The organism is Streptomyces thermospinosisporus, assembly GCF_039526425.1.
Lineage (GTDB): Bacteria > Actinomycetota > Actinomycetes > Streptomycetales > Streptomycetaceae > Streptomyces > Streptomyces thermocarboxydovorans.
In genome coordinates this window covers 10,950-100,503 of record NZ_BAAAIZ010000038.1, presented here as the reverse complement: position 1 = coordinate 100,503, position 89,554 = coordinate 10,950, and the positions used below count along the sequence as shown (strand labels likewise).

At 71.9% G+C, this 89,554-nt stretch carries 80 protein-coding genes, 1 pseudogene and 1 riboswitch; of the genes and pseudogenes, 44 read left to right on the top strand and 37 right to left on the bottom strand.

Features of this window, described 5'->3' with window-relative positions:
- Window positions 1-242 precede the first annotated feature (242 nt).
- From ABD207_RS14440 to ABD207_RS14430, 3 genes are all read right to left on the bottom strand, one after another.
- Complete coding sequence (locus ABD207_RS14440) at window positions 243-1,481, bottom strand: hypothetical protein (RefSeq protein WP_344013085.1); 1,239 nt, start codon at window positions 1,479-1,481, stop codon at window positions 243-245.
- Window positions 1,482-1,788: 307 nt separating this feature from the next.
- Window positions 1,789-2,916 (bottom strand): alpha/beta hydrolase, encoded by a 1,128-nt coding sequence (locus tag ABD207_RS14435; protein ID WP_344013083.1) that lies wholly within the window; start codon window positions 2,914-2,916, stop codon window positions 1,789-1,791.
- Window positions 2,917-3,248: 332 nt separating this feature from the next.
- Window positions 3,249-3,998 (bottom strand): class II aldolase/adducin family protein, encoded by a 750-nt coding sequence (locus ABD207_RS14430; RefSeq protein WP_344013081.1) that lies wholly within the window; start codon window positions 3,996-3,998, stop codon window positions 3,249-3,251.
- 195 nt (window positions 3,999-4,193) lie between these two features.
- On the opposite strand from ABD207_RS14430, the gene ABD207_RS14425 reads away from it, so the two are divergent.
- From ABD207_RS14425 to cobI, 10 genes are all read left to right on the top strand, one after another.
- On the top strand, window positions 4,194-4,946 hold the full coding sequence (locus ABD207_RS14425) for a lysozyme (RefSeq protein WP_344013078.1): 753 nt from the start codon (window positions 4,194-4,196) through the stop codon (window positions 4,944-4,946).
- Between the two features lie 177 nt (window positions 4,947-5,123).
- Window positions 5,124-6,431, top strand: coding sequence for an inorganic phosphate transporter (locus ABD207_RS14420; protein ID WP_344013076.1), 1,308 nt, complete (start codon window positions 5,124-5,126; stop codon window positions 6,429-6,431).
- Window positions 6,432-6,476: 45 nt separating this feature from the next.
- Entirely contained in the window at window positions 6,477-6,698 is a 222-nt protein-coding gene (locus ABD207_RS14415) for a hypothetical protein (protein WP_167991334.1), read from the top strand.
- A gap of 127 nt (window positions 6,699-6,825) precedes the next feature.
- Window positions 6,826-6,965, top strand: a riboswitch (cobalamin riboswitch).
- A 133-nt stretch (window positions 6,966-7,098) separates the two neighbouring features.
- The gene (locus ABD207_RS14410; RefSeq protein WP_344013073.1) at window positions 7,099-8,040 is read left to right on the top strand and encodes a cobalamin biosynthesis protein; all 942 of its coding nucleotides are present in this window, start codon (window positions 7,099-7,101) and stop codon (window positions 8,038-8,040) included.
- Entirely contained in the window at window positions 8,037-9,569 is a 1,533-nt protein-coding gene (locus tag ABD207_RS14405) for a cobyric acid synthase (RefSeq protein WP_344013071.1), read from the top strand. Before ABD207_RS14410 ends, ABD207_RS14405 begins: the two co-directional genes overlap by 4 nt.
- Window positions 9,566-13,216, top strand: coding sequence for a cobaltochelatase subunit CobN (gene cobN / locus ABD207_RS14400; RefSeq protein ID WP_344013069.1), 3,651 nt, complete (start codon window positions 9,566-9,568; stop codon window positions 13,214-13,216). The genes ABD207_RS14405 and cobN overlap by 4 nt, the downstream gene beginning before the upstream one ends.
- A gap of 169 nt (window positions 13,217-13,385) precedes the next feature.
- Window positions 13,386-15,377: a putative cobaltochelatase gene (locus ABD207_RS14395; protein ID WP_344013067.1), complete on the top strand. Its 1,992-nt coding sequence runs from the start codon at window positions 13,386-13,388 to the stop codon at window positions 15,375-15,377.
- A complete protein-coding gene (cobO, locus tag ABD207_RS14390) occupies window positions 15,377-15,976 on the top strand; it encodes a cob(I)yrinic acid a,c-diamide adenosyltransferase (RefSeq protein WP_344013065.1) in 600 nt (199 codons plus the stop codon). Before ABD207_RS14395 ends, cobO begins: the two co-directional genes overlap by 1 nt.
- Complete coding sequence (locus ABD207_RS14385) at window positions 15,970-17,388, top strand: cobyrinic acid a,c-diamide synthase CobB (RefSeq protein ID WP_344013063.1); 1,419 nt, start codon at window positions 15,970-15,972, stop codon at window positions 17,386-17,388. Before cobO ends, ABD207_RS14385 begins: the two co-directional genes overlap by 7 nt.
- On the top strand, window positions 17,385-18,116 hold the full coding sequence (gene cobI, locus ABD207_RS14380; RefSeq protein WP_344013061.1) for a precorrin-2 C(20)-methyltransferase: 732 nt from the start codon (window positions 17,385-17,387) through the stop codon (window positions 18,114-18,116). The genes ABD207_RS14385 and cobI overlap by 4 nt, the downstream gene beginning before the upstream one ends.
- A 17-nt stretch (window positions 18,117-18,133) precedes the next feature.
- Here cobI and ABD207_RS14375 read toward each other — a convergent pair whose 3' ends face one another.
- Window positions 18,134-18,862 carry a ZIP family metal transporter gene (locus ABD207_RS14375; RefSeq protein WP_344013060.1) on the bottom strand — a complete coding sequence of 243 codons (729 nt, stop codon included), beginning with the start codon at window positions 18,860-18,862 and terminating at the stop codon, window positions 18,134-18,136.
- Window positions 18,863-18,971: 109 nt separating this feature from the next.
- On the opposite strand from ABD207_RS14375, the gene cobM reads away from it, so the two are divergent.
- Genes cobM through cobC form a run of 6 tightly spaced genes read left to right on the top strand, consistent with a single transcriptional unit; the run spans window position 18,972 to window position 25,274 of the window.
- Window positions 18,972-19,790, top strand: coding sequence for a precorrin-4 C(11)-methyltransferase (gene cobM, locus ABD207_RS14370; protein ID WP_344013059.1), 819 nt, complete (start codon window positions 18,972-18,974; stop codon window positions 19,788-19,790).
- Window positions 19,787-21,037: a precorrin-6y C5,15-methyltransferase (decarboxylating) subunit CbiE gene (cbiE, locus tag ABD207_RS14365; RefSeq protein WP_344013057.1), complete on the top strand. Its 1,251-nt coding sequence runs from the start codon at window positions 19,787-19,789 to the stop codon at window positions 21,035-21,037. The genes cobM and cbiE overlap by 4 nt, the downstream gene beginning before the upstream one ends.
- Window positions 21,034-22,716, top strand: coding sequence for a precorrin-3B C(17)-methyltransferase (cobJ, locus tag ABD207_RS14360; RefSeq protein WP_344013055.1), 1,683 nt, complete (start codon window positions 21,034-21,036; stop codon window positions 22,714-22,716). Before cbiE ends, cobJ begins: the two co-directional genes overlap by 4 nt.
- The gene (locus ABD207_RS14355; RefSeq protein ID WP_344013053.1) at window positions 22,713-23,309 is read left to right on the top strand and encodes a precorrin-8X methylmutase; all 597 of its coding nucleotides are present in this window, start codon (window positions 22,713-22,715) and stop codon (window positions 23,307-23,309) included. The genes cobJ and ABD207_RS14355 overlap by 4 nt, the downstream gene beginning before the upstream one ends.
- Window positions 23,306-24,220, top strand: coding sequence for a sirohydrochlorin chelatase (locus ABD207_RS14350; RefSeq protein ID WP_344013051.1), 915 nt, complete (start codon window positions 23,306-23,308; stop codon window positions 24,218-24,220). Before ABD207_RS14355 ends, ABD207_RS14350 begins: the two co-directional genes overlap by 4 nt.
- Window positions 24,192-25,274: an Rv2231c family histidinol phosphate aminotransferase CobC gene (gene cobC, locus ABD207_RS14345; RefSeq protein ID WP_425580720.1), complete on the top strand. Its 1,083-nt coding sequence runs from the start codon at window positions 24,192-24,194 to the stop codon at window positions 25,272-25,274. Before ABD207_RS14350 ends, cobC begins: the two co-directional genes overlap by 29 nt.
- Window positions 25,275-25,753: 479 nt before the next feature.
- Here the strand turns inward: cobC and ABD207_RS14340 are convergent, their stop codons facing one another.
- The 5 genes from ABD207_RS14340 to ABD207_RS14320 form a co-directional block, all read right to left on the bottom strand.
- The gene (locus tag ABD207_RS14340) at window positions 25,754-26,707 is read right to left on the bottom strand and encodes an SCO1860 family LAETG-anchored protein (RefSeq protein WP_344013048.1); all 954 of its coding nucleotides are present in this window, start codon (window positions 26,705-26,707) and stop codon (window positions 25,754-25,756) included.
- Window positions 26,708-27,056: 349 nt separating this feature from the next.
- Entirely contained in the window at window positions 27,057-28,148 is a 1,092-nt protein-coding gene (locus ABD207_RS14335) for an amidohydrolase family protein (protein ID WP_344013046.1), read from the bottom strand.
- A gap of 44 nt (window positions 28,149-28,192) precedes the next feature.
- Window positions 28,193-28,984 carry an amino acid ABC transporter ATP-binding protein gene (locus ABD207_RS14330; protein ID WP_344013044.1) on the bottom strand — a complete coding sequence of 264 codons (792 nt, stop codon included), beginning with the start codon at window positions 28,982-28,984 and terminating at the stop codon, window positions 28,193-28,195.
- Window positions 28,981-29,814 (bottom strand): amino acid ABC transporter permease, encoded by an 834-nt coding sequence (locus tag ABD207_RS14325; protein ID WP_344013042.1) that lies wholly within the window; start codon window positions 29,812-29,814, stop codon window positions 28,981-28,983. The genes ABD207_RS14330 and ABD207_RS14325 overlap by 4 nt, the downstream gene beginning before the upstream one ends.
- The gene (locus ABD207_RS14320) at window positions 29,811-30,662 is read right to left on the bottom strand and encodes a transporter substrate-binding domain-containing protein (RefSeq protein ID WP_344013041.1); all 852 of its coding nucleotides are present in this window, start codon (window positions 30,660-30,662) and stop codon (window positions 29,811-29,813) included. Before ABD207_RS14320 ends, ABD207_RS14325 begins: the two co-directional genes overlap by 4 nt.
- Window positions 30,663-30,835: 173 nt before the next feature.
- Here ABD207_RS14320 and ABD207_RS14315 point away from each other — a divergent pair, with 173 nt between their 5' ends.
- From ABD207_RS14315 to thpD, 6 genes are all read left to right on the top strand, one after another.
- On the top strand, window positions 30,836-31,936 hold the full coding sequence (locus ABD207_RS14315) for a pyridoxal-phosphate-dependent aminotransferase family protein (protein WP_344013039.1): 1,101 nt from the start codon (window positions 30,836-30,838) through the stop codon (window positions 31,934-31,936).
- Window positions 31,937-32,128: 192 nt separating this feature from the next.
- The gene (locus ABD207_RS14310; protein WP_344013037.1) at window positions 32,129-32,674 is read left to right on the top strand and encodes a DinB family protein; all 546 of its coding nucleotides are present in this window, start codon (window positions 32,129-32,131) and stop codon (window positions 32,672-32,674) included.
- A gap of 365 nt (window positions 32,675-33,039) precedes the next feature.
- The gene (gene ectA, locus ABD207_RS14305) at window positions 33,040-33,546 is read left to right on the top strand and encodes a diaminobutyrate acetyltransferase (protein ID WP_344013035.1); all 507 of its coding nucleotides are present in this window, start codon (window positions 33,040-33,042) and stop codon (window positions 33,544-33,546) included.
- 261 nt (window positions 33,547-33,807) lie between these two features.
- Window positions 33,808-35,079 carry a diaminobutyrate--2-oxoglutarate transaminase gene (gene ectB, locus ABD207_RS14300; RefSeq protein ID WP_344013033.1) on the top strand — a complete coding sequence of 424 codons (1,272 nt, stop codon included), beginning with the start codon at window positions 33,808-33,810 and terminating at the stop codon, window positions 35,077-35,079.
- 67 nt (window positions 35,080-35,146) lie between these two features.
- The gene (locus ABD207_RS14295; protein WP_343998593.1) at window positions 35,147-35,545 is read left to right on the top strand and encodes an ectoine synthase; all 399 of its coding nucleotides are present in this window, start codon (window positions 35,147-35,149) and stop codon (window positions 35,543-35,545) included.
- Window positions 35,546-35,551: 6 nt separating this feature from the next.
- Window positions 35,552-36,460, top strand: coding sequence for an ectoine hydroxylase (thpD, locus tag ABD207_RS14290; RefSeq protein ID WP_344013031.1), 909 nt, complete (start codon window positions 35,552-35,554; stop codon window positions 36,458-36,460).
- A gap of 160 nt (window positions 36,461-36,620) precedes the next feature.
- Here the strand turns inward: thpD and ABD207_RS14285 are convergent, their stop codons facing one another.
- From ABD207_RS14285 to ABD207_RS14270, 4 genes are all read right to left on the bottom strand, one after another.
- On the bottom strand, window positions 36,621-37,673 hold the full coding sequence (locus tag ABD207_RS14285) for an aminotransferase class V-fold PLP-dependent enzyme (RefSeq protein WP_344013094.1): 1,053 nt from the start codon (window positions 37,671-37,673) through the stop codon (window positions 36,621-36,623).
- A gap of 113 nt (window positions 37,674-37,786) precedes the next feature.
- Window positions 37,787-38,506: a DsbA family oxidoreductase gene (locus tag ABD207_RS14280; RefSeq protein WP_344013028.1), complete on the bottom strand. Its 720-nt coding sequence runs from the start codon at window positions 38,504-38,506 to the stop codon at window positions 37,787-37,789.
- Window positions 38,507-38,585: 79 nt separating this feature from the next.
- Window positions 38,586-39,110 carry a GNAT family N-acetyltransferase gene (locus ABD207_RS14275; protein WP_344013026.1) on the bottom strand — a complete coding sequence of 175 codons (525 nt, stop codon included), beginning with the start codon at window positions 39,108-39,110 and terminating at the stop codon, window positions 38,586-38,588.
- Between the two features lie 134 nt (window positions 39,111-39,244).
- A complete protein-coding gene (locus tag ABD207_RS14270; protein WP_344013025.1) occupies window positions 39,245-40,774 on the bottom strand; it encodes an aldehyde dehydrogenase (NADP(+)) in 1,530 nt (509 codons plus the stop codon).
- Window positions 40,775-40,884: 110 nt separating this feature from the next.
- On the opposite strand from ABD207_RS14270, the gene ABD207_RS14265 reads away from it, so the two are divergent.
- The 3 genes from ABD207_RS14265 (at window position 40,885) to ABD207_RS14255 (ending at window position 44,160) form a co-directional block, all read left to right on the top strand.
- Window positions 40,885-41,658: an IclR family transcriptional regulator gene (locus ABD207_RS14265; protein WP_344013024.1), complete on the top strand. Its 774-nt coding sequence runs from the start codon at window positions 40,885-40,887 to the stop codon at window positions 41,656-41,658.
- A 3-nt stretch (window positions 41,659-41,661) separates the two neighbouring features.
- On the top strand, window positions 41,662-42,135 hold the full coding sequence (locus ABD207_RS14260) for a GNAT family N-acetyltransferase (protein WP_344013022.1): 474 nt from the start codon (window positions 41,662-41,664) through the stop codon (window positions 42,133-42,135).
- 567 nt (window positions 42,136-42,702) lie between these two features.
- On the top strand, window positions 42,703-44,160 hold the full coding sequence (locus tag ABD207_RS14255) for a peptidoglycan D,D-transpeptidase FtsI family protein (protein ID WP_344013021.1): 1,458 nt from the start codon (window positions 42,703-42,705) through the stop codon (window positions 44,158-44,160).
- A gap of 190 nt (window positions 44,161-44,350) precedes the next feature.
- Here the strand turns inward: ABD207_RS14255 and ABD207_RS14250 are convergent, their stop codons facing one another.
- Entirely contained in the window at window positions 44,351-45,841 is a 1,491-nt protein-coding gene (locus ABD207_RS14250; RefSeq protein ID WP_344013019.1) for an NCS2 family permease, read from the bottom strand.
- Window positions 45,842-46,157: 316 nt separating this feature from the next.
- Here ABD207_RS14250 and ABD207_RS14245 point away from each other — a divergent pair, with 316 nt between their 5' ends.
- From ABD207_RS14245 to ABD207_RS14210, 8 genes are all read left to right on the top strand, one after another.
- On the top strand, window positions 46,158-47,396 hold the full coding sequence (locus tag ABD207_RS14245; RefSeq protein ID WP_344013017.1) for an MFS transporter: 1,239 nt from the start codon (window positions 46,158-46,160) through the stop codon (window positions 47,394-47,396).
- A 60-nt stretch (window positions 47,397-47,456) separates the two neighbouring features.
- Window positions 47,457-48,260, top strand: a complete 804-nt coding sequence (locus ABD207_RS14240) for an NAD-dependent epimerase/dehydratase family protein (protein ID WP_344013016.1) — start codon at window positions 47,457-47,459, stop codon at window positions 48,258-48,260.
- 471 nt (window positions 48,261-48,731) lie between these two features.
- Window positions 48,732-49,499 (top strand): DeoR/GlpR family DNA-binding transcription regulator, encoded by a 768-nt coding sequence (locus ABD207_RS14235; protein WP_344013015.1) that lies wholly within the window; start codon window positions 48,732-48,734, stop codon window positions 49,497-49,499.
- A 109-nt stretch (window positions 49,500-49,608) separates the two neighbouring features.
- On the top strand, window positions 49,609-50,979 hold the full coding sequence (locus ABD207_RS14230) for an ABC transporter substrate-binding protein (RefSeq protein ID WP_344013013.1): 1,371 nt from the start codon (window positions 49,609-49,611) through the stop codon (window positions 50,977-50,979).
- Window positions 50,976-51,920: a carbohydrate ABC transporter permease gene (locus tag ABD207_RS14225; protein ID WP_344013011.1), complete on the top strand. Its 945-nt coding sequence runs from the start codon at window positions 50,976-50,978 to the stop codon at window positions 51,918-51,920. Before ABD207_RS14230 ends, ABD207_RS14225 begins: the two co-directional genes overlap by 4 nt.
- Window positions 51,920-52,798: a carbohydrate ABC transporter permease gene (locus ABD207_RS14220; RefSeq protein WP_344013008.1), complete on the top strand. Its 879-nt coding sequence runs from the start codon at window positions 51,920-51,922 to the stop codon at window positions 52,796-52,798. The genes ABD207_RS14225 and ABD207_RS14220 overlap by 1 nt, the downstream gene beginning before the upstream one ends.
- On the top strand, window positions 52,795-53,784 hold the full coding sequence (locus ABD207_RS14215; RefSeq protein WP_344013006.1) for a zinc-dependent alcohol dehydrogenase family protein: 990 nt from the start codon (window positions 52,795-52,797) through the stop codon (window positions 53,782-53,784). Before ABD207_RS14220 ends, ABD207_RS14215 begins: the two co-directional genes overlap by 4 nt.
- A gap of 488 nt (window positions 53,785-54,272) precedes the next feature.
- A complete protein-coding gene (locus tag ABD207_RS14210; protein WP_344013092.1) occupies window positions 54,273-55,505 on the top strand; it encodes a TerD family protein in 1,233 nt (410 codons plus the stop codon).
- Between the two features lie 212 nt (window positions 55,506-55,717).
- Here ABD207_RS14210 and ABD207_RS14205 read toward each other — a convergent pair whose 3' ends face one another.
- From ABD207_RS14205 to ABD207_RS14185, 5 genes are all read right to left on the bottom strand, one after another.
- Window positions 55,718-56,371, bottom strand: coding sequence for a TetR/AcrR family transcriptional regulator (locus tag ABD207_RS14205; protein ID WP_344013004.1), 654 nt, complete (start codon window positions 56,369-56,371; stop codon window positions 55,718-55,720).
- A 166-nt stretch (window positions 56,372-56,537) separates the two neighbouring features.
- The gene (locus ABD207_RS14200) at window positions 56,538-57,554 is read right to left on the bottom strand and encodes a 1-aminocyclopropane-1-carboxylate deaminase (protein ID WP_344013002.1); all 1,017 of its coding nucleotides are present in this window, start codon (window positions 57,552-57,554) and stop codon (window positions 56,538-56,540) included.
- 23 nt (window positions 57,555-57,577) lie between these two features.
- The gene (locus ABD207_RS14195; protein ID WP_344013001.1) at window positions 57,578-58,219 is read right to left on the bottom strand and encodes a GntR family transcriptional regulator; all 642 of its coding nucleotides are present in this window, start codon (window positions 58,217-58,219) and stop codon (window positions 57,578-57,580) included.
- Between the two features lie 94 nt (window positions 58,220-58,313).
- The gene (locus tag ABD207_RS14190) at window positions 58,314-59,897 is read right to left on the bottom strand and encodes a TROVE domain-containing protein (protein ID WP_344012999.1); all 1,584 of its coding nucleotides are present in this window, start codon (window positions 59,895-59,897) and stop codon (window positions 58,314-58,316) included.
- A 543-nt stretch (window positions 59,898-60,440) separates the two neighbouring features.
- Window positions 60,441-61,868 (bottom strand): hypothetical protein, encoded by a 1,428-nt coding sequence (locus tag ABD207_RS14185; protein WP_344012997.1) that lies wholly within the window; start codon window positions 61,866-61,868, stop codon window positions 60,441-60,443.
- A 229-nt stretch (window positions 61,869-62,097) separates the two neighbouring features.
- On the opposite strand from ABD207_RS14185, the gene ABD207_RS14180 reads away from it, so the two are divergent.
- Window positions 62,098-63,897, top strand: coding sequence for an endonuclease/exonuclease/phosphatase family protein (locus ABD207_RS14180; RefSeq protein WP_344012995.1), 1,800 nt, complete (start codon window positions 62,098-62,100; stop codon window positions 63,895-63,897).
- A gap of 303 nt (window positions 63,898-64,200) precedes the next feature.
- On the opposite strand, the gene ABD207_RS14175 is transcribed toward ABD207_RS14180, so the two are convergent.
- The 5 genes from ABD207_RS14175 to ABD207_RS14155 form a co-directional block, all read right to left on the bottom strand.
- Window positions 64,201-64,536, bottom strand: coding sequence for a DUF3618 domain-containing protein (locus tag ABD207_RS14175; protein ID WP_344012994.1), 336 nt, complete (start codon window positions 64,534-64,536; stop codon window positions 64,201-64,203).
- Entirely contained in the window at window positions 64,533-64,949 is a 417-nt protein-coding gene (locus ABD207_RS14170; RefSeq protein ID WP_344012992.1) for a phage holin family protein, read from the bottom strand. The genes ABD207_RS14175 and ABD207_RS14170 overlap by 4 nt, the downstream gene beginning before the upstream one ends.
- A 143-nt stretch (window positions 64,950-65,092) precedes the next feature.
- Window positions 65,093-65,473 (bottom strand): hypothetical protein, encoded by a 381-nt coding sequence (locus ABD207_RS14165; RefSeq protein WP_344012990.1) that lies wholly within the window; start codon window positions 65,471-65,473, stop codon window positions 65,093-65,095.
- 214 nt (window positions 65,474-65,687) lie between these two features.
- The gene (gene dapD / locus ABD207_RS14160) at window positions 65,688-66,677 is read right to left on the bottom strand and encodes a 2,3,4,5-tetrahydropyridine-2,6-dicarboxylate N-succinyltransferase (RefSeq protein ID WP_344012988.1); all 990 of its coding nucleotides are present in this window, start codon (window positions 66,675-66,677) and stop codon (window positions 65,688-65,690) included.
- 94 nt (window positions 66,678-66,771) lie between these two features.
- Window positions 66,772-67,998, bottom strand: coding sequence for an MFS transporter (locus tag ABD207_RS14155; RefSeq protein ID WP_344012986.1), 1,227 nt, complete (start codon window positions 67,996-67,998; stop codon window positions 66,772-66,774).
- Between the two features lie 106 nt (window positions 67,999-68,104).
- Between ABD207_RS14155 and ABD207_RS14150 the strand changes: the two genes are divergently transcribed.
- Window positions 68,105-69,004, top strand: a complete 900-nt coding sequence (locus ABD207_RS14150) for a winged helix-turn-helix transcriptional regulator (protein ID WP_344012985.1) — start codon at window positions 68,105-68,107, stop codon at window positions 69,002-69,004.
- Here the strand turns inward: ABD207_RS14150 and ABD207_RS14145 are convergent.
- From ABD207_RS14145 to ABD207_RS14100, 10 genes are all read right to left on the bottom strand, one after another.
- On the bottom strand, window positions 68,976-69,542 hold the full coding sequence (locus ABD207_RS14145) for a TetR/AcrR family transcriptional regulator (RefSeq protein ID WP_344012983.1): 567 nt from the start codon (window positions 69,540-69,542) through the stop codon (window positions 68,976-68,978). The two genes, ABD207_RS14150 and ABD207_RS14145, sit on opposite strands and share 29 nt — an antisense overlap.
- Window positions 69,542-69,862, bottom strand: a complete 321-nt coding sequence (locus ABD207_RS14140) for a DMT family transporter (RefSeq protein WP_344012981.1) — start codon at window positions 69,860-69,862, stop codon at window positions 69,542-69,544. The genes ABD207_RS14145 and ABD207_RS14140 overlap by 1 nt, the downstream gene beginning before the upstream one ends.
- A 139-nt stretch (window positions 69,863-70,001) precedes the next feature.
- Complete coding sequence (locus ABD207_RS14135) at window positions 70,002-70,334, bottom strand: metal-sulfur cluster assembly factor (RefSeq protein ID WP_344012979.1); 333 nt, start codon at window positions 70,332-70,334, stop codon at window positions 70,002-70,004.
- Complete coding sequence (gene sufU, locus ABD207_RS14130) at window positions 70,331-70,795, bottom strand: Fe-S cluster assembly sulfur transfer protein SufU (RefSeq protein ID WP_167991422.1); 465 nt, start codon at window positions 70,793-70,795, stop codon at window positions 70,331-70,333. Before sufU ends, ABD207_RS14135 begins: the two co-directional genes overlap by 4 nt.
- An 11-nt stretch (window positions 70,796-70,806) precedes the next feature.
- Window positions 70,807-72,063 (bottom strand): cysteine desulfurase, encoded by a 1,257-nt coding sequence (locus ABD207_RS14125; RefSeq protein WP_344012977.1) that lies wholly within the window; start codon window positions 72,061-72,063, stop codon window positions 70,807-70,809.
- Entirely contained in the window at window positions 72,060-72,824 is a 765-nt protein-coding gene (gene sufC, locus ABD207_RS14120) for a Fe-S cluster assembly ATPase SufC (protein WP_344012975.1), read from the bottom strand. The genes ABD207_RS14125 and sufC overlap by 4 nt, the downstream gene beginning before the upstream one ends.
- A gap of 7 nt (window positions 72,825-72,831) precedes the next feature.
- Window positions 72,832-73,149, bottom strand: coding sequence for a non-heme iron oxygenase ferredoxin subunit (locus tag ABD207_RS14115; protein ID WP_344012973.1), 318 nt, complete (start codon window positions 73,147-73,149; stop codon window positions 72,832-72,834).
- The gene (gene sufD, locus ABD207_RS14110; protein ID WP_344012971.1) at window positions 73,146-74,330 is read right to left on the bottom strand and encodes a Fe-S cluster assembly protein SufD; all 1,185 of its coding nucleotides are present in this window, start codon (window positions 74,328-74,330) and stop codon (window positions 73,146-73,148) included. The genes ABD207_RS14115 and sufD overlap by 4 nt, the downstream gene beginning before the upstream one ends.
- 87 nt (window positions 74,331-74,417) lie before the next feature.
- The gene (gene sufB / locus ABD207_RS14105; RefSeq protein WP_344012969.1) at window positions 74,418-75,839 is read right to left on the bottom strand and encodes a Fe-S cluster assembly protein SufB; all 1,422 of its coding nucleotides are present in this window, start codon (window positions 75,837-75,839) and stop codon (window positions 74,418-74,420) included.
- Window positions 75,836-76,567, bottom strand: a complete 732-nt coding sequence (locus tag ABD207_RS14100; RefSeq protein WP_167991432.1) for an ArsR family transcriptional regulator — start codon at window positions 76,565-76,567, stop codon at window positions 75,836-75,838. Before ABD207_RS14100 ends, sufB begins: the two co-directional genes overlap by 4 nt.
- A gap of 151 nt (window positions 76,568-76,718) precedes the next feature.
- Here ABD207_RS14100 and ABD207_RS14095 point away from each other — a divergent pair.
- The 4 genes and pseudogenes from ABD207_RS14095 to ABD207_RS14080 all read left to right on the top strand — a co-directional run.
- Window positions 76,719-76,817, top strand: a pseudogene (locus tag ABD207_RS14095) (AAC(3) family N-acetyltransferase); the annotation flags it as partial.
- Window positions 76,818-76,895: 78 nt separating this feature from the next.
- The gene (locus tag ABD207_RS14090) at window positions 76,896-77,819 is read left to right on the top strand and encodes an ABC transporter ATP-binding protein (RefSeq protein WP_344012966.1); all 924 of its coding nucleotides are present in this window, start codon (window positions 76,896-76,898) and stop codon (window positions 77,817-77,819) included.
- Window positions 77,820-77,875: 56 nt separating this feature from the next.
- Window positions 77,876-78,592 (top strand): ABC transporter permease, encoded by a 717-nt coding sequence (locus ABD207_RS14085; RefSeq protein ID WP_344013090.1) that lies wholly within the window; start codon window positions 77,876-77,878, stop codon window positions 78,590-78,592.
- 72 nt (window positions 78,593-78,664) lie between these two features.
- Window positions 78,665-79,657 carry a COX15/CtaA family protein gene (locus tag ABD207_RS14080; RefSeq protein ID WP_344013089.1) on the top strand — a complete coding sequence of 331 codons (993 nt, stop codon included), beginning with the start codon at window positions 78,665-78,667 and terminating at the stop codon, window positions 79,655-79,657.
- An 80-nt stretch (window positions 79,658-79,737) separates the two neighbouring features.
- On the opposite strand, the gene ABD207_RS14075 is transcribed toward ABD207_RS14080, so the two are convergent.
- The 3 genes from ABD207_RS14075 to ABD207_RS14065 all read right to left on the bottom strand — a co-directional run bounded on the left by ABD207_RS14075 (window position 79,738) and on the right by ABD207_RS14065 (window position 82,370).
- Window positions 79,738-80,844, bottom strand: coding sequence for an amidohydrolase family protein (locus tag ABD207_RS14075; protein ID WP_344012965.1), 1,107 nt, complete (start codon window positions 80,842-80,844; stop codon window positions 79,738-79,740).
- Between the two features lie 158 nt (window positions 80,845-81,002).
- Window positions 81,003-81,323: a hypothetical protein gene (locus ABD207_RS14070; RefSeq protein ID WP_344012964.1), complete on the bottom strand. Its 321-nt coding sequence runs from the start codon at window positions 81,321-81,323 to the stop codon at window positions 81,003-81,005.
- 93 nt (window positions 81,324-81,416) lie between these two features.
- The gene (locus ABD207_RS14065) at window positions 81,417-82,370 is read right to left on the bottom strand and encodes a heme o synthase (protein ID WP_344012963.1); all 954 of its coding nucleotides are present in this window, start codon (window positions 82,368-82,370) and stop codon (window positions 81,417-81,419) included.
- 340 nt (window positions 82,371-82,710) lie between these two features.
- Between ABD207_RS14065 and tkt the strand changes: the two genes are divergently transcribed.
- From tkt to pgl, 5 genes are read left to right on the top strand one after another with little or no spacing between them, the layout of a single operon-like run.
- Window positions 82,711-84,798 carry a transketolase gene (gene tkt / locus ABD207_RS14060; RefSeq protein WP_344012962.1) on the top strand — a complete coding sequence of 696 codons (2,088 nt, stop codon included), beginning with the start codon at window positions 82,711-82,713 and terminating at the stop codon, window positions 84,796-84,798.
- A 34-nt stretch (window positions 84,799-84,832) separates the two neighbouring features.
- Window positions 84,833-85,951 carry a transaldolase gene (tal, locus tag ABD207_RS14055; RefSeq protein ID WP_344012961.1) on the top strand — a complete coding sequence of 373 codons (1,119 nt, stop codon included), beginning with the start codon at window positions 84,833-84,835 and terminating at the stop codon, window positions 85,949-85,951.
- 4 nt (window positions 85,952-85,955) lie between these two features.
- Window positions 85,956-87,494, top strand: coding sequence for a glucose-6-phosphate dehydrogenase (zwf, locus tag ABD207_RS14050; protein WP_344012960.1), 1,539 nt, complete (start codon window positions 85,956-85,958; stop codon window positions 87,492-87,494).
- Complete coding sequence (gene opcA / locus ABD207_RS14045; RefSeq protein WP_344012958.1) at window positions 87,491-88,651, top strand: glucose-6-phosphate dehydrogenase assembly protein OpcA; 1,161 nt, start codon at window positions 87,491-87,493, stop codon at window positions 88,649-88,651. The genes zwf and opcA overlap by 4 nt, the downstream gene beginning before the upstream one ends.
- Window positions 88,648-89,433, top strand: coding sequence for a 6-phosphogluconolactonase (gene pgl, locus ABD207_RS14040; protein WP_344012957.1), 786 nt, complete (start codon window positions 88,648-88,650; stop codon window positions 89,431-89,433). Before opcA ends, pgl begins: the two co-directional genes overlap by 4 nt.
- The last annotated feature ends 121 nt before the right edge of the window (window positions 89,434-89,554 follow it).

Below are 89,554 nucleotides of genomic sequence, written 5' to 3'. Positions count from 1 at the left end.
TCGACGTTGGACGCCCTCGTCTCATGTCCGCAGGCGATCCCTTGGACTCATTCATCTAGGGCGATGGGGGTGCCCCCGCTCGAGCGAAGTCGAGAGTGGGGGAGGGTGGGCGATGGGGGTGCCCCCGCTCGAGCGCAGCCGAGAGTGGGGGAGGCACCCCCTGCAGCGGGGCTAGCGCCCACCCCCGGCCGGCACCCACCCCGGGTGCCCGACCCAAACCTGCACCGCCGCAGCGCCTGCGTTCAGCCGCCGGTGTGGACCTGGAACGCGGCTCGCCGGACCGCTCGGGCCAGCGCCGGGTCGGGGTGTGCGGCGGCGAGCGCGACCAGGACCTGCACCGTGCGCGGATGCCCGACGGCCCGTACCTCCTTCAGCAACTCCGGAACAGTCGGCTGGACCGCAGACTCCAGGTGCCGCACCAGCATCGGCGCCTCCCCGTGATCGGCCACGGCTGCCGCCGTGTCGACCCACAGCCAGGTGGCCTCCTCACGGGTCAAAACCTCGTGCGCATCCTCAGGGTCGGCCCCATCGTGCTCGGCGAGCCACAGCAGCGCGTACGGCCGCAGCGCCGGTTCATCGAGAACGGCCCGCACCTCCGGCTCGGCCGGCGCACCGACCACCCGCAGCGCCTCGAACGCGAGCCCGCGCAGCAGCGCATCCTCGCCCCGCGCTGCGTCGATCAGCTCGGTGACCGCGCTGCCCACCGGGCGGGCGGCAAGCCAGGCCCGGTACTCGGCACGGGCGGCATTGGGCCGCAGCTGCGCGCAGCCGCGCAGCATGTCCTCGGCGCTCTGCTCGATGTTCCCGGCAGGGCTCTGCGCGGCCACACAGATCTGCTCGAGCTTGACCCACACCGCCCAGCTGCCGAGCGGGGTGAGCGTGGCCTGCCCGTCCCCGTAGGTGAGCGCTCCCACGGAGGCGAGAGCGCGCAGTGCCCAGTCGAGCAGCGGCTCGAGCGGTGCGTCGGTGCGCTCCGGTACGACGGGCGCGGGCCGGGGCGCGTAGTCGATCTCGCAGCGCTCGGTGCGCAGTTCGGTGACGCGCTGGCGCAGCAGGTCCAGCAGCTGGGACACCGGGACGGGCCCGGCGGAGAGCTGGAGGAAGGACAGCACCTGCGGCATGGCCGAGACGACCTCGGCGACGGCCCCGGGCTCCTGGCCCCCCGGTTCGGGGTGCGCCAGCGACCACGCGTCGAAGAGGGCGACCCAGCCGCGCAGCACCGCGCTGTCGTCGCGGTCCCAGGCACGCAGCCGCCAGCCGGGGCGGGCGCTGTCGCCGTGCACCTCGATCAGACCGGCGAGGCGGGCGGTGTCCCAGTCGGCGCGCACCTGAGCCGGGGTCAGTCCGAGGTCCTCGGCGGCGCGCCCGGCGGTGGCGTCGGAGAGGGTGGCCTTGCCGTCGCCTGCGGTGCGGCCGGGGCCGAGGGCAGCGTCGGCCCAGCGGGCCACCCGGACGGCACCGGCCAGTTGGGAACGGGCCATTCCGGCCAGTGCCGCCGGTGCCGGCGTGCCCTCGGGAGGGCGCGGTGCGGGGCGGCGCGGGCGCCGGTGGTTCATCGCTCTGGGTGCGGCGGCCAGGGGTCGCGGGCGGACGAGTCGAAGCCTGGAGTCGCGCGGGATACGGGACGTCACGGGTGCAGTCTTCCGGTTGACGGTCCGAAAACCCAAACGGAATGTCACGGGCGGCTACGGAGAGGGCCAACGCACGGCCCGACAACGGCGGTGAGGGGCGTGATCAGGCCATGGGGCGAGCGCGGACCGGAATCACGGCAGAGAGTCCGGCAAAGGGTCACATCAAGGGGGTGAGGAAGCGGCGGAGGGCCTCCTCGTAGGAGTCGGGGTGGGCGTTCCACATGGCGCCGTGCGGGGCGTCCGTGACGGGGTGCAGGGTGACGGTGTTGGGGTGGGCGTCGGCGAGGCGGCGGGAGAAGTGCCAGGGAGCCACGGTGTCGCCGGGCCCGTGGAAGATGTGGGTCGGGATGGCGATGCGGTCCAGGTGGAGGGTGCCGGGGTCGCGGTCGCCGTAGAGGCCGGTGCGGCCCTTGGCGGCACGGACCGCGAGCGGCAGCAGCGGGCCCGGGGTGCGGCGGGCGGCGGCCAGGGCGCGCAGGGTCGCCTCCCAGCTGAGCACCGGCGAGTCCAGCACGAGCCCGGCGATCCGCTCCCGCAGCGGCGAGCGGGCGGCGGCGCGCAGCGCCATGGTCGCGCCGGTGGACCAGCCGAGCAGCACCACCTGCCGGGCGCCCGAGTCCACGGCGTGCCGGATCGCGGCGTCCAGGTCGCGCCACTCGGTCTCGCCGAAGTGGTGCAGGCCGTCCGGTGAGCGCGGCGCGCCCTGGTCGCCCCGGTAGGCGAGGGCGAGCACCGGGAAGCGGTGGCTGTGCAGGAACTCCATGAGATTCAGGGCGTGTTCCCGGGTGGCGGCGAGTCCGTGCACCGCGATCACCCAGGTGCCCCGGGCGCCCGGCACGAACCAGGCGGGCAGCGGGCCGAGTTCACCGGGGATGCTCAGGTCGGTGTGCTCCAGCCCAAGGGCGGTGCCGGGGTCCCCGACGTACAGGTTGGGCACCAGCCAGGCGCGGTCGCCGGGCTCCAGCGTGCCGTGGGTGACGCGTTCCAGGCGGCGGACGACGGTGTCGGCGGACTGCGAGGCGCCCTCCAGGACGGGCCCGACCACCGCGTGGACTCCGTCGCCGGCGAGCCCGTAGCGGCCGGGGCGCAGCGCGGCGAGGTGCCGGGTGAGACTGACCTGCCCGGCGGCCGTGCCGTGCACGGTGAGCCGGGGTTCGGTGGGCAGCGGCCTGCCCGGGGGCGCTTTGAGGGCGCTGTCGCTGGCGAGCCGGCCGGCGGCCACGGCGGCGGCACCGGCCCCTATCACGGCGGAGACGGCAGCAGCCGTCGCTCTGACAGGACGCACCCCACCAGTCTCCCGGCCCTCCCGGCACCGGGCCAGTGGGCAACGCAGGAGGAGTGACGCGCAGAGGCCTCGCGGCAACTACGCCCAGTCGCGCCTACGGCCCGCCTGGCTGCGGGCAGCGCAGCCGCGTCACCGCGGGCAATCGTGCCGCCTGGGGCGATGGGGGTCCCCCCGCTCGAGCGAAGTCGAGAGTGGGGGAGGGTGGGCGATGGGGGTGCCCCCGCTCGAGCGCAGCCGAGAGTGGGGGAGGCACCCCCTGCAGCGGGGCCAGCGCCCACCCACCCCCGCCCAGCACCCACCCCGGGCGCCCATCCCAGGCACACCACTGCAGCTCAGGACCCGCCCCCGTCACCCCCATCCTGCCCATACCCCCGCAACCGCTCCGCCACCTCATCAAGCTGAGCCGGCGAGAGCAGACTCGGCGTACGCCCCGGCACGGCAGACGCGGTCAGCCAAACCCGGCACATCCACTCCAGCTGCGCAGTCCGGTCATAGGCCTGGGTCAGCGTCGAGCCATACGTCACAGTCCCGTGGTTCTGCAAAAGGCAACCCGTGCGCCCGCTCAGCGCATCGAGCATGTTCTCGGCCAACTCCTCCGTCCCGTAAGTCGCATAGCGGGCAACCCGGACGGGCCCGCCGAGGGCCGCGGCCATGTAGTGGATCAGCGGGAGCTCGTGGACGAGCGTGGAGACGGCCGTCGCGTGCACGGCGTGGGTGTGGACGACGGCGCGGGCGTCGGTCGCGCGGTACACGGCCAGATGCAAGGGCAGCTCGCTGGTGGGCACGAGCGTGCCGAGGACCTGGCGGCCGGCGAGGTCGACGCCGGTCACATCGTCCGGCGTGAGCCGGCCGTAGGGCACTCCGGACGGCGTGACCAGGACCGTTTCCCCGACGCGCACCGAGACATTGCCGGAGGTGCCGACGACCAGACCCTCGGCGGCGGTCCGGCGCGCGGTGTCCACCAGGTCGACCCAGGCGCGCGCCTCATCCTCGCTCACACGCCGCCTTCGCGATTCCCCCACACCCCCCGCACCGTTTCCGACGCCACTGGCGTCACGCCGGTCGTCCCGCTGCTCAGCCATGCCGTGATCCTGCCAGGAGCCCTCCGGGGCCCTTGTGAGCCAGGGCACTTTAGGACGGAATGCGACCTTCCGTAAGGGTGCATATCCCCCATATCGACCAGCGGGATCACCTTGGCCGGAGATCGTCCCGCATTCAACGATCTTCCAGTAGCGTCGAGGCGTTCACGTGCACATCGCCATATCCGGGGGGAAGCAATGGCCCGTGATCGCATGCCGGCGTCCCGTCGCCGCCGCAGGCTCCTCACCGCCTCCGTGGCCGCTCTGGCGCTCGGCGGGACCGTCCTCGCCGAGGCGCCGGCCGTCTCGGCGAGCCGCCCGAAGGGGCACGACGTCTCGTCGCACCAGAAGAGCGTGAACTGGCAGAAGGCGAGGTCCAAGGGCGCCCGGTTCGTCTACGTCAAGGCGACCGAGTCCACCACCTACCGCAATCCGCACTTCCGGCAGCAGTACGACGGCTCCCGCAGGGCCGGGCTGATCCGCGGCGCCTATCACTTCGCACTGCCGGACCGGTCCTCGGGCCGGGCCCAGGCGGCCTGGTTCGTACGCAACGGGGGCGCCTGGAGAGCCGACGGGCGCACGCTGCCGCCCGCTCTCGACATCGAGTACAACCCGTACGACCGCAAGGAGAAGTGCTACGGGCTGAGCAAGGCCCGGATGACCGCCTGGATCCGCTCGTTCAGCAACGAGGTCCACCGGCGCACCGGCCGCCGACCTGTGATCTACACCACCACCCACTGGCGGCGGACCTGCACCGGCAACAGCCCCGCCTTCGGCCGGGACCACCCGCTGTGGATCGCCCGTTACAGCAGGTCGGGACCGGGTGCGCTGCCGGCGGGCTGGTCGTCGTGGACGTTCTGGCAGTACGACAACAGCGGCACTCTTCCGGGTGACCAGAATTACTTCAACGGGTCGCTCGGCCGGCTGAAGGCACTGGCGCGGGGGCGCTGAGCAGCCGTCTCGCCGTGCCGTCGCGGGGCCGGGCGTACCGTACGGGTCCGGCCCCGCCGTCCGGCGGAACAACAGCCGCCTCTTCCGGTCACCGCCGTGCCCCTCCCAGTTCATCTTCCGTTCACCCTGGTTACCTACGTTCGACCAGCCAATGACCTCGAACGATTGCCTGGGTAAATGGAAAGCTTCTCGCTGATCCTCGCGATTGTGGTGGTGACCGCACTCGCGTTCGATTTCACGAACGGTTTCCACGACACCGCGAACGCGATGGCAACGACCATTTCGACCGGTGCGATGAGGCCCAAGGCGGCAGTGGCCATGTCCGCCGTCCTCAACCTTGTCGGTGCATTTCTCTCGGTGGAGGTCGCCAACACGATCTCCAAGGGTCTCGTCGACGAGACCGGCATCCGTCCCGAGGTCATCTTCGCCGCCCTGGTCGGCGCGATCCTCTGGAACCTCCTCACCTGGCTGGTCGGTCTGCCGTCCAGCTCCTCGCACGCCCTGATGGGCGGTCTGATCGGCGCCACCGTCGCCACCGCCGGAATCGGCGCGGTGCACGGCGGCGTGCTGGTCACCAAGGTGCTGATCCCGGCGCTCGCCGCCCCGCTGGTGGCCGGCATCGCCGCGATGCTCGCCGCCCGGCTGACCTACCGCCTCGGCCGGAAGGCCGACGGCAAGGCCGCCGAGAAGGGCTACCGGGCCGGGCAGATCGCCTCCGCCGGCCTGGTCTCCCTGGCCCACGGCACCAACGACGCCCAGAAGACGATGGGCATCATCACCCTCGCTCTGATCGCCGGCGGCGCCCTCGCTCCCGACTCCGACCCGCCGCTGTGGGTCATCCTCTCCGCGGGCGTGGCCATCGCGCTGGGCACCTACCTCGGCGGCTGGCGCATCATCCGCACCATGGGCAAGGGCCTGACCGACCTTCAGCCGCAGCAGGGCTTCGCCGCCCAGACCAGCGCCGCCACGGTCATCCTGGCCTCCTCCCACCTCGGCTTCTCCCTGTCCACCACGCACTCCGTCTCCGGCTCGGTCATGGGCGCGGGCCTCGGCCGCAAGGGCGGCGTGGTCCGCTGGTCGACCGCCACCCGGATGTTCGTCGCCTGGGGCCTGACGCTGCCGGCCGCCGCGCTCGTCGCCGCGCTCGCCGAGTGGGTGTGCGGCTTCGGCGACTGGGGCACCGCCCTGGTGGCCGTCTTCCTGGTCGCCTCCAGCGCGGCCATCTGGAAGATCTCCCGGCGCGAGGTGGTCGACCACACCAACGTCAACGACCCCGAGACCCCGGCCGAGGAGCCGGCCGGCGTGGTGAACCAGGCCATCGCCGCCGTCACCCCGCCGCCCACCGGCGCCCTCGAGGAGGAGCTGACGGCCACCGTCCCGGCCCCCACCGCTCCTGCCCCCACCGCTCCGGCGCCCACCGCTCCGGCGCCCGCGGCTCCGGCGCCCGCCGACCCGGCCAACCCGCCGGCGAAGACCACCGTCTGACCGCCCCGTCCCTCACCCGGGCTCACGAAGGAAAGCAGCAGAACAATGAAGATCGACTGGGCGGCCCTCGGTTCCGTCTTCGGCGTCAGCCTCGTGGTCACGGTGGCGCTGGTGGCGCTGTTCACGCTCGGCATCACCGGCCTGTCCCGCCGTGAACGGGCCGCCGAGCAGGGCCGGTCCGCGGCCCTGGCGCTCACCGGTGCCTACGCCTGCTTCGCCGCCTGCGCGGCGGCGGTGGGCTACGGGATCTACCTGATCATGGCCTGATCCCCGCGAGCGTTTCCGGAGGGTGGTGCGAGGCGATGCCTCGCACCACCCTTTCGCGCTCCCCCACCCGAATCCCTCTGTGGGCCTCAGCACACTTCAGCCTCGCAGGTCAACGGCAAGTTGACGGCCCTTCCGGGGGCGTGGTGGACTGCCGGAGCCAAGTGCGGCGGCAGGAGAGGAAGCCGGTGGAAGTCCGGCGCGGTCCCGCCACTGTCACCGGGGTGAACAACCCCGGGAGCCAGGAACTCTCACCGCCGGTCTCGTCGAACCAGGGCGCGGACACCCTGAGTGAGGACATATATCGCCATGCGCGGCTGCCTGTTGAGGTCGATCAGCGACGCACGGCCCCGTACCGGGGCACCCCGGAGCATTCCCACCGGATCCGTCACCGGCTGAACCCATGGGTGCCGATCGCGTGTTCGCGTACGGCGCCGCCGCCGGCCTCCTCGGCGACCTGCTGCTCGGCGATCCCCGCCGCGGGCATCCGGTCGCCGCTTTCGGGCGGGCCGCGGCTGCCGTGGAACGTGTGCTGTGGCGGGACCATCGCGGCTGGGGCGCCGTGCACACCGCCGTCTGCGTCGGCGGGACGGTCGCCCTCGGCGGCCTGGCCGCCCGCTGCGTCCGCCGCTCCCCCGCCGCCTCCCTCGCCCTGACCGGCGTCGCCACCTGGGCCGTGGTGGGCGGCACCTCGCTCGCCCGGGAGGCCCGCACCATCGCCCGTGCCCTTCAGGCCGGTGACCTGGAGGCGGCCCGGGCACGGCTGCCGCATCTGTGCGGGCGGGACGCGCAGGCGCTGGACGCCGACGGCATCGCCCGCGCCGTGGTGGAGTCCGTCGCCGAGAACACCTCCGACGCGGTGGTCGGCGCCCTGGTGTGGGGCGCCGTCGGCGGGGTGCCGGGGCTGCTCGGCTTCCGCGCCGTCAACACGCTGGACGCCATGGTCGGCCACAAGTCGCCGCGCTACCGCCGCTACGGCTGGGCGTCGGCCCGGCTCGACGACCTGGCGGGCTGGCCGGGCGCGCGGCTGACCGCCGTCCTGGCCGCGCTCGCCGGGCCCGACCCGAAGGGCGCGGTGCGGGCCTGGCGGGCGGACGCCGCCGAGCACCCGAGCCCCAACGCGGGCCCCGTGGAGGCCTCGTTCGCCGGCGCGCTGGGTGTGCGGCTCGGCGGAACCCTCTCCTACGGCGGGCGCATCGAGCACCGGCCGGTGCTCAACGGGCAGGGGCGCGCGGTGACCGTGCCCGACATCGAACGGGCGGTACGGCTCTCCCGAAGGGTCGGCTGGCTCGCGCTGGGCGTAGGCGCCCTGGCGCGCAGGCTCATGAAGGGGCGGGGCGCATGAACGGTGGGCTGCTGGTCGCCGGGACCACCTCGGACGCCGGCAAGAGCGTGGTGACCGCCGGCATCTGCCGCTGGCTGGTCCGTCAGGGCGTCAAGGTGGCGCCGTTCAAGGCGCAGAACATGTCGCTGAACTCGTTCGTGACCCGGGAGGGCGCCGAGATCGGCCGGGCGCAGGCCATGCAGGCGCAGGCCTGCCGGCTGGAGCCCACGGCGCTGATGAACCCGGTGCTGCTCAAGCCCGGCGGGGAGCAGAGCAGCCAGGTGGTGCTGCTCGGCAAGCCGGTCGGCGAGCTGAGCGCACGCGGCTACCACGGCGGACGCCAACAGCGGCTGCTGGGCACCGTGCTGGACTGCCTTGCGCAGTTGCGGGGCACGTATGACGCGGTGATCTGTGAGGGGGCGGGCAGCCCGGCGGAGATCAATCTGCGCCGGACCGACATCGTGAACATGGGGATCGCGCGGGGCGCGCAGCTCCCCGTGCTGGTCGTCGGCGACATCGACCGCGGCGGTGTCTTCGCCTCCTTCTTCGGCACCGTCGCCCTGCTCTCCCGCGAGGACCAGAAGCTGGTCGCCGGCTTCCTGGTGAACAAGTTCCGCGGCGACGTGTCGCTGCTTCAGCCGGGCCTCGACATGCTGCACGGCCTCACCGGGCGGCGCACCTACGGGGTGCTGCCGTTCCGGCACGGGCTCGGCATCGACGAGGAGGACGGGCTGCGGGTCTCGCTGCGCGGCGCGGTGCGCGAGTCGCAGGTGGCCGCGCCGGTCGGCGAGGACGTGCTGCGGGTCGCGGTGTGCGCGGTGCCGCTGATGTCCAACTTCACCGACGTGGACGCGCTCGCCGCCGAACCGGGCGTCGTGGTGCGGTTCGTGGACCGTCCCGAGGAGCTGGCGGACGCCGACCTGGTGGTGGTCCCCGGAACCCGCGGCACGGTGCGGGCGCTTGAGTGGCTGCGCGAACGGGGCCTGGCGGAGGCGCTGGTGCGCCGGGCGGCCGAGGGACGTCCCGTGCTCGGCATCTGCGGCGGCTTCCAGATCCTCGGCGAGCACATCGAGGACGAGGTGGAGAGCCGCCGGGGCCGGGTGACCGGGCTCGGGATCCTGCCGGTACGGGTGCGGTTCGCCCGCGAGAAGACCCTTACCCGGCCCGCCGGCCAGGCCCTCGGAGAACGCGTCGAGGGCTACGAGATCCACCACGGCATCGCCGAAGTCCTCGGTGGTGAGACGTTCATCTCCGATGACCATGGACACAGCCTGGACGGCTGCCGGGTCGGGCACACCTGGGGCACCCACTGGCACGGCTCGCTGGAGTCGGACGGCTTCCGGCGTGCGTTCCTGCGCGAGGTGGCCGCCGCCGCGGGCCGCCGCTTCACACCGGCCCCCGACACCTCCTTCGCCGAGCTGCGCGAACAGCAGCTGGACCGGCTCGGCGACCTGATCGAACAGCACGCGGACACGGACGCGCTGTGGCGGCTCATCGAGTCCGGCGCGCCGCAAGGACTGCCCTTCATCCCACCGGGAGCGCCCGCATGAGCACTGTGTTGTTGTTGTCGACCGCCGACACCGATCTGCTGGCGGCGCGGGCCAGCGACGCCGAGTACCGGATCGGCAACCCGACCCGCGTGGACGTCACCGACGAGCTGCCCGCGCTGCTGGACGGCGCGGACATCGCCGTGGTGCGGCTGCTCGGCGGCAAGCGGGCCTGGGAGGACGGGCTGGCCGCGGTGAAGGCCTCGGGCGTCCCGGCCGTGCTGCTCGGCGGAGAGGCCGTGCCCGACGCCGAGCTGATGGCCGAGTCGACGGTGCCCGCCGGTGTGGTGGCCGAGGCGCTGCGCTACCTGGTCGAGGGCGGGCCGGACAACCTCACCCAGCTGGCCCGCTTTCTGTCCGACACCGTGCTGCTCACCGGCGAGGGCTTCGACGAGCCACGGAAGATGCCCGCCTTCGGCGTGCACGGCGAACGCCCCCTGCTCGACGGCCGCCCGACCGTCGGCGTGCTCTTCTACCGGGCGCACGAGCTGAGCGGCAACACCGCTTTCGTCGACACCCTGTGCGACGCGATCGAGGCCCGCGGCGCCAACGCCCTTCCCGTGTACTGCGGTTCACTGCGCGGCGCGGACCCGGAGCTGTACACGCTGCTGTCGAAGGCCGACGCGCTGGTCGCCACCGTGCTCGCCGCCGGCGGCACCCACGCCTCGCAGGCGTCCGCCGGCGGCGACGAAGAGACCTGGGACATCGGCGCCCTCGCCGACCTCAACATCCCCGTGCTGCAAGGACTGTGCCTGACCTCCCCGCGCGCCGCCTGGGAGGAGTCGGACGCCGCGCTGTCCCCCATGGACGCGGCGATGCAGGTCGCCATCCCGGAGTTCGACGGACGGCTGATCACCGTGCCGTTCTCCTTCAAGGAGCAGGGCCCGGACGACGTACCGGTGTACGTCGCCGACCCGGAGCGGGCCGCGCGGGTCGCCGGGATCGCCGTGCGCCATGCGGCGCTGCGGCACAAGCCGAACGCCGAGAAGAAGCTGGCACTGGTCTTCACCGCCTACCCGACCAAGCACTCCCGGGTCGGCAACGCGGTCGGCCTGGACACCCCCGCCTCGGCCGTACGCGTCCTGGACGCGCTCCGCGACGCCGGCTACTCGCTCACCGACTACCCGTCCGGCGGCGACGAGCTGATCCACCGGCTGATCGAGGCCGGCGGGCACGACGTGGAGTGGCTGACCGAGGAGCAGCTGGCCGCCGCTCCTGCACGAGTGCCGCTGGCCGACTACCGGGCCTGGTTCGACAAGCTCGACCCCGAGCTGCGGGAGGCGATGACCGAGGCATGGGGCGAACCGCCGGGCTCGCTCTATGTCGACGGTGACGACATCGTGCTGGCGGCCCTGCAGTTCGGGAACGTGGTCGTGATGATCCAGCCGCCGCGCGGCTTCGGGGAGAACCCCATCGCGATCTACCACGACCCCGACATGCCGCCCTCCCACCACTACTTGGCCGCCTACCGCTGGCTGGAGAACACCTTCGGCGCCGACGCCATCGTGCACATGGGCAAGCACGGCACCATGGAGTGGCTGCCCGGCAAGGGCCTCGGCCTGAGCGCGGGCTGCGCACCGGACGCGGTGCTCGGCGACCTGCCGCTGGTCTACCCGTTCATCGTCAACGACCCCGGCGAGGGCACCCAGGCCAAGCGCCGCGGACACGCCACCGTGGTGGACCATCTGGTCCCGCCGATGGCCCGCGCCGACACCTACGGCGACCTGGCCAAGCTGGAGCAGCTGCTCGACGAGTACGCCCTGGTCTCCGACCTGGACCCGGCGAAGGCACCGGCGGTACGGGCGCAGATCTGGACCCTGGTCAAGGCCGCCGAGCTCCACCACGACCTGCATGTGGACGAACAGCCGGACGACGACGAGTTCGACGAGTTCGTCATGCACATCGACGGCTACCTCTGTGAGATCAAGGACGTGCAGATCAGGGACGGCCTGCACATCCTGGGCGGCGGCCCGGCCGGTGAGCCGCGCGTCAACCTGGTGCTGGCGGTGCTGCGCGCCTCCCAGGTGTGGGGCGGTCAGGCCGACGCGCTGCCCGGCCTGCGGGCCGCACTGGCCGAGCACTTCGGGCTCGCGGAGAAGGAGCTGCTGGCCGAACCGGGCGCCCCGGTGAAGGTGCCGGTGGAGCTGACGGATCTGGTCGAGGGCCCGTCCCGTACGGCCGCCGATGCGATCGATCTGCTGGAGCAGCTGTGCCGGCGGATCGCCGAGGGCATGGAGGAGCGCGGCTGGGCGGCCGGCCAGGCGCCGGGCCTGGTGCGCGAGGTGCTGGGGACGGAACTGCCGGACGCGGTGGCCGTGCTGGAGTTCGCGTGCACGGAGGTCGTGCCCCGGCTGGCCCGTACGACGGACGAGATCGACCACATCCTGCGGGCGCTGGACGGCGGTTACGTCCCGGCGGGTCCCTCCGGCTCACCGACCCGTGGCCTGGTCAATGTCCTGCCGACCGGCCGCAACTTCTACTCCGTCGACCCCAAGGCCATCCCCTCGCGACTGAGCTGGGAGGTCGGGCAGGCGCTCGCGGATTCGCTGGTGCAGCGCTATCTGCGGGACACGGGTGAGTACCCGAAGTCCGTCGGCCTCACGGTGTGGGGTACGTCCGCGATGCGCACTCAGGGCGACGACATCGCCGAGATCCTGGCACTGCTGGGGTGCCGCCCGGTGTGGGACGACGCGTCGAGGCGGGTCACCGGCTTCGAGATCGTGCCGCTGAAGGAGCTGGGCCGGCCGCGCATCGACGTCACGGTCCGCATCTCCGGCTTCTTCCGGGACGCCTTCCCGCACGTGGTCGCTCTGATCGACGACGCGGTGCGCGCGGTGGCTGAGCTGGACGAGCCGGCCGAATCCAACTACGTACGGGCGCACGTGGAGGAGGACACGGCCGCCCACGGCGACCGGCGGCGCGCGACGGCCCGCATCTTCGGCTCCAAGCCGGGCGCCTATGGGGCGGGCCTCCTGCCGCTGATCGACGCCCGCAACTGGCGCAGCGACGCGGACCTCGCCGAGGTCTACGCGGTGTGGGGCGGCTATGCGTACGGGCGCGGCCTCGACGGGCGGGCGGCACGCGGCGACATGGAGACCGCGTTCAAGCGGATCGCCGTGGCCGCGAAGAACGTCGACACCCGCGAGCACGATCTCGTCGACGCCGACGACTACTTCCAGTACCACGGCGGCATGGTCGCCATGGTGCGCCATCTGACGGGGGCCAGCCCGGAGGCGTACGTCGGCGACTCGGCCACGCCGGACCAGGTGAAGACCCGCACGCTGGGCGAGGAGACGCACCGGGTGTTCCGGGCGCGGGTGGTCAACCCGCGCTGGATGGCGGCGATGAGGCGGCACGGCTACAAGGGCGCCTTCGAGATGGCGGCCACCGTGGACTACCTCTTCGGCTACGACGCCACGGCCGGGGTCGTGGACGACTGGATGTACGAGCGGCTCGCGTCTGAGTACGTCTTCTCGGCAGAGAACCAGGAGTTCATGCGGAAGTCCAACCCGTGGGCACTGAGGGGCATCGCGGAACGGCTCCTGGAGGCGGCGGACCGTGGGCTGTGGGCGGAGCCGGACCAGGAGACCCTGGACCGGCTCCGAGCGACCTACCTCGAACTTGAGGGAGATCTGGAGGGAGACGCGTGAGCGCCCTCGGAATCCCCGCGTTTGCGGGGAGCACAGCAGCAGATCGACCAGGTGATCGTGCAGCAGTGGACCACCCCCGCATCTGCGGGGAGCACCCACCTACTCTCGCCGGGTCATCGCCTCGCCGACAGCCACTCTCTCTCCATTCGCCTGAAGGAGTGATCGCCGCGTGAGCACCCCCTACCCGTTCACCGCCGTGGTCGGACAGGACGATCTTCGGTTGGCGCTGATGCTCAACGCGGTGAGCCCGTCAGTCGGCGGCGTTCTCATTCGAGGTGAGAAGGGCACTGCGAAGAGCACGGCCGTGCGTGCGCTGTCCAGCTTGCTGCCGCCCGTGGCGGTCGTCTCCGGATGCCGCTTCTCCTGCGATCCAGCCGCGCCCGACCCTGGATGTCCTGACGGGCCTCACGAGTCCGAGGCGCCGGCAACGCGCCCCGCGCGGATCGTCGAGCTGCCCGTCGGAGCCTCTGAGGACCGGCTGGTGGGCGCCCTCGACATCGAACGAGCCCTCTCGGAGGGGGTCAAGGCTTACGAGCCGGGTCTGCTCGCCGCGGCGAACCGGGGCATTCTGTACGTCGACGAAGTCAATTTGCTGCATGACCACTTGATCGATGTCCTGCTGGACGCCGCCGCGATGGGCGCCTCGTACGTCGAGCGTGAAGGCGTCTCCGTACGGCATGCGGCGCGGTTCCTGCTGGTCGGGACCATGAATCCCGAGGAAGGGGAGCTCAGGCCCCAGTTGCTCGACCGGTTCGGGCTGACCGTGGAGGTCGCGGCCTCGCGGGAGCCGGAGACCAGGGTCGAGGTCGTGCGGCGGCGGCTCGCCTACGACGCCGACCCGGCGGCCTTCGCCGCGCGGTGGGCCGAGGAGGAGGCCGCCGTGCGGCAACGGATCGTCGCCGCGCGGGAGTTGCTGCCAAAGGTGCGGCTCGGTGACGGCGCGCTGCGGCAGATCGCGGCCACGTGTGCGGCCTTCGAGGTGGACGGCATGCGCGCCGACATCGTGATGGCGCGGACGGCGACCGCGCTGGCGGCGTGGGCCGGGCGGACGGACGTGCTGGCGGAGGACGTGCGGCAGGCGGCGCTGCTGGCGCTGCCGCACCGCCGGCGGCGCAATCCGTTCGACGCGCCGGGTCTGGACGAGGAAAAACTCGACCGGACGCTGGAGGAGTTCTCCGGCGACGACGATCCCGGCCCTGACGGGGACGGGGGCGGTCCCGGTGGCGGCGGTGAGCAGCCGGAGCCGGACGAGGGGCCGGCGGGCGGGGGCAGCGGTGCCCGGCCCGAGGAGGCCGGCGAGGACGGGGAGCCGCAGGCCTCCGGTGCCGGGGAGCAGTCTCCGGTACGGGCGGCGGAGCCGTTCCGCACCAAGGTGTTCAGTGTGCCTGGCATCGGTCAGGGTGCCGCGGGGCGGCGTTCGCGGGCGCGGACCGAGCAGGGGCGGACCACGGGCGCCCAGCGGCCGCAGGGCGCGCTGACGAAGTTGCATCTGGCCGCCACCGTGCAGGCCGCCGCTCCGCATCAGCGGGCGCGCGGCCGGTCGGGGCGCGGTCTGGTGGTGCGCCGCGACGATCTGCGGCAGGCCAGGCGCGAGGGGCGCGAATCCAACCTCGTGCTCTTCCTCGTGGACGCCTCCGGTTCGATGGCCGCGCGGCAGCGGATGAGCGCCGTGAAGGGTGCCGTGCTGTCGCTGCTGCTGGATGCCTACCAGCGGCGGGACAAGGTGGGGTTGGTGACCTTCCGCGGGACGGGTGCCGAGGTGGCGCTGCCGCCCACCTCCTCCGTGGACGCGGCGGCGGCCCGGCTGGAGTCGCTGCCCACGGGCGGGCGCACCCCGCTGGCGGCCGGGCTGCTGCGCGCGCACGAGGTGCTGCGGGTGGAGCGGCTGCGGGACCCGGCGCGGCGTCCGCTGCTGGTGGTGGTGACCGACGGGCGGGCCACCGGTGGTCCGGAGCCGGTCGCGCTGGCCGGCCGGGCCGCGCGGCTGTTCGCGGCGGACGGGGTCGCCTCCGTGGTCGTGGACTGCGAGTCGGGTCCGGTGCGGCTGGGGCTCGCCGGGCAGCTGGCCGGTGAGCTGGGCGGCACCGCGGTGACGCTGGACGAGCTGCGCGCCGACTCGATCGCCGGGCTGGTCAAGGACGTACGAAGGAGGGCCGCGTAGTGCCGCAGGGACAGCCGAGTGTGGTGCCGGACGACGGGCTGACGACTCGTCAGCGGCGGCACCGTCCGCTGGTGATCGTGCACACGGGCATCGGGAAGGGCAAGTCCACCGCCGCCTTCGGGCTGGCGCTGCGGGCCTGGAACCAGGGGTGGCCGATCGGGGTGTTCCAGTTCGTCAAGTCGGCGAAGTGGAAGGTCGGCGAGGAGCGGGCGCTGCGGGTGCTCGGGGACTCCGGTGAGGGCGGGACCGTCGCCTGGCACAAGATGGGAGAGGGCTGGTCCTGGGTGCAGCGCGACGCGCAGATGGACAACGCGGAGAAGGCCCGCGAGGGCTGGGAGCAGGTCAAGCGGGACCTGGCCGCCGAGACGTACCGCCTGTACGTGCTGGACGAGTTCGCCTACCCGATGCACTGGGGCTGGGTGGACACCGACGAGGTCGTGGAGGTGCTGCGCGGCCGCCCGGGCACGCAGCACGTCGTGATCACGGGGCGGAACGCGCCGGAGAAGCTGGTCGCCTGCGCGGATCTGGTGACGGACATGTCGAAGGTCAAGCACCCCATGGACGCCGGGCAGAAGGGGCAGAGGGGCATCGAGTGGTGACGTCCCCTGCCCGTGTCCCCCGGCTGGTGATCGCGGCGCCGTCGTCCGGCAGCGGCAAGACGACCGTGGCCACCGGGCTGATGGCCGCCCTCACCGCGCGGGGGCTGTCCGTGTCCCCGCACAAGGTGGGGCCGGACTACATCGACCCCGGGTACCACGCGCTCGCCACCGGCCGGGTGGGGCGGAACCTCGACGCGTATCTGTGCGGGCCGGAGCTGATCGCTCCGCTGTTCCTGCACGGGGCGCGCGGCTGCGACATCGCGGTGGTCGAGGGCGTGATGGGGCTGTACGACGGTGCCGCCGGGGAGGGTGAACTGGCGTCCACCGCGCAGGTCGCGAAGCTGCTGGGGGCGCCGGTGGTGCTCGTGGTGGACGCGTCGTCGCAGTCGCGGTCGGTGGCGGCGCTGGTGCACGGGTTCGTGAGCTGGGATCCAAAGGTGCGGGTCGGGGGCGTGATCCTGAACAAGGTGGCCTCGGACCGGCACGAGGAGTTGTTGCGGGAGGCGCTGGAGTCGGTGGGGGTGCCGGTGCTGGGCGCCTTGCGGCGGGCTGAGCGGGTGAGTACGCCGTCTAGGCATCTCGGGTTGGTTCCGGTTGCCGAGCGGGGGCAGTTGGCGGTTGAGGCGGTTGCGGCGATGGCTGCGAGCGTTTCAGCGGGGTGTGATCTGGACGCGGTTGTCTCGTTGGCGCGTACTGCCGGTGCCGTACCAGGGGGCGCTGCCCCCTGGACCCCCGCCTTTCCCGTCCACCACCCGAAGCTGTCGGCTGAAAAGGCTGACGAGGCTCGTCCGGAGCCCCGCGCTTCGGAGCGACCCGTCGTGGCCGTGGCCGGTGGGGCCGCGTTCACCTTCTCCTACGCCGAGCATGCGGAGCTGCTGGCCGCGGCCGGGGCCGAGGTGGTCACGTTCGATCCGTTGCGGGACGAGGAACTGCCGCCCGGAACACGCGGGTTGGTGATCGGGGGCGGGTTTCCGGAGGTGTACGCCGCCGAGCTGTCGGCCAATGAGCGGCTGCGCAAGGCCGTTGCCGGGCTGGCGGAGAGCGGCGCGCCCGTCGCCGCCGAGTGCGCCGGGCTGCTGTATCTGTGCCGGGAGCTGGACGGGCTGCCGCTGTGCGGGGTGCTGGACGCCTCCGCGCGGATGAGCGAGCGGCTCACGCTGGGCTACCGGGACGCCGTGGCCGTCGGTGACAGCTGTCTCGCCGTCGCCGGGACGCGGATGCGCGGGCACGAGTTCCACCGGACGGTCGTGGAACCGGGGGCCGGGGACGTGCCGGCCTGGGGTGTGCGGGCCCCGAAGCCGCGCGTCGAGGGGTTTGTACGGCGCGGGGTGCACGCGAGCTATCTGCACACGCACTGGGCGTCCGAGCCCGGTGTGGCCCGTCGGTTCGTCGAGAGGTGCCGGACGTCATGAGCAGCCGTCTGATCGGAGTCGGGGTGGGTCCCGGTGACCCGGAGCTGGTGACCGTCAAGGGTGTGAACGCCCTGCGGGCCGCCGATGTGGTGGTGGTGCCGGTGATGGACACGGGCGAGCGGGGGCGGGCCGAGGCGACGGTGCTGCACTACGTGCCCGTGGAGAAGGTCGTCCGGGTGGTGTTCGCGCTGAACGAGCGCACGGACCGGGCGCGGCGCGAGGCCGCCTGGGACGCGGCCGGTGAGCGGGTCGCCGGTCTGCTGCGCCGGCATCGCCGGGTGGCGTTCGCGACCATCGGGGACCCCAATGTGTACTCGACGTTCACCTATCTCGCGCAGACCGTCGCCGATCTGGTGCCGGGCACGGTGGTGGAGACGGTGCCGGGGATCACCGCGATGCAGGACCTGGCCGCGCGGTCGGGTGCGGTGCTGACGGAGGGCACCGAGCCGCTGACGCTGGTGCCGGTGACGGCGGGGGCCGCGGTGCTCAAGGAGGCGCTGGCCGGGCCGGGGACGGTCGTGGCGTACAAGTTCGGGCGGCAGGCGGGCGAAGTCGCGGAGGCGCTGCGGGAGGCCGGGCGGCTGGAGGGTGCCGTGTGGGGTTCGGCGCTGGGGCTGCCGGAGGAGTCGGTTCGGCCGGCCGCCGAGCTGGACGGGACGCCGCTGCCGTATCTGTCGACGCTGATCGCGCCGCCGCGGCGCGACGGCGGGCGGGGCGGGAAGCTGTGAGCCGCCGCTGCCGCCGGTCAGTGGATCGTGCCCACCACCAGCCAGATGAACAGCACGCCCGCGATGGTGCACAGCAGTGTGGAGCGGGCGGGGTGCACATGGTGCGCCTCGGGGAGGATCTCGGCCGCCGCGAGGTAGAGCAGTGCGCCGCCGAACAGGCCGAGGTAGCCGCCGAGCAGCGGCTCGGGGATGGTGAAGAACAGCGTGGAGGCAGCGCCTGCGATCGGGGCCACGGCGTCGGCGCAGAGCATCAGCAGGACCCGGCGGCGGGTGTTCCCGTACACGCTGGTGAGGGTGTACGTGTTGAAGCCGTCCGCGAAGTCGTGGGCGATCACGGCGACGGCGACGGCCGCGCCCATGCCTCCGCCCACCTGGAAGGCTGCGCCGATGGCCACGCCGTCCATGGCGCTGTGGCCGACCATCGCGGCGGCGGCCGTGAGGCCCACCTCGGGGCTGCGGCCGATGGCTTCCTCGCCCCCGTGCGCGGCCTGACGCGGCACCAGCAGATGCTCCATCAGGTGGGCCAGCAGGAAGCCGGTGACGAAGAGGAGCAGCGCCGCCGGTACGCCGTACACCTCCGTGCCGGCGGCCTCCAGCGACTCGGGCAGGAGTTCCAGGCCGACCACGCCGAGCATCAGGCCGCCGGCCAGGCCCAGCACCAGGTGACGGCGGTCGGTGACACGGTGTGCCGCCCAGCCGCCGGCCAGCGTCATCAGGAACGCGCCGAGCGCGACGAAGACCGCCATGTGCTCTTCGTATCCGATCGGCACCGGCTCGCGCACGTGTGACAGCAGCTGCCCCGCCCACTTTGTGACCCCCTTGTCTCGCTCGTCCCGCAGGAGAGGACCGATTCCCATGGCCGATGCCCCCACCGGCAAGGTGACCTTCGTCGGCGCCGGCCCCGGTGCCGCCGATCTGCTGACGTTCCGGGCCGCGCGTGCCATCGCCGAGGCCGACGTCGTGATCTGGGCGGCCAGCCTGGTGCAGGCCGAGGTGCTGAAGCATGCGCGGGAGGGCGCGGAGATCCTCGACTCGGCGACGATGTCGCTGGAGGACGTCGTCGCCGTGTACGAGCGGGCGCACGCCCAGGGGCTGAAGGTGGCCCGGATCCACTCCGGTGATCCCGCGCTGTGGGGCGGCACCCAGGAGCAGCTGGACCGGTGCCGGGAGATCGGCATCGAGACGGAGGTCGTGCCGGGCGTGTCGTCGTTCTCCGCGGTCGCCGCGCTGGCGCAGCGGGAGCTGACGATTCCGGAGATCGCGCAGTCGGTGGTGCTGACCCGGCTGGGCGGTGGCAAGACGCCGATGCCGCCCGGTGAGGAGGTCCGCGAGTTCGCCCGGCACGGCACCACCATGGCGGTCTTCCTGTCGGCGGCGCGCAGCGGCCAGCTGGTGCGGGAGCTGCTGGAGGGCGGCTATCCGACGACCACGCCGGTGGTGGTGGCGTATCAGGCGACCTGGCCGGAGGAGCTGATCGTCAAGTGCACGATCGGCACGCTGGAGGAGACGGTCAAGCGGCACAAGCTGTGGAAGCACACCTTGTTCCTGGTGGGCCCGGCGCTGGACGCGCACGGCACGCGGTCGCATCTGTACCACCCGGGTCACTTCCACGGGTACCGCAAGGCCGACCCGGAGGCGCGGCGGGCGCTGCGGTCGCGGGGTGCCGGCACATGATCACCGTGGTCGGAATGGGGACGGATGCCTCAGGGGCGCACGTTCCTCAGGAGCTGCTCGCCGATGCCGCACTCGTCGTGGGCGGGCGGCGGCATCTGGAGGCCGTCGCGCTGCCGGGGACCGCCGAGCGGGTCGTACTGGGTCCGCTGGCGCCGGCACTGGAGAGGATCGCCGGATGCGTGGCCGATCGGCGTCCCGTCGTGGTGCTGGCGTCGGGGGATCCGGGGTTCTTCGGGATCGTGCGGGCGCTGGCCGAACGGTTCGGTCCCGAGGTGCTGCGGGTGCGGCCCGGGGTGTCGTCGGTGGCCGCCGCGTTCGCGCGCCTCGGGCTGCCCTGGGACGACGCGGTGGTGGTCAGCGCGCACGGGCGGGACGCCCGGACGGCCGTCCAGCTGTGCCGGGCGCATCCGAAGGTGGCCGTGCTGACCGGTCCGGGCGCCGGTCCGGCGGAGCTGGGGGCGGCGCTGGCCGAGCACTGCCCCGGCCGGGTGCTGGTGGTGGCGTCGGCGCTGGGCGACCCGGTGCGCGAGCGGGTGGAGCGGGTCACGCCCGCCGAGGCCGCCGCGCGGGACTGGGGCACGGCCGTGAACGTGGTGCTGTGCCTGGACCAGTCGCGGGCCCTCGGCCCGGTGCGGACCGTGGCGGGCGGGTTCGAGCGGCCCGCCGGGTGGGCGCTGGACGAGGCGGAGTTCACCCACCGGGACTCGATGATCACCAAGTTCGAGGTGCGGGCGCTGGCGCTGGCCCGGCTCGGTCCGCGCCCCGGTGAGCTGGTGTGGGACGTGGGCGCCGGGTCGGGTTCGGTGGCCGTGGAGTGCGCGCGGCTGGGTGCCGCCGCCGTCGCAGTGGAGAAGGCCGCGGACGGGGTGGAGCGGATCCGCGCCAACGCGGCCGCGCACGGCGTCGATGTGCGCGTGGTGCACGGCACGGCCCCGGCCGCGCTGGAGGAACTCGACGATCCCGACGCCGTGTTCGTCGGCGGGGGCGGGCGGGAGCTGCCCGCCGTCGTCACCGCCTGCGCGCGGCGCGCCCGGCGGACCGTGGTGGTGGCGATGGCCGCGCTGGACCGGGTACCGGCCGCCCGCGCGGCGCTCACCGCGGCCGGACTCGCCTGCGACGGGGTGCTGTTGCAGTCGTCGCGGCTGGCGCCGCTGCCGGGCGATGTGACCCGGCTGGCGGCGGCCAATCCCGTTTTCCTGCTGTGGGGCGTGCGCCCCGCGGCACACAGTGAAGGAGTTGCCCAGTGATCGGCCTGATCTCCGCCACGGCGGCGGGAGCGACGGCGCGGGACCGGCTGGCCGCGGCGTGGCCGGACCGGACGCGGGTGTACGACGGTCCGGTGCGGGACGCGGTGCGGGCCGCGTTCGCGGAGTGTGAGCAGCTGGTGTGCTTCCTGGCCACCGGGGCGGTGGTGCGGCTGGTGGCGCCGCTGCTGGAGGACAAGCGGAGCGACCCGGGTGTGGTGTGTGTCGACGAGGGCGGGCGGTTCGCCGTGTCGTTGCTCGGCGGGCACGCCGGCGGGGCGAACGACCTGGCCCGTGAGGTCGGTGAGGTGCTGGGCGCCGAACCGGTGGTGACGACGGCCACCGACGCCGTGGACCTGGCGGGGCTGGACACGCTGGGCCTGCCGGTGGAGGGGGACGTCGCCGCCGTGTCGCGGGCGCTGCTCGACGGTGAGGAGGTGGCGCTGGATGCCGAGGTGGCCTGGCCGCTGCCGCCGCTGCCGGCCGGCGAGCAGGGCACGTACACCATCCGCGTCACCGACCGGCTCGTCACGCCCGGTGAGGGGGAGGCCGTGCTGCGACCGCCGTCCCTCGTCGTCGGCGTGGGCGCGTCGCGGGGCGTCCCTGTCGAGGAGGTGCTGGCGCTGGTCGGGGACGCGCTGCGGGAGGCCGGGGTGTCGCCCGCGTCGCTCGGGGAGCTGGCCACGGTGGACGCCAAGGCCGAGGAGCCCGGCATCGTGGCCGCGGCCCGGCACTTCGGCGTGCCGCTGGTGACGTATCCGGCCGAGGAGCTGGCCCGCGTCGAGGTGCCCAACCCGTCCGCCGCGCCGCTCGCCGCGGTCGGCACCCCGTCGGTCGCTGAGGCCTCGGCGCTCGCGCGCGGCGGTGAACTCCTCGTCCCCAAGCGCAAGTCGGCGATGGCGACCTGCGCGGTGGTACGGCGGCCGGGGCGCGGCCGGCTCGCGGTGGTCGGACTCGGGCCGGGCGCCCGGGACCTGCTGACCCCGCGCGCGAAGGCGGAACTGCGGCGCGCCTCGGTGCTGGTGGGCCTGGACCAGTACGTCGACCAGATCCGCGATCTGCTGCGGCCCGGCACCAGGGTCATCGAGTCCGGTCTGGGCGCCGAGGAAGAACGGGCGCGCACCGCGGTGGGCGAGGCCCGGCGCGGGCATTCGGTGGCGCTGATCGGCAGCGGGGACGCGGGTGTGTACGCCATGGCCTCGCCGGCGCTCGCGGAGGCGTCCGACGACATCGACGTGGTCGGGGTGCCCGGTGTGACGGCGGCGCTGGCGGCCGGTGCGATCCTGGGCGCCCCGCTGGGCCATGACCATGTCTCGATCTCCCTGTCCGATCTGCACACGCCGTGGGAGGTCATCGAACGGCGGGTGCGGGCGGCGGCCGAGGCGGACCTGGTGGTGACGTTCTACAACCCCCGCAGCCGGGGCCGTGACTGGCAGCTGCCCAAGGCGCTGGCGATCCTCGCCGGGCACCGGGCGCCGACGACCCCGGTCGGTGTGGTGCGCAACGCCTCCCGCCCGGACGAGTCCAGCCGGATCACCACACTGGCCGGGATCGACCCGGCCACGGTCGACATGATGACGGTCGTGACGGTGGGCAACACCGCGACCCGGACCGTCGCGGGGCGCATGGTGACGCCGCGCGGCTACCGCTGGCAGACGGATGCGAAGCAGGAGGCCCGGTGAAACGCGTCGTCCACCCCATCGAGCAGGAGTCCTTCCGCAGGCTGCGCGCCCGGCTGGACACCTCGCACTTCCCGCCGCTGACCCGCGCGGTCGTGGAGCGGGTCATCCACTCCTCAGCCGATCTGGAGTACGCCTCCGATCTCGTCATGGACGAGGGCGAACTGACGAAGGCCCGTGCCTCGCTGCACGCCGGGGCGCCGGTGGTGGTGGACGTGGAGATGGTCGCGGCCGGCATCACCCGCCGCGAGACCGTGTGCCGGCTGAAGGACGCCCAGGCCGGGCCGGGCCTGACGCGGTCGGCGCACGCCATGCGGCTCGCCTTCGAGGAGGTCGGACCGGGCGCCCTGTGGGTGATCGGCTGCGCGCCGACCGCCCTGGAGGAGCTGCTGACGCTGGACGCCTCCCCCGCGCTGGTCATCGGCCTGCCCGTCGGCTTCGTCGGCGCGGCCGAGTCCAAGGCGGCACTGCGCGCGAGCGGGCTGCCCGCCGTGAGCAACGTGTCCGAGAAGGGTGGTTCGGCGGTGGCCGCCGCCGCGCTCAACGCCCTGCTGTACCACCCCGTTTCCCCCGACCCCTCCGAGGAGAACCTGTGACCACCCCGCCCGCTCTGCTCATCGCCGGCCACGGCACCCGCGACGACGCCGGGGCCGAGGCGTTCCGCGCCTTCGTGCGGGAGCTGGGCCGCCGCCACCCCGGACTGCCGGTCGCGGGCGGCTTCATCGAGCTGTCCCCGCCGCCGCTGGGCGAGGCCGTCACCGAGCTGGTCGACCGGGGCGTGCGCCGCTTCGCGGCCGTGCCGCTGATGCTGGTGTCGGCCGGCCACGCCAAGGGCGACATCCCGGCGGCGCTGGCCCGCGAGAAGGAACGGCACCCGGGGATCTCGTACACCTACGGCCGCCCGCTGGGCCCGCACCCCGCGCTGCTGAGCGTGCTGGAGCGCAGGCTGGCGGAGGTGCTCGGCGACTGGGACCCGGCCGAGGTGACGGTACTGCTGGTGGGACGCGGCTCCACGGACCCGGACGCCAACGCGGAGGTGTTCAAGGCGGCCCGGCTGCTGTGGGAGGGACGCGGCTACGCGGCCGTCGAGACGGCGTTCGTCTCGCTGGCGGCCCCGGACGTGCCCAGCGGCCTGGACCGCTGCGCCCGCCTGGGCGCCCGGCGCGTCATCGTCCTCCCGTACTTCCTCTTCACCGGCATCCTCCCCGAGCGCGTGAAGCTGCAGTCCCAGGAATGGGCGACAAACCGTCCGGACATTGAGGTGCGCTCCGCGGACGTCATCGGCCCGGAGCAGGAACTCCTCGACCTCGTCTGGGAACGCTACGAGGAGGCGGTGCGCGGCGATCTGCGCATGAACTGCGACAGCTGCGTCTACCGGATCGCGCTGCCCGGCTTCGAGGACAAGGTCGGCATGCCCCAGCAGCCCCACTTCCACCCCGACGACGACGGCCACCACCATCACGGACACGGACACGGCCATGCCCACTCGCACTCCCACGCCCACTGAGCCGATGGACGCACACGATCTGCGGCACCACGGGGACGCCGAGGTGCGCGACGACGGCGCCGCCCTGACCGACCTGGCGGTGAACGTCCGCGCGGACACCCCGCCGGACTGGCTGCGCGACCGCATCGCCGCGTCCCTGTCCGGCCTGGCCGCCTACCCCGACGGCCGCGCCGCCCGTGCGGCGGTGGCGGCCCGGCACGGCCTGCCCACCGACCGGGTCCTGCTCACCGCGGGCGCGGCCGAGGCCTTCGTCCTCCTGGCCCGCGCACTGAAGGTCCGCCGACCCGTGGTCGTGCACCCCCAGTTCACCGAACCTGAGGCGGCCCTGCGCGACGCCGGCCACTCGGTGAACCGGGTCCTGCTCCGCGAGCCGGACGGCTTCCGCCTCGACCCGGCCCTGGTCCCCGACGACGCTGACCTGGTGGTGATCGGCAACCCGACCAACCCCACCTCGGTCCTGCACCCGGCCTCGACAGTGGTCCAACTGGCCCGCCCCGGCCGCACCTTGGTGGTGGACGAGGCCTTCATGGACGCGGTCCCCGGCGAACGGGAGTCCCTGGCCGGCCGCACGGACCTGCCCGGCCTGGTGGTCCTGCGCAGCCTCACCAAGACATGGGGCCTGGCCGGCCTGCGCATCGGCTACGTCCTGGCCTCCCCCGACACCATCGCGGACCTCGAACGCGCCCAGCCCCTCTGGCCCGTCTCCACCCCGGCCCTCGCCGCGGCGGAGGCCTGCATGGAGCCCCGTGCCCTGGCCGAGGCGGACCGCGCGGCCCACCGCATCGCGGCGGACCGCGCCCATCTGGTCGCCGGCCTGCGCCGGTTCACCCCGCACGGCCTGCGCCTGGCGGAACCCCCCGAGGCCCCCTTCGTCCTCATCCGCCTCCCCCACGCCCCCCAGATCCGCACCCGCCTCCGCACCCTCGGCTACGCAGCCCGCCGCGGCGACACATTCCCCGGCCTCGACACCAACTGGCTCCGCCTGGCAGTGAGGGACAGAGCAACGACGGACGGCTTCCTGAACGCCTTGGACAAGGCGCTGTCCGCCGGCTGACGCCGGAGGCTCCGCCCGACACCTCGACTCACCGAGCCAAGCCCCCGGGTGCCCCTCAACCCGCCGAGCCCGGCGCCCGGCTCGGTCACCTCCGGGCCGACCGAGTCGAGCGCCTCGGACCGAGTCGGGGGCCTCAACCCACCGGGCCACAACCCCGGTTCGGTCATCTCTCGGCCGACCGAGTCGGGCGCGTCGCAATGCACGGGGGCACGCACCCCGCCCCGCTCACCTCCCGGCCGACCGAGACGAGCGGTCCCCGACCGAGTCGGGCGCCCCTCAACCCACGGGCACGCACCCCGCCCCGCTCACCTCCCGGCCGACCGAGACGGGCGGTCCCCGACCGAGTCGGGCGCCCCTCAACCCACGGGCGCGCAACTCGGACCGTTCACCTTTCAGCCCACCGAGTCGGGTGGTGGGGCGGGCATAGGTCCGGGGGTCCAGGGGGCGGAGCCCCCTGGTTGGGTCACCGGAACCCGGGGTCAGCTCTTCCGGCGACGGGACAGCAGCACCGCCCCCGCACCAACCCCCAGCAGCGCAACGGCCCCCGCCGCAACATACGGCGTTGCGGAATCACCGCCCGTCTCCGCGAGGTTGGCGACCTGCTCCTTCTCTCCCGGCTCCCCCCGCTCCCCCTGCGGCTCGACCCCGGCCCCGGCCCCGGAGTCCTCCTCCGGAACCGCAGCCTCCTGCTGTCGCTCCCCCTGCTGCTTCTGAACCCCCGGCGCCTCACACCTCGCCTCGACCAACGTCACCGTCCCCTCCACCGCGGCAACATTCAGCTTCAGCGGATTCACCGACACCGACAGCTGCAACGCCGTAGCCACCGCCGTCCGCGACGTCGTCTCCGTCTTCGACAGATCCAGCCGCACCTCACCGACCCCCGGCACCTTCACCTCGGTCGGCCCATTGGACGTCAGCCGGACCCGCTTCCCCAGCACCGTCACCGTCCCCGGCAACGTCGCCGACGCGAGCGGCGTCCGCCCCGCCTCACAGACCGCCTTGGCGCTGACCTTCTCCAGTTCGATCAGCCCCAGCCGAGGCAGCCCGGGCACATGCACCCGCGCCTTCGCCAGCGTCGCCGACGACTCCGCCTTGCCCCCCTCCACAGCGGCCACCGCATCGGCGACCTCCGCCCGCAGCACGGTGAACCGACGCCCCCCGTCGACGCCGTCCAGGCTCGCGGTGAGCGCCGTCTTCCGTGCACTCTGCGGCGCGCTGACCTCGTTGAGGCTGAGCGCAAGCGGAACGTGCACGGACTTGTTGGCCAGGGCCACATCGAGATCGGTCCGCAGGACGACGGCGCGGGCCCCGCCCTTCTCCCCGGTCTCCCCCGGCTCCCCGGTGGCATGCGCGGAGCCCGCTCCGGCCAGTGCCGCGGACCCCGCGGCGAGAACGGTGGCCGTGGCGACGGCGACCCAACGGCGTGCGGACATACGGAACTTGGTGCTGTTCAAGGTGGTGGGACCCCCCCATGAGACGTGTGGGACCCGGAAAGAATGTCCGCGGCGCACGCCGGCCGTCAGCGATCCGCCGACACTTCACCCCATCGGGGCGATCCCGCCGAGGTGTTCGAATCGAGAGGCACGGCCGTTCCCCCTCGCCACCCCAGCCACCCCCTCCCGGGTGAGCGCGCGAGCACGACCCCCGCACCCCACGCTCCCCGCCCCGGCGCCCCGCACCTCGCACCTCACGGCCCGCGCTGCCTCACGCTCCCCGCCCCGGCGCCCGCACCTCGCACCTCGCGCCTCACGGCCCGCGCCCCGCGCCCCCCGCGGCCTGCGCCTACGCGACCACGCGCCCGTTCAGAACCACCCGGCGCGGATCCGTCAACACCCGCACATCCGCACGCGGGTCAGCCTCGTACACCACCAGATCCGCCGGAGCACCCTCCTCCAGCCCCGGCCGCCCGAGCCACTTACGGGCCGCCCAGGTCCCCGCCGCCAGCGCGTCGAGCGGCGGAATGCCGGCCGTCACCAGCTCACCGACCTCGGCCGCCGCCAGCCCGTGCGGCAGGCTGCCCCCGGCGTCGGTGCCGACGAAGACGGGGATGCCCGCGTCGTAGGCGGAGCGCACGGTCTCGTAGCGGCGCGCGTGCAGCCGGCGCATATGGGCCGACCAGTCGGGGAACTTCTTCTCGCCGCCCGCTGCGAGATCCGGAAAGGTGGCGATGTTGACCAGGGTGGGCACGATCGCCACCCCCCGCTCGGCGAACAGCGGGATGGTCTCGTCCGTCAGCCCCGTGGCGTGCTCGATGCAGTCGATGCCGGCCTCGACCAGGTCCCGCAGGGAGTCCTCGGCGAAGCAGTGGGCGGTGACGCGGGCGCCGAGCCGGTGCGCCTCGGCGATGGCCGCCTCGAGGGCCTCGCGCGGCCAGCAGGCGGACAGGTCGCCCAGGTCGCGGTCGATCCAGTCGCCGACCAGCTTCACCCAGCCGTCGCCGCGCCGCGCCTCCTGGGCGACATGGGCGACGAGGTCCTCCGGCTCGATCTCCCAGGCGTAGTTGCGGATGTAGCGGCGGGTGCGGGCGATGTGCCGCCCGGCCCGGATGATCTTCGGGAGGTCCTCGCGGTCGTCGATCCAGCGGGTGTCGGAGGGCGAGCCGGCGTCGCGCAGCAGCAGCGCGCCGCCGTCGCGGTCGGTGAGGGCCTGCTTCTCCGCGACGTCCTCGGGGACCGCGCCGTGCCGGTCGAGGCCGACGTGGCAGTGGGCGTCGACGAGTCCGGGCAGCACCCAGCCCTCGACGGTCCGGATGTCACGGGCACCGGCGGGGCGGTCGTAGGAGATCCGTCCGCCGACCACCCAGAGCTCGTCGCGGACCTCCTCAGGCCCGACGAGCACCCTCCCCTTGACGTGCAGCACCGCGCGTTCGCTCATACCCGGCACCCTAGCCAGGGGTCTCCCGGCACCCCAGCCGGGGGTCACGGCGACTTGGTCACCTGGTCCCCGGTCCCCTCCTCGACCTCGGCCATCGCCGGGTCCAGCAGGCGGGACAGGAAGTGGCGGGTGCGCTCGTGCCGGGGGCGGCCGATCACCTCGTCCGGGGTGCCGTCCTCGACGATCACTCCGCCGTCCATGAAGACGACCCGGTCGGCGACCTCGCGGGCGAAGCTCATCTCGTGGGTGACGACCATCATCGTCATGCCCTCCTCGGCGAGCATCCGCATGACGGCGAGGACGTCGCCGACCAGTTCCGGGTCGAGGGCCGAGGTCGGCTCGTCGAACAGCATCACCTCGGGGCCCATCGCCAGCGCGCGGGCGATGGCGACGCGCTGCTGCTGTCCGCCGGAGAGGGAGGAGGGGTAGGCGTCGGCCTTCTCGGACAGGCCCACCCGGGCCAGGTTCTCCGCGGCCACCCGCGCCGCCTCCGCCTTGCCGCGCCGCAGCACCCGGCGCTGCGGCAGGGTGAGGTTCTCGGTGACGGTGAGGTGGGGGAAGAGGTTGAACTGCTGGAAGACCATGCCGATCCGGCGGCGCACGGCGTCGATGTCGACGTCCGGGTCTGTGAGTTCGACCCCGCCGACGAAGACCTGCCCCTTGGTGGGCTCCTCGAGCAGGTTCACGCAGCGCAGCAGGGTCGACTTGCCGGAGCCGGAGGGTCCGATGACGCAGACGACGTCGCCCTGGCCGATCTCCAGGTCGATGCCGCGCAGCACCTGGTTGTCGCCGAACGACTTGTGCAGGCCGCTGACGCGGATCTCGGGGCGGCTCATCGCACGGCCTCCTGTGCCTTGGCCTCCATGCGGCGCACGACGAAGCCGAGCGGGATGGTGATCAGCAGGTAGCACAGCCCGGCGACCAGGATCGGCGTGGAGTTGGCGGTCTGGCTGGCCAGGTCGCGGCCGAACTTGGACAGTTCGCGCTCCTCCAGGGTGACGCCGAGGAACAGCACCAGCGAGGAGTCCTTGAACAGCAGGACGAGTTCGTTGGTGAGCGGCGGCAGGATGATCCGGAAGGCCTGCGGGATGATGATGGAGACCATGGCGCGGGCGGGCGAGAAGCCCAGCGAACGGGCCGCCTCCATCTGCCCCTTGGGCACGGCCTGGATGCCGGCGCGGATGGTCTCGGCCATGTAGGCGGCGGCGACCAGGCCGAGCGCCAGGGCCACCTTGCCGTAGGTGCCGCCGATGATCTCCGTGCCGGGGAAGGCGAGCGGTACGGCCACCCCGATGAAGATGAAGATCAGCAGGGCGGGCAGGCCGCGGAAGATCTCGATGTAGATGCCGGCCAGCCAGCGGTAGGGCCCGACCGACGACAGCCGCATCAGCGCGATGACCATGCCCAGCGCCAGTCCGACGCCGAAGCCGGTCACCGTGTAGAGCACGGTGTTCTTCAGCGCCAGCGTGATGACGTCCGGGAACATCCGGTCGGCGATCCCGGGCTGCGCGAACTGGTTCTGCAGCCGTCCCCAGTCGGCGGAGACCGCGAAGAGGATCACCAGCGCGACGAAGGCGGCGTACTGGATGCCGCGGGACAGGCTGCGCCTCTGCCGGCGGGTCAGGCCCTTGCGGCGGGGCGCGACGTCGGACTTCGTTTCGCTCATGAGGCCGACGGGGAGGCCGCGGACTCGTCGTAGGGGCCGATCCACTGCTCGTAGAGCTTCTTGTACGTGCCGTCGGCCTTGGCGTCGGCGATGGCCTTGTTGATGGCCTCGCGCAGCGCGGTGTTGCCCTTCTTGACGGTGAAGCCGTACTGCTCGCCGGTGTCGATCTGCTCGGCGACCTCGAAGGCGTCGGCGTTGGCCTTGTCCTTCAGCCAGCCCTGGACCACCGGGTAGTCGATGACGACGGCCTTGGCCTGGCCGGTGCGCAGGCCGTTGAGGACGGCGTCGGAGGACTCGAAGGAGACGGGGTCGAAGCCCTGGCTCTTGGCGTAGTCCTCGCCGGTGGTCTGCGCCTGGGCGCCCAGGGTGATCTTCTTCGACTTGACGTCGGCGAGGGACTTCACGCCGCTGCCCTTGGGGACGAGGACGGCCTGGGTGGCGTTGAAGTACGGGTCGGAGAAGTCGACGTTCTTCTTGCGTTCCTCGGTGATGGTCATGCCGGCGGCGGCCAGGTCGCACTCGCCGGAGTTGAGGAAGGCGCCGGTCTTGAAGTTCTCGAAGGGCGTGTCGACGATGTGCTGCTTCACCCCGAGGTCGTCGGCGACCAGGTCGATCAGCGCCACGTCGAACCCCTGCACCTTGCCGTCGATCTCCGACTGGAACGGCGGGTAGGGCAGGTGGGTGCAGGTGGTCAGCTGGCCCGCCTTGACGAGCTCGACGCCGCCGGCGGCGGTCTTGCTGCCGCTCCCTCCGTCGTCGGTGGAGGTGCAGGCGGTCAGGAGCACCAGCCCGGCGGTGGCGGTCAGAGCGGCCGGGACGAGCGTCCGGCGCCGGGAGAGCTTCTTCACGGGGGGCCTCCTGGTTGGGAACGAAGGGTTCCGATTATAAGGAGATGTTTGAGGAGCCCAAAACAAACGTAGGCACGACCGGCCGTCCGACCTAAGAACCGGGAGTGCGGGCGGTCGCCGGCGGGTGGATACCCTCGGTGGCGTCGACCGACCCGCGAGCGAGAGAGAACCCCGTGACCCACCCCCTCCTCGACCTGGCCCCGCTGAGCGCCGCGCACTTCGCCTCGATCGAGGACCGGGTGGCGCGGCTGCTGCGCACCGAGCAGGACGTCGTGATCATGCAGGGCGAGGCGCTGCTGCCGCTGGAAGGCGCGATCCGGGCGTGCGCGGCTCCCGGCACGACCGCGCTGAACGTCATCACCGGCCCCTACGGGCAGACCTTCGGCGACTGGCTGCGGGACTGCGGGGCCACGGTGATCGATCTCACCGTGCCCTTCCACACGGCGGTGACGGCGGCGCAGATCCGGGAGGCCTTCGCCGAACACCCGGAGATCGACTTCGTGTCCCTGGTGCACGCCGAGGCGGCCACCGGGAACACCAACCCGGTCGCGGAGATCGGCGAGGTGGTGCGGGCGCACGGGGCGCTGTTCTACCTGGACGCGGTCGCCTCGATCGGCGCCGAGCCGGTGCTGCCGGACGCCTGGGGCGTCGACCTGTGCGTGATCGGGGCGCAGAAGGCGATGGGCGGCCCGGCCGGGGTGTCGGCGGTGTCGGTGAGCGAGCGGGCCTGGGCCCGGATGGCCGCGAACCCGAGGGCGCCGCGCCGGTCGTATCTGTCGCTCCTTGACTGGAAGGAGCGGTGGATCGACGGCGGCCGCAAGGCGCTGCTGTTCGCTCCGGCGCAGCTGGAGATGCTGGCGCTGGAGGCCTGCCTGAACCGGATCGAGGCGGACGGCCTGGACGCGGTGATGGCCCGGCACGCCTCCGCCGCGGCGGCCACCCGCGCCGGGGCCCTCGCCCTGGGCGGCGGCCTGCAGCCGTATGTCCACGACGCCCGCGAGGCGGCCCCGGTCGCCACGACCCTGCGGGCCCCGGAGGGCACCGTGGCCGCGGACCTGGTGGCCCGCGCGCTCGCCGCAGACCCGGCGCTCCCACTCAGCGCGGGCGGCGGCACCCTGGCCCGCGAGATGATCCGCGTCAACCACTACGGCCCGGACGCAACCCGCGGCGCCGTACGGGCAAGCCTGACCGCCCTGGGCACGGCCCTCGCCGAACAGGACCTCGAAGTGGACGTACCGGGCGCACTGCGCGCCGCGGAGGAAGCCTGGCGCTGACGCGGGACCGGGGCCCACAGGACCGTAGGGGCCTCGGCTCGCGCGACAGGAGCGCCGAGGCCGGCGGCCCACAGGGCCGCAGGGTGACTCGCTCGCTCCCCGGCAGGGTCGCTCGTCACCCCTTGCCCGCCAGGGGGCCGGCCGTGGCGTGATCGGGCCGGTCGGCGTCGGGCGGCGTGCCATGCTGCACCCATGGCTGACGGTGCTCCCGATTCCCTGCAGACCCCGCCGGCGCTGCCCGACGGGCGGCCGATTCCGCCGCTGACCGGTGACGAGCGGCTGGTGCTGGAGGGGTGGCTGGACTTCCACCGGGGCACGCTGCTGCTGAAGTGCTCGGGGCTCGACGACGCGCAGGTGCGGCGCGCGTCCGCCGAGCCCTCCGTGCTGACCCTGCTGGGTCTGGTGCAGCATCTCGCCGAGGTGGAGCGGAACTGGTTCCAGCGCGTGGTCGCCGGGCTCGACGTGGCGCCGGTGTTCGAGGATCCGACGGGTTACGCGCTCGATCCCGCACGGGGGCTCGACGAGGCGGTCGGCATCTGGCGCCGCGAGGTCGAACGCGGGCGTGAGCTGTGCGCCGGGCGGGCGCTGGAGGACACCGGCCGGATGGTGGACGGGCCGGTCGCCGGTGCGGAGGTGAGCCTGCGGTGGGTGTACATCCATCTCATCGAGGAGTACGCGCGGCACAACGGGCACGCCGATCTTCTGCGGGAGCGCATCGACGGAGTGACCGGGGCATGAAATTCCACGGGACAGCCGCATTGTCCCGCACCTGCGTCCGTGCATATTCTCCGGCGATATTCTTGGCTTATCTCTCTATTACCGCAGAGAGCAGCTTCCCATTCGCTTCTGCCCGCTTCTCGCGGACCTAAACGCCCCAATTTCAATAACGATAAGCTGCGCATTCCGGACATCCCTCGGGGCTGTTATCCAGTTGTGACCGGTTCCACAACCCGCCCTATCCGTCCCGTATTTCCGCAGGAAAACGGGGCATTCCGCCGGGCCCTCACGCGGGCACGCACGCACGCGCGATAACACAGACCAAGCTCTTCCGTAACCCCGACAGGCGATGCAATTTTGAATTTACCTGGGTAAGTTCAAATTCCATGACTGCCGCACAAGCAGACCTGCAAATCGACCGCCCGACCGTGGCGGACGGAGCCGTGCTGTGGCGGATAGCCAGGGACTCGAAGGTCCTCGACCTGAACTCGTCGTACAGCTATCTGCTGTGGTGCCGGGACTTCGCCGCCACATCGGCCGTGGTCCGTGACGAGGGCGGTGAGCTGATCGGCTTCGTCACCGGCTACGTCCGGCCCGACAGCCCGGGCACCCTGCTGGTCTGGCAGGTGGCGGTGGACGAGAAGCACCGCGGCCACGGCCTGGCCGCCGCTCTGCTGGACGGGCTGGTCGCCCGGACCGCCGCGGAGCACGGGGTGACCACGGTGGAGACCACCATCACGCCCGGCAACACCGCCTCCGAGCGCCTGTTCACCGCGTTCGCCGAGCGTCACGGCGCCCGGCTGGAGCGCGAGGTGCTCTTCGAGACCGCCCACTTCCCGGACGGGCCGCACGACCCCGAGGTGCTGTACCGCATCGGACCCCTCACGGCCTGACCGACGGCCGTCGCGCGGCCGTCCGGCGACCAGCCACCGGCCGGCAACCGCGTGAACGACCACCGTGACCGACCAGCGCGAACGCAGAGCGCGCGCCGACCGACGCCGACCCGCCGCCCCGACGCCGACCGACGACAAGCGACCGACCGCCGGCCGACGCCCACGGACCACCGGCGCCGGCCGGCCACCGAGCGCACACCGCACGACTCCCCGACCGCCCGACTTCCCCTGACCTCCCACGCCACCGAGGAGCGATTCGTCGTGACCATCACCCAGCCCGACCTCAGCGTCTTCGAGACCCTCGAGTCCGAGGTGCGCAGCTACTGCCGCGGCTGGCCCACCGTCTTCGACCGTGCGCACGGCAGCCGCATGTACGACGAGGACGGCCACGAGTACCTCGACTTCTTCGCCGGAGCAGGCTCACTCAACTACGGGCACAACAACCCGGTCCTGAAACGGGCGCTGATCGACTACCTGGAGCGTGACGGTGTCACGCACGGGCTGGACATGTCGACCACCGCCAAGCGCGCCTTCCTGGAGTCCTTCCAGAACTGGATCCTGCGCCCGCGCGACCTGCCGTACAAGGTCATGTTCCCGGGCCCGACGGGCACCAACGCGGTGGAGTCCGCGCTGAAGCTGGCCCGGAAGGTGAAGGGGCGCGAGGCGATCGTGTCGTTCACCAACGCCTTCCACGGCATGTCGCTGGGCTCGCTCGCGGTGACCGGCAACGCCTTCAAGCGGGCCGGCGCCGGCGTCCCGCTGGTGCACGGCACGCCGATGCCGTTCGACAACTACTTCGACGGCCAGGTCCCGGACTTCCTGTGGTTCGAGCGCATCCTCGAGGACCAGGGCTCCGGCCTGAACAAGCCGGCTGCCGTGATCGTCGAGACGGTGCAGGGCGAGGGCGGCATCAACGTGGCCCGGCCCGAGTGGCTGCGGGCGCTCGCCGACCTGTGCGAGCGGCAGGACATGCTGCTGATCGTCGACGACATCCAGATGGGCTGCGGCCGCACCGGCGCCTTCTTCTCCTTCGAGGAGGCGGGCATCACGCCGGACATCGTCACCGTGTCCAAGTCGATCAGCGGCTACGGCCTGCCCATGGCGCTGACCCTGTTCAAGCCCGAGCTGGACGTCTGGGAGCCGGGCGAGCACAACGGCACCTTCCGCGGGAACAACCCGGCCTTCGTCACGGCGACCGCCACCCTGGAGGCCTACTGGGCCGACGGGGCGGCGATGGAGAAGCAGACCCGCAAGCGGGGTGAGCAGGTCGAGCAGGCGCTCGCCGCCATCGCCGAGGAGAACGCCGACGAGGTCAAGGAGTACCGGGGCCGCGGCCTGGTGTGGGGCATGGAGTTCCACGACAGGTCCCGCGCCGAGCGGGTCGCCCGGCGCGCCTTCGAACTCGGCCTGCTGATCGAGACGTCCGGCCCGGAGAGCGAGGTCGTCAAGCTCCTGCCGGCCCTGACCATCACCCCGGACGAACTGGACGAGGGCCTGACCACGCTGGCCCGGTCCGTCCGCGAGACCGCCTGACGGCCGGTCGCCCGAACGCCGTCACCGACGGCCACCACCACCACCATCTAGGAGGCATCGCAGCACCGTGATTGTCCGTTCCTTCAAGGAGATCGAAGGCACCGACCGGCATGTGAAGTCCGCGTCCGGCACCTGGGAGAGCAAGCGCATCGTCCTCGCCAAGGAGAAGGTCGGCTTCTCCCTGCACGAGACGATCCTGTACGCGGGTACGGAGACGTCGATGTGGTACGCGAACCACATCGAGGCCGTCGTCTGCGTCGAGGGCGAGGCGGAGCTGACCGACAAGGAGACCGGACGGACGTACACGATCACGCCCGGGACCATGTACCTCCTGGACGGGCATGAGCGGCACACGCTGCGCGTCAAGGAGGACTTCCGCTGCATCTGTGTGTTCAACCCGCCTGTCACCGGGCGGGAGGACCACGACGAGAACGGCGTCTACCCGCTGCTCACCGAGGAGGTGTGAGGTTTCATGACCACCGCGACCACCACCGGCACCCGGGTCCCCGACCTGTACCCGACGCGCGGCACCACCGAGGTGCTCACCCCGCGCCAGGACCCGGTCGTCTGGGGCGCGCCCGACGCCCCCGGCCCGATCACGCCGGCCGGCCTGGGAGCCTTCGAGCGTGACGGCTTCCTCGCCATCGACCAGCTGATCGACGAGGACGAGGTCGCCGTCTACCGGAACGAGCTGAACCGGCTCGTCTCCGACCCGGAGATCCGGGCCGACGAGCGCTCCATCGTCGAGCCGAAGTCCAAGGAGATCCGCTCGGTCTTCGAGGTCCACAAGATCAGTGAGGTGTTCGCGCGCCTGGTGCGCGACGAGCGTGTCGTCGGCCGCGCCCGGCAGATCCTCGGCTCGGACGTCTACGTCCACCAGTCGCGGATCAACGTCAAGCCGGGCTTCGGGGCCAGCGGCTTCTACTGGCACTCGGACTTCGAGACCTGGCACGCCGAGGACGGTCTGCCCCGGATGCGCACGGTCTCGGTGTCGATCGCGCTGACCGAGAACTACGAGACCAACGGCGGACTCATGATCATGCCGGGGTCGCACAAGACGTTCCTCGGCTGCGCGGGTGCCACGCCGAAGGACAACTACAAGAAGTCGCTGCAGATGCAGGACGCGGGCACGCCCTCGGACGAGGCGCTGACCGCGATGGCCTCCGAGCACGGCATCAAGCTGTTCACCGGCAAGGCCGGCTCGGCGACCTGGTTCGACTGCAACTGCATGCACGGCTCCGGGGACAACATCACCCCGTTCCCGCGCAGCAATGTCTTCATCGTGTTCAACAGCGTCGAGAACGCGGCGGTGGAGCCGTTCGCCGCGCCCGTCCGGCGCCCCGAGTTCATCGGAGCGCGGGACTTCACGCCGGTGAAGTGACGCCACATCAACGCCGGTGACATGACGGCGCGTTCATCGCTGCCGTAGGTGTCGCGGCGTATCCGGACCGCGGGCCGGGCCTCCTCGTGTGGGACAGGGAGGCACCGGCCCGCTGCCGTTCCGTCGGCCGTGCCGCCGCCGCCCGGCCGCTCCGCGCGGCTCAGCCGGACAGCGCGTCCAGCAGCCGGTCCACGTCCGCGGCCGTGTTGTACAGGTGGAAGGACGCTCGCAGGTTGCCGGCCCGGTCGGAGACCGCGATGCCCTTCTTCGCCAGCTCCGGCTGGAGACGGCCGAGTCCCGGCACGGACACGATGGGCGAGCCCGGCGAGGGCACGGGCTCATGTCCCAGCTCGGCGAGTCCGGCGCGGAAGCGGTCGGCGAGGGCCAGGTCGTGGGCGCGGACGGTGTCGACGCCGATCTCCTCGACCAGGGTGAGCGAGGCGCGCAGTCCCGCGTAGCTGAACAGGGCGGGGCTGGAGTCGAACCGCCGTGCGGAGCGGGCGAGTTCGGCGACCGGGCCGTAGCAGCTGTCCCACGGCCGTTCGCCGGCCACCCAGCCCGCCTGCACCGGCACCAGGTCGCCGAAGTCCTCCGGCACCACCAGGAAGGCGGCCCCGTGCGGGCCGAGCAGCCACTTGAAGGTGATGGTGACGGAGTAGTCGAAGGCCTCACCGTCCACCGGCAGCCACCCGGCGGCCTGCGAGAAGTCGACGTAGGTGCGCGCCCCGTGCTGCCGTGCCGCCTCGCGCAGGGCGTCGAGGCCGGCGATCCTGCCGTCCGCGGACTGCGCGGCGCTGACCGCGACCAGCGCGGTGCCCGGCCGCACGGCCTCCGCGATCCGCTCCAGCGGCACGGCCCGCACCTTGAGATCGCCGCGGGCGTGGAACGGGTTGAGGACGGAGGTGAAGTCGTCCTCGGCGGTGAGCACTTCGGCGCCGGGCGGCAGCGAGGCCGCGACCAGCGAGGTGAACAGCGCGACCGAGGCCCCGGCCGCCACCCGCTCGACGGGAACACCGGCCAGCCGCGCGTACGCGGCCCGGCACGCCTCCACATCGGCGAACAGCGGATCGAGCGCACCGCCCTCGGCCCGCAGCCGGGCGGCGCGTTCGAGGGCGGTCACGGTGCGGGCCGGGAGCAGCGCGTTGCTCGCGGTGTTCAGGAAGGTGTTCTTCGGGGTGAACTCGGCACGGACGAGGCTCTCGAAGGTCTCCATGGGACCACTCTGCGCCCCGCCGAACTCCTCGTCCATTGCCCCAATCTGCGCACTATCCCTAAGCACTGCTTATGGATAGGCCCTGACCTGCGCTTCTGACGCCTTCTCCGGCCCTACGGCTGCGGTACGGCGCACCCGTCCGGACCGCAGGCCCCGGCCCCGGACTCGCCGCCGTCGATCGGCCGCACCGGCGTCCGCTCGTCCCAGGCCCGGGCCAGCGCCCGGGTGAACACCTCGACGGGCTGGGCGCCGGAGACGCCGTAGGTGCGATCGATGACGAAGAACGGCACTCCGCGGGCGCCGAGCCGTGCCGCCTCCCGCTCGTCCTCGCGGACCGCGGCGGCGTAGGCGTCCGGGTCGGCGAGCACGGTGCGTGCGGCCTCGGGGTCCAGCCCGGCCTCACCGGCGAGTTCCACGAGCCGTTCGTCGTCGTCGAAGACGGAGCGCTCCTCGGCGAAGTTGGCCCGGTAGAGCCGGTCGAGCAGCTCGCTCTGGCGTCCCTGCTCGCGGGCGAAGTGCAGCAGCCGGTGCATGTCGAAGGTGCTGCCGTGGTCGCGTCCGCGGGTCCGGTAGGGCAGCCCCTCGGCGGCGGCCTGGGCCCCGAGGTTGTCCTCGCCGGCCTCGGCCTGCGCCTCGCTCATGCCGTACTTGCGGGTGAGCATGGTGATCACGGGCTCGATGTCGCCCTTGGCCCGCCCCGGGTCCAGCTCGAAGGACCGGTGCACCACCTCGACCTCGTCCCGGTGCGGGAAGGCCCGCAGCGCCTTCTCGAACCTGGCCTTCCCCACGTAGCACCAGGGGCAGGCGATGTCGGACCAGATCTCCACACGCATCGCGGCGGCACTCTCCCACTCGTTCTCGGCACACGGAGACCCACCCTCCGCGACTGCGTGAACGTTCAAGCAGTGGGCTTCATTCCCGGGCGCCCCGGGGGTGTCCGGGCAGAGTGAGGCGCAGGTGCAGGTGGTGATCGCCCTCGGCCGGCGGGTGCTCAGGGTCCGGCCTCCAGCCCAGCCGGGCGTAGAAGGCCTGGGCCCGCCGGTTGCCGGTGTGCACCTCCAGCACCGCCTCGCCGTGGCCGCTCGTCCGCCACTCCTCCACGCAGGCGGCGTGCAGGGCGGTGCCGATGCCGGTGCGCCAGTGGCCAGGGTCGACGTGGAACTGGAACAGCTTCACCGTGCGGGCACCGGCGCCGTCGGGCGGGCGGAAGGATGCGATGCCGGTCAGGCTTCCGCCCCGCACCGCGCACAGCACCTGCCCGTCCGGCCGCTCGATCGCCTCCCGCCAGCGGGCCGGCCAGTCCAGGCCGTCGTCCGGGAGGCCGTCCGGGTAGTACGTGGCGCGGGCACGCCGGTGCAGGGCCGCCACCCCGGGGGCGTCGGCGGGCAGGGCGGTTCTGATCACCAGGGAGTCGACGGTCCGTCGGGTTCCGATCATGACGTCCCAGACGTCGCCCGCCGGGCGGCGGTTCCGCGCCCGGTCAGCGTTTCGGTCGCCCGCCGGGGTGGCGGTTCCGCACCCGGCTACCGGCGTCCCAGACGTCGCCCTCGGGCAGCGGTTCCCGGGCCCGGCTACCGCTCCAGCCGCCCGTCGACCCTGCGGGGCAGGCCCAGGGGGTTGTCGTCCCGCAGTTCCGGGGGCAGCAGCGCCTCGGGCGTGTTCTGGTACACCACCGGGCGCAGCCAGCGTTCGATGGCCGTGCCGCCCACCGAGGTGGAGGTGGAGGTGGTGGCCGGGTAGAGGCCTCCGTGGTGCTGGGCCGGGGCGACGGCGACGCCAGTGGGCCAGCCGTTGACCACGATCCGGCCGGCCAGCGGGGTCAGCTCGGCGAGGAGTTCCGCTCCGCGCCCCTGTCCCCGGGCCTCCTCGGCGGACAGCTGGACCGTCGCCGTCAGGTTGCCGGGCAGGCGGGAGAGCACCGCCCGCACCTCGGTCTCGTCGGTGTAGCGGGCCACCACGGTGACCGGTCCGAAGCACTCCTCGAGCAGCAGGTCGTGCTCGCCCTCGCGGGTCAGCTTCTCGGCCGGCACCGTCAGGAAGCCGGCGCTGACCGTGTGCTCGCTGCCGGCGCCCGGCGTCAGCGGGGACTCCACGCCGTCCAGCCGGGCGCGTTCGGCGACACCGGCGACGAAGTTGTCCCGCATCCGGTGGTCGAGCATCACCCCGGACTCCACGTTGCTGACCGCGTCGGTCAGCGACTTGACCAGCCGGTCGCCGCCCGCGCCCGCCGGCACCAGCACCAGTCCGGGCTTCACACAGAACTGGCCGACGCCCAGCGTCATCGATCCGGCCAGACCGGCGCCGATCTCCTCCGCCCGCTCGGCGACCGCGGCCTCGGTGACGACGACCGGGTTGAGGGAGCCCAGTTCGCCGTGGAACGGGATCGGCACCGGGCGGGCCGCCGCCGCGTCGAACAGGGCGCGCCCGCCGCGCACCGAGCCGGTGAAGCCCGCCGCGGCGACCAGCGGATGCCTGATCAGCTCGAGGCCGGCGTCGAAGCCGTGCACCAGGCCCAGCACCCCGTCCGGCAGGCCGTGCCGGGCGGCGGCCCGGCGCAGCACCTTGGCGGCCAGTTCGGACAGCGCCGGGTGGTCGGGGTGGGCCTTGACGACGACCGGGCAGCCGGCCGCGAGGGCGCTCGCGGTGTCACCGCCGGTGACGGAGAAGGCGAAGGGGAAATTGGAGGCCGAGTAGACGGCCACCACGCCGAGCGGCACTTTGCAGCGGCGCAGGTCGGGCACGGGCGGGGTGGCGGTGTCGTCCGGGTGGTCGATGATCACGTCGAGGAAGGCGCCCTCCTCGACGATGCCCGCGAAGGCCCGCAACTGGTAGCAGGTGCGGGCGAGTTCGCCGTTCAGCCGGACCGGACCCAGCGCGGTCTCGGCGTCCGCGGTCTCGATCAGCCCGTCCCTGGCCGCCTCCAGCTCGTCGGCGCAGGAGCGCAGGAAGGCGGCGCGCACCCCGCGGTCGGCCAGGGCGTGCCGGGCCTCGTGGGCGGCGCGGACGGCGGCGTCCACCTCCTGGGCTGTGGCCTCGACCGCGACCTGTTCGCGCTGCTTCCCGGTTCGGGGGTCGACACTCCAGACTGGTGCTGCTGCCACCGCGGTCCCTCCAGACCTGGGGACGTTCGATATGCTGAACGCTGTCTCCATGCGTGAACTCGCCTGGAGACTATATCCATAGTTCCTCGGCGGACGAAGGGGCAGGGGCGATGCCGGCAGGCCAGGCGAGCGGCGGGGGTCAGGTCAAGTCGGCCGTGCGGACCGTCGAGCTGCTGGAGTACTTCGCCGGACGCCCGGGCATGCACTCCCTCGCCTCGGTCCAGGAGGCCACCGGCTACCCCAAGTCCAGCCTCTACATGCTGCTGCGCACCCTGGTCGACCTCGGCTGGGTGGAGACCGACGCGACCGGCACGCGCTACGGCATCGGCGTGCGGGCGCTGCTGGTGGGCACCTCCTACATCGACGGCGACGAGGTGGTCGCGGCCGCCCGCCCCACGCTGGACCGGCTCTCCGACGACACCACCGAGACCATCCACCTGGCCCGACTGGACGGCACCAACGTCGTCCATCTGGCCATCCGTCAGTCCCAGCACCGTCTGCGGCCGTTCACCCGCGTCGGCCGCAGGCTGCCCGCCCACTCGACCTCGCTGGGCAAGTCCATCCTCGCCACCCACAGCGACGAGCAGGTGCGCCGGATGCTCCCCGAGACGCTGCCCGCGCTGACCGAGAACACCATCACCGACCGGGAGAAACTCATCGAGGAGCTGCAGCAGGTGCGGGAGACGGGGTACGCGGTGGACCGCGAGGAGAACACCCTCGGGCTGCGCTGCTTCGGCGTGGCGATCCCGTACCGCACCCCCGCGCGGGACGCGATCAGCTGCTCGGTGCCCGTCGCCCGGCTCACCCCCGCACACGAGCAGACCGTGAAAGAAGCCCTGTTCGACGCACGCGACCGGCTCACCCTGGCCACTCGGAGGCTGTGACCCATGAACATCGCCCTGCGCGAGGTGCACGACAGCGATCTGCCGGTCTTCTACCGGCTGCTGAACGATCCCGAGGCCCTGCGCATGGCGGCCTTCACCCCGAAGGACCCGGCCGACCGGGACTCCTTCGACGCCCACTGGGCGAAGATCCTCGCCTCGCCCGACACGATCAACCGCACCGTGCTGCTCGACGGGGACGTGGTCGGCCACGTCTCGGTGTACGGGGAGGCGGGCGAGCGCGAGGTGACGTACTGGATCGACCGCGCCCACTGGGGCAAGGGCATCGCCACGGCAGCGCTGCGGGCGCTGCTGGCCGAAGTGCCCGAACGCCCGCTGCTCGCCCGGGTCGCCGCCGACAACGCGGGGTCGCGGCGCGTGCTGGAGAAGTGCGGCTTCGAGGTGTCCGGCAGCGTCATGTCGTACGCGCCGGCGCGGGGGACGGAGATCGAGGAACTCGTGCTCGCGCTGGAGGCCTGAGCGCGCGTCTCTCCGCCGTGCGGCGGATGCGGATCGTCGCACGGCAGGACGCGCGCGGGGCGGCGGCACGGCAGCGTGGAGGCATGGCAGTCGGTCGCCCTGGCTTGCCCTCACCGACGACGCCGACCGGCCCACCACGGCCATGCATCTCACCTGCGCCGGCCAGATGATCACCGGCCTGCTGGTGACGGCTCTGGCCGTGCGCCTTCTCGCGCTGCGCGCGAGCAGCGAGCGGCCGGCCCGGTGAACGCGGCACTCCGGGCGCTGTTCGGGCGGCGGGCGCGGCTGCGCTGGATCCATCTGGTCCTGGGCGGGGCGCTCGCCATGCCGTATGTGCTGGTCGGACAGGTGATCGTGGGACCGGCCGTGCGCAGCGACTCGCTGCTCGGCCCCCAGGCCGGACAGCTCGTCGGGCCCGGGACCGCACCCAGGCCGTCGTCGCGGCGTACGAGGCGGGCTTCCTGCGCAGCTGAACGAGCTGAACGGCTCCGGGCTTCATGAACAATCGATGAGAAACCCGGCCGGACAGGAACGATCCGCCCCCCGCCGCTCGTCTGACCCGACGGCATGAACAAGACGATCAGGCGCGCCTCGGTCTTCGTGCTGCTCCTGGTGCTCGCCCTGCTGTTCCGGGCGACCTGGGTGCAGTTCTACGACGGCCGGGCCCTCGCGGACGACAAGAACAACCGGCGGAACGCGATCGAGACCTACGCGGCGCCGCTCGGGAACATCATCGTGGCCGGTGAGTCGGTCACCGGCTCGGCGCGCACCAAGGGCGGCGACCTCGCGTACAAGCGCACCTACCGCGACGGCCCGCTGTACGCCGCGGTGACCGGCTACGCCTCGCAGGCGTATGCGCCGACGCAGCTGGAGGGCATCTACGAGGACGTGCTCAACGGCACCGACAACCGTCTGAAGACGGTGATGGACACCGTCACCGGCAAGCGGGCCGACCCGGGCAATGTGGTGACCACCATCGACCCGGCGGTGCAGAAGGCGGCGTACGAGGCACTCGGCGACAAGAAGGGCGGGGCGGTCGCGCTCGACCCGAAGACCGGCCGCATCCTCGCGGCGGTGTCGACCCCGTCGTACGACCCGGCGTCGCTGACCGACGCCAACACCGCGGGCCAGGCGTGGAAGAAGCTCACCGGGGACCCGGACAAGCCGCTCACCAACCGGGCGCTGCGCCAGCCGCTGCCGCCGGGCTCGACGTTCAAGCTGGTGGTCGCGGCGGCGGCGCTGGAGGAGGGGCTGTACGAGTCGGTGGACGAGAAGACCGACAGCCCCGACCCCTATCCGCTGCCGGGCACCAGCCGGAACCTGACCAACGAGAACCCCGACGCCCCGTGCGAGGACGCCTCGATCCGGGTGGGTCTGCAGTACTCCTGCAACAACGTCTTCGCCAAGATGGCCGTCGACCTCGGCGAGGACAAGGTGCGGGCGATGGCCGAGAAGTTCGGCTTCAACGACGAGGAGCAGGACGTTCCGGTGCGCGCCTACCCGAGCGTGTACCCCTCGGACATGTATCCCTCGCAGACCGCGCTGACCGGCATCGGCCAGTTCGACGTGACCGCCACGCCGCTGCAGATGGCGATGGTGTCGGCGGCGCTCGCCAACGGCGGTGAGCTGGTCTCGCCGCACATGGTGTCGCGGGTCACCGACGGCGGCGGCGACGTGCTGCGCGACTACGGCGAGGAGGCGCGGACGGAGCGGATCGTCAGCTCCGCCACCGCCGAGCAGCTCCAGTCGGCGATGCGGACGGTCGTCGAGGAGGGCACCGGCACCAACGCGCGGATCCCCGGCGCGACCGTGGGCGGCAAGACCGGCACCGCGCAGCACGGCGAGAACAACAGCAAGACCCCGTACGCCTGGTTCACCTCGTACGCGAAGTCCGGGTCGACCGGCAAGGAGGTCGCCGTGGCGGTGATGGTGGAGCAGTCCGGCGCGGCCCGCTCGGAGGTCAGCGGCAACGGCCTGGCGGCCCCGGTCGCCAAGGCGGCCATGGAAGCGGCGCTGAAGGACTGAGGACCGGAAGGAGCCGCTGAAGAACTGGGCATCGCCCCCGGCAGTCCCCTCAAAACCGAGGAAATTGCCGGAGGCGAGTGAACCTCGCCGCGCGAAGCGGCGTCTGAACGGACGGGCCGCCCCCTTCCCCCCGGGGGCGGCCCGTCTCCTACTTCCCTGCCGAGCGCACTTCTTGACGGATAGTCAGCCGCTACTTGACGCCGAGCAGCTGCTCGATCGGGTCGATCGCGAAGTACACCAGGAACAGCGCCGAGGTGCCCCACAGCAGCCAGTGGACCTCCTTGGCCCGGCCGAGGACCGTCTTGATGACGACGTAGGCGATGAAGCCGGCGCCGATGCCGTTGGTGATGGAGTAGGTGAACGGCATGACGGCGATGGTGAGGAAGGCCGGGACGGCGATCTCGAAGCGGTCCCACTCGATGTGCTTGACCTGGACCATCATCAGGAAGCCGACGGCGACCAGGGCGGGGGCGGCGGCCTGGAGCGGGACGATGGTCAGCAGCGGCGTCAGGAACAGCGCGAGGGCGAACAGGCCGCCGGTGACCAGGTTGGCGAAGCCGGTGCGGGCGCCCTCGCCGACGCCGGCCGCGGACTCGATGTAGGAGGTCGCCGAGGAGGCGGAGGAGGCGCCGCCCGCGACGGCCGCGGCGCCGTCGATCAGCAGCACCCGGCCGAGGTTGGGCACCTTGCCCTCCTCGTCCAGCAGCCCGGCCTCGGCGCTGACGCCGACGACGGTGCCCATGGTGTCGAAGAAGTCGGACAGGATCAGCGTGAACACCAGCAGGACCACGGTGACCACACCGGCCTGACCGAAGGCGCCGAACAGGCTGAAGTCGCCGATCAGCCCGAAGTCGGGGCTGCCGACCACCTTCTCCGGCCACTCGGGCGTGGTCAGGCCCCAGGTGCGCACCTCGGCGAGGGAGTTGATGACGAGGGCGACCAGCGTCATCACCACGATGCTGATCAGGATGGCGCCCTTCACCCTGCGGGCGAGCAGCGCGATGGTGAGCAGCACGCCGAGGCAGAAGACCAGCATGGGCCAGCCGGTGAGGGTGCCGCTGCCGCCGAGCTGCACCGGGACGGTGGTGTTCGCGGCGTCCGGGATGCGGGTGACGAAGCCGGCGTCGACGAAGCCGATGAGGGTGATGAACAGGCCGATGCCGACGCTGATCGCCTGCTTGAGGGGGCGCGGGATGGCGTGCATGACGGCCTCGCGCAGCCCGGTCACCACCAGCACGCAGATCAGCAGGCCCTCCAGGACGATCAGGCCCATCGCGTCGTCCCAGCTCATCAGCGGGGCCACCTGGAAGGCGACGACGGCGTTCAGGCCGAGTCCGGCGGCCAGGGCGAGGGGCAGATTGCCGGCGACGCCCATGATGACCGTCATCACCGCGGCCACCAGGGCGGTGGCGGTGGTGAGCTGGACGGGATCGAGCTGCTCGCCGAACTTGTCCTTGGCGCTGCCGAGGATGAGGGGGTTGAGCACCAGGATGTAGGCCATGGTGAAGAACGTGGCGAGACCGCCGCGTATCTCCCGGGCGAGGGTGGATCCCCGGGCGGTTATCCGGAAGAACCGGTCGAGGGCGTTGCCGCCGTCCGGCCGCTTGTCCGGGCCGGGCGAGGCGGCGGGCGTGGCGGGTGACGGGGCACCGGGGGTGGCGTCGGGCGGGGCATCGGACATGGCGGGCTGCTCCTCGATCCTGAGTGATCGTGTACGGACAACGCTGGCTGGATTGTGCCCGTGCCGCATCGAGTTCAGGTGTTGCTCGGGTTACGGAATCGCAGTCGTACCGGGGAGCCCGGGAAGAACGCCCCGGGGAGCCCGGGAGGAACGCCCCGAAGAGCCCGGGAGGTCTGTGCCGAGGAGCCGGGAGGAACGTCCCGCGAGGCCTGGGAGGAACACCGATCCCGGCACCGGAACCCGTCGTTCCGCACCACCGCCTCCAAGGCACCTTCCCGATCCGCTCGGCCGGTCCTTAGCCGCACGATGACCAGGCATGACGACGATGACGACCTGGACCGTGGTGCGGGTGCTGCGCGACCGCAACGCCGGTCTCTACCTCGCCGGAGTCGTGATCTCCGGCTTCGGCACCTCCGCGCTCTGGCTGGCGTCCGGGGTGTGGGTGAAGGACCTCACCGGCTCGGACGGACTCGCCGCCCTGTGCATGCTCGCGATGTGGGCCCCCATCCTGGCCGGCCCGCTGCTGGGCACCCTCGCCGACCGGATGCGCCGCAAGCCGCTGCTGATGGGCACGAACCTGCTGCTGACCGTCCTGCTGCTCACCCTGTTCACGGTGGACGCACCGGGGGACCTGTGGCTGCTGTTCGCCGTGCTGTTCGTGTACGGGGCGGCGGGCGTGGTGCATGACGCGGCCGAGTCGGCGCTGGTGGCGTCCGCCGTGGACCACTCGCTGCTCGGTGACTTCAACGGGATGCGCATGACCGCCACCGAGGGCATGAAACTGCTGGCCCCGCTGGCCGGCGCGGGCGTCTACGCGGCGTACGGCGGGGCGAGCGTCGCCCTGCTGGACGCGCTGACCTTCGTCGTGGCCACCGCGGTGTACGCCGGTCTGCGGGTGCGCGAGGAGCGCCCGGCGTCACCGGCCGGGGGCAGACGCGGGCAGACCGCCGAGGGCATCCGCCATCTGCGGGCGCACCCCCTGCTGCGTGCGCTGGCCCTGGCGGGCGGCGTGACCATGCTGTGCGCGGGCCTGAGCGGCGCGCTGGTCTACGCGGTCGTCGAGGACCTCGGCCACTCCCCCGAGTACGCGGGCGTGCTCTACGCGGTGCAGGGCGCCGGTTCGGTGGCGGCCGGCCTGTGCTCGGGCCCCGCCCTGCTGCACCTCGGCGCCCGCCGGTTCGCGGCGTACGGCATAGCCCTGCTGGCCGTCGCGGTGGCGCTGCGCGCGGTGCCGGACGATCCGCTGGCGCTGGTCTGCAGCGCGGCGATCGGCGCCGGGCTGCCCACGGTGCTGATCGCCACCCTGACGTCGGTCCAGCGCGAGACTCCGGACGCGCTGCTGGGCAGGGTGACCGCGACGGCCAACACCGTGGTGTTCACGCCCAACGTGGCGGGCCTGGCGGCGGGCGCCGCGCTGGTCGAGCTGACCGACCACCGGCTGCTGCTGGTGGCCACCGGAGTGGCCCTGACGGTGACCGCGGCGCTCCTTGGCGGCGGACGGACCGGGAAGAACCCGCCGGAGGCGAGCCGGTCAGCGGTCGCGGACCGTGGGTAGAGGACGCAGGAGGAGGGGGCCGTCCGGCCCCGCAGGCGACGCGACGCAAGGAGACCGAGGATGCCCCGCACCGTTCTGCTCACCGGCGCCGCCGGCCAGATCGGCACGATGATGCGGGAGCTCCTGCCCCGCTACGGATACGACCTGCGCCTGTTCGATCTGCGCCCGGTCGACGGCGCTCCGGAGGCGATCGTCGCCGGCCTCGCCGACCGGGACGCCGTGCGCGAGGCGGTCCGCGGGGTGGACGCGGTCGTCCATCTCGCCGGCATCCCCGTGGAGGCGTCCTTCGAGCAGATCCTCGAGGCGAACATCCGCGGCACCTACCACCTCTACGAGGCGGCCCGCGAGGAAGGCGTAGGGCGCATCGTGTTCGCCTCCTCCAACCACGCCGTGGGCTTCACCCCCCGCCCCCGGGACGGCGGCCCGCTGATCCCGGCCGGCACCCCGCACCGCCCCGACACCTTCTACGGCCTGTCCAAGTGCTTCGGCGAGGACCTCGCCCAGCTCTACTGGGACAAGCACGGCCTGGAGACCGTCTCCGTGCGCATCGGCTCCTGCTGCCCGGAGCCGGCCGACGTGCGCATGCTGTCGCTGTGGCTGAGCCCCGCCGACGCGGCCCGCCTCTTCCACGCCGCCCTGACCGCCGAGCACGTCGGCCACACCGTGGTGTACGGCTCCTCCGCCAACACCCGCCTGTGGTGGGACCTGACCCCCGCGCGGGCGCTGGGCTACGACCCGCAGGACGACTCCGAGCCGTACGCCGCGAAGCTCCTCGCCGAGGAGGGCGAGCCGGACCCGGCCGACCCGGCCGGCGCCCGCCTGGGCGGCCACTTCGTGACCGACCCGCCGGTCTGGCCGCACTGAGCACACCGACCGCACCGGCCGCACGGAGCACACGGCCGCACGGAGCGCACCGAGCGCACCGGACCCGCCCCCACCCCCCGAGCGCCCCAACCGCACCGGACCTACTGAGCGCATTGATCGCTCTGACCGAAAGCGCATCCCCTCGACCGAGCGGGCGGGCACGGAACGGGCCCGCTCACGGCGCATTCGGTCACGGCACCTGACCGGGATCCCCCCGCACCGCCCCGGCGCGAAACCATCCCGGCGCCGGCGCCGTGCCCCGCCCGACCAGCGAAAAAGCTGCCACGGCCACGCATCGGGCACGGCGCTCGCGCCTCGTGTCCGAGTCGGGCAGCAGCCGGGCCGAACGGGCACAATCGGGCAGGACCGTACGGGCAACAGACCTGGTCACCCGGGAGCACCCGCTGTACAAATTCCCACAAGGAAATCCAGGGCCCGAACGGGCAGCGCGACGGAGAGGCGGGTGACGACATGACCAGGACCGCGGAGGAACGCCAGCGCGAGATCGTCCGCCTGGCCCGCGCCACCGGCGCCGTGGACGTCACCGCGCTGGCCGCCGACCTCGGTGTGGCGAAGGAGACCGTCCGCCGTGATCTGCGCGCCCTGGAGGACCACGGGCTGATCCGCCGCACCCACGGCGGTGCCTACCCGGTGGAGAGCGCCGGCTTCGAGACGACGCTCGCGTTCCGCTCCACCAGCCATGTCCCCGAGAAGCGCCGTATCGCCGCCGCCGCGGCCGACCTGCTCGGCGACGCCGAGACCGTCTTCGTCGACGAGGGCTTCACCCCGCAGCTCATCGCCGAGGCGCTGCCCAGGGACCGCCCGCTGACCGTGGTCACCGCGTCCCTGCCGGTCGCGGGAGCACTGGCGGAGACAGGCACGATCTCCGTCCTGCTGCTCGGCGGCCGGGTCCGCTCCGGGACGCTCGCCACGGTCGACCACTGGACCACCAAGATGCTCGCCGGATTCGTCATCGACCTGGCCTACATCGGCGCAAACGGCATCTCCCGCGAGCACGGTCTGACCACGCCCGACCCGGCGGTCAGCGAGGTCAAGGCACAGGCCATCCGCTCCGCACGGCGGGTCGTCTTCGCGGGCGTCCATACCAAGTTCGGGGCGGTCAGCTTCTGCAAGTTCGCCGAGATCGGCACGCTCGAGGCGATCGTCACCAGCACCCTCCTGCCGGCCGCCGAGGCCCACCGCTACTCCCTGCTGGGGCCCCAGATGATCCGCGTCTGACGGTCCCGCCAAGCCGGGAGCACCCCTCGAGAACCACCGCCCTGTGACCCTCTGCGGTCCCGCACGTCCCCATACGTCAGATTTGCACTGAAACTCCCTGGAGCATCCCATGCGAACCCAGAGCCGACGCTCGCCACGCACCCTGATCGCCGTGGCGGCGATAGGGACGCTGATCACTCCGCTCGCCGCCTGCTCGGGCGCAGGCGGGTCCGGCTCCTCCGGCGGCGGCGACTCCATCAACGTCCTGATGGTGAACAACCCGCAGATGGTGGATCTGCAGAAGCTGACCGCCGCCAGCTTCACCAAGGAAACCGGCATCAAGGTCAACTTCACGGTGCTGCCGGAGAACGACGTCCGGGACAAGATCAGCCAGGACTTCGCCAACCAGGCCGGGCAGTACGACGTGGCCACCCTCAGCAACTACGAGATCCCGATCTACGCCAAGAACGGGTGGCTGCACTCCCTGGACGAGTACGTCGAGAAGGACACCGCCTTCGACCAGGACGACATCCTCCCGCCCATGACCAAGGCGCTCACCGCCGAGGACGGCAAGCTCTACGGCGAGCCCTTCTACGGCGAGTCCTCCTTCCTGATGTACCGCAAGGACGTCCTGGAGAAGGAGGGCCTGAAGATGCCGGCCAGGCCCACCTGGAAGCAGGTGGCCGAGCTGGCCGCGAAGGTGGACGGGGCCGAGCCCGGCATGAAGGGCATCTGCCTGCGCGGTCTGCCCGGCTGGGGCGAGGTGATGGCGCCGCTGACCACCGTGGTCAACACCTTCGGCGGCACCTGGTTCGACAAGGACTGGAAGGCCCGGCTCGACTCCAAGGAGTTCAAGGAGGCCACGCAGTTCTACGTCGACCTGGTCCGCGAGCACGGTGAGGCCGGCGCCGCCCAGTCCGGCTACGCCGAGTGCCTGAACAACATGACCCAGGGCAAGACGGCCATGTGGTACGACGCCACCGCCGGCGCCGGCTCCCTGGAGGCCAAGGGCTCCCCGGTCAAGGGCAAGATCGGCTACGTGCCGGCCCCGGTGGAGAAGACCGACAGCTCCGGCTGGCTCTACACCTGGGCGTGGGGCATCCAGAAGGCGTCCAAGAACCCGGAGAACGCCTGGAAGTTCATCTCCTGGGCCTCCGGCAAGGAGTACGAGAAGCTCGTCGGCGAGAAGGCCGGCTGGTCCAACGTCCCGGCCGGCAAGCGGACCTCGACCTACGACATCCCGGAGTACCGCAAGGAGGCCGCCGCGTTCGCGGACGTCACCCGTGACGCCATCGCCGCCGCCAAGCCCGAGGACCCGGGCGTGCAGCCCCGGCCCGCGCCCGGCATCCAGTTCGTCGGCATCCCCGAGTTCACCGACCTGGGCACCAAGGTCTCCCAGGAGATCAGCTCCGCCATCGCCGGACGGCAGTCGGTGGACAGCGCCCTGAAGAAGTCTCAGAAGCTCGCCGAGGCCGTCGCCGAGAAGTACGAGGCATCATGACCCTCACCACTGAGGCCCGGGTCGCCGCCGTCCCCGGACGGCCGGCGGCCCGCCGCCCCGACCGGATCCGCGCCTGGGCCACCCGGGCTCCGCTGCTGCCTGCCCTGATCTTCATGATCGTGGTCACGCAGCTGCCCTTCGTGGCCACCCTGGTGATCTCGTTCTTCGACTGGAACGCGCTCTACCCCGAGGACCGCCGATTCGCCGGACTCGCCAACTACGGCGAGGTGCTCAGCGACCCCGATCTGCGCAAGTCGGTGTGGACGACGATCCTGCTGACCGTCACCGTGGTGCTGGTCAGCCTGCTGCTGGGACTGCTGCTGGCGCTGCTGCTCGACCGCCGCTTCCGCGGCCGGGCCGCCGTGCGCACCATGCTCATCGCACCGTTCCTGCTGGTGCCGATCGCCGCCGCGCTGCTGTGGAAGCACGTGCTGTTCAACCCCGAGTACGGGCTCTTCAACGGCATCCTCAACGCCATCGGCGGGGAGGGCGCCGCGCAGCCGGACTGGATCTCCGAGATGCCGCTGATGGCGGTGGAGGCCGCGCTGATCTGGCAGTGGACCCCGTTCATGATGCTGATCCTGCTGGCCGGACTGCAGAGCCGCGACCCGCAGCTGGTGGAGGCGGCCCGGATGGACGGCGCGAGCGACTGGCAGGTGTTCGTCCACATCACGCTGCCGCACCTGCGCCGCTACCTCGAACTGGGCGTGCTCCTTGGCTCGATCTACATCGTGCAGAACTTCGACGCCGTGTTCACCATCACCTCCGGCGGCCTGGGCACCGCCAACCTGCCGTACACGATCTACCAGACCTTCTACCAGGCACACGAGAACGGCCTCGCCTCCGCGGCCGGCGTCATCGTCGTGATCGGCTCGATCATCCTGGCGACCTTCGCGCTGCGCGTGGTGTCGTCGCTGTTCCGTGAGGAGGTGTCCCGCTGATGGCCACCGTCACTGCCGCGCGACCGGCCCCGACGCCCCGGCGGACCGGCCCCCGCGGCCGGTTCCGGGGGGCCGCCCTGGGCATCGTCGCCTGGCTGGCCGGGCTCGTGTTCGTGCTGCCCATCCTCTGGATGGTGCTGACGTCCTTCCACTCCGAGGCCGACGCGGCGACCAACCCGCCGTCCGTGACCGCCGCGCTGACCCTGGACGGCTACCGCGAGTTCTTCGGGCTCGCCGGAGGCGCCAGCCCCTGGCCCGCCCTGATCAACTCCATGACCGCCTCGGTCGTGTCCACGCTGCTCACGCTGGCGCTGGCGCTGCCGGCCGCGTACGCGCTGTCCATCCGGCCGGTGAAGAAGTGGACGGACGTTCTGTTCTTCTTCCTCTCCACCAAGATGCTGCCGCTGGTGGCCGGACTGCTGCCGATCTACCTGTTCGCCAAGAACACCGGCCTGCTGGACAACATCTGGGCCCTGGTCATCCTCTACACGGCCATGAATCTGCCGATCGCGGTCTGGATGATGCAGTCGTTCCTGTCCGAGGTCCCGGTCGCGATCATCGAGGCCGCGCAGATCGACGGCGCCCGGCTGCCGACCGTGCTGACCCGGGTGGTCGCCCCGATCGCCCTGCCCGGCATCGCGGCCACCGCCCTGATCTGCTTCATCTTCAGCTGGAACGAGCTGCTGTTCGCCCGGGTGCTGACCGGCGTGGTCGCCGAGACCGCCCCCGTCTTCCTCACCAGCTTCATCACCAGCCAGGGCCTGTTCCTGGCCAAGGTGTGCGCCGCATCGTTCGTCATCTCCCTGCCGGTGCTCGCCGCGGGGTTCGCCGCCCAGGACAAACTCGTCCAGGGCCTGTCGTTGGGAGCCGTCAAATGAAGGCCGCCGTCATCGAGTCCGTGGGCAAGGCTGTCGTCACCGAGGTCCCGGACCCGACGCCGGGACCGCGGGAAGTCGTCGTCGAGGTCGCCGCGTGCGGCCTGTGCGGCACCGATCTGCACATACTCCAGGGCGAGTTCGCCCCCAAGCTGCCGATCGTGCCGGGCCACGAGTTCGCGGGCGAGGTGGTGGGCGTCGGCTCCCAGGTCACCGAGGTCTCGGTGGGCGACCAGGTGGCGGTGGACCCCTCCCTCTACTGCTACGAGTGCCGCTACTGCCGCACCGGCCACAACAACATGTGCGAGCGCTGGGCGGCGATCGGCGTGACGACCTCGGGCGGCGCGGCCCAGTACGCGGTGGCCCCCGTGGCGAACTGCGTCAGACTCCCCGAACACATCCGCACCCAGGACGCGGCCCTGATCGAACCCCTGTCCTGCGCGGTCCGCGGCTACGACGTCCTGCAGTCCCGCATCGGCGCCCATGTGCTGATCTACGGCTCCGGGACGATGGGCCTGATGATGCTGGAACTCGCCAAGCGCACCGGCGCGGCGAGCGTGGACATGGTGGACATCAACCCCGACCGCCTCCGCACCGCCGTCCAGCTGGGCGTGTCCTCCTCCGCCGCCAGCGCCGACGAACTGGACCGCCCCCAGGGCTGGGACCTGGTCATCGACGCGACGGGCAACGCGGCGGCGATCCAGGACGGCCTGGACCGCGTGGCCAAGGCCGGCACCTTCCTCCAGTTCGGCGTGGCCGACTACGCGACCCGGGTCACCATCGACCCGTACCGCATCTACAACCAGGAGATCACCATCACCGGCTCCATGGCGGTGCTGCACAGCTTCGAACGAGCGGCGGAACTCTTCGCCACCGGCGTCCTCGACCCCGACATCTTCATCAGCGACCGCCTCCCCCTCACCCAGTACCCCAAGGCCCTCGACCAGTTCGCCTCCGGCGTAGGCCGCAAGATCGTCGTCATCCCCTGACCCCACCGCACCGCCCCCTGTCCATCCCTCCCTCCCCACCGAGCCCGGGCCGCTCCCCACCCAACCATCCGGCCCGGGCTCGCCTTTTGCCCGCACACGTCCGAGCGACCGTGTCGGCTCACCACCGGCCCAGGACCGAGCGCCCCCTCGGTCATCTGCGAGCCAACCGAGCCCGACTCACCGCGGCTCCGAGCCGACCGAGCCGCCCAACGGCCACTACTGAGCCAACCGAGTCGGGTGGTGGGCGGGCGAGGCCGGGGTCGAAGGGGCGGAGCCCCTGGCGGGGTCGAAAGGGCGGAGCCCCTGGCGGGAATCGAAAGGGCGGAGCCCCTGGCGGGGTCGAAAGGGCGGAGCCCCTGGCGGGGTCGAAGGGGCGGAGCCCCTGGGGACGGGACGGGCAGGGGCGGCGGGGGCGAAAACACCCCCCGATCGGGCCACAGGTAAGGGAACGGCAAAACCGCCCCGCTCGTTCACCCGGCATGACAGCTATGACCCCCGGCTCGAACATCCCTCTCTCCGCCACCAAAGTGACGGTGGACGTCACCGCCCCCGTGCGGCTGGACGTCTCGGGCCTGCTGCTCACCTCCGCCGGCAAGGTGCGCTCCGACGACGACTTCATCTTCTACAACCAGCCCACCGGCCCCGGCGTGACCTACCGCTCCGGCGGCGGCACGGCCCCCGACGCCATCACTGTCGACACCACGGCCCTGCCCCCCGGCATCGAGAAGGTCGTCGTCGCGGCCAGCCCCGACGCCCCCGGCCAGACCTTCCAGGGCATCGAACCCACGGCCACCATCCGCAACGCCGACGACAACTCCGTCCTCGCCACCTTCACACCCCCTCAGCTCGGCTCCGAGACGGCCCTCGTCATCGTCGAGATCTACCTCCGCAACGGCCAGTGGAAGGCCCGAGCCGTCGGCCAGGGCTACGCCAACGGCCTCGCCGGCATCGCCACCGACTTCGGCGTCACCGTCGACGAACCGGCCACCCCCACCCAGCCGGCCGCCGCGACCCCCGCCCCGCCGGCCCCGCCGGCACCCCCGGTCACCCCGCCCCAGCCCTCCATGCGGCCCCCGGCCACCGCACCGGCCCCTCCGGCGCCCGCCGCACCCGCACCCACCCCGCCCGCCGCCGCAGGCACCGGCAAGATCAACCTCGACAAGGGCCGCGTCAACCTCCAGAAGAACCAGACCGTCTCCCTGATGAAGGGCGGCCGCCCGCTGCTCTCCCAGGTCAAGATGGGCCTCGGCTGGGAGCCCGCCTACCGCGGCAAGGACATCGACCTCGACGCGTCCGTCATCGCCTACGGCCCCCAGCGCAACCACATCGACAGCTGCTACTTCGGCAAGCTGCAGATCCTCAGCGGCGCGATCCAGCACTCCGGCGACAACCTCACCGGCGAGGGCGCCGGCGACGACGAGGTCATCACGGTCGACCTCGGCCGCCTCCCCCAGGAGGTCACCGGCCTGGTCTTCACCGTCAACTCCTTCTCCGGCCAGAAGTTCACCGAGGTCGCCAAGGCCTACTGCCGCCTCCTGGACGGCACCACCGGCGAGGAACTCGTCCGCTTCGACCTCACCGGCGCCGAACCGCAGACGGGCGTGATGATGGCCAAGCTCATCCGCCAGTTCTCCGGCGAGTGGGAGATGACGGCGATGGGCAACTTCGTGAAGTCCCGCACCGTCCGAGGCATGGTCAAGCCCGCCGCCCAGGCCCTGTAACCGGGCCCCGGGCCCGCACGCACGAGGCGCCCCCTCCCCACGGGGGCGCCACCGCGGCCCGGCCCAGGGCCTGCCCCCCCCAGCCCAGGGCCCAGGGCCTGCCCCCCAGCCCAGGGCCCAGGGCCTGCCCCGCAGCCCAGGGCCCAGGGCCCCGCAGCCCGAACACCCCACACCCCCAACGCGCAGCCCAGAACGCGCAATCCCCCCGGCGCTCACCCCCGAGCCCGAAGCCCCTCCATCAGCAACCCCACATACCGCCGCAACCGCTCCCCCACATCCTCCGCACGCTCCGCGCCCTCCGCACCCTCCGCATCCCCCGCGTCCCCCACGCTCGTCCCACCGACTGCCTCACCGCACGCCATCGCCACCCCGTGCACCAGCCGCAGCACATCCATCGCCCCGACATCCCGCCGCAACTCCCCCGCCCGCTGCGCGTCCCCCACCAACCGCGCGACGGCCTGCCTCAACGGATCACAGCAGTCGGACGAGGCACCCCCGGCACCACGCCCCGCCTCCTCACCCCCACCCACCGAGGAGCTCAACAGCGCCCGCAGCCCCCGCATCTGGATCATCCCCAGACCCAGTTCGTCCAGCCACGCCACCAGCGCCGCCCCCGCCGGCAACCGCTCCGCCAGCTCACCCGCTCGCTCCGCGATCGCCTCGATCCGGTCGGAGTACATTGCCTCCAGCAGCGCCCGCCGGGTGGGAAAGTGCCGGTAGAGCGTGCCCGCCCCGACCCCCGCCCGCTTGGCGATGTCGTCGAGCGAGGCCCCCTCACCCTGCGCCGCGAACGCCTCCACCGCCGCCGCCAGCAACCGCTCACGATTGCGCCGGGCGTCCGCGCGCATGGGCCTGACCTGCGCCATCCGTCACTCCTCGGCCCGGGAACCTCTCTCGTACCCTACCGAGCCGCCGAGGCCCCAGGCCCCCACCGAAGACGCAGGACGCTGGGCCGCGGCGACGCGCGGACGCGGGAACGCGAGACGCGAGGACACTCAGGCACGGAGCCGCGCAGCCGCGGAACGCCCCCACTCAGAACAGCGCGCTGTAAGCATTCAGCGCCGGCTGCCCACCCAGATGCGCGTACAGCACGGTCGACTCCCGCGAAATCTCCCCGCGCGACACGAGATCGATCAGCCCCGCCATCGACTTCCCCTCGTAGACGGGGTCGGTGATCATCCCCTCAGTCCGGGCCGCGAGCCGCATCGCCTCCAGCGTCGTCTCGTCCGGTATCCCGTACACGCCCGCGTGATAGCGCTCGTCCAGCTCCACGTCCGCCTCGGTCAGCTCCCCCTGTACGCCGATGAGCCGCCCGGTGTTCTGCGCGATCCGGGCGATCTGCTCCCGCGTCTCGGCGGGTTTCGCGCTGGCGTCGATGCCGATGACCCGCCGCTGCCGCCCGCCGGCCTCCTCCAGCGCGCGGAACCCGGCGACCATCCCGGCCTGGGTGGACCCGGTCACCGAGCACACGATCACGGTGTCGAAGAAGACGCCCAGCTCCCGCTCCTGCTCGGCGACTTCCCGCGCCCACCGGGCGAACCCGAGCCCGCCGAGCGGATGGTCGGAGGCACCGGCCGGAATGGCGTACGGCTTGCCGCCGGACTCCTCGACCTCCCTGAGCGCCTGCTCCCAGCTCTCCTTGAACCCGATGCCGAACCCGGCCCGCACCAGCCGCACGTCGGCCCCGGCCAGCCGGCTGATCAGGATGTTGCCGACCTTGTCGTACACGGAGTCGGGCCAGTCCACCCAGCTCTCCTGCACGAGCACGCACTTGAGCCCGGCACGGGCCGCCACGGCGGCGACCTGACGGGTGTGGTTGGACTGCACCCCGCCGATGGACACCAGGGTGTCGCAGCCCTGCGCGAGCGCGTCGGCGACCAGGTACTCCAGCTTGCGGGTCTTGTTCCCGCCGTACGCCACACCGGAGTTGCAGTCCTCCCGCTTGGCCCACAGCGAGGGACCGCCGAGGTGAGCGGTGAGCCGCTCCAGCGGGTGCACGGGCGAGGGCCCGAAGAGCAGGGGGTAACGCTCGTAGGAGTCAAGGGACATGACGGTCCTCCCGGTTCCGGTGCTCAGTCGGCGAGCTCTTCGAGCCCGCGCCAGATCTCCGCGGTGACCCGGACCGCCCGGTCCGTGTCTCCGTCCGCGCAGGCCTCGATCAGCCGTTCGTGCAGTCCCGCCGAACGGCAGCTGCCGCCCTCGCCGAAGCGCCGGCGTTCCAGGCGGCGGATCAGGGGGGTGTAGCGGGCGATGGTCGCGGCGGCGGCGCGGTTGCCGCTCACCCGGACCAGCACGTCGTGCAGCTCGTCGTCGGCGCGTACGGCCCCGTGCACGTCACCGGATTCCACGGCCGCGGCGAAGCGTTCGTTGGCGGCCCGCATGGCCGTGATGCCGTCGGCGGCCAGCCGGGGCACGGCGACCCGGGTCACCAGTTCGTGCATGGCGCCGACCACCGCGGCGGCGTCCCGCACATCGGCCGCGACCAGCGGTGTCACCCGCGTGTAGCTCTGCGGTTTGCTCTCCAGCAGCCCCTCGTCCACGAGTCGCGAGAACGCCTCCCGCACCGGCGCCCGCGACAGCCCGAGCCGCTCGGCGAGCTCGGCGTCCCGCACCACCGCACCGGGCTCCAGCTCACCGGCGACGATGGCGTCCCTGATCGACTCATAGGCACGGTCCCTGAGCAGGGTGCGGCGCACCGGCCGGATGGTCTCCATGAACTGAAATGTTAGATGTCAGTTGCCCGGCAGGGAAAGGCCCCGGTCCGCACTCACCATGCGGACCGGGGTCCTCGGGATTCCCCCTGGCTCCTCACGCGACCCACGGCCAGTCGGCGTCACGCCCCGCCTCCAGCAGCGGGACCATGCGGAACGCCGCGTCCGACAGGCCGCCGAAGGTGTGCCGGTTCGCCGTGCCCGACGGGCCGTGGCCCGCCCGGTGGCCGGCGAGGTTCCAGGTGTAGACCGGCACATCGGAGGGGACCTGCGAGGTCGGGTCGCCGTGGCGGCTGTAGGAGTACTGCTCGTCGGTGACGATCAGCACCCGGTCGTGCTTCCGGTAGTACCGGCGCACAGCCTCGGTGGTGTCGGTGCCGCCCAGGTCGCCGAAGCGGTCCAGGATCTTCAGCACCGACTCCCCCTTGCGGAACCGCACCGGCCGGCTGCCGGTGCCGAACTCGACCAGGTCCGCCTGCTCCGCCCGCAGCGCGATCGCCGTGCCGAAGACCGCCGCGGCGTCCGCGCGGGTCAGCTCGGAACGGTCGGACATGCGCGAGTAGAACATCGAGCCGGAGCGGTCGACGAGCACCAGCGTGCGTCCCGGCAGCGCGGGCACATTGGCCAGCGAGTGGCCGAGCGCCTGCTCCAGCGGGTACGACCAGCGCAGCGACGGCGCGTGCTGGTACGCGGCCAGGTACCGGAAGGGGAACTGCCGCGACCGCCGCACCTCGTCCGGGTCGCTGATCCGGGCGGCGACCTGCGCGGCGACCTCGTCCGAGACGCCCGCCTCGTCGAAGTTCCGCAGGTTGCGCACCAGCGCCATGGCGCCCATGGACGGGATGACGGCCTCCCAGGCCGCCCGGTCCATCGGCCCCTGCAGCCAGCCGGCCAGCGCCTCCCAGGTCATGCCGGCCGCCGCGAGCCGCTCGGCACCGCCCGGAGCGGTGACCACCGCACGCCGCTCCGCGACGGGCAGGGCCATCAGCTCGCGGTGCGCGCCGAGCACGGGAACGGACGCGGGCGGCTCCGCGGTGTCCGGATGGAACCGGCGGTCCAGGGCGTACCGGAACAGCTCGCCCTGCCACGGCTTGTCCGGGTCGGGGGCGGCGTGCACCAGGTTGAGGATGTCGCCGAAGCGGTAGCCCTTGGAGGGGGTGTCGTACTTCAGCAGCGCCTTGCCGGTGTAGAGCCGCCGCACGGCGTCGGCGATGCCGCGCTTGACGGGCTTGGGGATGCTGCGGCCGTACCGGAAGGTCCAGTACGCGAGCAGCTCTCCGGGCTCGTCGGGCCGGCGCAGCACCGAGGCGATCACCTGACGGCCCGTGGGACCGCCGGTGGCACCGGCCTCGAGGCGGGCCTTGACGTACTCGGCGGCGCCCACCACGGAGGCGGTGCGCAGGTTGCCCTCGCCGCGCAGCCAGCCGAGCAGGCCGGCGGTCCACTCGGGGTCGGTGACGGCGAGCTCGCGGACCAGCCCGGTGAACCGGTCGTCCCGGTCGGTGCCGGTCTCGTAGAAGGTCTGCTCGCTCACGAAGTGGGACACGGCGAGCAGGAACAGCTCGGAGCGGGCGTCCCGCTCGTGGCCCCGGCCGCCCTCGTAGGTGCGCAGTACGCGCCCGGTGGACGTCACCCGGGAGGTGGGACGCGCCGTGGCCGCCCTGGTGTTGAATCGCGCCATGCTGAATTCCCCCGAATTCCTGGTTCATTCCGGGGAGGCGCGGCAGGAGGAAGGTGCCCGAGAAGGGGAGTCGGCGACGGGAAATTGCCGGACGCGTCTTCCGCTTCCGCCACACCGGAACTCGGTCCGGTGACGGGATTCGAACCCGTACCCCTTTCGGGATCCGGTCCTGAAGTACCCGTTGCCTGCGCACCGGGCACTCACCTCGTGCCGCGCCTCCCGAGATCAGTTCGGCGGCGGCCTGGAATCCATGGGAAAGGAAGGAGCCGCAGCCATCGCACCGGGAGGTGCGTGACGTTCAGGTGTCCAGAGATCGAGTTCGGCGGAACCGACGTGGTGCTCTTCCTCTGAGCTACACCGGCATCGCGTGCCGATGGCGGGACTCGAACCCGCGACCTCCCCATTTCGAGTGGAAGTAGGTCCTGCCTTCGCACCTGGACGCGTATCACTCTAGAAGTGAACTCCCGCCACCGGCGACCGAATTAATTCCCCGTCGCCTCGGCCACTTCCACAGCCCGGCGGCAAACGATGCCGGACCCGGGATCAACCGGCCCGCTGCGACCGCGCCTTGAACGCGGCCTTGCGGGCCTCCTTCGCCACCTTCTTGTCCGGGTGCAGCCGCCCCATCGCCTCCAGCACGTCCGCCGTGGCCGGGTGGTCCACCCGCCAGGCCGTGGCGAAGAAGCCGCTGTGCTGCCGGGCCAGCCCCTCCACCAGAGCCTGCAGCTCCTCGGAGTTGCCCTCGGCGGCGAGCTGGGCGGCCAGGGTGTCGATGGTCAGCCAGAAGATCATCGCCTCGGTGGGCGGTGGCACGTCGCTCGCGCCCTGCTCGGTCAGCCAGACCCGGGCGAGGCCGCCGAGCTCGGCGTCGTCCAGCACTTCCCGCAGCGCGGGCTCCGCGGAGCCGCCGACCAGCGACAGCGCCTGCTGGCAGCGCAGCCGCCTGAGCGGCGCGCCCTCGTCCGAGCCGCGGGCGGCGGCCAGCAACTCCCGTGCCGCGGCGAGTGGTTGACGGCGGGCCAGCCACTGCTGGGTCTCCGCGTGGGCGGCCGCCGGCGGGAACGCGGCGGTGCCGTCGAGCAGCACGTCCGCGCCCTTGTCGGCGAGGTCCCCGACGGCCGGGGCGTCGAAGCCGGCCTCCTGCAGCCGGGCGCGCAGCCCGTACAGGCCGAGCGGGGTCAGCCGCACCAGGCCGTAGCGGGAGATGTCGGTGTCGTCGACAGGCTCGTCCTCGGCCTCGCCGAGCAGCGACTCGTCGACGGGCTGGTACTGCACCAGTCCCACGGGCTCCAGCAGCCGGAACTGCTCGTCCAGCCGCATCATGGCGTCGGAGACCTGCTCCAGCACGTCGTTGGTGGGTTCCGTCATGTCGTCCGGCACGATCACGGACGCGGCCAGCGCGGGCAGCGGCACCGGCGCGGGCGACGGTGCCGGGTCGCCGGCGGTCATCAAGTACAGGTTGCCGAGGATCCCGTCGAGGAACGCCGCCTCGGCCTCGGGATCCCAGTCGAGCGCGTCCAGGTCGAGCGTCCCGGACCCGTCGCCGCCGGCGATGGCGTCGACCAGTCCGCCCAGGTCGGGGGTGCCGGCATCGGCGATCACCGCCTCCAGGGCCGAACGCCACACGCCCAGCACGTCCTGCGGGGATCCCCCGGTGAGCAGCGCCAGGTCGTCGCCCGCCCGGACGGTGCCCTCCTCCTCGTCGACGACCTCGACCAGCCCGGCGTCCACGGCGATCCGCCATGCCTCACTGGCCTCGGCGTCGGCGTCCTCACCGCTCAGCCCCAGCGCCTCGGCCGCGGCGGGCAGCTGCTCGTCGACCAGTCCGCCTCCGGCGTCGACGCGGGCCTCTGGCCCGGCCCAGCGGGCGAGCCGTGCGGCGCGGGAGAGCAGCGGCGTGGAGAGCGCATCGCGCGCCAGCTCCGCTTCGGGGTGCAGTAGCACCGGCGGCAAGGTGGAGCTGTCTGACATCGGCTGGTTCTCCTAAGGCGCCTTCTGAGACTCAGTCGCCAGCCTAGACGGATTTCCACCCATGCCGCCCACTTCATCTCCTCATCGGTGACGGCGCATGGCCGAAACCTTGACAAGTGCCCTGACCTGGCTGGACATTGACGCGCGTAGAAGTTGACGGACCGCCCGATTTCTACGCGCGTCACCACCCTCGTCCCGGCGCTCCACACATCCCCCGGAGGGATCCACGTTGCCGAGCAAGTCGTCCTCCCGTCTGGCCGCGCTCACCGTCGCAGCGGTGTGCACCGCGGCGCCCCTCGCCCTGCCGGCCCCGGCGCACGCCGACTCCGTGCGCATCCATGACCTGCAGGGCACCACCCGCATATCCCCCTACGCGGGTCAGCAGGTCACCGGCGTGACCGGAATCGTCACCGGCGTCCGCACCTACGGCTCCTCCCGCGGCTTCTGGATCCAGGACCCGGACCCGGACGCCGACCCGGCCACCAGCGAGGGCATCTTCGTCTTCACCAGCTCCACCCCCAAGGGTGTCGCCGTCGGCGACGCCGTGACGGTCTCCGGCACGGTCACCGAGTACGTGCCGGGCGGCACCGCCTCCGGGAACCAGTCCGTCACCGAGATCACCCGGCCCGCCTTCACGGTCACCTCCTCCGGCAACCCGCTCCCGGCGCCCACGGTGATCGACGCCCGCAGCGTCCCCTCCGCCTACACCGCCAACGGCTCGCTCAACGCCCTCCCCCTCCGCCCAGGCACCTACGCCCTGGACCACTACGAGTCCCTGGAGGGCATGAACGTCCAGGTCCGCGACACCCGCGTGGTCGGCGCGACCGACCCGTACACCGAGCTGTGGGTCACGGTGAAGCCCTGGGAGCACCGCAACCGCCGGGGCGGCACGGTCTACGGCTCCTACGACTCCCAGAACACCGGCCGCGTGCAGATCCAGTCCCTGGGCCCCGCCGCCGACTTCCCGGACGCGAACGTCGGCGACCGCCTGACCGGCCCCACCACCGGCCCCCTGGACTTCAACCAGTACGGCGGCTACACCCTGGTCGCGCGCGAGCTGGGCACCCTGGAGTCCCGCGGCCTGCAGCGCGAGACCACCCGCAGGCAGTCCAAGCACGAACTGGCCGTCGCCACCTACAACGTCGAGAACCTCGACCCGGGCGACAGCACCTTCGCCGCTCACGCCGACGCGATCGTGAACAACCTGCGCTCGCCCGACATCGTGTCCCTGGAGGAGATCCAGGACAACAACGGCTCCACCGACGACGGCACCGTGGCGGCCGACCAGACCCTCACCAGGCTCGTCGACGCCATCGAGGCGGCCGGCGGCCCCCGTTACGAGTGGCGCGCGATCGACCCCGCCGACAAGGCCGACGGCGGCGAGCCCGGCGGCAACATCCGCCAGGCCTTCCTCTTCAACCCCGAGCGCGTCTCCTTCGTGGACCGCCCCGGCGGCGACGCCACCACGCCCGTCGGTGTCACCAAGGTCCGCGGCAAGGCCGCCCTCACCCACTCCCCCGGCCGCGTCGACCCCACCTCCGCGGCCTTCACCGACAGCCGCAAGCCCCTCGCCGGCGAGTTCACCTTCCGGGGCCGCACGGTCATCGTGATCGCCAACCACTTCTCCTCGAAGGGCGGCGACCAGAGCCTCACCAGCCACAACCAGCCGCCGGCCCGCTCCTCGGAGACCCAGCGCCACCTCCAGGCCAAGGCGGTCCACGACTTCACCGCGAAGATCCTCAAGACCCAGAAGAACGCGAACGTCATCGCCCTGGGCGACATCAACGACTTTGAATTCTCCGAGACGACCAGAATCCTCGAAGGAGAGAACACGCTCTGGTCGGCGATCAAGTCCCTTCCCAGGAGCGAGCGTTACTCCTACGTCTACCAGGGCAACAGCCAGGTCCTCGACCAGATCCTGATCAGCCCGTCCATCCGCAGCTTCTCCTACGACAGCGTGCACATCAACGCCGAGTTCCACGACCAGATCAGCGACCACGACCCGCAGATCCTGCGCTTCCGCCCGTAGCAGGGCGCACCCGCCCGCGGCGGGCAGGGGACGGGGCGGTGGTGTCCGCCCGCAGCGGCTGGCGCGTCCACACCACCGCTTCTCGAGCGGCCGATTCCGCGCCAGAGCCAGGACGGACACCACGGCCCCGGCCCCGGCTCACCCACCCACCGTGGGCGCTACGCGCACCCCACCGGACCCGCGGTTGCGCCGCAGGCATCTTCACGCGCACCCCCACCGGGCCGCACCGGACCGAACTGCACCGGCCGACCTGAACTGCACCAGCCGACCCGAACTGCACCGGCCCAAATCCCCAAAGGGCACCTACCGATGCCGCGCATACCACCGATGCGCATACGACTGCTGGTGCCCCCCATGCCGCCGCATCACAACCCCCGCCGCCACAACCGCCCCCGCCGCAACCCCGGCGATCATCACCGGCTTGGACGCCTGCGACGCACTGCTCCGCAGCTGCACCCCCATCGCCCCGGCCTTGTCCCGCCAGTCCTCAGCCCGGGCCTTGGCCCGCCCCTTGACGTCCAGCTTCCCGGCCAGCTCCTCCACCGTGTCACCGAGGTCGTGCCGCGTCTGCTCGATCTCCCGCCGCAGCTCGTCCGGCCCCTTGGCCCCCCGCCCGGCCCCAGCGTCCCGAGTCGTCATCGGTGTGCCCTTCCCTTGATCTCCTCGACATCGGCCTTCACGCTGTCCATCGCCCGCTGCGGCTTCGGCGGCGTGGCCCGCCGCAACTGCCCACGCCCGGCCATGGCCAGCACGCCCGCGATCACGAACAGCAGCGCGGTGACGATCAGCGCCGCCGCCCACACCGGCACGACCAGCGACAGCGCCGCCGCCCCCGTACCGGCCGCCGCGAGCAGCCCCGCGTAGGCGAACGCACCCGCCGCTCCCAGCATCCCGCCACCCATACCGGCACGGCGGCCCTTGTCGGCCAGTTCCGCCTTGGCGAGGGCGACTTCCTGCCGTACCAGCTTCGAGAGCTGCTCGGCAGCCTGCGTCACGAGCTCACCCACGTTGTGCTCGTCGCGCACCGGCCGTTGGTCGATGGTCCCGGTCACGGTGGCCTCCTCTCGGTCGGGAGCACCCCGAGTACCCCCACCGGCCCACCATTACTCCCGGCTACCCCCGCCCCACCCGCAGGCACGACCCGGCACCGCCCGGCACCGCACCCGCGGTACCGCCCACCCACCACCCCCAACAATCACTTGCCAATACCCTCAATAAAACATAAGTAGACCTTCACGGTGCCGCCGCCCGACACTACCCCCATGACCGCGATCCCCACCTCGTCCGCCCCCCGCGTCCTCTGCGAGACCCAGCACCCGTCCGGCGATGTGACGTGCCCGAGTCTGACCGGCGCACGGTACGAGCTCAAAACCTCTACGGCTCGCTCGAGCCCCACTGTCTCCTGACCGGTTCGCCGCGTGAGCCCAAGACGGCGTCGACAGATCCTGGCAAGCGGCTCTGAACCCAAGGCCTCGTCCCAGACGATGCCAACGCCACCGCCGCGCAAGGCGGCACTGGCCAAGGCCGCCACATCCGAGCCGTCCCGGAGGAGGTCGGCTATCTGGTCCTGCTCCATGTCGACTCCGGGACGACACTGATGGCTGACATCCGATCCTGACATCAACGGTCCCGCACGTCAGCGCTCGCGCCCGAGACCAGCCAGCCCGGCCAGGACCGAGCACGTCGGGACGGGGCCCGAGGCCGTTCTGGATCACGAGCGCCCTCCCGGGCCGTCCGCGGACCTGGAAGGGCGCTCGAAGCTCCCGTCGGGGGAAACCCGGCGGTGAACGTCAGTTGTGGCTGTGCAGGACCTCGTTCAGGCCGCCCCAGACCGCGTTGTTCGGCCGGGCCTCCACCGTGCCGGTGACCGAGTTGCGGCGGAAGAGGATGTTGGAGGCGCCGGAGAGTTCGCGGGCCTTGACGATCTGGCCGTCGGGCAGGGTGACCCGGGTGCCGGCGGTGACGTAGAGGCCCGCCTCGATGACGCACTCGTCGCCCAGGGCGATGCCGACGCCCGCCTCGGCGCCGACCAGGCAGCGCTCGCCGATGGAGATGATGACGTTGCCGCCGCCGGACAGCGTGCCCATGGTGGAGGCGCCGCCGCCGATGTCGGAGCCGTCGCCCACGACGACACCGGCCGAGATGCGGCCCTCGACCATCGACGTGCCGAGCGTGCCGGCGTTGAAGTTGACGAAGCCCTCGTGCATCACGGTGGTGCCCTCGGCGAGGTGCGCGCCGAGGCGGACGCGGTCGGCGTCGGCGATGCGCACGCCCTTGGGGACCACGTAGTCCGTCATGCGCGGGAACTTGTCGATCGAGGTCACCTGGAGGTGCAGGCCCTCGGCGCGGGCGTTGAGGCGCACCTTCTCGATGTCGTCCACCGGGACCGGGCCCAGCGAGGTCCACGCGACGTTGGCGAGGTGGGCGAAGATGCCGTCCAGGTTCTGGCCGTGCGGCTTGACCAGGCGGTGGGACAGCAGGTGCAGGCGCAGGTAGACGTCGTGGGCGTCGACCGGCTTCTCGTCGAGTGAGGAGATGACCGTGCGGACCGCCACGACCTCGACGCCGCGCCGGGCGTCCGGGCCGATCGCCGCCGTGGCGCCGCCGCCGAGCAGTTCCGCGGCACGCTCGGCGGAGAGCCGCTCGGTGCCGGAGGGGCCGGGCTCGGCGACCAGCTCGGGCGCGGGGAACCAGGTGTCGAGAACGGTGCCGTCGGCGGCGATGGTGGCGAGGCCGGCGGCCACTGCGCCGGTGGTGCTCTGAGCAGTCGTTTCGGTCATGAGGGCAACCTAACGTGACCCCGCCCGCAGGGGCGAACCCGTACGCCTATGTCTCACGTGCCGGGCGGTTCGTCCCGACGGCCGGATGCGGCCTTCAGGGACCTGGCATCGGCGCAGCCCTCTCCCCCGCACCCCGCTTCCACCGCCCGGCCCACAGCACCGCACCCCCGGCCGCCGCGCCCAGCCCCGCACACACCGGCCACAGCAGCCCCGGTGCCGTCTCGTACAGGGCTCCGCCGAGCGGTGCGGCGAGGACGACGCCGCTGATGGACACCCCGGCGTACAGGGACTGGAAGCGGCCCTGGACATGATCCGGTGCCTGGTCGGCGACGTAGGCGGTGGCGGGTGTCTTGTACAGCAGTTCGCCGAGGGTCAGCAGGGTCATCATCGCGACGGCGGTGGCGATGTGGGCGCCGGGCAGCAGCGCGCCGTACCCGGCCGCGACGAGCAGGAGCCCGGTGCCCACGATGGGCAGGGGGGCGCGGCGGCGCAGAGCGAGCGCCGCGGGGAGCTCCAGGCACAGCAGCACCGCGCCGTTGATCGCGAGCAGCGCGCCATAGACACCGACGTCGAGCCCGTGACCGGCGAGGAAGACCGGGAAGGTGGAGTACTGCTGCCGGTAGACGACGTCCGTGACGAGGATCGCGGAGAGCAGCACCAGCACTGCCGGGCGGGCCCGTAGTACCGGCCAGAGGCGAACGTCCTCGCCGGCACTGCCGCGCCCTCCGCCCGCCGTGGCCGTGCCCGTGGTCAGGGCCTGGGCGTCAACCGGCACCATCCGGGCGATCCAGCAGGCGAAGGCGAGGGAGCCGACGCCTTCGGCGACGTAGAGCCAGTCGTACGACAGCCGGGTGGCGACGAGGGCGGCCAGCACCGGGGCGATGGTGAAGCCGCCGTTGCTCGCGGCGCGCACCACGGCGTAGGCCTGCCGCCGGGCGCCCTCGGGGACGACGGTGGCGACGAGCGCGGAGGTGGTGGCGCGCTGCACCCCCGCGGCGTACTGGGCGAGGGGCAGGGCCGCACAGAGCGCGGGGGTGGGCAGCAGGGGCACGGCGGCCAGCAGGCCGCCGCCGGTCGTGGCGGCGGCGAGCAACACGCGCCGGTGTCCGCATTTGTCCCCGTACCAGCCGCCGGTGAAGTTGCCGGCGACCAGTCCGGCTCCCCCGATGCCGCTGAGCAGGCCCGCCGCTCCGGTGCCGAGCCCGCGCGGCCCGGTCAGGTAGAGGAAGAGGTAGGCGAAGCTCACGCTCACGACCATGTTGACGAAATGGCCCGCGGCCAGCAGCCATACCGTGCGCGGTACGTCCCTCAGCCCACCCACCTGAATCCCCCTGCACCCCGAGTGAGTTCCTTTTGGGAACGGACTATGTCAGCAGCCTCGGGTCAACGGCCGACACCGGCCGCCGAGCCGAGGGAGGAACGCGCTCATGGCCCGCAGAACGAGCCTGGGGGACGACGACTGCGCCATCGCACAGGCCCTGGACGTGGTCGGCGACTGGTGGACGCTGCTGATCGTGCGGGACACCGCCCGCGGGGTGCACCGTTTCGACCAGCTCCAGCGCGAACTGGGCCTGTCGCGCAAGGTGTTGACGGAGCGGCTGCGGCTGCTCGTGGAGGCGGAGGTGCTCACGCGCGTGCCCTATCAGGACCGTCCCGTACGTCATGAGTACCGGCTCACCCCGCGGGGCCGCGCCCTGCTGCCGGTACTGGTCGCCCTGCAGGACTGGGGCGACACCTGGGTGCTCGGCGACGGCGACACCACCGCCACGGCGGCGGAGGCGTCGGCGGAGGCGCGCCGGGTGCACAACCTGCTCGGCACCCGTGTCCCCGAGCTGCACCTGACGGACGACGAGGGCGCGTTGCGCGACCCGGTCGGCGCGGACACGCCCTACACCGTCCTGTACTGCTTCCCCGGCGCCTACGCCCGCCCCGAGGCGTACCCGCCCGGCTGGTCGGAGATCCCCGGCGCGCGCGGCTGCACCCTGGAGTCCTGCACCTTCCGCGACCGCCGCGCCGAGTTCGCCGGCGCCGGAGCCACCGTGCACGGGGTGTCCACGCAACGGCCCGACGAGCAGCGGGCGTTCGCCGCGAAGGAGGGGCTGGGCTTCCCGCTGCTCTCCGACGCCGGGCTTGCGTTGATCACCGCGCTGCGGCTGCCGACGTTCCGTGCGGGCGGCGTGACCCGGATCAAGCGGCTGACGCTGGTGGTGGACCGCGAGCGGGTGGTGCGGCATGTGCAGTACCCGGTCACGGACATCGCGGGGAGCGTCGCGGCGGCGCTGGAGGAGGTGCGCCGCCTCAGCTCGCCCGCTGAGCGGGCGGAATGATGCGCCGGAGCATCTCGCGGGCCCAGGCCTCGTCGTAGGGGGTGTCCGTGAGCAGGACCTGGAGGCAGATGCCGTCCATCAGGGCGACCAGGGCGCGGGCGGTCACCGGGTCGGTGCGGTGGGAGAGGAGGTCGGTGACGCCCTGGCACCACTCGGCGGCCACCGGGCGCAGGGCGGGGCGGCGCAGGGCGGCCAGGTACAGCTCGTATTCGAGTTCGACCCCCGTGCGTTCGCCCGCGAGCCATTCGCCCATCACGGCGGCGAGTCCGGCCGCCAGGTCGGTGCGCGGGTCAAGCAGGCCGGCGTGTGCGGCGACCACGTTGGCGAAGCCCTCGTTGGCCTGGCGGAGTGCGGCGACCAGCAGTTCGTCGAGGGTGGCGAAGTGGTACGTGGTGGAGCCCAGCGGGACGTCGGCCTCGGCGGCGACGCTGCGGTGGCTCAGGCCCGCGATGCCCTTCTTCCCCACGACCCGGATCGCCGCGTCGATGATCCGCTGCCGTCGCTCGGGGTCGTAGCGCCGTGCGCGGGGTGCGGCCATCAGTGCGCGCCCCCGAGATTGAGCACCACCACACCGACGATGATCAGTGCGATGCCGAGGGCCTTGGCGGTGGTGAGCCCCTCGCCCAGGAACACGATGCCGATGGTGGCGATGGCGGCGGTACCGACGCCGGCCCAGATCGCGTAGGCCGTGCCGACGGCGACCGTCCGCAGGGTCTGGGCCAGCAGGGCGAAGGAGATGACATACCCGAGGAGGGTCAGCAGTGAGGGACCGAGCCTGCTGAAACCGTCGCTGTACTTCATGGCGGTGGTCGCACCGACCTCGGCGGCGATGGCTCCGGCCAGGAGCAGATATCCCATGTGTACAAGCGTACATAACGGCGCCCGGGAAGGCAGCGGAAACGGCTCGGCAACGCAGGAGCGGCGGTACCCGTCCCAGGGGTACCGCCGCTCCTGAAGAGAACTGACCTGAAGAGAGCTGAAAAGAAGCCGAGGCGGCTCAGACGTTGAAGCCGAGCGCCCGCAGCTGCTCACGGCCGTCGTCCGTGATCTTGTCGGGGCCCCACGGCGGCATCCAGACCCAGTTGATGCGCAGGTCTTTGACCAGCCCCTCCGTGGCGGACTTGGCCTGGTCCTCGATGACATCGGTCAGCGGGCAGGCCGCCGAGGTCAGGGTCATGTCGACGGTCGCCACATTGGAGTCGTCGATGTGGATGCCGTAGATGAGGCCGAGGTTGACGACGTCGATGCCCAGCTCGGGGTCGACGACGTCCATCAGGGCCTCACGGAGTTCCTCCTCCGAGGCGGGCTTCATCTCCACGGTCTCGCTCATGCCGTAGTCCTTTCGGCGTCGGCGCCCAGCGCCTGGGCCGTCGCGTCCTTCCACGCCATCCAGCTCAGGAGGGCGCACTTGACCCGGGCGGGGTACTTGGAGACACCGGCGAACGCCACGGCGTCCTCCAGGATGTCCTCCATCGCGTCGTCGGGCTCGATCTTTCCCTTGGACTGCATCAGCTCCAGGAAGGTCTCCTGGATGCGCTGTGCCTCGGCCAGGTCCTTGCCGACCAGGAGCTCGTTCAGCACGGAGGCCGAAGCCTGGCTGATGGAACAGCCCTGGCCCTCGTACGAGACGTCGCTGATCGTCGTGCCGTCGTACTTCACCCGCAGCGTGATCTCGTCGCCGCACGTCGGGTTGACGTGGTGCACCTCGGCGTCGCCATCCCGAAGACCCCGGCCGTGCGGGTTCTTGTAATGGTCCAGGATGACGTCCTGGTACATGGAGTCCAGCTTCACGCCTCAGCCCCTCATCCGAAGAAGTTCCGTACGTGCTCCAGGCCGTCGACCAGGGCATCGACCTCGGCCGGCGAGGAGTACAGATAGAACGACGCTCGCGTGGTCGCAGGAATTCCGTAGCGGAGGCAGACCGGGCGGGCGCAGTGGTGGCCGACGCGGACCGCGATGCCCTGCTCGTCGAGGACCTGGCCCACGTCGTGCGGGTGGATGTCGCCGAGGGTGAAGGAGATCGCGGCGCCCCGGTCCTCGGCCGTGGCGGGGCCGATGATGCGCAGGTCGGGGACCTCCGCCAGGCGCTTCACCGCATACTCGGTGAGGGCCTGCTCATGGGCGAGGATCTTGTCCATGCCGATCGACGTCAGGTAGTCGATCGCGGCGCCGAGACCGACCGCCTGGGCGATCGGGGGCGTGCCCGCCTCGAACTTGTGCGGGGCGGGGGCGTAGGTCGAGGACTGCATGGAGACGGTCTCGATCATCTCGCCGCCGCCGAGGAACGGCGGCAGGTCCTCCAGCAGCTCCTGGCGGCCCCAGAGCACGCCGATGCCGGTCGGGCCGCACATCTTGTGGCCGGTGAAGGCCACGAAGTCGGCCTGCAGCGACTGCACGTCCAGCGGCATGTGCGGGGCGGCCTGGGAGGCGTCGATGCAGACCAGCGCGCCGACCTCCTGGGCGCGGCGCACGATCGCCTCGACCGGGTTGACCGTGCCCAGGATGTTGGAGACCAGCACGAAAGAGACGATCTTCGTCTTCTCGGTGATGATCTCGTCGATGTTGCTCAGGTCGAGGCGGCCGTCGTCGGTGAGGCCGAACCACTTCAGCTTCGCGCCGGTGCGCTGCGCCAGCAGCTGCCACGGCACGATGTTGGAGTGGTGCTCCATCTCCGTGATGACGATCTCGGTCTCGGAGTCCACCCGGTACGGTTCGTCGGCCCAGCCGAGCATGTTGGCCACGAGGTTGAGCGACTCGGAGGCGTTCTTGGTGAAGATCACCTCGTCGCGGCTGGGCGCGTTGATGAACGCGGCCACCTTGTCGCGCGCGCCCTCGTACAGCGCCGTGGCCTCCTCGGCGAGGACGTGCACGCCACGATGGACGTTGGCGTTGTGCTGCTCGTAGTACTCGGAGAGCACGTCGAGCACCTGGCGCGGCGTCTGCGAGGTCGCCGCGTTGTCCAGGTACACGAGCTTCTTGCCGTCGTGGACCTGGCGGTCCAGCACGGGGAAGTCCTTACGGATCGCCTCGGTGTCGAGGAGGCCCGGCAGCTGTGTCACGCGGATGCGCCACCCTTCGTGTATGCCTCGTAGCCCTCGGCCTCCAGCTTGTCGGCGAGCTCCGGGCCACCGGACTCGGCGATGCGGCCGTCGGCGAACACGTGGACCTGGTCGGGCTTGATGTAGCGCAGGATGCGCGTGTAGTGCGTGATCAGCAGGGTGCCGACCTCGCCGGTCTCGCGGACGCGGTTGACGCCCTCGGAGACGACCCTCAGCGCGTCGACGTCGAGGCCGGAGTCGGTCTCGTCGAGGATCGCGATCTTCGGCTTGAGCAGCTCGAGCTGAAGGATCTCGTGCCGCTTCTTCTCACCGCCGGAGAAGCCCTCGTTGACGTTGCGCTCGGCGAAGGAGGGGTCCATGTTGAGGCGCTCCATGGCCTCCTTGACCTCCTTCACCCAGGTGCGCAGCTTGGGGGCCTCGCCGCGGATGGCGGTGGCGGAGGTGCGCAGGAAGTTGGAGACGGAGACGCCGGGGACCTCGACCGGGTACTGCATGGCGAGGAACAGGCCGGCGCGGGCCCGCTCGTCGACGGACATCTCCAGGACGTCCTCCCCGTCGAGGGTGACGGTGCCCTGCGTGATCGTGTACTTGGGGTGACCCGCGAGGGAGTAGGCGAGGGTCGACTTGCCCGAGCCGTTGGGGCCCATGATGGCGTGCGTCTCGCCCTGCTTCACGGTGAGGTCGACGCCCTTGAGGATCTCCTTCGTGGCGTTGTCGGCCTCGACGGTGACGTGCAGGTCTCGGATTTCAAGCGTTGCCATGGGTGCCTCAGGACTCCTGGGTGAGGGAGACGAGCACGTCGTCCCCTTCGATCTTTACGGGGTATACGGGGACGGGGCGCGTCGCCGGGAGGGCGTCGGGCTTGCCGGAACGGAGGTCGAATCGCGAGCCGTGCAGCCAGCACTCGATGTGGCAGTCGTCCACCTCGCCCTCCGAGAGGGAGACGTTCGCGTGCGAGCAGATGTCGTAGATCGCGAACACCTCGCCCTCGGTGCGCACGAGGGAGACCGGCGTGCCGTCGAGTTCCACCCGCTTCGGGGTGTCCTCCTCCAGCTCGCTCAGCGCGCAGACTCGTTGGAAGGTCATGCGACCGACGCCTCCAGCTCCTCCTCGATCTTGGCGATCAGGCGCTCCTCGATGTCGGGGACGCCGATCTGCTGCACGAGCTCCGCGAAGAAGCCGCGGACCACCAGACGGCGCGCCTCGTGCTCGGGGATGCCGCGTGCCATCAGGTAGAAGAGCTGTTCGTCGTCGAAGCGGCCGGTGGCGCTGGCGTGCCCGGCGCCGACGATCTCGCCGGTCTCGATCTCCAGGTTGGGGACAGAGTCGACCCGCGCGCCGTCGGTGAGGACGAGGTTGCGGTTCATCTCGTAGGTGTCGGTGCCCTCGGCCTTGGCCTCGATGAGCACGTCACCGATCCACACCGCGTGCGCGTCGTCGCCCTGGAGCGCGCCCTTGTAGGCGACGTTCGAGCGGCAGTGCGGGGTGTTGTGGTCGACCAGCAGGCGGTGCTCCTGGTGCTGGCCGGCGTCGGTGAAGTACAGGCCGAACAGCTCGGCCTCGCCGCCGGTGCCGGCATAGCGCACCCGCGGGTGCAGGCGGACCAGGTCGCCGCCGAAGGTGACCACCACGGACTTGAAGCTGGCGTCGCGGCCGACCAGGGCGTTGTGCTGGGCGGCGTGCACGGCCTTCTCGTCCCAGTCCTGGACGGAGACGACGGTCAGCTTGGCGCCGTCGCCGAGCAGGAAGTCGGCGTTGGCGGCGAGCACCGCGTCACCGGTGTGGTCGATGACGACCACGGCCTCGGCGAAGGCGCCCAGCTCGATGACCTGGTGGCCGTAGGCGACGCCGCCCTCGCCGTGCACCGCGATGCGGATCGGCTCGGTGAGCACGGTCTCCTTGGGCACGGTCACGACCGAGGCCTGCTCGAAGGAGGAGTAGGCCTGGGCGGCGACGCGGTCCACGGGGGTGCCTGCCTTGCCGATCCGGGGGTCGTCGCGGCCGACGGTCTCGACGGTGACGCCCTCGGGGGCGTCCACGGCGACCTTGACGCCCTCGCCGGTGGCGGTGGCGGTGCCGTCGTGCAGCCCGCGCAGGCGCTCCAGCGGGGTGAACCGCCACTCCTCCTCCCGGCCGTGCGGCACGGGGAAGTCGGCCACGTCGAAGGACGGGGGCGCGCTCATGCGCGTGGCGACGGTCGACTCCGCGGCGACCGCGATCTGGCCCGCCGTGGTGGAACCCACGGGGATGTTCTGAGCCTCAGCCATGGCTGTCGTAGTGCTCGCTTTCCGTTGCGTTGCGATCCTCGGCCCGCCCCGGGAGGCGGGCCGCCTGCTGCTCGGATGACTGACGGGTCAGCCGACCGCGCCTTCCATCTGCAGCTCGATCAGCCGGTTGAGCTCCAGGGCGTACTCCATGGGCAGCTCCTTGGCGATCGGCTCGACGAAGCCGCGCACGATCATCGCCATGGCCTCGTCCTCGCTCAGGCCGCGGCTCATCAGGTAGAAGAGCTGGTCCTCGGAGACCTTGGAGACGGTCGCCTCGTGGCCCATGGACACGTCGTCCTCGCGGACGTCCACGTAGGGGTAGGTGTCCGAGCGGGAGATGGTGTCCACGAGCAGCGCGTCGCACAGCACGTTGGACTTGGAGCCCGGGGCGCCCTCGCCGATCTCGATCAGACCGCGGTACGAGGTACGGCCACCGCCGCGCGCCACCGACTTGGAGACGATGTTGGAGGAGGTGTTGGGCGCCATGTGGACCATCTTGGCGCCGGCGTCCTGGTGCTGGCCCTCGCCGGCGAAGGCGATGGACAGCGTCTCGCCCTTGGCGTGCTCGCCCATCAGGTAGACGGCCGGGTACTTCATGGTCACCTTGGAGCCGATGTTGCCGTCGACCCACTCCATGGTCGCGCCCTCGTAGGCGACGGCGCGCTTGGTGACCAGGTTGTAGACGTTGTTCGACCAGTTCTGGATGGTCGTGTACCGGCAGCGGGCGTTCTTCTTGACGATGATCTCGACGACCGCGGAGTGCAGCGAGTCCGACTTGTAGATCGGCGCGGTGCAGCCCTCGACGTAGTGCACATAGGCACCCTCGTCGACGATGATCAGGGTCCGCTCGAACTGGCCCATGTTCTCGGTGTTGATCCGGAAGTAGGCCTGGAGCGGGATCTCCACATGCACGCCCGGGGGCACGTAGATGAAGGAGCCGCCGGACCACACGGCCGTGTTGAGCGCGGCGAACTTGTTGTCACCGGCCGGGATGACCGTGCCGAAGTACTCCTTGAAGAGCTCCGGGTGCTCCTTCAGCGCGGTGTCGGTGTCCAGGAAGATGACGCCCTGCTCCTCCAGGTCCTCGCGGATCTGGTGGTAGACGACCTCCGACTCGTACTGGGCGGCGACACCGGCGACCAGGCGCTTCTTCTCGGCCTCGGGGATGCCCAGCTTGTCGTAGGTGTTCTTGATGTCCTCGGGCAGGTCCTCCCAGGACTCCGCCTGCTTCTCCGTGGAGCGCACGAAGTACTTGATGTTGTCGAAGTCGATGCCCGACAGGTCCGAGCCCCAGTTCGGCATCGGCTTCTTCTCGAACAGCCGCAGGCCCTTGAGACGGAGCTTGGTCATCCACTCCGGCTCGTCCTTCTTCGCGGAGATGTCCCGGACGACCTCCTCGTCCAGGCCGCGACGTGCCGACGCACCGGCGACGTCCCGGTCGGCCCAGCCGTATTCGTACGTGCCCAGGCCCTCCAGCTCAGGGTGGGCAGTCTCCGTGGGGAGAGTCATGCGGGGTTCCTCCCGGCCGTGCTTGCAGATGCGTTCTCAGGGGCGTGTGAAATCTTGGAAGCTTTCGGGACGAACGTCGTGCAGACGCCGTCGCCGTGGGCGATGGTCGCCAGTCGCTGTACGTGCGTACCGAGAAGCTCGGCGAAAAATTCCGTCTCGGCCTCGCACAGTTGCGGGAACTGCTCGGCCACATGGGCGACCGGGCAGTGGTGCTGGCACAGCTGCTCGCCGACCGGTGCGCTGCGCGCGGTGGCAGCGTACCCGTCCGCGCTGAGCGCCTTGGCCAGGGCTTCGGTGCGCTGCTCGGGCGGCACGGACTCGACCGCCTTGCGGTAGCTGTCGCCCTGGGCGGCGATCCGGGCGCGGGCGAAGGCGGAGATCGCCTCGCTGCCGCCCTCCTTCTCGCCGATCCAGCGCAGGGCGTCGACGGCCAGCTTGTCGTACGACTGGTCGAAGGCGTCCCGGCCGCAGTCGGTGAGGGCGAAGACCTTCGCGGGGCGCCCGCGCGAGCGGGTGCCGTACACGCGCCTCTCGCGCGCCTCCACGACGTTGTCGGCGGCCAGCGCGTCCAGGTGCCGGCGGACGGCTGCCTGGGTCAGCCCGAGGCGCCCGGCCAGTTCGGCGACGGTCGACGGCCCGTGGTCCAGGATGGAACGGGCGACCCGGTTGCGGGTGGACCGCTCTCCGGTCGCCAGTTCCTCGTGGGGAGCCTCGCCGACGTTTTTCACAACGCCATTGTTGCGTAATTCCTCGGAGCCCGGCAAGCGCCGCCCTGAGCGCCCGGTGGTGCGCTGCATCACTTAGGCATACCTAATCCGACCTGCGGAAACGATCTTTGATCGATCATGCGCGTCTCCCGGCAGGGGGTCCGGGACGCCATCGGGGTACGACGGCTGCACCTGCTTCCACCTCGCCGAGTACCGCATCCCCTCCCCCTTGGTGAGCCTGGGCCGCCCCGGGCCCGCGGGCGGGGAGACCGAAAAGGCACCGGCCCCGGGCGAGGAGTTCGAACCCCCCGGTCCTGAGCGGGCTCGCGGCTCCCTAGACTCCTGAGTCATGCGAAACGAGCCCGTGGTCCAGGTCCAGGCCCTGGTGAAGCGGTACGGCCCCAAGACCGCGGTGGACGGCCTCGACCTGGTGGCCGGAGAGGGTGTGACCGCCGTGCTCGGCCCCAACGGGGCCGGCAAGACGACCACGGTCGAGACCTGCGAGGGGTACCGGCGGCCGGACTCCGGCACGGTGCGCGTCCTGGGCCTCGACCCGGTCCGGCAGTCCGCCGAGCTGCGGCCGCGCATCGGCGTGATGCTCCAGTCCGGCGGCGTCTACTCCGGCGCCCGGGCCGAGGAGATGCTGCGGCACGTCGCCCGGCTGCACGCGCATCCGCTGGACGTGGACGCGCTGATCGAGCGGCTCGGGCTCGGCTCGTGCGGCCGGACCAGCTACCGGCGGCTCTCCGGCGGGCAGAAGCAGCGGCTCGCGCTGGCGATGGCCGTGGTGGGCCGCCCGGAGCTGGTGTTCCTGGACGAGCCGACCGCCGGTCTGGACCCTCAGGCCCGCCGCGCCACCTGGGATCTCGTGCGGGACCTGCGCGCCGACGGCGTCTCCGTGATCCTCACCACCCACTACATGGACGAGGCCGAGCAGCTCGCCGACGACGTCGCCATCATCGACGGCGGACGGGTCATAGCCCAGGGCTCCCCGGAGGAGCTGTGCAAGGGCGGCGCGGAGAACACCCTGCGCTTCACCGGCCGCCCCGGGCTCGACGTCGGCTCGCTGCTCAAGGCCCTCCCCCCGGACTCCTCGGCCGCCGAGCTGACCCCGGGCTCCTACCGGGTCGTCGGCAAGGTCGACCCGCAGCTGCTGGCCACCGTGACGTCCTGGTGCGCCCAGCACGGGGTGATGCCGGACAGCATCTCGGTGGAGCGGCACACGCTCGAGGACGTCTTTCTGGAGCTCACCGGCAAGGAGCTGCGTTCGTGACCACGACCACCCCCGGCACCTACGCGCCCAAGCCGGGCGCGGCGCCGCTCGGCCGCATGATCGCGGCGCAGGCGGCGCTCGAGACCAAGATGCTGCTGCGCAATGGCGAGCAGCTGCTGCTGACCGTGGTCATCCCCACGCTGCTGCTGGTGCTGTTCAGCACCGTCGACATCGTGGACACCGGCGAGGGCGAGGCGGTCGACTTCCTCGCCCCCGGTGTGCTGGCGCTCGCCGTGATGTCGACCGCGTTCACCGGCCAGGCCATCGCCACCGGCTTCGAGCGGCGGTACGGCGTGCTGAAGCGGCTCGCCTCCTCGCCGCTGCCGCGCTGGGGGCTGATGACCGCCAAGACGGCGTCGGTGCTGGTCACCGAGGTGCTGCAGATCGTGTTGCTGACGGTGATCGCGCTGATGCTGGGATGGTCGCCGCAGGGCAGTCCGCTCGCGGTGCTGATGCTGCTGGTGCTGGGCACCGCCGCCTTCTCCGGGCTCGGGCTGCTGATGGCGGGCACGCTGAAGGCGGAGGCGACGCTCGCCGCCGCCAACCTGGTCTTTCTGCTGCTGCTCGTCGGCGGCGGGGTCGTGGTGCCGCTGGACAAGTTCCCGGACGCCGCGGCGGACGTCCTCGGGCTGCTGCCGATCTCGGCGCTGTCGGAGGGCCTGCGGGACGTGCTCCAGCACGGGGCCGGAGTGCCCTGGGCGGACCTCGGCATCCTCGCCGCCTGGGCGGTCGCCGGACTCGCCGCGGCCGGGACGTTCTTCCGCTGGGAGTAGGGGGCGAGTGCCGGTGACCGCCCCTCGTGAAAGCGTGCACAGCCGCGCCCTACGATGGGACGCGTGCCAAACGTGACCCGCGCCGACGCCCTCGCGGCCCTGCGCAACCCGCTCGCCTTCATCGCCGCCCGCTGGACCCCGCAGCCCCGGACCGTCCGGCGGGCCGCTCTCGCCGCGCTCGTCATGTCGGTGGTCATCGTGGTCACCGGCGGCGCCGTGCGGCTGACCGGCTCCGGCCTGGGCTGCCCGACCTGGCCCAAGTGCACCGAGGACTCGATCCACAACACGGCCGAGATGGGCATCCACGGCTACATCGAGTTCGGCAACCGGCTGCTGACCTATGTGCTGTGCGCCGCCGTCGGCTGGGCGATCGTCGCCGCGCGGGCCGGGAAGCCGCGCCGGCGGAGCCTGACCCGGCTGGGCTGGGCGCAGTTCTGGATCGTCATGGGCAACGCGGTGCTGGGCGGCATCGTGGTGCTGGTCGGTCTGAACCCGTACACGGTCGCGGCGCACTTCCTGCTCTCCTCGGCGCTGATCGCGGTGGCGACCGTGATGTGGCAGCGCACCCGGGAGGGCGACGAGCCGCCCCGGCCGCTGGTGGGCAAGGCCGTGCAGCAGCTGGTGTGGTGCATGGTCGCCGCCTCCGTGGTGCTGATCGCGGTCGGCACGGTGGTCACGGGCGCCGGCCCGCACGCGGGTGACTCCAGCGAGGTCGAGCGGATGCCGCTGGACTGGGAGACGGTCAGCAAGCTGCACGCCGTGCTGGCGTGGATCGTGGTGACGCTGACCTTCGCGCTGTGGTTCGTGCTGAAGGCCGTGGACGCGCCGAAGGGGCCGTCGGTCAGGACGCGGGAGCTGTTCGTGATCCTGCTCGCGCAGGGCGCCATCGGCTATGTGCAGTACTTCACCGAGCTGCCCGAGGTGCTGGTGGGTGCGCACATGTTCGGCTCGTGCGTCATGTGGATCTGGGTGCTGCGGGTGCTGCTGTCGCTGCGGGAGCGGCCCGCGCCGGCCGCCGAGGCGCCCGGCGCCCCGAGCGCTCAGGCGTCGCTCACCAACGCCTGAGCCCCAGCCCCCTGGGCCCGGTCGTCGCCGGCGCCTGAGCCCCGTCGTGATCAGCGCCAGAGCCCCTCGCACAGGGGCGGTCACTCCAGCCCGTACACCCGCCGCGCGTTGTGCTCCGCCAGCATCTGGGCCACCCGTTGCGCGTCGGACAGGGACCAGGCGCCCTCCGCGACCCAGCCGCCCAGCACCCGGCCGAGCGCCTCACGGAACAGCCGGGCGCCCACCACATGCAGCTCGGGCAGCCCCTGAGCGCCGGTCGAGAAGAGGATCTTGCCGAAGGGGGCCAGCTCCAGGCTCTCCGCCAGGACGCTCGCCGCGCGGGCGCCGGTGCGCACCAGGGCGGCGCCGGTGTCGGCGTAGACGTGCGGGAAGACGCCGGCCAGGTGGGCGGCGTGCCGGTGGTACGGGTAGCCGTGCAGCAGCACCAGGTCGGTGCCGAGGCCCGCGGTGGCCCGTACGAAGTCGGTGAGCAGTGCGGGGTCGGCCCGGTCGGTCCGGGCCCCTGGGGCGCCGAGTCCGGCGTGCAGCTGCAGGGGCAGCCCGGTGGCGAGGGCGCTCCACAGCAGGTGCCGCAGCAGCACCGGGTCGGTCAGCTCGTCCCCGGCGCGGCGTGCGGCCAGCCAGCGTCCGGCCGCGCCGCGCACCTCCCCCGGCCCCGGCGGCTCGGGGGCGAGCGCCAGCCCGTGCCGGACACCGGCGACGGAGGTGAGGGCGACGGCGTGCGCGGCGGCACCGTGCACCGACTCGGCGAGGTTGGCGAGGAAGGACTCGACGGTGCCGGAGGTGTCGGCGACCTGCTCCGCGAGCTGCTCCAGACGGACGATCTCGTGCGCCTCGGCGTCACCGGCGGCGGCCAGTTCGGCCGGGTCGGTGAGGTCGCCGGGCGGTGAGGTGTCGACGAGGTAGGTGGTGATGCCGCTGCCCCGCAGCAGGCGGCGGCCGGCCTCCAGGACGCCCAGCTCGCGGCGCCGGGCCAGGTAGAGGGCGGGCGGGCAGTGCGGCTCCAGGCCCAGCAGCGGCGGGCACCAGCGGCGCACGGCGAAGCCGGTCTGGGTGTCGAAGAGGGTGGTGCCGGGAGCGGGCGGCCCCTCGGTGCGGCTCAGCTGGGCCTCGAAGGTGCCCAGGCCCAGCTCCGTCTTCAGGACGCCGTGACAGTACTGGTCCACCAAGGACGGCGTTTCGATCATCCCGGCTCCCGGCACGGCGCTGCGGTTGCCGTGGTCAACGAGCGAGACCGGGTGTGAGTAGCGCGGGAGTTGCGGCGGATGCGCGCCGGGCGCGGTGCGCGCGCACGATGCGGCCTGTCGTGCGCCCGCCCGCGCCCGTCGTCGGGGACTTTCGCCGGTCAGCCGCCGATCTGCAGGCCGGCCATGCGCTTCCACTCGTAGCGGCCGGTCTCCACCCGGGCGGCGAACTCGCCGTCGAAGGACTCGTGGACGGTGATGCCGGCCTTCTTCACCGCCTTCTCGGCGACGTCGTGGGACGGGGCCACCAGGTCGCCCCAGCGGCCGTCCTGGCCGACCAGGACGATGCGGGCGCCGCGTTCGCCGATGTAGGCGATCTGGCCCTCGGCCCCGCCGTGGGCCTTGGCGAAGGTGCTGATCTGCTTGGCGAGCCGGGTCGCCTTCTGCTCGGCCCTGCGGTCCGCCTGCTGCGTGTCTGCCATGGTCAGGATGCTACCGATCGGTAGATCAATAGGCGACGGGCGAGGTCCGTGGCCTTGGCCACTCGCCTCGCCCGGGTGCCTCGCGGCGGTGGGTCAGCGCAGGAAGGGGTCCACCGCCACCGCCACGAAGAGCAGCGAGACGTAGGTGATCGACCAGTGGAACAGGCGCATCTCCTTGAGCTTGGCGCCGGTCACCTCGGCCTTCGCCCGGTTGAGCAGCGCGTGGGCCTCCCACAGCCACCAGCCGCCCGCGGCCAGCGCGACCGCCGTGTAGAACCAGCCGGTGTAGCCGAGCGGCGTCAGCAGCAGGGAAACGGCGACCATGACCCAGCTGTAGAGCACGATCTGCTTGGCGACCGCCTTGTTGGTGGCGATGACCGGCAGCATCGGCACGCCGACCCGGGCGTAGTCGTCCTTCACCTTCATGGACAGCGGCCAGTAGTGCGGCGGCGTCCAGAAGAACATCACCAGGAAGAGGATGACCGGCGCCCAGGAGAGGGAGTCGGTGACCGAGGACCAGCCGATCAGCACCGGCATGCAGCCGGCGATGCCGCCCCAGACGATGTTCTGCGCGGTGCGCCGCTTGAGGATCATCGTGTAGACGACGACGTAGAACAGCAGTGCGCCGAGGGCGAGCCAGGCGGACAGCCAGTTGACGGTCAGTCCGAACAGCAGGGTGGAGACGACCGCCAGGGTGATGCCGAAGACCAGGCACTCGCGCGGGCTGACCATGCCGGTGACGAGCGGGCGCTGGGAGGTGCGGTCCATCAGCGCGTCGATGTCACGGTCGATGTACATGTTCAGCGCGTTGGCGCCGCCCGCGGACAGGTAACCGCCGATGCAGGTCAGCAGCACCAGGTCCAGGTCGGGCACGCCCTGCTGCGCCAGGAACATCACCGGGACGGTGGTGATGAGCAGCAGCTCGATGATCCGCGGCTTGGTCAGTGCCACGAAGCCCATGACACGGGCCCCCAACGGCCGCCGTGCAGGGCTCGGGCTCGTCCCCAGCAGTCCCGCTGGACGGGATTCAACGGCCGTCACGCACACCCCTACAGAGACATCCCAGCGAGCCCTGCCGTGTGAACAGGCGGTAAAGGCTCGCGCGTACCACGCCACTCTAGACGTTGCCCGGACCCCGGCATTCGCGGGGGTCCGGTCGTGTTGGCGGACACCCTCCGAGGTGCTTGTTCGAGCTCGATTGAGCACGCGGGTGAGCGCGCTCGTATTCATCTGCCGAATGCAGGTCCGACCAAGTCAGGAGGCGGATCGCCGGGACGCCCGGCAGTCTGGAATGACCGGAAGAGCGCGTGTCCTACGGGGGTAGGCTCGACACCGCCGGTGGGCCGTCATCGGCATACGAACATGTGGAGAGGAGCCCTGACTCAGGGTGAGCACCAAGCCGACCACCACAGACCTCGAGTGGACCGAGTTGGACCAGCGGGCCGTGGACACCGCCCGCGTCCTGGCCGCCGATGCCGTACAGAAGGTCGGTAACGGCCATCCGGGTACGGCGATGAGCCTGGCGCCTGCCGCGTACACCCTCTTCCAGAAGGTGATGCGGCACGACCCGGCGGACGCCGACTGGGTCGGGCGGGACCGTTTCGTGCTGTCCGCCGGTCACTCGTCCCTGACCCTGTACACCCAGCTGTACCTGGCCGGTTTCGGTCTCGAGCTGGACGATCTGAAGTCCTTCCGCACCTGGGGCTCGAAGACGCCGGGTCACCCGGAGTACGGGCACACGGTCGGTGTGGAGACCACGACCGGCCCGCTGGGCCAGGGTGTGGCGAACGCGGTGGGCATGGCGATGGCCGCCCGTTACGAGCGGGGCCTGTTCGACCCGGACGCGCCCACCGGCGAGTCGCCGTTCGACCACTTCGTGTACTGCATCGCCGGTGACGGCTGCCTGCAGGAGGGCATCAGCGCCGAGGCGTCCTCGATGGCCGGCCACCAGAAGCTGGGCAACCTGATCCTGCTGTGGGACGACAACCACATCTCGATCGAGGGCGACACCGAGACGGCGGTCTCGGAGGACACCGTCAAGCGCTACGAGGCCTACGGCTGGCATGTGCAGCGCGTGCAGCCGAAGGCCAACGGCGACCTGGACCCGGCGGCGATCTACGCGGCGATCCAGGAGGCGAAGAAGGTCACCGACCGGCCGTCGTTCATCGCGATGCGCTCGATCATCGCCTGGCCGGCCCCGCACGCGCAGAACACCGAGGCCGCGCACGGCTCGGCGCTGGGCGAGGAGGAGGTCGCGGCGACCAAGCGGGTGCTGGGCTTCGACCCGGAGAAGACGTTCGAGGTGGCCGACGAGGTCATCGAGCACACCCGCAGGGCGCTGGAGCGCGGGCGGCAGGCCAAGGCCGAGTGGGAGAAGTCGTTCCAGGAGTGGCGCAGCAACAATCCCGAGCGGGCGGCGCTGTTCGACCGGATGGCCGCCGGTGAGCTGCCCAAGGGCTGGGAGGACAGCATCCCGGTGTTCGAGCCGGGCAAGGCGGTCGCCACCCGTGCCGCCTCCGGCAAGGTGCTGCAGGCGCTGGGCGCGGTGATCCCGGAGCTGTGGGGCGGCTCGGCCGACCTGGCCGGCTCCAACAACACCACGATCGACAAGACGTCGTCGTTCCTGCCGGCGGACAATCCGCTGCCGGAGGCCGACCCGTACGGCCGCACCATCCACTTCGGCATCCGCGAGCACGCCATGGCCGCGGAGATGAACGGCATCGCGCTGCACGGCAACACCCGCATCTACGGCGGCACCTTCCTGGTGTTCTCCGACTACATGCGCAACGCGGTGCGGCTGTCGGCGCTGATGCACCTGCCCGTGACCTACGTGTGGACCCACGACTCGATCGGTCTGGGCGAGGACGGCCCGACCCACCAGCCGGTGGAGCACCTGGCGTCGCTGCGCGCCATCCCGGGCCTGAACATCGTGCGCCCGGCGGACGCCAACGAGACGGCGATCGCCTGGCGGGAGATCCTCAAGCGCTGGACCAAGGAGTTCGGCAAGGGCACCCCGCACGGTCTGGCGCTGACCCGGCAGGGTGTGCCGACCTACGAGCCGAACGAGGGCGCGGCGCGCGGCGGCTATGTGATGTTCGAGGCCGAGGGCGGCGAGCCGCAGGTGATCCTGATCGCCACCGGCTCCGAGGTGCATGTGGCGGTCGAGGCGCGCGAGCAGCTCCAGGCGGCCGGTGTGCCCACCCGGGTGGTGTCGATGCCGTCGGTGGAGTGGTTCGAGGAGCAGGACCAGGGGTACCGGGACAGCGTTCTGCCGCCGTCCGTGAAGGCGCGGGTCGCGATCGAGGCCGGGGTCGGACTGACCTGGCACAAGTACGTCGGCGACGCGGGGCGCATCGTCTCCCTGGAGCACTTCGGTGCCTCCGCCGACGGAAAGGTGCTGTTCAAGGAGTACGGCTTCACGGCCGAGAACGTGGCCGCGGCGGCCCGGGAATCGATCGCCGCGGCTCAGCGCTGACGCTCATATACGACACGTAGGAGATGCAATTTCCATGACAGACGCACTCAAGCGCCTCTCCGAGGAAGGCGTCGCGATCTGGCTGGACGACCTGTCGCGCAAGCGGATCACGTCCGGCAACCTGGCCGAGCTGATCGACCAGCAGCACGTAGTGGGCGTCACCACCAACCCGACCATCTTCCAGAAGGCGATCTCCGAGGGCGACGGCTACGACCAGCAGCTCGCCGACCTCGCCGCGCGGAAGGTCACCGTCGAGGAAGCCGTCCGCATGATCACCACGGCGGACGTCCGGGACGCCGCCGACATCCTGCGCCCGGTGTTCGACGCCACCGGCGGCAAGGACGGCCGGGTCTCCATCGAGGTCGACCCCCGCCTGGCGCACAACACCCGGGCGACGGTCGCCGAGGCCAAGCAGCTGGCCTGGCTGGTGGACCGGCCCAACACCCTCATCAAGATCCCGGCCACCCGCGCCGGCCTGCCGGCCATCACCGAGGTCATCGGCCTCGGCATCAGCGTCAATGTCACGCTGATCTTCTCCCTCCAGCGCTACCGCGAGGTCATGGACGCCTACCTGGCGGGCCTGGAGAAGGCCAAGGCCAAGGGCCTGGACCTGTCGAAGATCCACTCCGTGGCGTCGTTCTTCGTCTCCCGCGTGGACACCGAGATCGACAAGCGCCTCGACGCCCTGGACACGGACGAGGCCAAGGCGCTGCGCGGCAAGGCCGCCGTCGCCAACGCCCGTCTGGCCTACCAGGCGTACGAGGAGGTCTTCTCCTCCGACCGCTGGATGGCCCTGGAGCGCGAGGGCGCCAACGCCCAGCGCCCGCTGTGGGCCTCCACCGGCGTGAAGGACAAGGCGTACCGGCCGACCATGTACGTGGACGAGCTGGTCGCGCCCAACACGGTGAACACCATGCCGGAGGCGACCCTGTTCGCCACCGAGGAGCAGGGCCACATCACCGGCAACACCATCGCCGGCACGTACGAGCAGTCCCGCGCCGCCCTCGACGCGATCGAGCGGCTCGGCATCTCCTACGACGAGGTGGTGCAGGTGCTCGAGGACGAGGGTGTCGACAAGTTCGAGGCCTCCTGGAACGACCTGCTGAAGTCGACCGAGGCGGAGCTGGAGCGCCTCGCCCCCTCGGAGGGCTGAAACCTTGTCACCGCTTTCAGGTCCCGGAGCGAACCCGCTGCGTGACCCGGCGGACCGACGGCTCCCGCGCATCGCGGGGCCGTCGGGCCTGGTCATCTTCGGCGTCACGGGCGACCTGTCCCGCAAGAAGCTGATGCCGGCCGTGTACGACCTGGCCAACCGGGGGCTGCTGCCGCCGGGCTTCTCTCTGGTGGGCTTCGCCCGCCGCGAGTGGCAGCACGAGGACTTCGCCCAGGAGGTCCACGACGCGGTCAAGGAGCACGCCCGCACCCCCTTCCGTGAGGAGGTCTGGCAGCAGCTCATCCAGGGCATGCGCTTCGTGCAGGGCACCTTCGACGACGACGAGGCCTTCGAGCGGCTGCGCGAGACCATCGAGGAGCTGGACAAGGCCCAGGGCACGGGCGGCAACTTCGCCTTCTACCTCTCGGTGCCGCCGCGTTCCTTCCCCGTCGTCATCCAGCAGCTGAAGAAGCACGGCCTCGCCGACCAGACGAACGGCTCCTGGCGGCGCGCGGTCATCGAGAAGCCCTTCGGCCACGACCTGAAGTCGGCCGAGGAGCTCAACGCGATCGTGCACGAGGTGTTCGCCCCGGAGCAGGTCTTCCGCATCGACCACTACCTGGGCAAGGAGACCGTCCAGAACATCCTGGCGCTGCGCTTCGCCAACCAGCTGTTCGAACCGATCTGGAACCGGTCCTATGTGGATCATGTCCAGATCACCATGGCCGAGGACATCGGCATCGGCGGCCGGGCCGGCTACTACGACGGCATCGGCGCCGCCCGCGACGTCATCCAGAACCACCTGCTCCAGCTGCTGGCGCTGACCGCGATGGAGGAGCCCGCCTCGTTCGACGCGGATGCGCTCGCCGCGGAGAAGACCAAGGTGCTGGGTGCCGTGCGGCTGCCGAAGGACCTGGGCCGGGACACCGTGCGCGGGCAGTACTCGGCAGGCTGGCAGGGCGGCACCAAGGTGCGCGGCTATCTGGAGGAGGACGGCATCGACCCGGGCTCCAAGACCGACACCTACGCCGCGATCAAGCTGGGCATCGACAACCGCCGCTGGGCGGGCGTCCCCTTCTATCTGCGCACCGGCAAGCGGCTGGGCCGCCGGGTCACCGAGATCGCGGTGGTCTTCCAGCGGGCGCCGCACTCCCCCTTCGACACCACGGCAACCGAGGAGCTCGGGCAGAACGCCATCGTGATCCGCGTCCAGCCGGACGAGGGGGTCACCGTGCGGTTCGGATCGAAGGTGCCGGGCACGTCGATGGAGATCCGGGACGTGTCGATGGACTTCGCCTACGGCGAGTCGTTCACCGAGTCGAGCCCGGAGGCGTACGAGCGGCTGATCCTGGACGTCCTGCTCGGCGACTCGAACCTCTTCCCGCGCACCGAGGAGGTCGAGCTGTCCTGGAAGATCCTCGACCCGATCGAGGAGTACTGGGACCGCCATGGCAAGCCCGCCCAGTACCCGGCCGGTACGTGGGGGCCCGCCGAGGCGGACGAAATGCTCGAGCGAGACGGACGGAGCTGGCGCCGGCCATGAAGATAGACCTCACGGACACCACGGCCAGCAAGATCAACAAGGCGCTGGTGCAGGGCCGCCGCGCCATCGGCACCCCGGCCGTCGGCATGGTGCTGACGCTGGTCATCGTGACGGACGAGGAGAACGCCTACGACGCGCTGAAGGCGGCGAGCGACGCCTCGCACGAGCATCCCTCGCGCACCCTGGTGGTGATCAAGCGCGTCTCCCGCTCGCCGCGCGACCGCACCCAGTCCCGGCTGGACGCCGAGGTGCGGGTGGGGGCGGACGCGGGCACCGGCGAGACGGTGGTGCTGCGGCTGTACGGCGAGGTGATCGACCACGCCCAGTCGGTGGTGCTGCCGCTGCTGCTGCCGGACGCGCCGGTGGTGGTGTGGTGGCCGGTCAACGCGCCGCTGAACCCGGCCGCCGATCCGCTGGGTGCGCTGGCCCAGCGCCGGGTGACCGACACCTACGCCTGCGAGCAGCCGGTGCGGGAGCTCGCGGCCCGCGCGGAGGCCTACACGCCCGGTGACACGGACCTGTCGTGGACCCGGATCACTCCCTGGCGTTCGATGCTGGCCGCCGCCCTGGACCAGGTGAACTGCAAGGTGCTGGGCGTCGAGGTGGAGGGCGAGGAGTTCAACCCGAGCTGCGAGCTGCTGGCGATGTGGCTGGCGGACCGGCTGGACGTGCCGGTGAAGCGGTCGCTGTCCAGCGGGCCCGGGCTGACCGCGGTCCGCATGGACACCGACTGCGGGCCGATCGTGCTCGACCGGGCGGACGGCGCGCTGGCGACGCTGTCCATCCAGGGTCAGCCCAAGCGGGCGGTGGCGCTCAAGCGCCGGGACACCGCGGAGCTGATCGCGGAGGAGCTGCGGCGCCTCGACCCGGACGACACGTACGCCTCGGCGCTGCGCTACGGCGTGGAGCGCCTGAAGACGGCCGGGGACGATTCCCCCTCTCTGTCGCCCTCTCTCTCGGGCGCCGAGCCGCCCAAAGGAGAAGGGGCGGGAGAAGCGACAGGAGAAAGGGCAGGAGAAAGGGCAGGAGAAGGGCCCGGAGAAGGGGCCGGTCAAGGCGGACGGGAAGCGGACGCCGCACCCGTCGAGACGGCTGCGAAAGCTCCCGCGGCCGAGGCGACGGACGAGGCGCCGGTGAAGAAGGCGGCGGCGCAATGAGTCAGGCACCGCAGCTGGTCGTGCACCGCGACAAGGAGCTGATGGCGCAGGCCGCGGCGGCACGGCTGATCACCCGGATCGTCGACGCGCAGAGCTCACGGGGTTCGGCGTCGGTGGTCCTGACCGGCGGGCGCAACGGCAACGGCCTGCTGGCCGCGCTGGCGGCGGCGCCCGCCCGGGACGCGATCGACTGGGGCCGGCTCGATCTGTGGTGGGGCGACGAGCGGTTCCTGCCGGAGGGCGACCCGGAGCGCAACGTCACGCAGGCGCGTGAGGCGTTGCTCGACTCGGTGCCGCTGGATCCGAAGCGGGTGCATGCGATGCCGGCGTCGGACGGGCCGTACGGCAACGATGTGGACGCGGCGGCGGCCGCGTACGCGGAGGAGCTGGCGCGGGCGGCGGGCCCGGAGAACCACGGTCCCGTCCCCACCTTCGACGTCCTGATGCTGGGCGTCGGCCCGGACACGCACGTGGCCTCCCTCTTCCCCGAGCTCCCCGCGGTCCGCGAGACCGAGCGCACGGTGGTAGGCGTCCACGGCGCCCCCAAACCACCCCCCACCCGCATCTCCCTCACCCTCCCGGCCATCCGGTCCGCCCGCGAGGTCTGGCTCCTCGCCGCGGGCGAGGACAAGGCCCAGGCCGCGGCCATCGCCCTCTCCGGCGCGGGTGAGATCCAGGCCCCGGCAGCAGGCGCCCGCGGCAAGACCCGCACCTTGTGGCTCCTGGACGCGGCAGCGGCATCCCAGTTGCCGAGGTCCCTGTACCCCCCGGCGTCACCGTAAGGTTCTCGCCCCCTCCGCCCCTACCCGTTCCCGTCCCCGGGGGGCTCCGCCCCCGGACCCCCACTTCGGGGCTTTCGTCCCGGACGCCACTTGGGGCTGCGCCGTGGCTCCCCGCCTCGGG

What these genes read in the sequence shown, in the direction of transcription:
- ABD207_RS14440 (WP_344013085.1), bottom strand. Translation starts at nt 1,481, where the DNA reads ATGGCCCGTTCCCAACTGGCCGGTGCCGTCCGGGTGGCCCGCTGGGCC.
- ABD207_RS14430 (WP_344013081.1), bottom strand. Translation starts at nt 3,998, where the DNA reads ATGGCTGAGCAGCGGGACGACCGGCGTGACGCCAGTGGCGTCGGAAAC.
- ABD207_RS14425 (WP_344013078.1), top strand. Translation starts at nt 4,194, where the DNA reads ATGGCCCGTGATCGCATGCCGGCGTCCCGTCGCCGCCGCAGGCTCCTC.
- ABD207_RS14420 (WP_344013076.1), top strand. Translation starts at nt 5,124, where the DNA reads ATGGAAAGCTTCTCGCTGATCCTCGCGATTGTGGTGGTGACCGCACTC.
- ABD207_RS14415 (WP_167991334.1), top strand. Translation starts at nt 6,477, where the DNA reads ATGAAGATCGACTGGGCGGCCCTCGGTTCCGTCTTCGGCGTCAGCCTC.
- ABD207_RS14410 (WP_344013073.1), top strand. Translation starts at nt 7,099, where the DNA reads ATGGGTGCCGATCGCGTGTTCGCGTACGGCGCCGCCGCCGGCCTCCTC.
- ABD207_RS14405 (WP_344013071.1), top strand. Translation starts at nt 8,037, where the DNA reads ATGAACGGTGGGCTGCTGGTCGCCGGGACCACCTCGGACGCCGGCAAG.
- cobN (WP_344013069.1), top strand. Translation starts at nt 9,566, where the DNA reads ATGAGCACTGTGTTGTTGTTGTCGACCGCCGACACCGATCTGCTGGCG.
- cobI (WP_344013061.1), top strand. Translation starts at nt 17,385, where the DNA reads ATGAGCAGCCGTCTGATCGGAGTCGGGGTGGGTCCCGGTGACCCGGAG.
- ABD207_RS14375 (WP_344013060.1), bottom strand. Translation starts at nt 18,862, where the DNA reads ATGGCGGTCTTCGTCGCGCTCGGCGCGTTCCTGATGACGCTGGCCGGC.
- cobM (WP_344013059.1), top strand. Translation starts at nt 18,972, where the DNA reads ATGGCCGATGCCCCCACCGGCAAGGTGACCTTCGTCGGCGCCGGCCCC.
- cbiE (WP_344013057.1), top strand. Translation starts at nt 19,787, where the DNA reads ATGATCACCGTGGTCGGAATGGGGACGGATGCCTCAGGGGCGCACGTT.
- cobC (WP_425580720.1), top strand. Translation starts at nt 24,192, where the DNA reads ATGCCCACTCGCACTCCCACGCCCACTGAGCCGATGGACGCACACGAT.
- ABD207_RS14340 (WP_344013048.1), bottom strand. Translation starts at nt 26,707, where the DNA reads ATGTCCGCACGCCGTTGGGTCGCCGTCGCCACGGCCACCGTTCTCGCC.
- ABD207_RS14335 (WP_344013046.1), bottom strand. Translation starts at nt 28,148, where the DNA reads ATGAGCGAACGCGCGGTGCTGCACGTCAAGGGGAGGGTGCTCGTCGGG.
- ABD207_RS14330 (WP_344013044.1), bottom strand. Translation starts at nt 28,984, where the DNA reads ATGAGCCGCCCCGAGATCCGCGTCAGCGGCCTGCACAAGTCGTTCGGC.
- ABD207_RS14325 (WP_344013042.1), bottom strand. Translation starts at nt 29,814, where the DNA reads ATGAGCGAAACGAAGTCCGACGTCGCGCCCCGCCGCAAGGGCCTGACC.
- ABD207_RS14310 (WP_344013037.1), top strand. Translation starts at nt 32,129, where the DNA reads ATGGCTGACGGTGCTCCCGATTCCCTGCAGACCCCGCCGGCGCTGCCC.
- ectA (WP_344013035.1), top strand. Translation starts at nt 33,040, where the DNA reads ATGACTGCCGCACAAGCAGACCTGCAAATCGACCGCCCGACCGTGGCG.
- thpD (WP_344013031.1), top strand. Translation starts at nt 35,552, where the DNA reads ATGACCACCGCGACCACCACCGGCACCCGGGTCCCCGACCTGTACCCG.
- ABD207_RS14285 (WP_344013094.1), bottom strand. Translation starts at nt 37,673, where the DNA reads ATGGAGACCTTCGAGAGCCTCGTCCGTGCCGAGTTCACCCCGAAGAAC.
- ABD207_RS14280 (WP_344013028.1), bottom strand. Translation starts at nt 38,506, where the DNA reads ATGCGTGTGGAGATCTGGTCCGACATCGCCTGCCCCTGGTGCTACGTG.
- ABD207_RS14275 (WP_344013026.1), bottom strand. Translation starts at nt 39,110, where the DNA reads ATGATCGGAACCCGACGGACCGTCGACTCCCTGGTGATCAGAACCGCC.
- ABD207_RS14265 (WP_344013024.1), top strand. Translation starts at nt 40,885, where the DNA reads ATGCCGGCAGGCCAGGCGAGCGGCGGGGGTCAGGTCAAGTCGGCCGTG.
- ABD207_RS14260 (WP_344013022.1), top strand. Translation starts at nt 41,662, where the DNA reads ATGAACATCGCCCTGCGCGAGGTGCACGACAGCGATCTGCCGGTCTTC.
- ABD207_RS14255 (WP_344013021.1), top strand. Translation starts at nt 42,703, where the DNA reads ATGAACAAGACGATCAGGCGCGCCTCGGTCTTCGTGCTGCTCCTGGTG.
- ABD207_RS14250 (WP_344013019.1), bottom strand. Translation starts at nt 45,841, where the DNA reads ATGTCCGATGCCCCGCCCGACGCCACCCCCGGTGCCCCGTCACCCGCC.
- ABD207_RS14245 (WP_344013017.1), top strand. Translation starts at nt 46,158, where the DNA reads ATGACGACGATGACGACCTGGACCGTGGTGCGGGTGCTGCGCGACCGC.
- ABD207_RS14240 (WP_344013016.1), top strand. Translation starts at nt 47,457, where the DNA reads ATGCCCCGCACCGTTCTGCTCACCGGCGCCGCCGGCCAGATCGGCACG.
- ABD207_RS14235 (WP_344013015.1), top strand. Translation starts at nt 48,732, where the DNA reads ATGACCAGGACCGCGGAGGAACGCCAGCGCGAGATCGTCCGCCTGGCC.
- ABD207_RS14230 (WP_344013013.1), top strand. Translation starts at nt 49,609, where the DNA reads ATGCGAACCCAGAGCCGACGCTCGCCACGCACCCTGATCGCCGTGGCG.
- ABD207_RS14225 (WP_344013011.1), top strand. Translation starts at nt 50,976, where the DNA reads ATGACCCTCACCACTGAGGCCCGGGTCGCCGCCGTCCCCGGACGGCCG.
- ABD207_RS14220 (WP_344013008.1), top strand. Translation starts at nt 51,920, where the DNA reads ATGGCCACCGTCACTGCCGCGCGACCGGCCCCGACGCCCCGGCGGACC.
- ABD207_RS14215 (WP_344013006.1), top strand. Translation starts at nt 52,795, where the DNA reads ATGAAGGCCGCCGTCATCGAGTCCGTGGGCAAGGCTGTCGTCACCGAG.
- ABD207_RS14210 (WP_344013092.1), top strand. Translation starts at nt 54,273, where the DNA reads ATGACCCCCGGCTCGAACATCCCTCTCTCCGCCACCAAAGTGACGGTG.
- ABD207_RS14205 (WP_344013004.1), bottom strand. Translation starts at nt 56,371, where the DNA reads ATGGCGCAGGTCAGGCCCATGCGCGCGGACGCCCGGCGCAATCGTGAG.
- ABD207_RS14200 (WP_344013002.1), bottom strand. Translation starts at nt 57,554, where the DNA reads ATGTCCCTTGACTCCTACGAGCGTTACCCCCTGCTCTTCGGGCCCTCG.
- ABD207_RS14195 (WP_344013001.1), bottom strand. Translation starts at nt 58,219, where the DNA reads ATGGAGACCATCCGGCCGGTGCGCCGCACCCTGCTCAGGGACCGTGCC.
- ABD207_RS14190 (WP_344012999.1), bottom strand. Translation starts at nt 59,897, where the DNA reads ATGGCGCGATTCAACACCAGGGCGGCCACGGCGCGTCCCACCTCCCGG.
- ABD207_RS14185 (WP_344012997.1), bottom strand. Translation starts at nt 61,868, where the DNA reads ATGTCAGACAGCTCCACCTTGCCGCCGGTGCTACTGCACCCCGAAGCG.
- ABD207_RS14175 (WP_344012994.1), bottom strand. Translation starts at nt 64,536, where the DNA reads ATGACGACTCGGGACGCTGGGGCCGGGCGGGGGGCCAAGGGGCCGGAC.
- ABD207_RS14165 (WP_344012990.1), bottom strand. Translation starts at nt 65,473, where the DNA reads ATGGAGCAGGACCAGATAGCCGACCTCCTCCGGGACGGCTCGGATGTG.
- dapD (WP_344012988.1), bottom strand. Translation starts at nt 66,677, where the DNA reads ATGACCGAAACGACTGCTCAGAGCACCACCGGCGCAGTGGCCGCCGGC.
- ABD207_RS14150 (WP_344012985.1), top strand. Translation starts at nt 68,105, where the DNA reads ATGGCCCGCAGAACGAGCCTGGGGGACGACGACTGCGCCATCGCACAG.
- ABD207_RS14145 (WP_344012983.1), bottom strand. Translation starts at nt 69,542, where the DNA reads ATGGCCGCACCCCGCGCACGGCGCTACGACCCCGAGCGACGGCAGCGG.
- ABD207_RS14140 (WP_344012981.1), bottom strand. Translation starts at nt 69,862, where the DNA reads ATGGGATATCTGCTCCTGGCCGGAGCCATCGCCGCCGAGGTCGGTGCG.
- ABD207_RS14135 (WP_344012979.1), bottom strand. Translation starts at nt 70,334, where the DNA reads ATGAGCGAGACCGTGGAGATGAAGCCCGCCTCGGAGGAGGAACTCCGT.
- sufC (WP_344012975.1), bottom strand. Translation starts at nt 72,824, where the DNA reads ATGGCAACGCTTGAAATCCGAGACCTGCACGTCACCGTCGAGGCCGAC.
- ABD207_RS14115 (WP_344012973.1), bottom strand. Translation starts at nt 73,149, where the DNA reads ATGACCTTCCAACGAGTCTGCGCGCTGAGCGAGCTGGAGGAGGACACC.
- sufD (WP_344012971.1), bottom strand. Translation starts at nt 74,330, where the DNA reads ATGGCTGAGGCTCAGAACATCCCCGTGGGTTCCACCACGGCGGGCCAG.
- sufB (WP_344012969.1), bottom strand. Translation starts at nt 75,839, where the DNA reads ATGACTCTCCCCACGGAGACTGCCCACCCTGAGCTGGAGGGCCTGGGC.
- ABD207_RS14090 (WP_344012966.1), top strand. Translation starts at nt 76,896, where the DNA reads ATGCGAAACGAGCCCGTGGTCCAGGTCCAGGCCCTGGTGAAGCGGTAC.
- ABD207_RS14085 (WP_344013090.1), top strand. Translation starts at nt 77,876, where the DNA reads ATGATCGCGGCGCAGGCGGCGCTCGAGACCAAGATGCTGCTGCGCAAT.
- ABD207_RS14075 (WP_344012965.1), bottom strand. Translation starts at nt 80,844, where the DNA reads ATGATCGAAACGCCGTCCTTGGTGGACCAGTACTGTCACGGCGTCCTG.
- ABD207_RS14070 (WP_344012964.1), bottom strand. Translation starts at nt 81,323, where the DNA reads ATGGCAGACACGCAGCAGGCGGACCGCAGGGCCGAGCAGAAGGCGACC.
- tal (WP_344012961.1), top strand. Translation starts at nt 84,833, where the DNA reads ATGACAGACGCACTCAAGCGCCTCTCCGAGGAAGGCGTCGCGATCTGG.
- opcA (WP_344012958.1), top strand. Translation starts at nt 87,491, where the DNA reads ATGAAGATAGACCTCACGGACACCACGGCCAGCAAGATCAACAAGGCG.
- pgl (WP_344012957.1), top strand. Translation starts at nt 88,648, where the DNA reads ATGAGTCAGGCACCGCAGCTGGTCGTGCACCGCGACAAGGAGCTGATG.